The sequence below is a fragment of the Photorhabdus sp. RM96S genome, assembly GCF_042879335.1.
GTDB classification, from domain to species: domain Bacteria; phylum Pseudomonadota; class Gammaproteobacteria; order Enterobacterales; family Enterobacteriaceae; genus Photorhabdus; species Photorhabdus kayaii.
The window spans coordinates 1-111,107 of sequence record NZ_JBHFKT010000016.1 but is presented as its reverse complement, the minus strand read 5'-3'; the positions used below and the strand labels follow the sequence as shown (position 1 = coordinate 111,107).

Below are 111,107 nucleotides of genomic sequence, written 5' to 3'. Positions count from 1 at the left end.
GGGCTGATAAAGTTTTCGCCATGCTTCATCATACTGTTTTTGCTCTTCTGTGCGGTTATCGTCGACGCGCATTACCCCAAAGCGTTTTTCTGTTGCAATCTGGATATAATCTCGTTCCTGATTGTCAGAGAGCACATCCCCCGGAAATTTCACCTCAATCAGCATTTTCAGATTATCGGGATGCACAGAACCATCAAAGTAGGTGGCATTTCTGCCCGGCCAGCGGAGAGCCTCATCTTTAACCAAAATAATATCGGGCCGACGGATACCAACAACCCCAAATTTTTCTGCGTCTTCGGCAGAAGGCCGGACAAATGGGTTACTGGATTGCGGTAAGTTATCGCCATAACGCTGCTTAGAGACTTGACTGGTTGCCAGCATAGGTAAGGGGACATCTTGCTCTCCTCGGATAGCAAACACCACTTCTGCTTTATAGGGCCACAGGAAGTCATGTTTAAGTTCCTCAACCTTAATCAACCCACTCATAATGATTTGATTAAGAAAGCGAATAGCGCCCAGTTTGGTGATAATCATTGCCGGCAGACGCAGGGCGTATTCGGCTTTTTCCGCCAGATAACAGGGATCTTCATCAGCGGGAAAGACGCCTATTTCCATTGTGCAGGTGATTGATGTGACAGCCGGGCACATCTTGTCGTTGTTGGATATTGCCATACTTATATCTCCATAAATTCCATCACATACTCTACCGGCGTGTTACCGCTGGCACGGTATAAGGTTTGCTTCGGTTTCGGTAGGGTTTCCGGTGAACTCAGTTGCAAATTTTCTTCTGCCGCACTCTGCACGGTCATCGTTCTGCCTAGCGAATCAGTTTTACCCGGGATGACCTGACCATCGCCGGTGGTAATGGTGTAGGGGATATTCACCAGCGGCTTATCGCTTTGCTCACTGAGCAGGGTATAGCGGGCGGAGTAGTCAAACAGCGCGCCGGCGGATTTCTTTCCGGTAACATGGTCGGTCATGGTGATGCTGACCCCTTCGATACGGATATTGCCCATTGGATCAATGACTATCTGCCCGCCTGCATTCCCAATGATGATTTGCCCGCGTTCAGAGTGCATCGTGATATGTTTACCCACGGTAATTTGCTGATTATCGGTGACGTTCAATTGATGACTTTTACCAACGGAAAGGGTTTGCTGACCTTTAATGGTCACCGTCTGATTTTGACCGACTTCAAGCGTCTGAAAGCCCTGCACGGCTTCATCATCATCGTTTTTAATTATCGCCGTGCGGTTATGCGCCACTTCTGTTTGCTGGTCATGGCCTATCTGCGTGGTTTTATCCCGGAGAATCTGCGTTTTCATATTCCGTTGAGCATGAATAAACACTTCCTCTCTGCCTTTTTCATCCTCAAAACGCAGTTCATTAAATCCCTCTCCTCCGCGAGTCCGGGTTTTAAAGGTGGTACGGGTTTTCTCCAGCGGTAAATTAAGAGGCGGCCGGTTGAGGCCATTGTAGGTACACCCCGTCACAATCGGGCGGTCGATATCGCCATTGAGATAGCTGACTATCACCTCCTGCCCGACGCGCGGTATCGCCATAAAACCGAAACCGTTGCCGTTCCAGACTTGTGCCACCCGTACCCAGCAAGACGCGAGGTCGTCCGCTTTATCGTAACGGTTCCAGTGGAAATGGACCCGTATCGCGCCGTGTTCGTTCACATAAATCTCTTCGCTTCCCGGCCCGACCACCGTGGCGACTTCATCACCGTCCGCCAGTCCTGTCGTCCTGGAATAAAGGCGACCTCGTTTGTCAGTGTCGTCCCTTCGCCCCCGTCGTTTGACGCGACAGGTTGCCACCCATGATGCGTGACAGAGATCACCTGCCAGCGGTCGTTCATGGCCTCTATGGGATGGGATTGCAGGGTAAAAATTTTGCCCGGCCGAAGCCGGATACAGTGGGTTTTAGCAGTGCCGACTTTACTGTAGTTTCGTAACTGTTCCAGCCGCAGTTGGGTAAACGGTTTTGCTTCCTCGTCCCACTGGAAACGCCCGTAACTTTCAAACACCGAATTGCGCCCGCTATCGTCGGATTGCTTCTGATGCTCAAGCGAATATTTGGGGTTAAGAAAGTTATGGTCTTTCTGGACAGTGCCATTCGAGCACAGGTATTCGCCATAACTCCATTGGTACGCCGTGGTATCGGTCTCGTCCGTTTCAGGATGCGTATTGTAAGTCAGATCGATATCCGCCTGCATGCCCAGGCGGCAATCACAGAACAACGTCTGTTTCTCCTCAAACCAGAAGACAATGCCCTCTTCCGCCGCCAGCCGACACCAGAAATCATAGGCGGATTCGCGTTTTTGCGTGGTGTATTCCCGTTCGACATGGCGTTTATAGAGCGTATCGCGGGTAAATAAAATACGATGCTCTTTAAGCAGGATCGTTAAGATTTCCGGTACGGACTGCCGATGGAAAATACGGCTATCCTGATTGAGCGTCATCAGCCACATTGTAGGGCGGATAGTGAAAATATAAAAAGTGCGACGACCATCGGTATTACCCTGTTCAGCACCAGCTATCAACCCATTAATGGTCCGTTCGGTGACGCCATTGCGGGTAATGGTCAGTGACGAGCTGTCCCCCAGCTGTTCATTCAGGGGAATGTCATCACGTGAGCTCACCACTTTTAACGTCAGGCGATAAAGCTGCGACAGCTCTTCCTGTAAAGTAAATTGCGCTACCTGAAAGGTGGTTTGGGGCAGTGCGCCAATTCGGCAGGTGAAAACTAATCCATCCATATTTGAAACCTTACATAATTGAGCCATTATCCTGAAACGGGGATAACGCAAGAAGCCATTAAACGAGCCATGACATGCGGCTCTTTTAAATAGCGGCGGTCTGTTCCGCGGTAAAAAAATGACAGCGTAAAATAGCCATCACTTAATACGTGGCGTTAGAGAGAACAATAGACCGCGTCCAACTGAGTAGGATGGAGTGGAGACAAATAACAGAGAATTTCGCTCTCTAAATATTATGACCACAAGATCACGATATTTATCATATGAACATGAAAAAATGTGATAAATATCACATAAAACAGCTGATTAATCTCTATCAATGTAGGGTATGGAATGAATAAAAATCGCCGTAAATTTTCATCCGATGCGGAGGAAATATAAAACCCCAAAAGCATCGAGATATTAATCCGGTATATTGGGGCTGGTGATAAATAAACTTTCATCATGGCAATACACGCATTTTTTCATTCCAGGCCGTTGTTGTAATGAAAACGCCTTCATGAACTCTTTCACATATTTAAGTCACTGCCACATTTTGCTGCCCTTTAAAGCACCAGTCCGCGCCGATTTTGGGGTTAAGGTCAATATTCACTTCGATGACCTTTCGTGTAAGACCACCAATATTGACCCCAGATTAAGCTGGGTTTTTTACCTTTATTTGCAACCGGACGTAACGATATTATCTGGCTTATATTCATGAATAATTTCCCAGACGCTGTTAAGCTGAACTTTCAGTGCTTCCCTGCCGATAATGCCATTTTCTACAGAGAGGGCTCGGCGGGTTCCTGAATAGCAAATAAAATAACCCAATGAGATAGGCAGTAAATTGCTGGATGAGATAGGATCTTGACCTGATAAACACTAAATTAACCTTATCAATCTATTACCAATAAGAAGGCATTATGTGGTTTTCCAGATTTAAACTGGCTTTTATCGCACTTTTACTTCCCTGGTTGCTAACGGTAGCAACACAAATGGCGGGAAGAATCTATCTTCTCTTAACTTATGGCAATTATCAGCTCTTCATTGACTCTACTCAAGACGTGGAACGAATGTTCTGGATCGGCGGACTGTTTGATATTCGTATTGCCAGCCTGCTGTTTGTACCCTGTCTGTTGATTGCTAGCTTATTTGCCATTAATAAAAACAGCTTCAACATATGGCAACATGCCTATCCGTGGTTGGCAACAACACTCAATACCGTAGTCGGGGCTTTGACGGTAAGTAATGTTTACTACTATGCCACTTATGAACGGTCGTTCGATATTTTCATCTTCGGCTTAGTGGAAGATGATACTCAAGCCGTGCTGCACACCCTATGGAACGACTATCCGGTTATCGAAAGTTTGCTCTGTTTAGCTCTGTATGCAGTGACTGTTTTCTGGCTCTGTCTACTCTGGCAACGCTACCTTATCTCACGCACAGAGCATAAAACCAGTCTGCCGGTTTCTGCTATCGCGACGCTGGTTATTTTGACTGTCTGTTTCGTTGGCATGCGTGGCTCCATAGGTACCTTTCCACTACGTCAGTCCAATACACAAGTTTCAGAAGTCAAAATGCTTAATATGCTGACACCTAATGGTCCAATGGCACTGAATTGGGCGTTTAATGATCATTACAAAAACAGCTACTTCCCAGAAGCAACAGATGAACAAGGTAGCTGGTTATTAAACCATTTTCTGGAGAAGCCAACCCCTGCCAATCTGTCACCGTTTATGGCTAAAACCGCCGACAATCCCACTGCTCAAAAAAATCCGCCTCACGTAATATTTAACGTCATGGAGAGTATGGGTTATCACCTACAAAGCTTGGATCGCCCAGACCTTGATGTTTTTGGCGCTCTACGCCAGCACTGGCAAAACGACTGGCGTTTTGAACGTTTCGTTTCCGAAGGAGATGGCACTATTGACAGTTTAAGCCGTTTCTTGATCCGCAGCCCAAACAGTTCAGTCAGTCAATCCACAGCGCAGGATCTCGATTTCACCAGCAATATGTTCAAACCCTATCTGGCGAATGGTTACAAAATCATCTTCGTCACATCCGGTAACGGAGCATGGCGTAATTTGAATCAGTTCTTGCCAAACTTGGGCGTTAGTGAATTCATCGATCAGAATGGGCTGAAAAAACGCTATCCAGAAGCCCAATTTGGTACTTGGGGTGTGCCTGATGAGTTTATGTTCCGTTATATTAAAAATCGCCTGATTCAGGCAGAAAAGAACGGGGAACATGTTCTGATTATGTCATTGTCTACTACCCATCACCCACCGTATAAATCGCCGGCAGGTTATCAGAAAACCGACATCAAGCTGAGTGATACCGAGAAACAACGTTTAAGTCATTTGGCTAGTGGTAGTGAGTTACAAGAGGTTTTTCATACCCTGCGTTACGCCAATGATCAATTAGGACAATTTATTAGTTGGGTAAAATCTCAGTCATTGGCTTCCCATACCATTATTGCGGCAACCGGTGACCATAATATTCGAGGTATCAGTTATCCAGATGCTCATGAGTTGGCAATCGGCCACGGTGTACCGTTTTATCTCTACGTGCCGCCCGCTTATCGCCAAAACGCAACTTTTGATGCTACCAGAGTCGGCAGTCATAAAGACATTTGGCCAACCCTCTACCATTTGAGCTTGTCACATACAGCTTATTACCGTACCGGCTGTAATTTGCTGGCTGAACATCTAGACCCTATCTGGTGTCAAGGATATAACCCGGAAGTCACTATTACACAGCAAGGAGCTTATGTCATGATAGGCAAAGGTGAATTTCGACCGTGGGCAAATCAAACAGGATTATTACTCGGTGACCCCCAGCCAATGACAGCAGACCAAACCAAACAGTTCAAACGTTGGCAGGCATTTACCGATCTCCTGTCATGGCAATTAAATCGTCAAGTTCACCACCAGCAATAATTGATACTTCCGTGAATCCCTTTAATCTCAATCTATTAAAGGGATTCACATTGAGAATATTGCGATTAGCCTTTTACTCCCCCGGCGGTCAAACCACTGACCAACCAGCGCTGAGCAACCAAGAAGACGATGGTAATCGGGAGTGCCGAGAGCACAGCAGCGGCGGCAAAATCTCCCCAAAGATAGTTCTGTGGGTTAAGGTACTGCTGCATGCCCACCGCCAAAGTGTAATTGTTCACATCTCGCAAAAGCAGTGAGGCAACAGGCACTTCCGTAATCACACCAATGAAGGAAAGAATGAATACCACTGCCAGAATCGGTACCGAAAGCGGTAGCAGCACCATACGGAAAGCTTGCCACGGTGTCGCGCCATCAAGCGCGGCAGCCTCTTCCAGAGAACCGTCAATAGTTTCAAAATAACCTTTAATCGTCCAGACATGCAACGCAATGCCCCCCAAGTAAGCAAAAATCACACCACCGTGGGTATTAAGGCCAATAAACGGTACATATTCCCCTAGTCGATCAAACAAAGCATACAGCGCCACCAAGGAAAGTACCGCCGGGAACATCTGAAAAATGAGCATGCCTTTCAGTAAAGTACTTTTACCGCGAAAATGCATACGGGCAAAAGCATAAGCACAAGTCGTTGATAAGGTAACGATACCTACAGCGGTAATAAAGGCCACCTTAACAGAGTTCCAGAGCCATAGCATAACCGGGAAAGGTGGCGGAGTAACACGGCCATCCGGTGATACCACACTGTAACCCAGTGCCAATTTCCAATGTTCCCAAGAGATATTTTCCGGGATCAAACTCCCCGTAGCAAAGTTCCCCGGCCGCAGGGAGATAGTAATAACCATCAGTAGAGGGAATAAGATCATGGCAATAAAGGTAAACATCAACAAATGTGTCGCTAACAAACGCCATTTCTGTGATTTGGGTTGAACCATTGCCATTGCATTCCTTCCTTAGTCAAATTTAATACGGGTAGCTTTCAGGTTAATAACCGCCAGTGCACCAACCAACAAAAAGATCACTGTCGCAATCGCCGCAGCCAAGCCAAAGTCCTGCCCACTACTGCCGTCGAAAGCAATACGGTAAGTGTAACTCACCAGTAAATCGGTATAGCCTGCCGGCGTCGTGGTGCCAATGCGATCTGGTCCACCAAGGGTTAACAACTGAATCAGAACAAAGTTGTTAAAGTTAAAGGCAAAGCTGGCAATCATCAGCGGCGTCAATGGTTTTATCAACAACGGGAAAGTAATCTTAAAAAAGTTCTGAAACGGCCCTGCGCCATCCATTGCCGATGCTTCATACAGATCATCGGGTATTGCCTTCAACAACCCCATGCAGAGGATCATCATGTAGGGATATCCAAGCCAGGCATTCACTACAATCAGCATGGTTCGCGCCATCGTTGGATCGGTAAACCAAGCCGGTTTAAGACCGAATAGACCGTTAAGCAACAGATTGATCTCACCAAAACTTTGGTTAAACAACCCCTTGAAAATCAAAATAGAAATAAACGATGGTACTGCATAGGGTAAGATCAACAACACGCGATAAACAGCACGACCTTTCAGCGCTTCCCACTGCACGATGCAAGCCAAAACCATGCCAACAGCAACTGTCAGCACCACAGTGAACAGAGAAAACACAACTGTCCAAACGAAAATAGCGAGGAATGGTTTCTGAATACCTTCATCCTGTATCACCCGCAGGAAATTTTTCCAGCCGATGGTAACAGTAAATCCTGGCGTCAAAGTCTCATTACCCCATGTTCCCTCAGCATTGACAGATTGATAGAAACCGGTATCGGTATTGGGGCGATAAAGCGTACCTGTTTGATTGTCGGTGAGGGACTCACCATCTTCCTCAAGAGAGTATTGAGGGTGCACTCCAGAGAATTGACGTAGCGAACTCATTTTCAGCCGGTTACCATCCGGTAAAACAACAACCAACTGGTTCAATGCCTGTCGATTCTGGGTAATAATGCGCAATGTCGCTGCTTCACCGTTCTCAAGATTATCCTGCTCATACACATGCAGAGTCGTCTCTTCCATTGCTGACAGCGAAAACGGTTCGGACACTAGTTGCTTCGTTTGGCTCGGTATACTCAGTGCCAAAACCCACAAATCCGATTTTGGATAGAGCTTAAAAGTCAATGCTTGCCCTGACTGATACTGACGGCTCATCAGGACAGATTGTGCGCGTTCAAAAGTCAGTTGATTGATACTACTATAGTTGGTGAAGGCGATAGCAATGGTGCAAATGAGCGGAAACAGTACAAACAATCCCATTCCTGCTACGCCCGGATAGGTATAGCGCCAAGCATAAGTATTGCGGTTGGAAAAAACATAAATCCCTGTACTTAACAATACCAACGTCAGCATTGCGAATAGATACTCTCCCTGTGAGTACATCAATACCACCAAATAACCGGTAAAGAGTACACACAAGCTCACTGCAAACCATTTCAGAGCAGAATGCTGCCACCATGATGTTTTTTCGAGCGTCGCTGACATAATGCTCTTCCTTTTTACTACGACATAACAGCTTTGCGGATAGCTTAATCAATCTTCCTGCAAACAGGCATCCTTACTGGTTGCAGGAAAGAGAACTCCTTCAAAAAAGAGTTCTCACAGGTTACTTAGTTATACGGGTTTCTGCATCACTTAGTGCGGCATCAACGGTCTGACGGCCAGCCAACGCATTAACCACAGCGTTGCGCATGGCATACCAAAAACCGCTCATTTGTGAGACGTTTGGCATGATTTCGCCGTTTTTAGCATTTTCCATCGTGGCAGCAATACGTGGGTCCTTAGCCAGAATATCGTGATAGGATTTCAATGACACTGCCCCCAACGGCTTATCCCGATTCACCATCTCCAGACCTTCGTTAGTCAGCAAGTAGTTTTCCAAGAACTCCTTCGCTAGCTCTTTATTTGGGCTGGCAGTATTGATACCTGCCGTCAATACACCAACAAACGGCTTAGATGGATGGCCTTTAAAAGTCGGCAACAACGCCACACCGTAATTTACCTTGCTCTTGTCGATATTGGCCCACGCCCACGGACCGTTGATGGTCATCGCCGTTTCACCTTTGTTGAACGCCGCCTCAGCAATGGAATAGTCAGTATCTACATTTAGATGCTTATTTCTCACCAAATCTATAATGAAACGCAGCCCTGCTTTGGAACCCGCATTATTCACTCCGACGTTCTTCACATCATATGAGCCGTTTTCCATCTTGAAAGCATATCCTCCGTCCGCGGCAATCAACGGCCAAGAGAAATATGGCTCTTGCAGATTAAACATAATAGCGCTTTTGCCTTTGCTCTTCAGTTCCTTATCCAGAGCGGGGATCTCTTCCCAAGTTTTTGGTGGCGTCTTCACCAAATCTTTATTGTAGATAAGAGAGAGGGCTTCAACCGCGATAGGGTAACCAACCAGTTTACCGTCGTAGCGCACAGCATCCCAGGTAAACGGGAATAGCTTATCTTTGAAGCTCTGATCCGGCGTGATTTCTGTCACCAGACCAGACTGTGCGTAACCGCCAAAGCGATCATGAGCCCAGAAAATAATATCCGGCCCATCGCCGGTTGCTGCAACCTGTGAATACTTCTCTGCAAGCTTGTCTGGATGCTCAACCGTAACATTGACACCCGTATCTTTCTCAAACTTCTCACCAACTTGTGCCAGGCCATTGTAGCCTTTATCACCGTTGATCCAGATAACTAGCTTACCTTCCTCTATTTTTGCAAAAGCAGAGGCAGATAACACCAGCGTGGCTAAAACAGAAAGCGCTAAGGTACGGGCGCCTACTTTTAAGGTTGTTTTTATCATCATTCCGTCCTTATAGTTTAAGTAGGTTCAGAGTGAACTGTTTTGTTACATTGGCGGAGAGTGCTGATCTAGTGTGCAATTAACAATGGAAAGACTCATCCTCCCCTACTCTACTCCCTGCCCGGAATGGTTGTGATCTCTATTACAAAAACAGAAGAAGCGTGCCGTTGACCACAAAAAGGGGCATCTTTTTTTGCGATAAATATCACAATTTATCCAGTAGCTCATACCTAACCAGCTCAACAACGCTTATTTCATCCTCCTAGCGCCTCCCCCATAAAAAACTTGGGTATGGAGGATTTACTCACCCGCCATCTTAAACACACTCTGGTTTATCATTTTTCACCGCGAATTGCGGTGATAAGTCCGGGGGAACACATGTCGAGCGTCACATTACATAATGTATCGAAGGCTTATGGTGAAACTATTATTTCCAAGAACATCAACCTTGAGATACAAGAAGGCGAATTTATCGTTTTTGTCGGTCCATCAGGTTGTGGAAAATCGACAATATTAAGGATGATTGCGGGTCTGGAAGATGTGACTTCCGGTGATTTGCTGATCAATAACATTCGAATGAACGATGTGCCTCCCGCCAAACGCGGCGTTGGGATGGTTTTTCAGTCTTATGCCCTGTATCCCCACCTGTCTGTTGCAGACAATATGTCATTTGGCATGAAGCTGGCTGGCGCCAAAAAAAGTGATATTCAGCAACGGGTAAAGCAAATTGCCGAGATGCTCCAACTCGCTCACCTGCTTGATCGCCGCCCTAAAGCCCTATCAGGTGGGCAACGTCAACGCGTTGCTATTGGCCGTACTCTGGTCGCTGAACCCAGTGTTTTTCTGTTAGACGAACCTCTTTCCAACCTGGACGCCGCGCTGCGGGTCCAAATGCGCATTGAAATCTCACGCCTGCACAAACGATTGCAACGTACGATGATTTATGTCACCCACGATCAGGTTGAAGCGATGACGCTGGCCGACAGAATCGTGGTACTGGATGGTGGAGATGTTGCCCAGATTGGCAAACCTCTTGAACTTTACCATTACCCGGTTAATCGCTTTGTTGCCAGCTTTATTGGTTCACCCAAAATGAATTTCCTGCCAGTTAAAGTCACGGCTACCGCTATTGATCAGGTACAGATTACTCTGCCCAACCAACAACAAATCTGGCTGCCCGTAGAAAGCAAGGGGGTAAAAGTAGGCAGTAATGTCTCTCTAGGGATACGTCCTGAACACCTCCTGCCAAGTGATATCGCTGATGTCACGTTGGAAGGCATAGTGCAGGTTGTCGAGCAGTTAGGCAATGAAACCCAGGTTCACATTGAAATCCCGGCCATTCATCAAAATCTGGTTTACCGCCAGCCTGATGTTGTGCTGGTGGAAGAAGGGTCCACCTTCACCATCGGGCTACCCCCTCACCGCTGCCATTTATTCCGGGAAGACGGAACGGCATGCCAACGTCTGCATGAAGAACCCGGGGTTTAAGCCTGAGCTAATCAAAAAACGACAGGAGAATACTTGATGAAATCAATGCGTATATTACCTATCTCACTAACCATTATGGCCGGATTACTGTCTATTCAAGCGTCAGCCGTAGAATTCCACGGCTACGCCCGTTCTGGTATTGGTTGGACCGGTAGCGGCGGTGAGCAACAGTGTTTCCAAAGCACTGGCGCACAGAGCAAATACCGTTTAGGTAATGAATGTGAAACCTATGCTGAGCTTAAGCTAGGCCAAGAGCTATGGAAGGATGGCAATAAGAGTTTCTACTTCGATACCAACGTGGCTTATTCTGTGGCGCAAAAAAATGATTGGGAATCCACCGACCCTGCGTTCCGTGAGGTGAATGTTCAAGCGAAGAACGTCATCGACTGGTTACCCGGTTCAACATTATGGGCAGGTAAACGCTTCTACCAGCGCCATGACGTGCATATGATTGACTTCTACTACTGGGATATCTCTGGTCCGGGGGCGGGCTTGCAAGATATTGATCTCGGCTTTAGTAAGCTCTCTCTGGCCGTCACCCGTAACACTGAATCTGGTGGCTCTTATGGCTGGATTGCTGGTCAGCGCAAAGAAATTCCCACCTCCAATGATGTCTACGATATACGTCTATCCGGCTTGGAGGTTAACCCAGGCGGTAATCTGGAACTTGGTTTTGACTATGGGCGTGCCAATGCACGAGACCACTACCAGCTTGACCGTCATGCTTCCAAAGATGGTTTCATGTTTACCGCCGAACATACACAGAGCATGTTAGGGGGCTTCAACAAATTTGTCGTACAGTACGCGACAGATTCCATGACTTCCTCCAATAGCGGTCATTCTGAAGGCGCCAGCGTAAACAATGACGGTTATATGCTACGTATTCTGAATCATGGCGCGATTAATCTCGCAGAAAAATGGGATCTCATGTACGTAGCGATGTATCAGGATACTGACCGTGACAACAACAATGGCAACACATGGTATACGGTTGGTGTACGTCCAATGTACAAATGGACGCCCACGATGAGCACCCTGCTGGACATTGGCTATGATAACGTCAAATCCCAACGTACTCATGACACCAATGATCAGTACAAAATCACTCTAGCCCAACAATGGCAGGCAGGTGACAGCATTTGGTCGCGTCCGGCCATTCGCCTGTTCGTCACTTATGCAAAATGGGATGAAAAATGGGGTAATGCGAACAAAAAAGACGGTTACATCGATGGAATGGCCTACCGTGATACCGCAACGCATAAATTCAGCCGTGGTGACGATGATGAATTTACCTTTGGCGCCCAATTCGAAGCTTGGTGGTAATCCGGTTACAACGATTTGATCTCAGATCAAATGATTTGTAATGGTTAACGCCTTTTGGACTGATATACCTCTTGACCGTGGGTATCAGTCTCTTTTTTTCAACCGAACAAGGGTAAGAGATGAAAACCAAACTGCTCTCATTTTGCCTTAGTGCTTTACTCTGTAGCGCAGCTCCTCTGATAAGCTATGCAACACCTATCACTACAACAACTCAAGCAACCACGACACAGGACACTATTGTCCCTTCTCTCTCAACAACAGCATTACAAAAACTGAGCTGGCAACCGATTAATACCAGCGATACACAGACCATTATCCTCAATGCCATGTCGCAGCATCTTAATGAGGGAGATATTCAAGGGCCGATAGCGGCATTCTCGCTGCCGGCAAACCGAGGCTCTCTGGATATTACCCTGAGCAGTTTAGTGCAAGATAAACAAGTTTACGTACCAAATGTTTTAGTACTGGATCAAGGGTTACGCCCTGCCGCATTTTACCCGAGCAGTTATTTCCCCTATGAACGTCCGGGTGTCATGTCCACCGATCGGCTGGAAGGCAAACTAAAACTGACGCCAGCACTAGGGCAACAACAAATTTACATACTGGTCTACACCACCCGTACCGATTTGCAGAAATCCACACAAATGGTTGATCCCGCCAAAGCTTACGCTCAAGGCGTCGGTAATGCTGTTCCCGAGATTCCCGATCCCGTTGCCCGCCATACGCAAACCGGCACGTTGAAGTTAAAAGTAAAATCAGAACAAAACGCTGGCAATATTACGATTGGTCAAGTCTTCTCAAGTCCGGCACAAGAACCGATCATTGTCGGGCCAACACAAGCCACCGTAACGCCACCTATTCCGCAAAAAGTCAAACCGGTCCTGAATGATACAGAACGTTATTTCAGTGATGCAATTAAAAAGGAAATTAATAATGGCAATATTGAGAAGGCCCTTAATCTTCTGGATGAAGCGGAACGCCTTGGATCTTCAACTGCACGAGAAACGTTTATCAATAGTGTCAAAAACAAGGGGTAAACCAGACATTAATTCATTCAATACAAATGCTCTCCGAAAAGGAGGGCATTGGGCCTAACTCCTTTTTACACACATCCCCCGGAAATGGGGTTTTATGTATACAAATAATTGTCATGATGGATATCTATACACAAAACACCCTTTAAAGGGGTTTTAGAGTAAAGATAATAAAATGGATAGACTCACAGCAATTAACAAATTAGATGAGTTCAGCAAAATGGGAAGAGCCATTTTCCTTTTACAGGATTTGGAAATCATCTTTGCTGACGAGACTTCTCGGACATTGCAAAAATCTATTGATCGCCTCATCAAAGCCGGACTGTTACTTCGCATTACCAAAGGGGTTTATGTCTATACGCGAGCCAGCATGGGAAGCTATCCCCTGGAGACTATCGCCAAAAATATCCGACGAGGCGAATATAATTACATCAGCCTAGAGTCAGCTTTATCTCAATATGGGTTCATCTCACAAATCCCAATCGACCGCCTGACAATCATGTCTACTGGCAGAGTTGGAGAGTTTAAAACACCGTGGGGAGTCATTGAAATCACCCACACCAGCAGAGAGCCTAGCGAAATTCTGAAGGCAACGTTAGAAAGCCGTGGCCCCCTGCGTATCGCAAAAAAAGAGACTGCTCTGCGTGACCAAAAAAGAGTGGGGAGGAATATGCATTTAGTTCAGCTGGAGGAACTCAACTATGTCTAACCAAGTTAACTTTAACGCCATTGTCGATGAAGTCATTGAACAGGACAGACTGGCAAACCTAAGGCCAGTTGTAGAAAAAGAACTGTTGCATTATGACATCCTGTTTTGTCTTTCTAAGGACGGTTTACTCAAGGAGATTACCTTTCAGGATGGTACATCGCTAAGGCTCTGCTACGGCTCTAACCGATTTAGCGAAGATCTGGGTTTTGCTGGTGGGCGTGGTTTCTGTTCGGCTGATTTGAGTAGAATCAAAGAATGTATCGAGAAATACCTGGGTGTACGATATGGGCTTGAGGTCACGGTAAAGGAACCAAATGAACTACGAAACAAACCGGAGTATGCAGAAGTAAAAGTGGATAAATGGCAAATATCCGTCACTACTGCGCCTGAACGTAAAGACCTGCCAAAACAGCGCATAAAAATAGAAATCGCCAATATTCCTGCGTATACAAACACCCCCCGTTCATTGACGAGAAATTATTCGGTGTTACCCGACGGATATGCTGATGTCCTTGTGTCTGTCGAAACCCTGCCTGAAATCATGGCCGATAAGCTGATAGCATTCCCTGCTGCTACATCTCACATTCGATACCGCGATATGTGGGATTTATTATGGTTAAGCCAGCAAAATACAACACCAGACATAGAACTCATTAAAAGAAAAGTATCAGATTATCATCTTGATAACTTTGAAGAATTGCTTCAAGCCAGAATCGACTCGATTGAAATTATTGTTGCTTCTGGTCACTTTCACAACGAAATGAGACGATTTATACCCGCACCTATATACGACAGAAGTGTAGGACAAGAGGCATTTTCCACCTATTTAACGACGAGCCTAAAAGACGTTGTTAACCACTGTGAAGAAGGGCCTGTATTCTTCAGGAGATAACTCCATTCCATTCAAGTTATAACGATTACATCTATTTTATGGCTGCTCTGGCACCCTAGATTAAAATACCGCATTGCTGCCACTGAGCCGTTTGCGATGAATGCGACTTAAAGGTTCCTTCTATTTCCTCTGTTTGTTGAATCAGTATCAGCCAGTCTTCATAGAGTTGTTTCAAAACCCTGCGTGCAATAGCAGTTAATCCATTATTTACATCCTCAAGTGCTTCAGGCAGCGGAGCGTTGCGGAAAAATGATGCCATATTCTGCTGCCAATCCTCCGATTTGACTAGAGATAGATAGCAACGCGTTTTTGAACTAATAACTGTCGTACATTAGATCTGAGCTAATACAGGTAAAGCCTTAATGATTCTTAACAGGCAATTATCTTCATAAAGAAAGGCAATAGAATTTTTTATTGCTTGGTGATCTCTTATTTTACATTCATCAATAATGAGTTGTAATTTTTTAGATAACTCAAGAATACTACCTGACTTATAAAGCTCACCATTAAAATCATTAATAATATCACTCGGACCACATTGACAATCTGAACTTATACAATAGATACCATAAGATATTGCTTCCGCTAATACCATGCCAAAACCTTCATATTTTGATGTTAAAATAAAAGCTGATACCTCTTTTATATTATCCATCACAAATTCCCAAGGCTGATCTTGCCAACCGTGCCAAATAATATTGTTATTTATATTGAGTTGCGAAGATAATTCTTTCAAATAACCCTCATCTTCACCAGAACCTATTATATGTAACTCCCAATGACCATGCAATTGTGAAAGAGCTAAAAGTAGTTCAGTTAAATTTTTTGACTTATAGGCAAGAATTCTTCCAACATATAAGAATCTAGCTATGTGTTTTGGTTGAGGAATTATAAAGGGATTCATCTTGATAGGATTGAAAATAAGATGAAGCTTCTCTGTTTTTATTCCAAAGGATAACATTTGATCTCTTAAGCCAGAACTGATGACAAGGTGCTCGTCGGCACAGAATAAATCTTTAATTTTCTGTGGGGTAGGATTTCTAATGGATGTATGCAGCCAAGAATAAGTTTTTACCGGGAAATTAATCTTTTCACAAGAAAGTCGAGCAATATTACAAGATGTTGTGTCTAAACTTATTAGAATCTCGGGGTGAAATGTTTCTAATATCAAGGACAGTTCACATGCTATATCCTGGCGAGACTTATCATTGCTTGATGCTAAGGAGATATGTTGGGTATTAGATAGCCAAGCACGATTTTCAACTCTATTTTTCTCATTTAGAGATATGAAAATGAAATCAATTTCAATGTTGGCACGGCCAATCAGACTTATTAAATTAAAACATACCGTTTCTACCCCACCATATCCATTCAAAAAAAGATCATGGTATATTATGAATATCTTTTTCATTACAAATCCTTTATTGAATTAACCAAAAACGCTCTTGAACTTTTATTTCATTAATAGTTCCATGATATTTCTCTAATGAAATCAAAATATTTTCTTTATTATCAAACAAAGGTTCTAATTGAGACTCATAAAATAGGATGTTTTGCGCTTTTTCTTTTAAATCAATATCCACCAATATGGCACATTTATCAAATTTGTTATTTCTTAATAAAGCATTTTCCAAACTATCAGGGTTAACAATAGGATATTCACCTAAAACATAAGGGAAATCTTCATAAAGTAATATTTTTAACTTACGTGAACCTTTTATATTATTTACAAGATTATTTATTATGATGTGGTCTACATGTCGACCTATTCCCAAAGGGGCATATATATAATCAGGTTGATAATTTAATAATGTTTTGTCGATGAGATCTTGAGCCATATCGGATGCATCATCCGATTTATGTATCTGACCACTATAAATCATGGCGGAATTTTTATATATAGGTTCACCATATTGATCGGCTCTGTAAATGCAATCTAAAATTTTACCATGTATTGGAATCGCTGATAATTTATTGCAAAAAGCAATATCCTCATTAACTCGCTTTGAATAAAGTTTTATAAATGAATACATATTATCATTATGTGCAGAATGTGAATAATGAGATGTAATATTTTCGTCATATTCAGTAAAAAATGTTAAAACAACCACCTTTTGATTTTCTGAAACTAATTTATGTATTAAACCGCCAGCGCTTAAAGCTACATCATCTAAATGAGGTGATAGAAATAGATGTATCATTTTAAATCTCCATGCAAAAGTTATTATATTTTATTTCCATAAGTACTATATAAATAGCGGCGAGATCAATGCGTATCCCATCCCTGTTTTTTATAAAATCTGAGTTGTCAATGTTTGGCTTTTCTTGGAATTGAACTCTTTCATCATGGGCATAAAATTCTTTCATTATATCAAACCAGCTAGCATGGATTCTTTTTGCTGCAACTTCTATTACGCTGTCACTGTGGCCTAATATTGTCATTAAATCAGAAAAAATAGTATCGTTGGTAGAAAGTAAGCTCTCATAATTAAAATTGTCAGACACAATATTATCATCATATAAATAAGTCTCTTTTATTACTTCCAATATAATACTCAGATCACTCTTTATTAACCTTTTCTCAAACTTCTTTTCTTTTTCAGTGAATGCTTGATAAGGTTTTAAAAAATTAACTTGTAAGTTGTACTCAATTTCAAGTTTTGTTATTGAGTCTTGCATAGCAGTTTTATTATCAACTAAATATTTTGCACACCATAAGTCGTGTATACAAGAGGCAAGAATATCTAAGTTATCATCCTGTTCCAAGAACATACATATTTCAGAAAATAATTTAATTTGTGAACTATTTAACTGGCAATGTAAAGTTCCATGACTAGGATTAAATATAAATGAAGCTTGCTTTAATCTTCTCTGAATCTCTTTGGTTAAATATGTTGAATTTAAATTAATTTTGCCATCCAGCAGTTTTTTATTATTTTCTTTACTCATGACCTATCTCCTATTCTTTGTTCATTAACCTTATTTCTGTTGATGATATATCTAAGCGAAATAGCTTTTCTGGAATAGATTCAAATAGAAATCGATGTTCCTTGCTAATATTCATCAAATCATCAATTGTATGATATTTATTATTAAAAAAACGTCCAGCCACCAGAAATCTACAATTATTATTCTTAATTTTCATAAGAGATTTTTTTAATCCCTCCTCACCTCCATAATAAATAGGATTATTAATTTCTTGGCATAAATCAGCGCCAATGACAAAAATTGCCCCTTGGTAAATATGCGATTTTTCAGTAAAAATTTTAGCGTCACTTAAAACTATATCACCTTTCCCCTTAAATTGTCTTATCCTCTCGAAAATTTCATCGGTTGAAATGGTAAGTTTTACCGCATTCTTGATTGACAGTTCATAATAGGGTTTTATTTTAGTCATCGCTGTAGCAATTTCTTTTAATTCTTCATGGCCTTTATGAAGTGGATTAAAAGAACCAGATAAAATTAAAGTATCTTTCCAGTCTATGTTTGTATTGTTAAAATCTCCGTTTCTATCAATATGTATATAATTCAATTTACCACTCATTAAATCGATTAGATAACGTTCATTCTTGTTAAGCATATTCATCTATATCCGTCATCTTTCAAGTTGCCTCTTTGTTGGCTGCACTCACTCACCCCGGTCACATCGTTATCTATGCTCCCGGGGATTCGTTCCCTTGCCGTCGCGATCCATCTTGAAATCCATAGGGTATATATTCTCATATGCTATTGTTGTTAATTAAATGCATATCACTTCCTTATAAAATCATATATTTATTAAGTTATATCATTGTATTATTTACCAATGGTGATTAATGACATATTTTCATTCTTTTGAAATAAATATAAAATTAATTCCCCTAGTGATTTCCAAGCTATTTCTTATCGGTAACTTGTTGTTTTTTAATATTAAAATAATGAACTATAAATATTTTACTCGCAGCTCGCTTATTGCTAAATCACCAAAATTTCCTGAACTATTCTCATTAATTATCAGTATCTTCTTTATGATTTTCCTCAGTGATTTTAACTAAGGCAGATTTTATTCTCAAAATATCTTCCTTTGTATGCGACGTATCAAGGCTAACTCGAACAGCGCCATCAGGATAAGTTCCAAATTTTTTATGAGCTAACGGTGCGCATTGTAATCCGGGACGGGTAATAATATTGTATTTGTTTTCTAGTATATAAGAGACTTCTCCGGGATGATAACCTTCTACTGTAAAAAGAATTATTGGTAACCCGACTTTATGTTTGCAAATTAATTTAACCTTATTTAATTGTGATAACTCATCAATAAGAGTTGTACGCAAAGTTTGTAATTTATTTTGAATGTTCTCTATTCCAATTTTTTTTAAACGCCTTATAGACGATAGCAATGAAAGTATGCCAATAGTGTTTTGAGTTCCTGATTCATATTTGTATGGTATTCCAGTTGGTTGTGTAGTTAATCTTGATAATACACCTGTCCCACCCTGGATTAATTCATTATGAGAAAATCCATTATCAAGAATAAAGTACCCCCCAATACCTGATACTCCTCCTAAACTTTTGTGTCCGCTAAAAACAAGGTAATCAATATTACCTTTCGATAAATCAATTGCTTGTGAACCAAAAGATTGAGAACCATCAACTAAAACCATCGCACCGTATAAATGTGCCAATTTTCCTATTTCATCTATATTACAAAATGTACCAATAGTATTAGAGCAACTATGAACCACTAATAACTTAGTTTTCTTATTCTTTAATAAAAACTCCAAATGCGACATATCAATTTCACCCTCTGTCACATCGATAAATTGACTACTTACCCCAATATCTTTTAAATGGTTTATCGGCCTAAGTACTGAGTTATGTTCTAAATGGGTAGTAATGACATTATCACCCGGTTTAAGCGTACCTTTTATACATTCGTTGAGTGAATATGTGGCTCCTGAGTTAAAAATTACTGTCCCATGACCATTTAATTTTGTTTGTTCGATGAATTCGTGTCGGCACTCTTCAACGAGGTCCGTAACCTTTTTAGATTGTTGCGATAAAGAGCGCCCTGGAGTTACCCCAAGAGTGTCCAAATACATATTTATCATGTCCTTCACTTCTTGTGATTTTGGCCATGAAGTAGAAGCTACATCTGCATATAACATTATCCAATCTCCATATGGTTACTAAGATATAATTTGAATTTTTTAGCAGTCGCATCCATCTCATTTATTCCTTCATTATCTCTCCAATCGGATCTTTCAGGCACATTTAAATTATTTGCCAATACGGTCCTTATCATTCCTCTCTCAATAAAATCTGATTCACCTATCGTAAAAATATACTTATTACCACTATCTTCAACGTAAATATAGGGACCAGCCTCACCGAACATCTTAAGTTCATCCAATGAGTCTATTGTATGTATTTTAAATTGATCCTTTAATTTATTATGAAGATCAATCTCGGTAGGGAAACAACATAAATGTGCATGGTAACAATACTTTTGATTCGGGTCCATGATGATACAACCACCGGCTCGTCCATTTTCATAGCAAAGAGGATTGCTTATATTGTAATATTCGAGATAAAAATCATTTATTATATCCTTAAACTGTTTCAGTTCTTTTATTACCTCTTCATCGTATATTTCTGCAAAGCAACGGTATCCCCCTAAATCAGTCTCACATTTATTGGTGGCAATTATTATATAGCCCTCAATTATCTGGCCTTTAGGTACGAACGCATAGAAATATTCTCCTTGTAAAAGTATTTTATCTTTTTCAAAGGAAGATTCTGGGTGACAAAAAATACAGCCCATTTTAAACTCCTCTTATCGTTTGTCGATTCTACTGATAAATATATCCTCATGACGCAAATTGAAGTTTTCTTCGGTATGCCAGGCAATCATCATGCTCAATTTATTTATAATACTATGTTTACTCAATCTACTTTGTAGCTCAGAATAAATAGGATTTGGTAAGATTATTCTGCATTTTGTCCTAATAGCAAGACAAGAATCAATCACAGATATAATTGTACCGGGAGCTGTATTTGATAAACCTATCACCTCTACCGTGGTATCATCAAAACCTAATATCGCGAGTTCTTTCCCAACAGTTAACAACTTAATATCACTGTAATGAGGACACTGCTTTGAGTAAGCAATCCAATTGTTATTTACTTCCCTGCCGAAAAAATTGATTTTATTAATATTATCTATTTCATTAAAATCTCTCAGGTCTACATTGACTTTAGTACATTCTTCTACTACTACTTCTGTAAAATCAAAAACGTTCACTCTGCTACAGATGTATTTTTCGAAAATTTTTGAATAACATTTGATCTTTCTTTCATCTGAGTAACAAACCGTCGCATCTACATCATTACTATGTGTTTGTTTAGCACTTTCTATTATCAAAGTTGGTGATTTTACACTTTCATCTATCCCAAAATCGCTAAGCATATTAATGGATACTCGTCTGTGTTTAAGAGTGAATTCACACTTTCTTGTTATAAGAATTGACAAGCATATATCGTTTCTTTTATAAAAAAATGCTTTTATCTCACTGGAAAGATGATACTTCTTTTCTTTCATATTTTTCCAAATGAAATAATCCAAGCTCCCTATATCACGCTTATAAAAATTATTTATTAGGATATAATTCTCTTCCGTTATATCTTCATAATTCAGGTTTACTCCATTCTCCATTATTTTGCCCCATTATTTTATATTGGCGACAATGGCTGCTCATTTTTAGTTTATATTCATTTACGAATATATGAATCATGAAATATTGTATTTTATGACCTGTATCATAATTTAAAGATCCAACAAGAGAAAAACTACGATTATTTATCCTGAAAAATTAAATTTAAGTCTTCATCAATCATGCAAGAATACGGATAAAAATAGGCACCTTAAAGAGAATAATCTTTCATAAATTCTATGTGATGGGACTTTAAATGAAATAATTATATTGACCAGCCCCTTGAATTAAATACGATGAGCTATTTCTGCATATCGAATAATATCCCTTACATAGCTAAGGTAATTTTGCCAATACCAAAGACTATTCCCCACCCGATTGAACACGAAGATTCCCACTTCATTGGCTGTCGCGCTCATGCTTGACAAGTCTGACACGAACCTCAGCGGGCAGAACGACGAGTTCTGCCGCTTTTACTGAAACAACGCCATAATATTTAAGGATCATTATCAGACTGTTCCATTTTAGCAACAGTTGGTTGTTTGATCCCAAGCACAGCTGCCAGCTCAGTTTGTAAAACATCACGGGCCTTGCGGAACTGATAAAGCCCTATCTCCCGCTTCATTTCATCAACTTTTTTAGCAATCCTATAGCGGCTTTCAGGGCTGCGTTTTTCAAGCAATTCATCAAGTGTGGTCATACTCAGTTTTCCAAGATGGGCGGGGAATTAATTCACACGATTATTTTACCTCCTGCTTTTACAAGAATTTCATTAATAGGGTCAAAGTATGGAAGGAAGGGTTAGTAATGCCCTAACCCCATAGAACAGAGAATTACAACGTAATTTGTGGGTTCTGGATACCACAGGCTTGCGCATAGCGCACTAATGTTTCTATACTAGCTTTTGTTACATTATTTTCCATTTTCGTCACCGTTGGCGGCGTAACCCCCATTCTTTCCGCAACTTTTTTTATCTATATAGCATTTGACCTATATTGAGTAAAGAGTAGTTATGTGGGCTATTGAAACGACGGACACCTTTGATGCATGGTTCGATGCTTTGGATGACACCGACAGGGCCAATATGCTAGCTTCAATAATAGCACTTCGGGAAAGAGACCCTATGTTACCCAGGCCATACGCAGATACTGTGAACGGTTCATGCCACAGCAACATGAAAGAATTACGTGTCCAAAGCAAAGGCGACCCGCTCCGAGCATTCTTTGCGTTCGACCCCAAGCGGAGAGGAATTTTGCTTTGCGCCGGTAACAAAACCGGAAACGAGAAACGGTTTTATGAAACGATGATTCCGATTGCTGACCGTGAGTTCACGGCACATCTGGAAAAGCTAAAAAAGGAGTAAACACTATGGCAAGAACTCTTGATCAAATATTAGCAAATGAAAAGCCCGAAGTTGTTGCCAATGCATAAGCTGCGGCAACAGAGATGTTGCTAAACATCCATCTGGCAGAACTCCGTGAGCGGGTACAAAAGACTCAAGGAGAAATAGCTCTGGCTCTTGGTATCAAGCAACCCACGGTTTCTGACATGGAGAAGTTTGGCCGCGACTTGAAACTGTCTTCCCTCAAACGTTACGTTGAGGCAACGGGTAGCAAGCTGCGTCTCGATATCGAGTTACCCGACGGTACCCACTACGGATTTTCCGTTTAACCACAAACGCTCCGGTAGCCCTCGCGGATATATTCAAGATCAATATCCGCATCGACTTTTTACGTGCCAGATGATTGTGAGGAACAAAGTCTTCAAGTGAACTCTTTTCGGAAAGAAAAATTTGAGGAGAGGATTCTTAACGTGGCGGCAAGTTCTATTTGGTGAATGGAATTCGATTAAAACAGAGCACCAAGTAAAAATTGGCACGTTATCAACAAGTTGAAATGCCCTCCAAAAAGGAGGGCATTTAATTAGCTAACGTGTTCTAAGAATTACTTCTTATCACCACCAAAACCGGCATTCAACAGTTCTGCCAAGTTCGCAGTAGCCTCATCAACACTCACTTGTGGTGCCTCAGCAGGCTCATTCAACTGGCGACGACGTATGCGCTCCTGATGGTAAGCATAACCCGTACCAGCAGGGATCAGACGACCGACGATGACGTTTTCTTTCAAGCCACGCAGCTCATCACGTTTACCCGCAACCGCAGCCTCAGTCAGCACGCGGGTCGTTTCCTGGAACGATGCCGCAGAGATGAAGGATTCAGTCGCCAGAGACGCTTTGGTGATACCCAACAGGTCACGGCCATAAGTTGCAGGCACTTTACCTTCTTGTTCCAGCTTACGGTTTGCTACTTTAACGCGGGCATATTCAACCTGTTCGCCTTCCAAGAACTCGGAACTACCTGTACTTTCAATGGTTGCTTTACGCAGCATCTGACGAACGATAACCTCAATGTGTTTATCGTTAATCTTAACCCCTTGCAGGCGGTAAACTTCCTGAACTTCGTTGGTGATGTAACGGGTAACCGCATGAACACCACGCAGGCGCAAGATGTCGTGTGGAGACTCTGGACCATCAGAGATCACGTCACCACGTTCAACCACTTCACCTTCGAACACGTTGAGCTGACGCCATTTAGGGATCATCTCTTCGTAAGCATCACCACCATCTAATGGGGAGATAACCAAACGGCGTTTGCCTTTAGTTTCTTTACCAAAGGAGACAATACCGCTGACTTCAGCCAGGATAGCTGGCTCTTTCGGACGACGTGCTTCGAACAAGTCAGCAACACGTGGCAGACCACCGGTAATATCTTTCGTACCGCCGGATTCCTGAGGAATACGCGCTAAGGTGTCACCCGCAGAGATGCTGATGCCATCGTCTAGCTGAACAATCGCTTTGCCCGGCAGGAAATATTGAGCAGGCATATCAGTACCTGGGATCAAGACATCGTCACCCTTGGCATCAACGATTTTCAGCGCCGGACGCAGATCTTTACCACTACCGGTACGCTCTGCACTATCCAGAACAACCAGTGAAGACAGGCCCGTCAGCTCATCCGTCTGACGGGTAATGGTCTGGCCATCTACCATGTCAGCAAAACGGATGATACCTGATACTTCACTGACAACTGGCATGGTGTGTGGGTCCCAGTTAGCAACGGTTTCACCGCCATTAACTGTTTCGCCATCACCTTTACCCAGTACCGCACCGTAAGGCACTTTATAGCTTTCTTTAGTACGACCAAATTCGTCGATCAAACACAGTTCAGTGTTACGGGAAGTAATCACCAGTTTACCTGCGGAGTTGGTCACGGATTTAGCGTTAAACAGTTTCAGGCTACCTTTATTACGCACCTGAATGCTGGATTCCGCTGCCGCACGAGACGCCGCACCACCGATATGGAACGTACGCATCGTCAGCTGTGTACCCGGCTCACCGATGGACTGAGCCGCAATAACACCAACCGCCTCACCTTTATTGATAATGTGTCCGCGAGCAAGGTCACGACCATAGCAGTTAGCACAAACACCGAAGTCAGTTTCACAACTTACAACAGAACGTACTTTAATGCTGTCAACAGAGCTCTCTTCTAACAGATCACACCATTTTTCATTCAACAGGGTGTTACGTGGAAGCAGAATGTCAGCAGTACCCGGTTTCAGAACATCTTCCGCCGTCACACGACCCAATACACGCTCGCGCAGCGGTTCTTTAACATCACCACCTTCAATAACCGGCGTCATCAGAATACCGTCGTGCGTACCACAGTCATCTTCTGTAACAACCAAGTCTTGCGCCACGTCAACCAGACGACGAGTCAGGTAACCAGAGTTCGCCGTTTTCAGTGCGGTATCCGCCAAACCTTTACGAGCACCATGGGTTGAAATGAAGTACTGGAGTACGTTCAAACCTTCACGGAAGTTCGCCGTAATTGGGGTTTCGATGATGGAACCGTCTGGCTTAGCCATCAAGCCACGCATACCCGCCAACTGACGGATCTGAGCGGCAGAACCACGCGCACCGGAGTCAGCCATCATAAAGATGCTGTTGAAGGAAACTTGTTGTTCTTCCTCACCATCACGGTTAATGACTGTTTCGGTAGACAGGTTTTCCATCATGGCCTTAGCAACACGCTCGTTTGCCGCAGCCCAGATATCGATAACTTTGTTATACCGTTCGCCAGCTGTTACCAGACCAGACTGGAACTGTTCCTGAATTTCAGCAACTTCCGCTTCTGCTTCCATAATGATCCCAGCTTTTTTCTCTGGGATAACCATGTCATCAATACCAACAGATGCACCTGAACGTGCAGCGTAGGCAAAACCGGTGTACATGATCTGGTCAGCGAAGATAACCGTTGGTTTCAGGCCCATCACACGGTAACAAGTGTTCAACATCCTAGAGATAGCTTTTTTACCCAATGGTTGGTTAACCAGAGAGTAAGGCAGACCTCTTGGTACAATCATCCACAGGATTGCACGACCAATGGTTGTATCAACCAGACCCGTGCTGGTTGTGACATTACCTTCACCATCTCTCACTTCTTCAGAGATACGGACTTTAACGCGGGCATGCAGAGAAGCCAGACCTGCACGATATACGCGTTCTGCTTCTTTAGGCCCGGTCAATACCATGCCTTCGCCTTTAGCGTTAACACAGTCACGGGTCATGTAGTATAGACCCAGAACAACGTCCTGAGATGGAACGATGATTGGCTCACCACTCGCTGGAGACAAGATGTTGTTAGTAGACATCATCAGCGCACGCGCTTCTAACTGGGCTTCCAGTGTCAGCGGTACGTGAACAGCCATCTGGTCACCGTCGAAGTCGGCGTTATATGCCGCACACACCAGTGGGTGCAACTGAATCGCTTTACCTTCGATCAGAACCGGTTCGAATGCCTGAATACCCAAACGGTGAAGTGTCGGTGCACGGTTCAGCAGAACCGGGTGTTCACGAATGACTTCATCCAAGATATCCCATACCACCGCCTCTTCACGCTCAACCATCTTTTTGGCTGCTTTAATCGTGGTCGCTAAACCACGCAGTTCCAGCTTGCCATAGATGAATGGCTTAAACAGCTCCAGTGCCATCTTCTTAGGCAGACCACACTGATGCAGACGCAGGTAAGGACCTACAGTAATTACGGAACGACCGGAATAGTCAACTCGTTTACCCAACAGGTTCTGACGGAAACGACCTTGTTTACCCTTGATCATATCAGCCAAGGATTTCAGCGGACGCTTGTTAGAACCAGTAATGGCACGACCACGACGACCGTTATCCAGCAAAGCATCGACCGCTTCCTGCAACATACGTTTTTCGTTGCGAACAATGATATCTGGCGCAGCCAGATCCAACAGGCGCTTCAAACGGTTGTTACGGTTAATAACACGACGATAGAGATCGTTCAGATCCGAAGTGGCAAAACGGCCGCCATCCAGTGGAACCAATGGACGTAAATCCGGTGGCAGAACTGGCAGAACCGTCAGAACCATCCATTCTGGTTTGTTGCCAGACTGAATAAAGGCTTCCAACAGTTTAATACGTTTGGTCAGCTTTTTACGTTTAGTTTCAGAGTTAGTTTCGTTTAACTCTTCACGCAACGTTTCACACTCATTTTCCAGATCGAGATTTTTCAGCAAAGACTGGATAGCTTCCGCTCCCATCTTCGCATCGAATTCATCACCAAACTCTTCCAGTGCATCCAAGTATTGCTCTTCTGTCAGGATCTGACTGCGTTCCAAGCTGGTCATACCGCCTTCTACAACCACATAGGATTCGAAGTACAGTACACGCTCAATATCACGCAGTGGCATATCCAGCAACAAACCGATGCGAGATGGCAATGATTTCAAGAACCAAATGTGTGCCGTTGGAGAAGCCAGTTCAATGTGACCCATACGTTCACGACGAACTTTAGTTTGGGTAACTTCTACACCACACTTCTCACAAATTACACCACGGTGTTTCAAGCGCTTATATTTACCACACAAGCACTCATAGTCCTTTACTGGTCCGAAAATACGGGCACAGAAAAGGCCGTCACGCTCAGGTTTGAACGTACGGTAGTTAATAGTTTCCGGCTTTTTCACTTCACCGAATGACCACGAACGGATCATATCTGGCGAGGCCAGAGCAATTTTGATCGCATCAAACTCTTCGGTCTTAGTTTGCGCTTTCAGAAACTTCAATAAGTCTTTCACGAAATGGCTCCTGTCGGAGTTAGACCTGTCAGGAGAGCAGCACATGCCGCTCCCCCCTATGACCAGTGCAACCACTGGCTGGTAAACTGCCCATCATATCCATTCAAGGCAGTACCAGCGGGAATACGATTTATTCGTCTTCCAGCTCGATGTTGATACCCAGAGAGCGGATCTCTTTTAACAATACGTTGAAGGATTCCGGCATACCTGGCTCCATCTGGTGGTTGCCATCCACGATGTTTTTATACATCTTGGTACGGCCGTTAACATCGTCGGACTTGACGGTGAGCATTTCCTGCAAGGTGTACGCGGCACCATATGCTTCCAATGCCCACACTTCCATCTCACCGAAACGTTGACCACCGAACTGTGCCTTACCACCCAGCGGTTGCTGAGTAACCAGGCTGTACGAACCGGTTGAACGGGCATGCATTTTGTCATCCACCAAGTGGTTCAGCTTCAGCATATACATGTAGCCAACAGTAACCTGACGCTCAAATTGCTCACCGGTACGGCCATCAAACAGGGTAATTTGACCAGAAGTTGGCAAGTCACCCAGTTTCAGCAGCTCTTTAATTTCTTTCTCTTTCGCACCATCAAACACAGGTGTCGCAATTGGCATACCTTTTTTCAGGTTTTCTGCCAAACGCATAACTTCTTCATCAGAGAAAGTGCTCAGATCAACTTTCTGACGGGTTTCATCACCCAGGTCATAAGCTTTCTGGATAAATTCACGCAGTTTGGCAACTTCCTGCTGCTGTTTCAGCATCGCATTGATCTTGTCGCCAATACCTTTCGCCGCCATACCCAGATGCGTTTCCAAGATCTGACCAATGTTCATACGTGATGGTACGCCCAATGGGTTCAGTACGATATCTACCGGAGTGCCGTTTTCATCGTAAGGCATATCTTCGATTGGGTTGATCTTGGAGATAACACCCTTGTTACCGTGGCGACCTGCCATCTTATCACCAGGCTGAATCTGACGTTTAACCGCCAGATAAACTTTGACGATTTTCAGCACACCCGGCGCCAAATCATCACCTTGAGTGATCTTACGGCGTTTAGCATCCAGTTTTTTCTCGAACTCAGTTTTGAGTTCGTCATACTGTTCAGCCAACTGCTCCAACTGATTCTGTTTCTCTTCATCAGCCAAGCCCAGCTCTAACCAACGCTCACGAGGCAGTTTATCCAGTTTCTCAGCTTCGATACCGCCAGAAATCAAAACAGAACGGATACGTGCAAACAGGCCAGCTTCAAAGATTTGCAACTCTTCTGTCAGGTCTTTCTTCGCCTGACGCAGTTGCATCTCTTCGATTTCCAAAGCACGCTTATCTTTTTCTACGCCATCACGGGTAAATACCTGTACGTCGATAACCGTACCGGATACGCCATTTGGTACGCGCAGAGAAGAGTCTTTAACATCAGACGCTTTCTCACCGAAAATAGCACGCAGCAATTTTTCTTCTGGCGTTAGCTGAGTTTCACCTTTAGGTGTCACTTTACCCACCAGAATGTCACCGCCGGTCACTTCTGCGCCAATATAAACAATACCGGACTCATCCAGTTTGGAGAGCGCAGCCTCACCCACGTTAGGGATGTCAGCCGTGATCTCTTCAGGCCCTAATTTGGTATCACGAGATACGCAAGCCAGTTCCTGGATATGAATGGTTGTAAAGCGATCTTCCTGGACGACACGCTCAGAAACTAAGATGGAGTCCTCGAAGTTATAACCATTCCACGGCATGAACGCTACGCGCATGTTCTGACCGAGCGCGAGTTCACCCAAGTCAGTAGATGGCCCATCAGCCAGTACATCGCCGCGTTCCACAGGTTCACCCAGAGAGACACATGGCATTTGGTTAATACAGGTGTTCTGGTTAGAACGGGTATATTTCGTCAGGTTATAAATATCAATACCTGCTTCACCCGGATACATTTCATCTTCGTTTACTTTGATAACGATACGAGATGCATCGACGTACTGAACTACACCACCGCGCTTAGCAACAGAAGTTACACCTGAGTCAACCGCTACTGCACGTTCCATACCTGTACCAACTAACGGCTTATCAGCACGCAGAGTAGGTACAGCCTGACGTTGCATGTTTGCACCCATCAATGCACGGTTTGCGTCATCGTGTTCCAAGAATGGGATCAAGGAAGCACCAACGGAAACCACCTGCTGAGTGGAAACGTCCATATATTCAACCTGCTCACGGTTAAATAAGCTGGATTCCCCATAACTACGACAAGTTATCAAATCTTCAACGAAGTGACCTTCATCATCTAATACGGTGTTCGCCTGTGCGATAACGAAGTTACCTTCTTCAATCGCAGACAGATAGTGAATTTCATCAGTAACAACACCATCACGAACCAGACGATACGGGGTTTCAAGGAAACCATACTCGTTAGTCTGCGCATAAACAGACAATGAGTTAATCAGACCGATGTTCGGACCTTCAGGGGTTTCGATTGGACATACACGGCCATAGTGGGTTGGGTGTACGTCACGCACTTCGAAGCCAGCACGCTCACGGGTTAAACCACCTGGACCCAATGCAGAGATACGGCGTTTGTGAGTGATTTCAGAAAGTGGGTTGTTTTGGTCCATAAACTGAGACAGTTGGCTGGAACCAAAGAATTCTTTCACCGCGGCTGAAATCGGCTTAGCGTTGATCATGTCCTGAGGCATCAGTGTATCCAGATCACCCAAGGACAGACGCTCTTTAACCGCACGCTCAACACGTACCAGACCAACACGGAACTGGTTTTCTGCCATCTCGCCAACAGAACGGATACGACGGTTGCCTAAGTGGTCGATATCGTCGACTTCACCTTTACCATTGCGGATATCAATCAGTTTCTTCATGACATCGATGATGTCATCTTTACTCAGAATACCTGAGCCTTCAACTTCTTCCCGGCCCAATGAGCGGTTGAATTTCATACGACCAACCGCAGAAAGATCATAACGATCTTCTGAGAAGAACAGATTTTCAAACAGATTTTCTGCCGCTTCACGGGTTGGTGGTTCACCAGGACGCATCATGCGATAAATCTCAACCAAAGCACTCAAACGGTCATTGGTTGGATCAACACGAAGTGTCTCGGAAATATATGCACCGTGATCTAAATCGTTGGTGAACAATGTTTCGATAGATTTGTGACCAGACTGGCTCAAACGTGCCAACAGATCTAAAGAGAGCTCCATGTTAGCAGCACAGATAATTTCACCTGTATTGACATCAATGTAGTCTCTTGCAACAACTTTACCCGCAATATATTCAACAGGAACCTCAATACGGTTCACTTCGTCTTTTTCCAACTGACGGATATGACGTGCGGTAATACGACGGCCTTTTTCAACATAAACCTTGCCGTTTGCTTCAATATCAAAAGAAGCAGTTTCACCACGCAAACGTTCTGGTACCAGAGTCATTTGCAATCTGTTGTCACGAATTTCGAAAATCGTTTTACTGAAGAATAGGTTCAAGATCTCTTCAGTGCTGTAATTCATTGCACGCAGAATAATCGTTGCCGGCAATTTACGACGGCGGTCAATGCGCACAAACAGATTATCTTTTGGATCGAATTCGAAATCTAACCAAGAACCACGGTAAGGAATAATACGTGCGTTATACAGTACTTTACCGGATGAGTGAGTTTTACCCTTATCGCTGTCAAAGAATACACCAGGACTACGATGCAACTGGGAGACAATAACCCGCTCAGTACCATTGATAACAAAAGTACCGTTGTCAGTCATGAGCGGAATTTCACCCATGTAGACTTCTTGCTCTTTGATATCTTTGACCGTGCCTTCCGGTGCTTCACGTTCATAGATAACCAGACGCAGCTTAACGCGCAGAGGTGCAGAATAAGTTACACCTCGAATCTGGCACTCTTTAACATCAAACACTGGCTCACCAAGACGGTAGCTAACGTATTGCAGCTCCGAACTGCCGCTGTAGCTCTGAATTGGGAATACAGAACGGAATGCCGCTTCTAAACCATTCTGGCCTTCTGGATCTTGCTCGATAAACTTCTGGAACGAGTCAAGTTGGATAGAAAGGAGATAGGGTACATCCAACACTTGTGGACGCTTACCAAAATCCTTACGAATACGTTTTTTCTCGGTATAGGAGTAAACCATAGGGTTCCTCAGCTCGCTGATCAGTGACCCACTCTGCCCGCCCTAAAGGACAGCGCTTTACAACACTGTTTTTTCGAACAGAAAATTGAATTATTTTCCGTAATACCCATTACTATTACTCTTAAATCATTTCATTGCGTTGCGTTACATTACTACCGAGCTACCCGAGTGGATCGTAGCTGAAAACGCAGTATATTAAGTCGTCAATAGGAAAAAGTATTTGGGGGTTAATTAACAGCCAAACAGTGGAAATGCTGCTAATGCCCTACAGCGCAAAAAGGCTGGTGATTAAAAAATCACCAGCCATCAGCCTTTAAAGTCAGGCTGCTAACTTAAAACTGAACTTACTTAACCTCAACAGAAGCACCAGCTTCTTCCAGAGATTTTTTCAGTGCTTCAGCATCATCTTTGCTGATGGCTTCTTTCAGTACAGCTGGAGCGCTTTCAACCAGATCTTTAGCTTCTTTCAGACCCAGGCCAGTTGCGCCACGTACTGCTTTGATAACAGCAACTTTGTTACCGCCAATAGCAGACAGAACAACGTCAAACTCAGTTTGTTCTTCAACAGCTTCAGCAGCACCGCCAGCAGCAACAGCTACCGCCGCAGCAGCAGAAACGCCGAATTTGTCTTCCATTGCAGTGATCAGTTCAACAACATCCATAACGGACATGGCTGCAACTGCGTCCAGAATTTGTTCTTTATTGATAGACATAACAAGTGTTCCTAAAATTCAGAAATAATTTATACGTTAAAAAGCAACGAAGGAAATCGGCAATTAAGCTACTTCTTTCTGCTCGCGTGACTCGCGTAACGCAGCCAGAGTACGAACCAGTTTGCCTGCAACGGCTTCTTTCATGGTTGACATCAGGCGTGCGATTGCTTCTTCGTAAGTCGGGAGTGTTGCCAAACGGTCAATATTGGCCGCAGGAATAAACTCACCTTCAAAGGCTGCTGCTTTAATCTCGAATGCTGGATTCGCTTTCGCGAACTCTTTGAACAGACGAGCAGCTGCGCCCGGGTGTTCGTTAGAGAAAGCAATCAAGGTTGGACCAACAAACGCTTCTTTCAGGCACTCATAGGCAGTACCTTCAACAGCACGGCAGATCAACGTGTTACGAACAACACGAATGTAAACGCCAGCTTCGCGACCTGCTTTACGCAGTTCAGTCATTTTATCTACAGTAACGCCACGGGAATCCGCAACAACCGCAGACAGCGCGCCTTTGGCAACTTCGCTGACTTCAGCAACAATCGCTTGTTTGTCTTGAAGATTTAGTGCCATTAGCTTCTTGCTCCTGGATTAACCGGGAAGAACCCGGAACTCACATCGCTCATAACACCATAAAGGGGCCTGAGCTCTAAAACACGGTGAGCAGAATCCAGAAATAAATTTCATTTGGCTCTGTCACCGTCTACGCAGGAATATTAAGTAATTACTTACACCTGCGGTCTTGGACGGGGCTTGGATTAGGCCAAGCTCCAACCGAAAATTTTTTATTTAGCTAATAAAAAACTTACTAGCCAAACATAAGGCGCCAAATTTTAGACAAATCTGACGCCAAGGTAAAGCGATAATCACAATCACATTCAGCTAAAATTAAGCTGAAGCATTCAGACCAGACTGGTCAATCGCAACACCTGCGCCCATGGTAGTGGACAAGCTAACTTTCTTAATATAAATACCCTTAGCAGAAGATGGTTTGGCTTTTTTCAGCGCAACCAGCAGAGCTTCCAGGTTTTCTTTCAATTTGTCAGCGTCGAAGTTAACTTTACCAATGGTGGTGTGGATAATGCCGTTTTTATCGTTACGGTAACGAACCTGACCCGCTTTAGCATTCTGAACAGCTTCAGCAACGTTAGGCGTTACAGTACCCACTTTAGGGTTTGGCATCAAACCACGAGGACCCAGGATTTGACCTAATTGGCCAACAACACGCATTGCATCTGGAGAAGCGATAACAACGTCAAAGTTCATTTCGCCTTTTTTAACCAGTTCAGCCAGATCTTCCATACCTACCAGTTCAGCGCCCGCTGCTTTAGCAGCTTCCGCATTTGCGCCTTGGGTAAATACAGCTACGCGAACGGAACGGCCAGTACCATGAGGCAGTACCGTTGCACCACGCACGTTCTGGTCAGATTTACGAGCGTCGATGCCGAGATTAACAGCAACATCAACGCTTTCTACGAATTTAGCGGTAGCCAGCTCTTTCAGCAGAACAACAGCTTCGTTAATGTCATACTGCTTAGTTGAATCCATTTTTTCACGGATTGTGCGCATGCGCTTGGTCAGTTTAGCCATCGATTAACCCTCCACTACCAGGCCCATGGAACGAGCAGTACCTTCAATTGAACGCATCATTGCGTCAACACTAGCACCGGTCATATCCGCAGCTTTAGTTTCAGCAATTTCACGAATCTGTGCGCTGGTCACTTTACCAACTTTATCTTTGTTCGGTTTGCCGGAACCCGATTTAATGCCCGCAGCTTTCTTCAGCAGAACAGCCGCTGGTGGGGTTTTAGTAACGAAAGTGAAGGAACGATCAGAATAAACAGTGATCACAACAGGAATTGGCAGACCTTTTTCAATGCTATCAGTTTTAGCATTGAACGCCTTACAGAATTCCATGATGTTAACACCCTGCTGACCCAGAGCAGGACCTACTGGAGGGCTTGGGTTAGCCATACCAGCTGCAACCTGCAACTTGACATAGGCCTGTACTTTCTTAGCCATTGATAATTTTCCTCTATGTGGGTGGTATCGCCTTTAATTTAAAAGGCTCCCCTGTCATTTCAGCCCCGCCTTATCCAGGCCAGACTACTAAAAAACAAAAGGCGCGGAATTGTATGTTAATTTCTCACCTATTGCAAGCCAGCAAAAGATACGCTCGAAAATTACGCCTTCTCTACCTGGCTGAAATCCAGCTCAACCGGTGTCGCACGACCAAAGATAGAAACTGAAACTTTCAGGCGGCTCTTCTCGTAATCGACTTCTTCCACAACACCATTGAAGTCTGCGAATGGACCATCGCTGACACGAACCATTTCGCCTGGTTCGAACAATGTTTTTGGCCGTGGTTTATCACCAACCTGCTGAAGGCGATTCATAATCGCATCAACTTCTTTATCACTGATTGGTGCCGGACGGTCAGATGTACCACCGATAAAACCCATGACGCGTGGTACGCTGCGAACGAGATGCCATGTTGCATCGTTCATGATCATTTGTACCAGCACATACCCAGGGAAGAATTTGCGTTCACTTTTGCGACGCTGGCCGCTACGAATCTCAACAACTTCCTCTGTTGGCACCATCACTTCGCCAAAAGAATCTTCCATATCATGTAGTTTGATATGTTCACGTAAAGATTGTGCAACACGACCTTCAAACCCGGAAAATGCCTGTATAACATACCAACGTTTTTTTGGGGAATCTGACATCTTAGAACCTCAGGCCTGTAATAAGTGAAACTAAACGCACCAGGATACCGTCAAGACCCCAGAGGATCAAAGACATCAATGCAGTCACCGCCGCAACAATCAAAGTCGTGTGCAGCGCTTCCTGGCGAGTTGGCCAAATGACTTTGCGCATTTCAATGCGGGCTTCGCGAGCGAAAGCCAGTGTGGTTTTACCCTTTGCAGTCCAGAGCGCAGCCGCTCCCGCAAGAGCAACAATAACAACAACCGCCATCGCGCGTAGAGGAAGGCTATACTCCCGATAAAGGTAGTTTCCAACGATAGCAACCGTTAATAAGGCTGCCACTAATAGCCATTTCATTACTTCAAGACTACGCCTGCTTTCTTGAGCATCGCTATTCGTACTCATAAACCAACCTGTAACTATGATTTAAATAGATAGCCAGCTTGCCTCGCAAGAGCAAAACAAATCAGACCGAACCAAAAAATTTGAGTGATTGTATCTGACTTGGCGCCATAATTCAGTATGACATTGTATATCTGAGAGCGATATAGCCAATTCGTTGCATCAGAGCCTATCTCACCAATAATTAAAAACAACTATTGATGAGATAGGTTCTTATTAAGACAACGTACAAAAAGGGCATCGGTTGATGCCCTTTTTGTGTAATCACATCAAAAAATTAAGCGATAACTTTAGCAACAACACCAGCACCTACTGTACGGCCGCCTTCACGGATAGCAAAGCGCAGACCCTGGTCCATTGCGATTGGGGCAATCAGGGTAACTACCATCTGAATGTTATCACCTGGCATCACCATTTCCACGCCTTCTGGCAGCTCAATAGTTCCGGTCACGTCAGTTGTACGGAAGTAGAACTGTGGACGGTAGCCTTTGAAGAATGGCGTATGACGGCCACCTTCGTCTTTGCTCAGAATATAAACTTCTGATTCGAAAGTGGTGTGTGGCTTGATTGAACCTGGTTTTGCCAGTACCTGACCACGTTCGATTTCGTCACGTTTTGTACCACGCAGCAGAACACCGACGTTCTCACCCGCACGACCTTCGTCCAGCAGTTTGCGGAACATTTCTACACCAGTACAAGTGGTTTTAGTGGTATCTTTGATACCCACGATTTCAACTTCTTCGCCCACTTTAACGATACCGCGCTCTACACGACCGGTGACAACCGTACCACGGCCAGAGATAGAGAACACGTCTTCGATTGGCAGCAGGAATGGCTGGTCGATTGCACGCTCTGGTTCTGGGATGTAGCTGTCCAGGGCTTCTGCTAGTTCGATGATTTTTGCTTCCCACTCTGCATCACCTTCCAGTGCTTTCAGCGCGGAACCACGGATAACTGGCGTGTCATCACCAGGGAAATCATACTGAGACAGCAGCTCACGCACTTCCATCTCAACCAGTTCCAGCAGCTCTTCGTCGTCTACCATGTCACATTTGTTCAGGAACACGATGATGTAAGGAACGCCTACCTGACGGCCTAACAGAATGTGCTCACGCGTCTGTGGCATCGGACCGTCAGTCGCGGCAACTACCAAGATTGCGCCGTCCATCTGAGCCGCACCGGTGATCATGTTTTTCACATAGTCGGCGTGGCCTGGGCAGTCAACGTGCGCATAGTGGCGGCTTGGGGTATCGTATTCTACGTGAGAAGTAGAGATGGTGATACCACGCGCTTTTTCTTCTGGTGCATTATCAATTTGATCGAATGCACGAGCGTTACCACCGTAGGTTTTAGCCAATACAGTAGTGATAGCAGCAGTCAGGGTAGTTTTACCGTGGTCAACGTGACCGATAGTACCAACGTTAACGTGCGGTTTTGTACGTTCAAATTTTTCTTTAGACACGACTCTATTCCTTAATATCGCACCCTCATCATATTGGAGAGGGCGCTGAATCTAGATATTAAACCCGAAAAACTTATTTAGCTTTACGAGATTCGATAATAGCCTGAGCGACGTTGCTCGGCGCTTCATTGTACTTCAGGAACTCCATAGAGTAAGAAGCACGACCTTGGGTCTGAGAACGCAGGTCAGTAGCATAACCAAACATTTCAGATAATGGTACCTGAGCACGTACGATTTTACCGGTAGTCATATCTTCCATACCGTCAATCATACCACGGCGGCGGTTTAGGTCACCGATAACGTCACCCATGTAATCTTCTGGTGTTTCAACTTCAACTTTCATGATGGGTTCCAGCAGAGCTGGTTTCGCCTTCATAAAGCCTTCTTTGAAGCCCATAGAACCTGCGATTTTGAACGCCATTTCAGAAGAGTCCACTTCGTGGTAAGAGCCATCGAACAGTGCCACTTTAACGTCAACAATCGGGTAACCGGCCAGAACACCATTTTTCATTTGTTCCTGAATACCCTTATCTACTGCCGGGATATATTCTTTAGGAACAACACCACCAACGATTTCATTGGCGAATTCATAGCCTACGCCACCGGGTTCCATTGGTTCAATACGCAGCCATACGTGACCAAACTGACCACGACCACCAGACTGACGAACAAATTTACCTTCTTGCTCAACAGTAGAACGGATGGTTTCACGGTAAGCAACCTGAGGTTTACCGACGTTCGCTTCAACTTTGAACTCACGACGCATACGGTCAACCAGAACATCCAAGTGAAGCTCACCCATACCGGCGATAATAGTCTGACCAGATTCTTCATCGGTAGACACGCGGAATGATGGGTCTTCTTGAGCCAGACGACCTAAAGCGATACCCATTTTTTCCTGGTCAGCTTTAGTTTTTGGCTCAATAGCAACAGAAATGACTGGCTCTGGGAATTCCATACGCTCCAGGATAATTGGTGCGTTGATATCACACAGCGTATCACCGGTAGTCACATCTTTCAGGCCAATCGCAGCGGCGATGTCACCTGCACGAACTTCTTTAATTTCTTCACGTTTATTAGCATGCATCTGAACGATACGGCCAAAACGCTCTTTTCTGTCTTTCACTGGGTTAAGAACGGTATCACCGGAATTAACCACACCAGAGTAGACACGGAAGAAGGTCAAGTTACCAACGAACGGGTCAGTAGCGATTTTAAACGCCAGTGCCGAAAATGGTTCGTTGTCGTCAGAATGACGTTCTGCCGACGTATCTTTACCGTCTGGCAGAATACCTTTAATGGATTCAACATCCGTTGGTGCTGGTAGGTACTCAATAACTGCATCCAGCATTGCCTGAACACCTTTGTTCTTAAATGCAGAACCACAGGTAACCAGGATGATTTCGTTAGTCAGAACACGATGACGCAGACCAGCTTTGATCTCTTCTTCAGTCAGTTCTTCACCGCCAAGGTATTTTTCCATCAGCTCTTCTGATGCTTCCGCAGCGGCTTCAATCAAATTGCTACGCCATTCTTCCGCCAGATCCTGCATATCAGCTGGGATATCTTCGTAAGTGAAGGTGGTTCCCTGATCTTCATCGTTCCAGTTGATGGCTTTCATTTTCACCAAGTCAACAACACCGGTGAACGCATCTTCTGCACCAATGGCTAATTGCAGAGGTACTGGGTTTGCCGCCAAGCGAGTTTTGAGCTGCTCAACAACGCGTAAGAAATTCGCTCCCATACGGTCCATTTTGTTAACGAACGCAATACGTGGAACTCTATATTTATTTGCCTGACGCCATACGGTTTCGGACTGTGGCTGAACACCACCAACCGCACAATAAACCATTACGGCACCGTCAAGAACACGCATGGAACGTTCTACTTCGATGGTGAAGTCAACGTGCCCTGGAGTGTCAATGATGTTGATACGGTGCGCATCAAACTGCTTAGCCATACCTGACCAGAAAGCAGTTGTTGCTGCGGAGGTGATGGTAATACCACGCTCCTGCTCCTGTTCCATCCAGTCCATAGTAGCAGCGCCATCATGAACTTCACCGATCTTATGGTTTACACCAGTGTAGAACAGAATACGTTCGGTAGTGGTGGTCTTACCGGCGTCGATGTGTGCACTGATACCGATGTTACGGTAGCGTGCAATGGGTGTTGTACGAGCCATTTGATTCCTCTATTCCTAGGACGTTCAATGTAAATCTGGGTGGCAGAACAGCCACCCAGGGCATCATCACTACGATGAGATTACCAACGGTAGTGTGCGAACGCCTTGTTAGCTTCTGCCATACGGTGAACGTCTTCACGTTTCTTAACAGCAGTGCCTTTATTCTCGGCTGCATCAGATAATTCGTTCGCCAGGCGCAGGGCCATAGATTTATCACCGCGTTTACGAGCAGCTTCAACGATCCAACGCATTGCTAACGCATTGCGACGAACCGGACGAACTTCAACTGGAACCTGATAAGTAGAACCACCAACACGGCGGGACTTAACTTCCACGGTTGGACGCACATTATCCAATGCAAGTTCAAACGCTTCCAGGTGCTCTTTACCAGAGCGCTGAGCCAGGGTCTCAAGCGCACTATATACAATTGCTTCCGCAGTAGATTTTTTACCATCTACCATCAGGATATTGACGAATTTGGCCAGTAATTCAGATCCAAACTTTGGATCTGGCAGAATTTTACGCTGACCAATTACACGACGACGTGGCATGGAAATACTCCGTTTCGAATTCAGGGTTGTCCAAAACTCTATGAGTTTATTTTGACATTAAGGTAAATAATGTTTGGCCTTACTTAACGGAGTACCATTAAGCTTTTGGCTTCTTCACACCGTACTTAGAGCGACCTTGTTTACGGTCTTTAACACCGGAACAGTCCAGTGCACCGCGAACAGTATGGTAACGCACACCTGGCAAGTCTTTAACACGACCGCCACGGATCAGAATTACGGAGTGTTCCTGCAAGTTGTGGCCTTCACCACCGATGTAAGAAGAAACTTCGTAACCGTTAGTCAAACGCACACGACATACTTTACGCAGTGCAGAGTTTGGTTTTTTAGGGGTGGTGGTATATACGCGAGTACATACGCCGCGCTTCTGCGGGCAAGCTTCCAGAGCAGGAACGTTGCTTTTTGCAACCTTCATGCTACGGGGTTTGCGCACCAGCTGGTTAATAGTTGCCATTATTAAAAAAACTCCTGGTTTTTTTGCTTCGTAAACACGGATTAAATCTCTTGTCTGCCTAACGGCAAAACACGAGGACGCGGAATTTTATGGCTGACTCGCCAAGGTGTCAAGAAATATACAGCTTTTTCTCAACTACCAGGCGAATTGTTGATGGTGTTTTACCGTCAGGTTAACAAAGTCAGTATAGTCGATCACTTGCACTTTGTCTGAAACCTGATCGCCCAATCCCCGCGCCTCAATATCTTCTTTTAGCGCATACAATGTAGCACCACGACTAATCAACGCCGGCAGATAGCAATTACCCTCAATACCTGCCAGTACACCATCCTGAATAAATAAGATGTCATCACCACTGGCAAGCAGCTTGGATATCACATTAAAATCACATTGATATGGCGATCGGCCAACAGTATATAGCATCTCATTGTCCTTCCAATAGCTCAGAATGTCAGCACAACATCATAGTCAACCAGTTTCTCACGGATCGTTTCTGCGGGTATCAGTTTCGCATCCAGAACAAAATGATTGACTGAGCTTAATCCACGCATAACAAGGTCTTCCTGGCACAAATAACATTCCTCAATATCGTACAAAGGCAACACCTTAAAAGTAGCGATATAGTTTCTGGAGAGAATTCTGTCAGGCTGCTGACCTGGTAATAGTTGAAACACACCGTCAGAAATAAAAAATACACCTATCTTTTCTGTTAATGCCGAAGTTGCCAGCAATGCATCTAGACCTTCTCTACCCCCTGCATCACCATGAGGTGCTTTAGTGAAGACAAAAGCAATTTTTTTCATTTTTGCCTCTCAGAATTGCACCACACGGTCACAAGTTAACATAGCTTCAGCCAGTGTTCCCAATCCGCTTAATTCAAACCCTTCAGCCAAGTTTGCTACCGGTAAATTCAACTCACTTGCCTGCTGAACATCAAGAATACCACGGCGAAGGGCAGCGGCAATACAAATGTGCATGCTAAACCGGTGCTCCGTTGCCATCATCTGCCATGCGCTAACCAAGTTAAACTCATCACTGGCTGGTGCAGTCAACTGATTGCCGTTATAAACCCCTTCCCGATAAAAAAATACAGTATTAAGTTTATGCCCCATCAAAATCAAAGCTTGCGCGAATTGGTAAGCACTGCTGGCTTGTTGGGTGCCATATGCAGGCCCCGTAACCAGCAGACAATAAGACAGCGAAGACATTACCGCTCAGGCCCTAAACATTCACCATTTTTAAACTGACGAATATAGAGATAAACAGTATGCTTAGAAATATTTAAACGCTCAGCAACCTGATTGATTGCATCTTTAATATCAAAAATACCTTTCTCATAGAGATTCAGAACCACCTGTCTGTTCTTGGCATTATTGGATACACTGCGATCAATATTAACTTCTTCGATAGTATACTCCAGCGTTTGCGCAACCAAATCATCCACGGATGAGGCAAAATTTACATTTGGTGCGACATCATGTGTTTCCTCTGGAATAAATGTCTGAATAATTTCAGAGAAAGGGACATCAAGATTCATATTGATGCACAAGAGGCCGATCACTCGGCGATTCCGGTTGCGGATCGCAATCGTGACTGACTTCATCAATGAACCGCTTTTCGCTCGGGTAAAATAGGCTTTGGATGCACTACAGTCTTCGTCTGTAATGTCATGTAACATACGCAGCGCAAGATCAGTAATAGGTGAACCTATTTTACGACCGGTATGTTCTCCGTTGGCTATTCTGACAGCTGAACATTTCAGATCTTCCAATGAATGAAGGACAATCTCACAATGCCCACCAATTAGCATAGCCAAGCCATCAACTGCGGCTTCATAAGACTTTAAAATTTCGTGGTCCGTTTCAGTAAACGGTTGGTTTTCCAGTAAATCGACATCACTGATATCACCAGATAATAACGGGTTAGACATTAAATACACCATCCTTCAATCGCAGACAACGTCTTGCTAAAAACACAACGTGATAAACCTATAAAAATTTCTTGTGAAAACTCAATTATTGCAGCTTAACAGAGATCCTAATCAAAGATCTTTGCATTCACATGAAATATTGACGTTAAAACCACATGACATCATCGTCAAGCCATTGCTACTCAGACATTTGGTCTCTATCACAGCTTTCAGTAACAAAAAACCGTTGACAGAATCTCTACCAACGGTTTTATCCATATTCATCAAAGATATTTAGCGAATATACCCGTTATCTTTCAAGTTGCCTCTTTGTTGGCTGCACTCGCGATGCATCTTAAAATCCATGGGGTATAGCTTACTTAGCTTTGGTCTCCGCTTTAACATCCAGCAACTCAATATCAAATACTAGTGTCGAATTTGCAGGAATACCGGGCAGATCCGCTTTACCATAGGCCAGCTCTGGTGGAATAACCAATTTAATTTTTCCACCTTTTTTCACATTCTGTAAACCTTCTGTCCAACCTGGGATAACGCTATCCAGGCGAATAGAAAGGGGTTCATTACGTTTATAGGAACTATCGAACTCTTTACCGTCAATCAATGTCCCCCGATAGTTCACAACTACCGTGTCGCTTGCCACAGGCTTCTTACCGCTGCCTTCCTTCTCTATTTTATATAAAAGGCCGGTTTTACTCTTAATGACCCCCTTTTCCTTAGCAAATTCTTCACGATATTTAACGCCTTTAGCTTCATTCTCTCTGGCTTCTTTTTCCATCTTAGCTTCAGCGGCAGATTTCACTTTACCTTCAAATGCACGCAGCGTATTTTCAATTTCGCTGTCAGTCAGTTTGCTCTTGTTATTAAAAGCATCCTGCACACCCGATAACAATTGATCTTTATCCAATGGGATACCCAGAGATTTCTGTTCTTTCAGGGTGTTTTGCATATAACGCCCTAAAGATGCGCCCAGAGCATAAGCATTTTGCTGATCTTCTGTTTTAAATGCGCTGTTCAATTCTGTGCTACTCTGACTATCTGCTTTAGCCGCCAGCACCTGAGGGGCACTGAAAGCCATCGCTAATGTGGTAGCAAGCAGGGTAATTTTAAACAATGATTTCATCTGTTTCTCCAATAGCTTTGGGGGATTTTACCGTCAGCAAAAGTTATGCAACCAAGTCACTATAACCGTCTACAGGAGCACAATACAATATTTGCCATTTTTTAGTGCCCCCAAGCTTATTAGGACAACATGAATGACAAGAGGTTTCATAACAACCGCATTTCACAGAATATTCTGGGCATAGTAGGCTACTCTTAATTAATATGAGGCATCTAACACGGGTAATACAGGACCTGAAACGGGAGAAAATCATGGATCTGTCAGAATTTGAGCAACGGCTTGAACATTTGGAAAGCCGAGTTGCCTTTCAGGAAATCACTATCGAAGAGTTGAACGAGGTGGTTACTGAACAACAAATGGAGATAGCTAAATTAAGGGAGCATTTGCGGTTGATGACAGAACGATTGAAAGCCACTCAACCCTCAATGGTCGCTTCACAGTCTGAAGAAACACCACCACCTCATTACTGATTTTGACTAAGTAAAACTATACACAGGGCAAGTAAGAGAAACCAACTATCCCAAGCTTGCCCCACTTTTTTGAATATTAAAGCTTGACAACCTGCTTTAATTTATCAGTGGCAACTCCCGCCACCGCAGCACCCATTCCCTTCATTATGGTGATGATGACCGTCGTCATCACCGTGACCACCGCAGCACCCTTCACCATGTTCGTGACCATGAGCACCATGAACATGACCATGAGCCAGTTCTTCTTCAGTCGCTTCACGGATGGCAATAACTTCAACATTGAATTTTAGATTCTGACCAGCCAGCATATGGTTACCATCAACCACAACATGCTCATCTTCAACTGCTGTAATTTCTACGGGTACTGGCCCCATATCGGTATCAGCCAGGAAACGCATGCCAACTTCCAGTTCATCAACACCAACAAAGACATCTTTTGGCACACGCTGAACCAGATTGTCATCATACTGACCATAGGCATCATCAGCCTGTACGCTGACATCAAAACTCTCACCCGCCTCACGGCCTTCTAGCGCCTTTTCCAAACCGCTGATCAATGAACCACGGCCATGCAGATAGTCCAACGGCGCACTCGCCGGTGACTCATCAACTAAAACACCATCTTCTGTTCTTACTTGATAAGCCAAGCTAACTACCAAATCTTTTACTACTTTCATGACATCTCCTACCCGTGGGTCTAAAAATTTTACCGATTGTAGCGGAATTTTCAGTCTCTGTACTCACTCGCGCTAATATTCACATAATTATTGTGGGGTAAAAATACCAATAACCTGCTCTTGCTTTCTAACATGAGGGGTCACTTTCTCATCAGTCTGGCGTTGTTGGTGACCACAATGGACACATTCCACCACATCCACCTGATCTTCTTGCCACATTGCCAGCGTGTCCTGAGAGTGACATTCTGGGCAGACAGCACCGGCAATAAATCTCTTACGGCTTATTGACATGATTTGCTCCGCTATTATTCATGTATTCATGCTCATTCCAACCATCTGGTTGGCGACGTTCATTCAGCATTTCCCGTTCGAATAGCTCTTCCAGTTCCCGTCGCGCCTCTTTTATACGAGATATGTGAGCCACATCACCCTGTAGCTGCGGCATAAGTTCTCTTAGCATCCGCATATCTAACCGCTGGAAATGTTGTTTTGCTCGATTAGCTTTATGCGGATGCATTCCCAATTCGACTAAGGCTTTACGCCCCAGTTCCAGGGCACTGGAGAAAGTTTCACGGGTGAAATTTTCTATTCCATTTTGTAGCAGTTCATGCGCTTCCAGGCGTCCTCTGGCTCGCGCCATAATATGCAGATTAGGGAAATGTTTCTGGCATAAATGAACGATCATCATGGTATCTTCCGGCTCATTACAGGTGATGACTATCGCTTTGGCTTTCTCCGCGCCTGCCGAACGTAGCAGCTCCAATTCAGCCGCATCACCATAATAAACTTTATAGCCATAACGCCGCATAGTACTCACAGCACTGACATCGCGTTCTAACACCGTTATACGGATTTTATTCACCATTAGAAGACGACCGATTACCTGTCCGAACCGGCCAAAACCCACTAAAATCACCTGCGGATCATCATCTTCTACAAAGGGCTGTTCATCTGTCTCATCTTTGGCATTATAACGGCGTGCCAGAATAGCATCTATCAATTGCATGACCAGCGGCGTTGTCATCATCGATATCGTCACCACGACCAGCAACAAAGCCATCTGCCCACTATTGAGCACATTCTGGCTCAGTGCAGCAGAAAACAGAACAAAGGCGAATTCTCCCCCCTGGCTGAGTACACCGGAAAATTGCAAGCAGGATGCCCCCCGTAAGCCAGCACTCATTGCGATAAGATACAGAACAATGCCTTTCACCATCACCAAAGCCAGCACACCAAGTAGTACTTCGGACAGATGTATCAGTAATACCCCTAGATTCAGAGACATACCGACCGAAATAAAAAACAACCCCAACAGCAATCCTTTGAACGGTTCTATGGAGATTTCCAGTTCATGGCGGTATTCACTATCCGCCAGTAATACTCCGGCGATAAAGGTTCCGAGTGCCATAGAAAAACCGAGCGCTTCCATAAATAGCGCTGAGCTGAGTACCACCAGTAACGCCGCCGCAGTAAATAACTCACGTACTCCAGCTCTGACGACCAAACGGAACAGCGGACGTAACAGATAACGGCCACCGAGCAACATGCCAGCAAAAGCAGCAATTTTTAACGCTATTCGATACCAGTCACCGGAGGCTGTTCCACCTGCCAACAACGGAATCAATGCCAAAGCCGGGATCACCGCCATATCTTGAAATAGCAAAACCGAGAAACCAAGCTGCCCGCCTTCATTGCGGTTCATGCCCTTCTCTTTCATGAGTTGCAGGGCCATTGCCGTTGAGGACATCGCCATACCGATACCACCAATAACCGCCGCTTGCCATGAAAAATCGGTCAGATATAACAACACAGCCAGCACACTCGCCGTGAAAATAACCTGAGCTGCACCAACACCAAAAATAGATCGTCTGAGTTGCCAGAGTTTAGCGGGGTTAAGTTCAAGGCCGATGATGAACATCAGGAAAACAATCCCTAACTCCGAGAAATGAAGAATATCATCAACATCCCTGATAAAACTCAACCCCCACGGACCCAAGACAATCCCTGCCAACAAATAACCTAATACTGCCCCAATCTTGCATTTCTGTGCGATTGGCACTGCTACAACGGCAGCAAATAAAAACAATACACCGGCGCTCAATTGCGCTGAATGCTCCATAACTTATAGCCCTCCTAATGATAATGGCGATTTGAGCCACTCACGATAAGCATTAGCATGGATGGCAAGAAGTTCAGGTTTTCGACGGCGTGCCCAATAAATAATAATGGGTGATAACCAATGCATACGGCACATCGCCGCAGTGAGTTCAAAAGAACGAAGGATCTCTTCCATTGAATAGAGATTATACCCATCAGCCTGGAAAGTGCCTTCCGGCTCCCCAGTAGTAATCACTGAACGCCAATATTTTCCCTGTAATGCCAACCCGGTAATACCACTGGCAAACCCCCGAGTCAGCACACGATCCATCCACTCCTTTAATAAAGCTGGACAACTGTAGGTATACAGTGGGTGTTGAAAGACAATCACCTGATGCTCTCGAAGTAGCTGTTGCTCATGATGAACATCAATAAAAAAATCTGGATAGGCTCCATATAAGTCGTGAACCGTAACATGCTCTAAACCTTGCACAGGTTGTAACAAAACACGATTTGCTACTGAATCCTGTGGCTCAGGATGGGCATACAGCAGCAGGACTTTAGGCGGCTGTAACATCGTTCCCTCCTCAAGAACGTGTCAGGACACGTATTTTCCGTTACCATGCATACGAAAGTTATAAAATAAGACACTTACTATCTGTTATTACTAATTTAACATATTCTATACAAACGATACTTATGATTGTTTTCTCTTTATTACAAATTCGTCGCGGAACTCGTGTTCTGCTGGACAATGCCAGCGCCACTATCAATCCCGGGCAGAAAGTTGGTCTGGTAGGGAAAAATGGCTGTGGTAAATCTACCCTACTTGCACTATTAAAAAATGAGCTTCAGGCTGAAACAGGCACATTCACTTTTCCCAGTAACTGGGCACTTTCCTGGGTGAATCAAGAAACGCCGGCACTGGAAACACCCGCTCTGGAATATGTCATTGATGGTGATCGTGAATTCCGTCAACTGGAACAACAACTGCGGATAGCCAATGAAAAAAATGACGGTAATCTGATTGCTCATCTGCATGGTCAATTAGACACGATTCAAGCCTGGACGATCCGTTCAAGAGCATCAAGTCTACTGCACGGTTTAGGTTTCTCTCAAGAGCAACTTGATCAACCTGTACGTGCATTTTCCGGTGGATGGCGCATGCGCCTCAATCTGGCTCAGGCACTACTCTGCCGTTCTGATTTGCTGTTACTTGATGAACCCACTAACCATCTTGATCTGGATGCGGTTATCTGGTTGGAAAAATGGCTGAAAAGCTACCCCGGAACATTAATCCTTATCTCCCATGATCGGGATTTTCTCGACCCGATTGCCGATAAGATCCTCCATATAGAACAACAATCTCTGTTTGAGTACAGCGGCAACTACTCCTCTTTTGAGCGCCAGCGCGCTACCAAACTGGCGCAACAACAAGCCCTTTATAAAAGTCAGCAAGAGAAAGTTGCCCATCTGCAAAGTTATATTGACCGTTTCCGTGCCAAGGCCAGCAAAGCCAAACAAGCTCAGAGCCGTATCAAGATGTTAGAACGGATGGAATTAATCGCTCCTGCCCATGTTGATAACCCATTTCATTTCAGTTTCCGTAAACCAGAAAGTCTGCCAAACCCACTCCTGAAAATGGAAAAAGTCAGCGCAGGCTACGGCGAACGGACCGTTTTAAATTCCATCAAACTGAATCTGGTTCCCGGCTCCCGCATTGGCCTGCTTGGTCGTAATGGCGCGGGTAAATCCACGTTGATTAAACTATTAGCTGGCGAACTGCAATCTCAGAGTGGAACCGTAGAATTAGCTAAAGGGATCAAACTGGGGTATTTCGCCCAACATCAACTGGAATATTTACGTGCTGATGAATCACCATTACAGCATTTAGTCCGCATTGCGCCACAAGAAACAGAACAGCAACTTAGAGATTATCTGGGCGGCTTTGGTTTCAAAGGCGATCAAGTGACTGACCCAAGTGGGCGTTTTTCCGGGGGAGAAAAAGCACGTTTAGTTTTGGCATTGATGGTCTGGCAACGCCCTAACCTCCTGTTACTTGATGAACCAACAAACCACCTCGACCTGGATATGCGTCAGGCCCTGACAGAAGCTTTGATCGACTTTGACGGTGCATTAGTTGTGGTTTCTCACGACCGACATCTATTACGTTCAACAACAGATGAGTTGTATCTGGTTCATGATGGCCGGGTAGAATCATTCAACGGCGATTTGGAAGATTATCAACAATGGCTGATAGATCAACAACGTCAACAAAATCAGCAAATACGTGAAAACAACGATAAGGAAAAAGAGACATCCAGCCAAAGTGCTCAGGAAAGAAAAGATCAAAAACGGCGTCAAGCTGACTTCCGTAACCAAACGCAGCCATTGCGTAAACAGCTGACTCATCTTGAAAACCAGATGGAGAAACTGGGTGGCGAATTGGTTGTACTAGAAAATCAACTTTTAGACAGCGCTATCTATGATAGCAGCCGTAAAGTCGAATTAACTGAACATCTGCAAAAACAAAATCAGACCAAATCAAAACTGGAAGAAATTGAATTAGCATGGATGGAAATTCAGGAACAACTTGAAAAAATAACGCAAGAGTTTGAAGGATAAATGATTTTACAAATTATCATTCAATAAAAAAATAAAGCGGAAAAAAATAATCCGCTTTATTTTTCGATAACTAAATAAATTAAAAAGCAATTATAATAAATAAAAAAATCAGTATCCTATGATATTCATAATTATCATTGCCTAATGAAAAATCCTCATTAGCGCAACATTAATGAGGATTTCTTATCATTAGATGACATTTTTTTGTTGTAAAAGAAATAATTTCTCATATCACAACACATTTTATAGAAAGAAAGTACTAACTGAGTCCTTTTGAAGGAATTTCCCATATATTGAAGAACCGTTTTACATTGCTTGCTGTGTAAATAACAGTATGAGATATATTGCGGTGACCGAGATAATCCTGAATAAGGCGTGTATCTCTTCCCAAATCAGCAAGAGCATAGCCGCAGGCATGTCTTAACATATGTGGATGTGGTGAAATATCGACTAATGCTTGTCTGCCATAACGTTTTAACAAACTATAAACCTGATAGCGTGAAATCGCGCCTGATTTTTGTGATAAAAAAACCCACGATGTGTCTGATTCTCTCCAGCTCTTACGGATATTAATCCATTGATTTAACGCATTAAGTTCTTCAGGCACCAATGGATGTGTTGTTGATAGTCCCCCTTTTAATCGCCTTACGTGAATAATTCCCGAGCTAAGATCAAGATCGGATAGTGTCAGATGACATAGCTCACTGACTCTAAACCCATGAATAAAACACATGAGTAACATGCAATAATCCCGCTCAGCATGACGCCCCTGACGTGCTTTTTCTAAAATCGCATCAATTTCATATCTGGTTAAGAACTTACGCTTCTTCATGAAAATAGTTCCTGTGAGATTTGGGCATATAGTTACTGATAGAGAATATTAATCTAAAGAACTATATCAATTAATAGAGATTTTATGGAATTACTGATCTAAAATTTCATTTATTTATCATAAGAAAGAAATAAGTTTTTTGATATATAAATATAAAATCATATATATCATTTAACAGTGATTTTTTGACAGAAAATATCAGGATGTAGAATTTTTATTAAAAATTAAGAAACTATTTTACAACAAAAAACCAAACAGAATGCACCAAACTGTTAATAGTTTTACACAAAACTATCACCTAGGTCAACTTTTATGCTCCTCCAGACTAAAAACATATAACCATTTGTAATATATGATTTTTTTAATATCTTTTTATTACTTTTAATATTTTATCAATATTATTTTGTAAAAAATCAGTTGGTTTGTTTGAACTTAATCAGATATCAATCAATTAGAAAGTTTATAAGTTTAAATTAATGTCTTTTTTGGATATTAATTCCAAAATATTACCTATTTTAGTATTTATAACTAAACAAAACAGTTTGGTGCATTTTGTTTGGTTTTAAAAAATGTTGATATGAGATTTTAAGACCCTTTTTGCATTGGATATCTGGTGTAGGAGCTGAAGTTCCACACTGCTACTTTTGTATGGTTTTATCCTTAAGTTAAGGAATTAATTCACATGAAATTGAATACATTAGTTATGGCTCTCGGATTGGGTGTAACCCTAACAGCAGGTTCTGTCAATGCACAGACCAAGCCACCCGCCAGTACTAAAAATACTAACCAAGGCCAAGGAAAAGTGACTTTTGAAGGTTCTATTATTGATGCGCCTTGTTCTATCCACCCCGGTGATGACGATCAGACTGTGAAGCTTGGGCAGATTTCCAACAAAGCACTGGCAGGAGGTGGTAAGTCCACGCCGGTTCCTTTTAATATCCGTTTACTAGACTGTGATGCTAACGGCTTAGAAAAGAAGATTGTAACGGCGACTTTCTCTGGGACACCATCTTCTGTGAATAAGGACCTACTGGCAATTGTTGGTTCGGCCTCTGGTGCGGCTATTGGTATCACCAACGATAACGCCAAACTTATCAAACTGGGACAACAGAGTTCACCCACAATCATCACCGATGGTTCCGATTCGACCATGCACTTCGCTGCTTTCTTACAGGGTGACGGGGCTTCTGCGACTATCGTTCCTGGTGATTTCACCGCTGTGGCTAACTTCACTCTGGCTTACCAATAAAGGTGGTGAAAGAAGCCTTTCTGTGCGTTGGAAAGTCTATCTGTTTCTCTTTCCCGCTGTGGCCTAGCCTTCAGGCTGACAGGGGAAACAGCGGGAAAGAGGGGTCCCTACAAGATTAGGGAAATGAATTTGCCGGTAAACCGAATTTTGGGGAGCGAGATGACTCTTCTTAGCCATCCAACCTGTTCTAAGATGTTACCTTCCCTGCTGACGTTGTTAGTGCTAACCAGCCTGATATTGTCATTTATGGCAACGGCTATCAACCAAGAGCACGGCCGCGTCAACATGCAAGGCTCCATCATTGATACACCGTGTACAATTGCTTTGGGCAATCAAGATCAGACCATCGACATATCATCTATTTTGGTCGGACAAATTATCCGCAGTGGTCACGGGCCGGTACGGCTTTTAAGTATACAGTTGATTAATTGTCTGTTGACTCCCGTATTACTGAATCGCCTGAGTAGGTCACACTTTCGAGTGACTTTTGATGGCGCGGCTGCTCGTAACGACTTGTTTAGCATGAATGGTGAGGAGAGTGGTGTGGGATTACAGATATCGGACAGTACAGGAGCGGTAGTTGTGCCAGGCAAACCAATGCCTGTAGAGGATCTGCAAATAGGCTCAATGCGGCTGGATTATACTTTGCGTCTGATAACAGCTCACCAAGTGTTACGCGCCGAGGCCCTCCACACCATGATACGTTTCAAACTGGATTATTTCTGATGAAAGGACCCATGCCATCGCTACTTTGTGGAGCGAGGGATAGCTCGGTGGCACTGTGTATCTTGTTGGCTCTTTGTGGCATGCAGGTGGTCAAGGCTGCCGATAGGGTGGAATTCAACACGGATGTTCTTGATGTCAAGGATCGGGCGCGTATTGACTTAAGTCAGTTTTCCCAGGCTGGCTACATTATGCAAGGTAGCTACCAGATGGTATTACGCTTGAATAAAAACGAATTGCCCGAGCAGACAGTGCAGTTCATTGCTCCTGATCATGATCCGAAAGGCAGTGAAGCGTGCCTGACGCTGAAGATGGTTGATCAACTGGGACTTAAAGCGGATGCAATCCGTCAGCTTACTTGGTGGCATAACGGCCAGTGCCTAGAAATAGCTTCTCTGAAAGGTATGGAAGTTCGAGGTGACTTGGGCGCTGGGGCACTATACATCAGCATGCCGCAGGCTTACTTAGAATATACCGTGGAAAACTGGGATCCGCCGTCACGTTGGGATAATGGGATCTCCGGTATGTTATTTGACTACAGCGTCAATGCACAAGTGACAAATCAGTCAGGTGCAGGCAACCAAGCGCAATCTTTGAGCGGTAACGGAACAGTTGGGGCCAATTTGGGAGCTTGGCGTCTGCGGGCCGATTGGCAGGTGCAGTACAGCCATACTACGGGGCAGGTGGGAAGCGCCCAGCAAAGCTGGGAGTGGAGCCGCTACTACGCCTACCGTGTAATAGCCGCTCTGCGTGCCAAGCTGACGTTGGCGGAAGACTACCTCAACTCTGGGATATTTGACAGTTTCCGTTACATCGGAGCCAGTCTGATATCGGACGACAACATGCTGCCACCGAACCTGCGTGGTTATGCGCCGGAAGTGACTGGAGTGGCGAAAACCAATGCCAAGGTGACCATCAGTCAGCAAGGGCGTGTGATTTATGAAACTCAGGTGGCAGCAGGTCCTTTCAGTATTCAGGATCTGAATACTGCGGTGAATGGCAAGCTGGATGTGAAGGTACAGGAGCAGGATGGCAGCGTACAGACCCTCCAAGTGAATACCGCTAATGTACCCTATCTGACACGTCCAGGTATGGTTCGTTACAAGATTGCCGCCGGTAAACCATCAGACATTAAGCATCGCAGTAAGGGGCCGGGCTTTGCAACTGGAGAATTCTCTTGGGGGGTGAACAACGGTTGGTCGCTGTACGGAGGAGCTTTGCTGGCCAAGGGCTATAACGCTCTGGCTATCGGTATCGGCCGTGACTTGCTCGCGTTTGGTGCATTGTCATTTGATGTGACGCAGTCGCGAGCTCAGTTTCTGCATGATGACACCAAACAAGGAGGCTCGTATCGGGTTAGCTATTCTAAACGCTTTGATGAATACGATAGCCAGATAACATTTGCAGGTTACCGTTTCTCAGAACGTAACTTCATGAGCATGTCGCAGTATTTAGAGGCGCGTTATTACGGTGTCAATAATGGAAGAGGTAAAGAGTTCTATACCATTACGTTTAACAAACAGTTTAAGGAAATGGGGCTTAGTGTTTATCTGAACTACGGCCATCAGACCTACTGGGACCGTCCGAACAACGATACTTATAACCTGTCACTATCGCGTTATTTCGACATCGGACGTTTTAAAAACATTAGCCTGAGCCTAACGGCATATCGGACTCAATACAACGACACTAATGATGACGGTTTGTATCTGAGTATGGCTGTACCGTGGGGTGAAAATAGCACAATAACCTATGACGGTCAGCTTAGCCGTAATAGCAGTAATACTGTGGGTTACTATGACCGTATCGATGACAACAATACATATCGGATTAATGTTGGTAACGGTCAAGGCGGACGTAGTATTGGTAGTGGTTATTTCACCCATGAGGGGGATATAGCTAAGTTGACAGCGAATGCCAATTTCCGTGGAAGTGAATATAGCGCTATGGGGCTGTCACTTCAGGGGGGAATAACGGCGACGGTAGATGGGGCAGCGCTACACCGTATCAACATGATAGGGGGAACACGCATGATGATCGATGCTGATGGGATTGGTGGTGTACCAATACGCGGTTATGGCAGTGTGACCCATACCAACGTTTTTGGTAAAGCGGTGGTGAGTGATATCAACAGTTACTACCGCAGCAGCGTTAATGTGGACGTGAACCAACTGGCGGATAACGTGGATGCCACTCGCTCGGTGGTACAAGGCACGCTAACGGAAGGCGCTATTGGTTATCGCAAGTTTGGGATGATCGCCGGCAAGAAAGCGATGGCTATTATTAAGTTGACAGACGGTACGGCCCCTCCATTCGGCGCTGTCGTGACGAACGAACGTGAAATGCAAACTGGCATCGTGAATGATGAAGGAAGTGTGTGGTTAACCGGCATTAATCCAGGCGAGAACATGAGTGTGCATTGGGATGGTCGCATACAGTGTCTCATCACGTTACCGCAATCGCTTCTCGCCAACTTGATGAATAATCTGTTGTTACCTTGTCAGCGTGTTAAAGGGATTGGTGGTTCTTTCCAGAAGATTAATAAAAGTGTGGGGTGAATCAGTGGAAATGTTGCCTAAAGATAAGTACAACCGCATGAGTATGACAATGAAAAAAAACATAGCAGCTTCCGCTGTCATGTTAGCAGGTATTCTGGCTGTTCAGCAGGCTAATGCAGCTATTGCCCTCGATCGCACCCGCGCGGTGTTCAATGGGGAAGATAGATCAATGAGCCTTAGTATCAGTAACCAGAATAAAGAGTTGCCCTATCTTGCACAGGCTTGGATTGAGGACGAACATGGCAACAAGATTAACAATCCACTGACTGCGCTACCGCCACTTCAGAGAGTAGAGCCAGGAGCCAAAAGCCAAGTGAAGTTGCAAGTCACTCAGGGCATCAACATGTTGTCTCAGGATAAAGAGACGCTGTTCTATTTCAACCTCCGGGAAATTCCGCCGAAGTCCAACAAACCCAACACATTGCAGATTGCACTGCAAACACGTATCAAACTGTTTTATCGGCCAAAGGCTATTACTGTTGGCCGAACAGACCACGAAAATCCTTATCAGGAGAAATTGACGATGACTCGACAAGGGGATCACTATGTGGTTAACAATCCGACGCCGTACTACGTGACTATTGCATCAGCGTCATCCAGCCTAAACGGGGCAGCGGTATCCGGTTTTAATCCGATGATGATCCCACCAAAAGGCAGTGCTGTGTTGGGTGGCAGTGCGTCAGCAATGGGTAACAGTCCTGTACTGATTTTCATCAATGATTTCGGTGGTCGGCCAAAATTAGTGTTTGGTTGTAGTGGTGGCACTTGTACCGTGAAAAGTAGTAAAGCCGGTTGAGATGTTTGCTAAAATTGGGATAACTCAGTAAAGGAGGCATGTATGAACACCATCCTAAAGCCAGATCGAGATGGACTGATACCGTCCTTGTGTCGGCGTAACCGATTACATGTCCTTAAAGCGTTGTTGCTCTTGCTTTCGATAAGCTCAGTGTGTAATGCGAAGGATAAATTTGAATCCATTGTTCGTATAAAAGTGAATGTACTTAGAGAAGCTTGTGATATCCAGCCTGGAGATGATGCAATTACCGTGGACTTCGATACAGTGTTCGGAAAACACCTTTATCAAAATGAACGTAGTCATAGTAAAGCGTTTTCAATTCACCTCATAAACTGTGATGTGACAAGAGCTCGGGAGGTGAATATAAAATTTCTAGGTAAGGAAAATAATGAGCTTCCTGGGCTTTTGGCTTTTCAGCCGGGAAGTCAAGCATCAGGGGCAGCGGTTGGAATAGAATCTCTAGCTGGAGAACCTATTTCGATAAACAAGACTGTTAAAAAATACAGTTTAAATAATGGCAATGCCACGCTGGACTTTAAAGCCTACGTGCAAGGGGAACCTTCTGCTATCAGAAATCACTCAATAGTATTTGGTAAGTTCTCGGCTATTTCGACGTTTATGTTGGACTATGAGTGAAATGGAGGGAATATGAGGGGCTTTTTCTATCTTGTTTTTTTCATGACATTGGCTTGTGTTCCATTTATAGAGGTAAATGCAGGAGCCTTCGTTACGCCTATTGATATGTACCAAAGCGGTTCAGACACTCGTGTGGTTCTACAAGTAGTTGACTGGACGGAAAATGATACCGACCTAAACCCATGTTACGAATCTGTGTTTTGTTATGTTGGTCCAGATGTGAAATATCGTGATAAACCTGTATACCCGGGGATGTATGGTAGCTGTGTACTGGATAATCATTGTCTTAGAATCTCTCAATTTAAGACTAGGAAGGAGGTAGCCAGGGAGTACAAAAAAGCATTTCCGTTGCCATATCGAGCAGAGTTCCTTTTGCGATCCCCTGAGGCAGATTGTATAGGATTGTTTTATATTCGACACCAACCTAATCCACATAGTTCAGATGCACAGCAGTGGCCTGGTAGTGTTTGTGGCAAGGTGCCATCAGTCAAGCAATCTTGCAGTCTTTATTTGCCATCTGTAATTGATCATGGCAATTTGGGGCAAGAAAATCTCAACGGGAATAAGAAAACAATAACAGGAAATGTGCAGTGCGCATTGCCAGCTAACCTGACTTTATATACAAAATCCTCAACGGGTGAAAAGTTTATTTATTTAAATCCTGAAAAAACACTTTACTCCGATGTGGACATCAATGGCTCAAATGCTTGGAATGGTGTTCCAATAACAGTAAGTGGAAATAATCTCTATTCATTTTCTTTTTCATCCAGACTTCAATCATTGGGTAAAGTTGGTGCAGGTGCCTATTCGGGAGATGTTATTGTGATTATGGCTTTTAATTAGTTTTGATGCTAATGATGCTGGGGAGTAATAAGGTGAATAACGTGTTTGTTCTTAAACGTATATGTGTGATGTTGCAGGTTCGGAAAATAACAAGGCACTATATTGTATCTTATGGTTGTTATTTCTACCTACTATTAGCAGCTGCATTTCTTTTAACAGGATGTGCTCAAGAGCTCACACCAAAGAGAGTTCCGACATCAAGTAAAATAAAAGTATCGTCAACCGCTAAGACATTGGTTCATTCTTCATTACCCCATGAATCTGGAAACGGTGATTGTCGTTTTGCCGGAACTATGCAGCCCTCTGCTGACAGCAATTCCGGTAAATTGGCACAATGTACTCGCGAGTTGGAGGCATTGAAGCAGTTCAGCGGCGCTAAATACACACGCTACAAAGCCGAGTTTGATCGCATTGCCCGTACGGGTAGTCAATATTTGGCGGTGGCTAACGGGATCAGTGAGGATATCAATGACTTGGTCCGTCCTAAGTATCAATATGCCCTTACCAGTTTATGTTATCGTATAAAGAACGACTTATCATTGGCACTAATTAATCAGGTAGATGCACAATGAATTGTATACGAATGCATCTTCGTCGCGGTGCTTGGTTATTAATTGGTTTTTTGGGAACGATTGATATTGTGAGTGCGACAGAAAGTGGAAACTATACACCTCCTGGCGGCACATTCTCGGTAGATAGCTTGATGGAAAGCGCCAGTAATCCTGATTATGGTCTGAGTACACTAATGGCGCAACAGTCCAAATCTGGTGAGACATCTTCAAACAGAAGTGCATCAAAACATACAGTTGGAACATCCATTCTTGTTGGTATAGGGGCCTCATCCGGTAGTAGCGAAACAGCAGCCCGTAAAGTATTGCGTGCAGAGAATCGTAAGCTTAAGAGACAACTTACCGATAGTATCGCAGAGTTGAAGTCTTCCCAGACTGAACTGGAAAAGAGCCGTAAGCAGCTATCTGATCACCAATCAGTCAGGGTAGAAGTGCAGAGACAGAAAGATAAGTTACAAAAACAGTTAAGTGACAATCAGACCTTGCTGACGGTTACGCAGCGTCAGTTCAAAGAAGCACAAACGCAGTTAGAGGCAGTGCGTAAACAGTTCAAAGAAACTGACACTGCTCGAATGCAGTTAGAGATGGCGTTGGTTTCTACTCGTGATCAACTAGTGCAAGCTAATGATCGAGCGGTAAAAGCCAATAAGTCCGTGAGTGTACCGCTCGATAACGATAACCGTAAGCGTGACTATGTAGTGGGCCAAGCGATGGCCTCGGGGCTAAAAGAGACACTGACCAGTTATGCAGAAAGTGGGTTGTCTCTGGATCCTGTTCGAGTGACTGCCGGATTAACTGATGGATTACGCAATCGCATGCAGCTTAAACGCAGTGATATGGATAAATATTACCTGACCTTTGCGGAGCAATTACAAAAACAGGTAAATGCCAAGGTTAAGATGGGAGAAGCTCTGATTGCGAAGAAAACTACCGGACGCAAGCCAGCGAAGAAAGTCAATGGCTTGGTGTACTTTGTGGTCAAGAAAGGTCACCCTATTAAGGATCAGGATGCACCGGTTTCGCTAGCTTTGTCTGAGCAGATTGTTGATGGTGCCACTTTAAGCACTATTCCGACACTGACACTTACCGCTGACGATGATATACCAGCCGTAGTGCGTGAGGCGCTTCCATTGTTGGGTGAAGAGGCAGAAGTTGATGCCTATGCTTTAGCTAAGGTCGTGTATGGCAACTTGCCGATGCCGAAAGGAGTAACCCCGTTTACGGTCTTGGTCTATCACCTCAAGGGGATTAAACCTCAGTAAAAATAAACCATTTTGACATCCTTATATCTTGGATTTACCCATGGCATCATCAATTTCATATTCACCTGATTTATCCCCGCATAATAATTTACGGCGGGGAGCAGTCACGAGATAATCCCTATTAATAACTGCTAATTCTTTCAAATCAATTATACCATTGGAGAATTGATCAAATATTATTGATTATAACCTATAAAATACTTACTATTAATAGTAATATTTAAATAACCAATATGATATCTGACTTATTCCTCCCGTCTATATAATAACATTAAATTAGCAATAGTTTATTTTACATTAAAAATACCAAACTATGATCCCTCATTCATACATTATCAATCAGAGAAGATAATAACTCCGTTTCATTTATCAATTCATAATCGATAACTGGACTCCATAAGATACCAAAATCAATCTCCATATCGGTTTTTAACACTTCTAATAAATCCAAATATTGTGATGGAATTGAGCGGATAACTTTTTCCGGCACTAAAGAAAAACCATTGCGTTTAATTATCAGCTCAATCATTACCATAATATCATTCGTTTTTAACATTAAATTCATACTATTATCATAAATAGAAAATGCGTTAATGCCATCAGTAAAATCAATTGGTATATCATTCTCATCCATGTCAATAAGCTGATACAACGATGCCATTTCAGCGCTTAATGCTGTAAAATGCCGTAACCAATCACTGCCTTTTTTAAAAAGGTAAACGAGTTTTTCAGTAAAAATCTTTCTAGGCATAAGTGATGAAGTTAATGGTAGAGGAACAATGGCGATATGTAATAAACCAGAGTTTAATAGATTCATTTGCTGCTCAAATGTCAAACCAGTAATTAGCACAAGCACGGCTTTTTCCTTCCTACCTAGAAAAATCCGCTCTTCCATTTTTCCAGAATCATAAATAGGAAAACAAGAGCTAACATAAAGGTAATGTGGCGCATCATCTTGCAAATCATGATTAACCTGAATCTGAAATTGCTCAAAATGACCCAGTAATTTCTGAGCATTTTCAAAGGTTTTTTGTCCAAAATCAGTCAACCGAGTACCACCTGGTCCTCTGGAAAACAAAAGAGCCCCAAATTCCGCTTCCAGTGCATTAACTTTCTTAGTCAGTGCAGGTTGAGAAATATGTAGTATTTGAGAAGCCTTATGATAATTAAGTGTTTCAGCTAACACGATAAAAGCTTTGAGATTACGTATATCCATATCTCCACCATTCAGGTTTATCTTTCATACTTTCTTACGTTATTATTTCAATAATGAACTAAATCATTTAGACTTAACTGAAATTAATTAAATAGAGATTAAACAACAATTATAAGATGATCAATTAATTTATTATAAAAATGTTGGCGATATAAATATAGATTGTATTTATACCATAATTCCTTCTTACTCTCTAAGATAAATGGATAAGTAATTCACTTAAATAAAATGCGTTAGAAGATAAGAAATTTTCCGATTTTTAGCTGTTTTCCCTATAGTAATTCCTATACACCTAATGACATGTATTTGCTACTATACAGGATAGCGAAATATAGCAGGTAAGCATCATTCTGAAAATATAATTATTAATCCTCATTTTCAAATCAACAATGAAGACAACTATAATATACCCTATGGATTTCAAGATGCATCGCGGCGGCAAGGGAGCGAATCCCCGGGAGCATAGATAACTATGTGACCGGGGTGAGTGAGTGCAGCCAACAAAGAGGCAACTTGAAAGATGACGGGTATAGATCCATTTTTCGCCCCCTCCCCCAATAAGACTAATATCAATCACACAGTTTAATATCTTTTACATAGGTATTAGGCGACGTCCAAGAGATTCTTGGACATACCAAATAGCCATCACTTTTTAACTTATAATTCACATATAAAGACGTAGGGAAACTTAAAACAATTGAAACAATAGCGATCGAACAAAGATATTTGTTAAAGCTATCATGATGTTTTGGATAACGACCAACTACATTAACAAAAACAACAAAAACCATATAATATAAAATCAAAGGAAAAGAAAAAAATGTCATAAAAACACTGCTTGAAAATGTTATTTTATCATCCATTAAAACCAACGAAATCAAATATTCACTTACTATAAACATAGAAAACGACATTAAAGCCAATACAAAAATTGCGCAAATAATGTGTATTATTTTTCTTTTACTATCCACAACCATATCACTCATATCAATCACATAGTTTAATATTTTTTACATAAGTATTCGGCGACGTCCAAGATATCCTTGGACATAATAAATAGCCATCACTTTTTAACTTATAATGCATATACAAAGATGTAGGAAAACTTAAAAAAAGTGAAATAATGGCTATCGATCCAAAATATTTATTAAAACTATCATGATACTTAGGATAATGACCAGTTATACTAACAAAAATAATAAAGAATAAAGAATAAAAAATCAAAGGAGAAAAAAAGAATATAATAATAACACTACTTGAAAATGTTATTTTCTCATCCATTTTAACTAAAGAGATTAAATTTTCTCCTGTCAAAAAGAAACCAAATGACGTCAAAATAAAAATAGCAAGAGCACCAATAATATGTACAATCTTTTTTTTACTGTCCATAATTCCCCCAGTTCTCAAGGAATTGATTGAAGTCAAATACAACAATATCAATCACACAGTTTAATATCTTTCACATAAGTATTCGGCGACGTCCAAGATATCCTTGGACATACTAAATAGCCATCATTTTTTAACTTATAATTCACATACAAAGATGTAGGAAAACCTAAAAAAAATGAAATAATAGCTATCGTCCCAAAATATTTGTTAAAACTATCATGGTATTTAGGATAACGGCCAGTTATATTAACAAAAATAACAAAAATAACATAATAAAAAACCAAAGGAGAAGAAAAAAATATCATAAAAACACCACCTGAGAATATTATTTTTTCATCCATTTTAATTAAAGAATTTAAATTCCCCCCCGTCAAAAAGAAAGTGAATGACGTTAGAATGAAAATAAAAATAGCGCAGATGATATGTATAACCTTTCTTTTATTTCCCATAACTCCCCCAGTTATGAAGAAATTGGTTGAAATTAGCTTCTGGAGATCTTGGTTTCCTTTCCACTTCTTTTCTGATTAAATTAATTACATTCTCACTAATTTTAAATCTTTTATCTATAATATCAAGTGCATATGTCATTACAAAACCTACAATAAATACAACAAAAGCCACACCAACTACACTGGCACCAGCAATAGATGTAGCTATCATTACAGACCCAAAAGTCCAAGCAACACAGGCTGTTATTACTGCCTTAGCCAGATCCACAGCAATATTACCTAGAAAATCAGCCAGCGTGTATTCATCCTTAAATATAAGCTCAACCGTTCGATAAGCTGCAGAAAAGAATATGCTGAACTTCATTCCCTTAACTATGCCACTATTCAGTCCTTGCTGCCCAATCCCCATAGATATCACCTTCATGTTAGAAGCTTTATATCTTGAAGCAGTAATGATCTTTCTAACCCCCGCATAACCTGATATTTTAATATATCTGTTTCCATCTTTACCCATATATTCTGTCGCTTTAATTCCTAATTTTTTAAACTCTCCTATAACATTAAAAAGATCAAAAGAATCATGTATGTTACCTGCATAGGGTGATATGGGATCGGTAATCTCAAATATTTTCTTTATAAATGGACTTTTGGGTTTTGGCGAATCAATATCTTCCAGCACACCTTTCGCTTCATCTAACGATAGCAGCGCAATATAGGTTGTATTCTCTCTTAACTGCTTTTCGAGACCAATGGCATCAAAGAATTCATGCTGAGGTTTTAATTGGTTAGCCCCAACATGACCTCTCAGGAAATCTCCCATATAGCCCTCCAGCGAGGGGTTGTATTTTTTATATGTCATCGTGAAACCCTTTTCACATTTCTTAAAACCAAAAATTATCACATTAGTGTTTAACCGCTGGAGTTTCCAATTTGAGTGAAAGAACACGACCATCTGAAATCTTCATGTCGATCGCACAGGCTTGAGTTGACAACAATAGCTCAAAACACTGCATCATCATCATTGCCAATTTTTCTTCTGGAATTAACGGGCTATTCACTAATACGTCAGTGAGCTGTTGTAATAACTCTTGCCTATCTCTATCGTTCATATGGCTAACCCCATTAACAATTAAGAATTCGAAGATAGCACTATATTACATAAAAAATAGTCATGTCGACTACATAATAGCAAAATGTTAAACAAATGCAGAACGCCTATAGTTAAGTTACTGTATAATAATACAAAATAACGCCTGATGTTTAAGGTGAAAGTAATAAATACATTATTGAGCAAAGAATTTCAAACTCCATTTTCTATATTATTTATGTTTCTATCCTTCAAGAAAGAAATTCAATATTGAACTATTAATCTCTTTCTATTTTGGTGTTAAGGTCGTACTTTCATCGCCTAGACATACAGTCTTAGGTAATTCAATTAAAGAGTTTGTATGGTAATTACTTATGTCACATATAATTTATTTATCTTTAGATGGTAAGAAACAAGGTTTAATTTCTGCCGGTTGTTCAACGCTAGACTCCATAGGAAACCGATACCAACAGGGGCACGAAGATCAAATACAGGTATTGAATTTGAATCACACGATAACTCGCGAAAAAAATGTCGATCATCACCCTATACAATTTATCAAGCCAATAGATAAATCATCCCCGCTATTAGCAGCCGCTATATCTTCAAACGAACTACTGAATGCGATTTTCTTCTTTTACAGAACAAATATGGCTGGACAATTAGAGCTTTTCTATGAAGTCAAATTAACAGAAGCGAGTGTTGTTGACATTTCTTGCGTCTACCCGCATTCAATAAACGATCATGAAATGATGCCGTACGAAAAAGTCTTTCTCAAATATAGATCCATATCCTGGAATCACATAACTGCCGGTACATCTGCCTATAGCATATGGGATGATAGAATTTATTAAAAATAAGACGAGCTAAGCATATATACCCTATGGATTTCAAGTTGCATCGCGACGGCAAGGGAACGAATCCCCGGGAGCATAGATAACTATGTGACCGGGGTGAGCAAGTGCAGCCAACAAAGAGGCAGCTTGAAAGATGACGGGTATATACTTAGCTCTGCTTACTCATATACTAATAAGCCGACTTTAACTGATTGAATCACTATTATGAAGATAAAAGATTCCTAATCCTCAACACATTTTAAATAATTAACACCGTGATAGTAATCACATTTTAAGAATAAATGATTTTTTATCATCGATTCCAGAATATTCCATCAAAAAAACAATATGAAAATCAATCTCAACAATATAGTTACCGAAAGTCGCAATCCAGCCAGTGCCAACATTGATACTCTGCCAACCCTTGAAATGTTAAAACTAATTAATGACGAAGATAAAAAAGTCGCACTGGCTGTAGAGCAAACTTTGCCGAAAATCGCTGAAACGGTAGACAAAATTGTCGAAGCATTTCGTCAGGGAGGTCGTTTAATTTATATCGGTGCCGGTACATCGGGCCGATTAGGGATTTTGGATGCCAGTGAGTGTCCGCCCACTTATGGCACCAAACCGGAACAAGTGGTTGGATTAATCGCCGGTGGGCATCAAGCCATTCTACATGCGGTTGAGAATGCAGAAGATAACCAACAACTAGGCGCAAATGATCTTCAAGCGCTAAACTTTAATGCAAAAGATGTACTGGTTGGCATTGCCGCCAGTGGCCGCACACCTTATGTCTTGGGTGCAATGGCGTATGCGAAATCCGTTGGTGCCACCGTTGTCTGCATTAGTTGCAACCCGGAAAGCCCGATGACACAAGCAGCCGATATCGCCATTACACCGATAGTTGGGCCGGAAATTGTCACAGGTTCATCACGTATGAAAGCCGGTACAGCACAAAAGCTAATTCTGAATATGTTGACCACCGGCGCCATGATCCGTACAGGTAAAGTTTACGGCAACCTGATGGTGGACGTAGAAGCGACGAATGCCAAGCTGGTTGAAAGGCAGAAAAATATCGTTATCGCCGCCACCGAATGTAATCGTGAACAAGCTGAGCAGGCATTAACTGAATGTAATGGGCATTGTAAAACCGCCATTGTGATGATTCTGGCGGGCGTCAATGCTCAACAAGCAAAGGCTTTACTGGAAAAACATCACGGTTTTATTCGACCGACGATCTCAGCCGTTCAGTAACGACTTCCCCTGCTGAGAAGGAGTAAGAAGATGGCTAAAATTAACCACACAGTCATTGCCCAGATCCTTAAAGCCATCGGCAATGCAAATAATGTAGCGCAATGTGGCAACTGTATGACCCGTCTGCGACTAACACTACGCGATAATACGCAGGTGGATAAAGTGGCGTTAAAACAGCTCCCCAATGTGTTAGGTATTATTGAAAGCGACGATCAGTTTCAGATTGTGCTTGGGCCGGGAAAAGCCCAAGCAGCGGCTGAAATAATGAATGAATTGCTAAATTCTTCTACCCATACAGCACAATCGAAACCAAACGACACTAATTTAACCAATATTGCTTCTGCTAATAAAAAGCAACTTAAAGAGAAACAAGTCAGTGCAGTACACAAATTCCTGACCAAATTCGCTACCATTTTTACCCCATTGATCCCCGGTTTTATTGCCGTAGGTCTGCTTCTCGGCTTTGCTACTTTACTTGAACAGGTAGCCATTCAAGGCGTTGAACACCCTAATACCATTTTGGTTGAAATCATCGGCTATATGAAAGTTTTCAGTAAAGGCATGTTCAGCTTTCTGAGTATTCTGATCGGTTATAACGCACAAAAAGCATTTGGCGGCTCGGGAATAAACGGCGCCATTATCGCTTCACTGTTTGTACTCAGTTATAACCCGGATGCCACCAGCGGTTTTTATTCCGGTATTGCTACTTTCTTTGGTTATAGCATCGATCCGCGCGGCAATATTATCGGCGTTCTTATCGCCGCTATTTTGGGAGCATGGGTAGAACGGCAAGTTCGTAAGATTATCCCGGATAATCTCGATATGATCCTCACTTCGGCTATTACTCTGCTAATCATGGGAGCCATTGCTTTTATCTTTATCATGCCGCTGGGGAGTTATCTGTTTAGCGGCATGTCATGGTTATTCCTTCACCTTAACGGCAATCCTTTTGGCACGGCGATATTGGCTGGGCTATTTTTACTCGCTGTTATGTTTGGTATTCACCAAGGGTTTGTTCCCGTCTATTTCGCACTCATGGAGGCACAAGGCTTTAATTCTCTGTTCCCAATTCTTGCAATGGCGGGCGGCGGACAGGTTGGTGCAGCGTTGGCACTGTATGTCAAAGCGAAAAAAGACTCTCTGCTGCGTACGCAAATAAAAGGCGCGATTATTCCAGGCTTGCTCGGCATCGGTGAACCTTTGATTTATGGGGTAACATTGCCGAGAATCAAGCCCTTTATTACCGCCTGTTTGGGCGGTGCCGCCGGCGGTTTCTTTATCGGTTTGGTCGCCTATTTGGGATTACCTGTTGGGTTGAATACGGTTTTTGGTCCATCTGGATTGGTAGCACTGCCACTGATGACCTCGAACAGCGGTATTTTTGTCGGAATGGCAGTATATGCTACCGGGCTGGTGGTGGCTTATATCAGTGGTTTTATGCTGACCCTGATCTTCGGGAGTAAAAAAATAGAGACGCTTAAAGCCGATGTCCAAAGCCAAAAAGAATGAATAAATATTCTTTATAACCAAAATGCAATTTATGGATGAATTACCCAAGCCAAATCAATGGCACGCAGGTTGCCGTCAATATACCCATCGTAATATTGAACAGAAACCAAGCATTGCGACTACGGAGTAACGTCCCAATCAATGAACCAAAGCCCGCCCACACCATGCCGCACAAGACATTAATAAACATCACCACGATACTGATCACGACGATGGAATAGAGGTAATGATCACCAGCAATACTGTAGCTGCCAACCGCACCCAACCCCATCAGCCAGGCTTTCGGATTCAAAAACTGCAATAACCAACCTTGATACCACCGCACTGGCTTAATAACAGCACTATCTTTGGTATCCAGACGTCGGTAACTGGCTGTTGCTGTTTTCCATGCCAACCACAGCAAATAGAGGCTACCTGCAATTTTCATAACCGTGTGAATAGCAGGATAGACCAACAGCAACGCCGCTATTCCGAAAGCAGACAGATATAAAATCGTCTGCATGCCCAGAACAACGCCAAAGAGCAATCCCAAAGAGCGGATAAAGCCGAAGTTAGCGCCTGATGACGTCAGCAACATGTTGTTTGGCCCCGGTGTAATGGAAGAAATAAATAAAAAAGCGGTTAATGAAAAAATTAGGCTTGCTGTCATGAAGAGTTACCTTTCATCCTGAATAATGGCATTTCCCTTCCATAGAAAATATCAGTATGTTATTCACCATACAAGATAACTAATCAATTTAACTCGAAACTATTATGACTGATATCTTTCGTCCTCTCACCGGAGCCAGTAATCCGCATGTGCAGACACTACTCCCGCGTCTGGTGCGGCGGTATCCTGAACTGCAACCCTATTGGCAACGACTTAGTTTACCGGATAACGATTTTGTTGATCTGGCGTGGAGTGAAGATCCCGCCATCGCAGCACACAAGCCACGCTTGATCCTATTTCATGGTCTGGAAGGCAGTTTCCACAGCCCTTATGCCCACGGTTTGCTTCATGTCTGCCAGAAAAAAGGCTGGCTTGGTGTTGTCATGCATTTCCGCGGATGCAGTGGTGAACCAAACCGCCAAAAACGCCTCTATCATTCTGGCGAAACAAGCGATGCCCGTTATTTTCTAAGCTGGTTAAAACAGACCTACGGTGATGCACCCACATCAGCCGTAGGTTATTCAATCGGCGGTAATATGCTGGCCTGCTATCTGGCAGAAGAAAAAACAGATGCTCAGATCAATGCTGCCGTTATTGTTTCTGCTCCTCTGATGCTGGCAGCCTGTTCCCTGCGGATAGAAAAAGGATTTTCTCAGGTTTATGAACGCTATTTACTTAATAGCCTGAAACGTAATGCCACCCGTAAATTGTTACGCTACCCCGGTTCACTCCCCATTAATCTGTCTCAGGTAAAAAGATTGAAACATATTCGAGAATTTGATGAAATTGTAACCGCAAAAATCCACGGCTTTAAAAATGCAGCGGACTACTACCGCCAGTGCAGTGCTCTGCCGCGTCTGCCTGATATTACTGTGCCACTGCTGATTATTCATGCTAAAGACGATCCTTTTATGGCACCGGAAGTTATCCCTGATCTCAAAATGTTACCCAAAAATATTGAATATCAAATGACAGAATATGGTGGACATGTCGGCTTTGTCAGTGGTTCGTTGAAGAAACCACAAATGTGGCTGGAACAACGCATCCCAAATTGGCTGTCAACTTATCTGGAGCAACCACAATGATTATTCCGTGGCAACAACTGGAACCAGAAACTTTGCTAAATTTGATAGAGAGTTTTATCTTGCGGGAAGGCACTGATTATGGCGAAGATGAAAAATCGCTGGAGCAGAAGGTCTCTGACATTCGCCGTCAGTTGGAACGGGGAGATGTTATGCTGGTGTGGTCTGAACTGCATGAGAGCATCAATATTGTGCCAAAAGAAATGTTCCATTCTTAACGTTATGGAGTTTACTGAATGTCTGTCAAACATCCGATTATTGCAATTACCGGCTCCAGCGGTGCCGGAACAACAACAACCAGTTTAGCTTTCCGTAAGATTTTCCAGCAACTTAACATCAGTGCCGCCCAGATAGAAGGAGATAGTTTCCACCGTTACACCCGCCCTGAAATGGATGCCGCAATCCGTAAAGCCAAAGAGCAAGGCAGGCATATCAGTTATTTTGGGCCAGAAGCCAATGATTTTGGCATGCTGGAAAAAACCATGATCGATTATGGTGAAACCGGTGAAGGCCGCCGTCGGAAATATCTTCATACCTATGACGATGCCGTCCCTTACAACCAGCTCCCCGGTACCTTTACGCCGTGGGAATCCTTACCTAAGCAGACTGATGTACTGTTTTATGAAGGTCTGCACGGTGGCGTTGTCACACCACAACATAATGTTGCCAGTCATGTTGATCTGCTCGTGGGCGTCGTGCCGATTGTCAACCTTGAATGGATACAGAAACTTGTCCGCGATACCGGAGAACGAGGACACTCGCAGGAAGCTGTGATGGATTCCGTCGTGCGTTCTATGGATGATTATATTAACTACATTACGCCACAATTCTCGCGAACACATATCAACTTCCAACGTGTCCCTACCGTTGATACATCCAATCCATTCTCAGCCAAAGCCATTCCATCACTGGATGAAAGTTTTATTGTCATCCGCTTCCGTGATCTGACTCAAATTGATTTCCCATACTTGTTAGCAATGTTACAAGGCTCATTCGTTTCAAGCATTAATACCATCGTGGTCCCCGGTGGAAAAATGGGATTAGCAATGGAATTAATTATGACGCCATTGGTACAGCGATTACTGGAAGGGGAAAAGATTTGTTAATCAGCGCCTGAGGTCAATTTAGCAAATCCGGCACTTAAAATTTGCATCTTATATTATTCAGTTAAAAAAACAGGTAACTGAGATAATTAGTTACCTGTTGTTATTTTTTAATCAAAAATAATTTCTCAATCTATCTCTTTAATTTCAAAACTGTGGGTAATTTCAACTGATTTCCCCAACATCAACGAAACAGAGCAATATTTTTCCGCGGAAAGCATGACTGCACGTTCAACCGCTTTATCTATTAAATCCTTACCCGTAACAATAAAATGCAGATTAATATGGGTGAACAAGCGTGGCGCTTCTTCACGACGGCGGGAAGTTAATTTTACTTCACAATCTCTGATGTCATATCTGCCTTTCTGCAAAATAGAAACGACATCAACCGTACTGCAACCACCGGCTGCTATTAATACCATTTCCATTGGACTCGGTGCCTTATCGCCGGCATTACCATCCATCATGATCTGATGACCGGAAGATGACTCCCCCAAAAGAGACAATCCTTCAACCCATTTTACCCGCGCTTGCATAAATACCTCTTAAGTCGTTCTTTGCATCCAAGCCTACTCTTTCAGTATTAAGCTAGCAATCTAATGAGCGGTTTATTATGCTGAAACAATACAAGACAAGACAGAAGCCTTTTCCTGTGTTAAAAACAGAAGTGCGCCAGGTATATATAGGTTAAGATCAATACCCTAGTGTTCAAATTTCAGATAACCTATATAAAACCCTTACCTGTCGGTTTTTCAACAAACTAATATGTTAAGCTAGTGTCTTTATAAGCCAGCCTAACGAGAAACTTTTAGATTCTCGTGTTATTTAGGCAGCGATAACAACAGAGGATGAAACGAATGGTTCTCGGCAAACCACAAACAGACCCCACTCTTGAATGGTTTTTGTCACACTGCCATATTCATAAATATCCATCTAAAAGTACGCTTATTCATCAAGGCGAAAAAGCAGAGACGCTTTACTACATCGTAAAAGGCTCTGTTGCGGTTTTGATTAAAGATGAAGAAGGCAAAGAGATGATCCTCTCCTATTTAAATCAGGGGGATTTCATTGGTGAACTTGGATTATTTGAAGAGGGGCAAGAGCGTACAGCCTGGGTACGGGCCAAAAGCGCCTGTGAAGTAGCTGAAATCTCCTATAAAAAATTCCGTCAACTGATTCAGGTAAACCCGGATATTTTGATGCGTTTATCTGCCCAAATGGCAAACCGTTTGCAAACAACTTCTGAGAAAGTCGGTAATCTGGCTTTCCTGGATGTTACCGGCCGGATTGCCCAAACTTTATTGAATCTGGCGAAACAACCAGATGCAATGACCCACCCGGATGGAATGCAAATCAAAATAACGCGTCAGGAAATTGGTCAGATTGTTGGCTGTTCCCGCGAAACGGTTGGTCGCATTCTGAAAATGCTAGAAGATCAAAACTTGATCTCTGCACACGGTAAAACTATTGTTGTTTACGGTACACGTTGATGCCTGATTAATCAGCGCATAATCCTGCGCTGATTTCTCTTGTATTTAATTACACCAACGGGTTAATTGCCTGCTCTAACCGCGCCATTCCTTGAGCAATCTCTTCCTCACTAATAATCAACGAAGGCGTGAAACGCAGTACATCACCCCCCGCACTCAACAACATTAAGCCATTTTCAGCCGCCAGTTGTAGAATATCTTTGGCTTTTCCCTGATACGGTGCTTTGAGTTCCGCACCAATCAGCAAACCCTTTCCTCGGATTTCACCAAATATCGCATGTTTCTGATTGATATCATTCAGAAAATTCACCATCAAATTATGGCGTTTTTCAACTCCTTCCAGAACTGTTGGTGTATTAATAATATCAAAAGCCGCATTTGCAACTGCACAAGCCAACGGATTACCGCCGTAAGTTGTACCGTGAGCTCCCGGCGTCATCGCTGAAGCAATATTCTCTGTCGTCAGCATAGCGCTAATAGGGAAGCCATTTCCCAATGCTTTTGCTGTGGTAATGATGTCCGGCGTAACATCATAATACATATAAGAAAATAGCTTACCGGTACGTCCCATCCCACTTTGCACTTCATCAAACACCAACAGCACCTGATGTTTATCGCAAAGCTCACGCAACCCACGAATAAATGCCGGTGCTGCCGGCGTGACTCCCCCTTCTCCCTGTACAGGCTCCAATACAACAGCACAAGTATGGTCATCTACGACGGCCTTCACTGCATCTAAATCATTAAAAGGCACATGAATAATATCCGCGGGTTTTGGCCCAAAACCATCAGCATATTTTGGCTGACCACCCACGGAAACAGTAAATAAGGTGCGACCATGAAAACCCTGATGAAATGCGATAATTTTGGTTTTATAGGGACTGTGACGCGTAATAGCATAGTGGCGAGCCAGTTTAAATGCCGCTTCATTCGCTTCTGCTCCTGAGTTGGCAAAAAATACCCGCTCAGCAAAAGTCGCATCAATTAGTTTCTGCGCCAGAATCAAAGCCGGTTCATTGGTAAAAATGTTACTGATATGCCAAAGTTTCTCCCCTTGCTGCTTCAAAACATCCACTAACGCAGGATGACAATGGCCCAAAGCCACAACAGCAATCCCTCCCGCAAAATCAATATACTCTTTCCCTTGCTGATCCCATACACGACTACCCTGCCCTCTCACCGGAATAAACTGCGCTGGTGAATAAATTGGCAACATAACTTGATCGTATGCGTTTCTATCTACTGCGGTATGCTCCTTCATTTTCCCACCCGTTTTCTATATACGCCATTCAAAAGTGAAATTATAATCACTAAATATGCATAAAAAATCAAAGATGGGCAAATGAAAAAGATGGATAAATGAAGAAATTATCGGTATCTGGTTAATATCTCAGAAAGTTGCTCAGCAACTGGTGACCTTGCTCACTGAGAATACTTTCAGGGTGGAACTGCACCCCTTCCAGCGGTAGAGTGCGATGACGAATGCCCATAATTTCATCGACATTGCCGTTATGCTGGCTCCATGCGGTGACTTCAAATGAGGCTGGTAATGTCTCTGCGGCAATGACCAATGAATGGTAACGAGTCGCGGTTAATGGCCGGTTAAGCCCTTTGAACACACCTTGCTGATTATGGTGAATAGCAGAAGTTTTCCCGTGCATCACTTCCCTGGCTTTTACCACGCTGGCACCAAACGCCTGCCCAATTGCCTGATGTCCAAGACAAACACCAAGAATCGGCAACTTATCCGAAAAATGAGAAATCGCAGCCAGAGAAATGCCAGCTTCATTTGGGGTACAAGGGCCTGGGGAAATCACCAGATGAGTGGGCATCAATCTCTCAATATCTTCAAGTTGCAGTTCATCATTACGCTTAACTAAAACATCCATACCCAATTCACAAAAATATTGATATAAGTTATATGTAAAAGAATCATAGTTATCTATTATTAGTAACATAGGAGTCTATCCTACTCATTTTTATCGCTGTATTTGTTGCCCTGCCACTCCTGCAATTTGTTTATCCTGCACAACTGGCTCCAGGTAAAACGGCCTCGCGACAACGGGGCGGCTATCATAGCACATCAATATTTGTAGCATAGTACAACAAAATCAATGGCTGTTTTTTCCTTAATCAACTTATCTCTCATACCCTACAAAACATATGCTCTATTTTGATATTCAATAAGTAAAGGTAATTGTTATGAAGACAAAACTGATTATAGCATCTCTTTTTTCACTGTCCTTCTCCACGCTGGCTGTTACTAAAACTGCTAACATTTTCTTCCCGGAAAAAGGGGTGGTTTGTGATAAAAAAGGAAAATATTGCGCTGATCAACAAGGGCTATCGCTAAAATTAACCGAAAGGTATTTAGGGAAAAGAGCCGCAGGACGCCTGAAAAAAGAGTTTGGTGATGGGCAATATATTGATTTTTCATCTTACACTTTAAGTAATGGGGTACACTGTGAGAGTAAAGAGAAAAAATGTTACAAAGACAGATATTATCCACGAACCGAAGTAAATAAAGAATTTACCCAAAAGATATATGAATAATGGCGAAACTGGCCTTCATTTAATGCAGGCCAGTTTGTTAATCTGATGAGAGTTAACCGGAAGACCAGAAACTGCCACAGCCAAAGTGAGAGGAAAAAATTAAGGAATAATCTCCGCCGACAGAATAACAACAGGTTTAACCGGTACATTCTGATATGGACCAACGTTTTCCGTTTTGACTTGAGAAATTTTATCCACAACATCCATGCCTTTTACAACCTTACCAAATACTGCATAACCAAAGTCACGCTGACCATGATCAAGGAAAGCATTATCCGCTACATTAATAAAAAATTGGCTGGTGGCGCTGTCTTTATCAGCGGTACGTGCCATAGAGATAGTTCCGCGTAAATTACGCAGTCCATTATCTGCCTCATTTTTAATAGCAGCTTTAGTCGCTTTTTGCTGCAAATCTTTGGTAAAACCACCACCTTGCACCATAAATCCAGGGATTACCCGATGGAAGATTGTATTGTTGTAATAACCCTCATTGACGTATTCAATAAAGTTTTTCGTTGTAATTGGAGCTTTCTGATTATTTAATTCCAGTTCAATATTACCCTCCGTTGTTGTCAGCTTCACGTGGATTTCTCCCACCGCCAAAGCCAGAGGCGCCATTGCGCTCAGAGAGCATGCAGTTACAAGTGCTACTAAAATACGTTTAAACATTCTGGGTTCCTATATTATTAAGGTCAACAACACAAACTGAATCAATTCTAATAATCTCTTCAACATCGTGCTTAATATTTACCTACATTTACGCTATCAATCGATAGGTACTTTGAAGAAAAATGTATCTTTTCAATAACAGGTTAGATTTTATTTCATAAACCGAGCGTCATCAGTAACAAAATAGCAAGCTTGGTTCAACCCATCAGAAATATGTCATTATTTTTAATCCTGTCAACCAACAGTGGCTATCGGTATAATCTTCTTTGCCATATATTCGGCGCATTTCTCAGGGAGATAATCATTTTGACCATCAAAAACCACAACTATCATATGACCCGTTTTATCACGAGCGCACCTGATATTCGCCATCTGCCTCAAGATATGGGCATTGAAGTCGCGTTTGCCGGTCGCTCAAATGCAGGTAAATCTAGCGCTCTGAATGCTCTGACGAAACAGAAAAGCCTCGCCCGTACCAGTAAAACGCCTGGCCGAACTCAACTCATCAATTTATTCGAAGTAGAAGAAGGTATTAGCCTGGTTGACTTACCGGGTTATGGCTATGCCGAAGTACCAGAAGAGATGAAACGCAAATGGCAAAAAGCATTGGGTGAATATCTGCAAAAACGTGAATGCCTGATCGGGCTGGTCGTACTGATGGATATCCGTCACCCATTGAAAGATCTTGATCAGCAGATGATCCAATGGGCAGTCGCAATGCAAGTACCGGTTATGGTGTTATTGACTAAAGCCGACAAACTGGCATCTGGCGCCCGTAAAAGTCAACTGAATAAGGTTCGTGACACCTTACTCGCGCTGAATGGGGATATTCAAGTGGAATATTTCTCAGCCCCGAAAAAAATCGGTATCGATAAACTACAACAGAAGCTGGATATATGGTTCAGCCAGAAAGCCGTTCAAGTTGAAAACCATAGTTAGTTGAAAACCATAGTTAATACAGTCTTTTTCATTCCCACCAATTAAATGCAGATGAAAAAAATGCCCCAGTCGAAATTGACTGGGGCAGCTAATATTCAGCTAAATCCGATTACGTGAAGTAAAAGGTCTGAAAGATAGAACATCTTACCTCTGTACCCTACGCCAATAACTCTACCCTATTTTATTTATTAGAAAAAGCCTTTTTGTAATTTATTTTCAGAAATTATCTCGATTCAGCCCAGAATTTTGCTCATTTTGACAACATTAAATGTAGTTTAATTACATATTTATGCGATCTGGATCTAAGATAGTGCTTCATCAGGTACAAATCACAATAATAACTCTCCATTAGAATGGGAAGAAAACGTCTATTTTTTCAGCCTTGCGAGCAAACGGCAAGAGAGTCGGCTGGGGAGGCGGAGATTTTGTAGCGCATGGTGAATATGACTAATGCATTATTGCACATGGCTTATAATCACTTAACATGTTAGATCGTCAAAGAGAGGAAAAACTTAACATACTGCGTTGGCATCAGGAAGAACCAATGTCCCAACGCAGTTGCTGATATTCTTAACTGTATTAGCTCAGCCTATCACTTATCAAACTGGCATATTAGTGCGCCTGATCCCAATTGTCACCGATACCTACATCTACTTTCAGTGGAACATCAAGCACCATACTCTTCTCCATCAATTCACGAATTTTCTGTTCTGCATATTCAAGTTGTGACTCATGGACTTCGAATACCAGCTCATCGTGAACCTGCATAATCATACGAACTTTCGGTTCTTCATTGATAATCCAGTCATCTACCGCAATCATCGCTTTTTTGATGATATCCGCCGCAGTTCCCTGCATTGGCGCATTAATAGCTTCACGCTCTGCTGCCTTACGGCGCATGGCATTGCGAGATTTGATATCTGACAGATAAAGACGACGGCCATCCAGCGTTTCAACGTAACCCTGCTCTTCCGCTTGTTTACGAGTACGCTCCATATACGCCAATACCCCCGGATAGCGCTCAAAATAGAGATCCATATAGCGTTGCGCTTCACCGCGAGGAATACCTAACTGACGGGAAAGACCAAATGCACTCATGCCATAGATCAAACCAAAGTTAATCGCCTTAGCACTACGGCGCTGCTCACTGGTTACCTGTTCCAGTGGCAAACCAAAGACTTCCGCCGCCGTTGCCCGGTGAATGTCTTGCCCCTCAGCAAAAGCTTTCAACAACCCTTGATCTTGAGATAAATGGGCCATTATCCGCAACTCAATCTGAGAATAGTCAGCGGCCATAATCCGGTAACTTTCAGGTGCCACAAATGCCTGACGAATGCGACGGCCCTCTTCATTACGGACAGGAATATTTTGCAAATTAGGATCACGTGAAGAAAGACGCCCAGTTGCCGTTACCGCTTGGTGGTAAGAAGTATGCACCCGTTTGGTCAGCGGATGGACCATCTGTGGTAATTTATCGGTGTAAGTAGATTTCAATTTTGCCAACCCACGATGCTCTAAGATCACTTTCGGCAATGCATGGGTATCTGCCAACTCTTCCAATACTTCTTCATTAGTGGATGGCGCACCATTTGGCGTTTTCTTTACCACCGGCAATTGCAATTTTTCAAACAATATCGTCTGTAACTGTTTTGGCGAAGCCAGATTGAAAACCTCACCTGCCAATTCATGTGCTTCTTTTTCCAACTCATCCAGACGGACGGTGATCTCTTTTGAATGCTCAGCCAAAATATTTGCATCAATTAGCACACCTGTACGTTCCATACGGGAAAGCACCATGACCAATGGCATTTCTGTATTCAGAAATACCTTTTCTAGCGTCGGCGCTTTCTCCAATTGCGGCCACATAACCTGATGCAGCAATAAAGTGACATCTGCATCTTCTGCGGCGTACATTGCGGCCTGCTCTACCGGGACCTGATTAAAAGTGAGCTGATTTTTACCTTTACCAGCAATCTCTTCAAAAGTCGTGGTCTTATGATTCAGATGACGTTCAGCCAAACTATCCATATCATGCCGACCCATACCTGCAACACTATTAAGTATGTAAGATTCCAGCATGGTATCGTAAGCAATGCCTTGCAGTTCAATGCCGTAACGCGCCAACACACCACGATCAAACTTAATATTCTGACCAATTTTCAGCAGGCTACTATCTTCAAGTAGCGGTTTTAATGCAGCCAACACAACTTCTCTGTCAAGTTGTTCAGGCGCCCCCAGATAGTCATGGCCTAGCGGTAGATAAGCCGCATCGCCGGCAGAAATTGCAAATGACACCCCCACCAGATTAGCAGTCAAAGTATCAAGGCTGTCAGTTTCAGTATCAAAAGCAAAAACAGGCGCTTTTTTCAACTTCTCAATCCACTCATCAAAGCTTTGCTGATCAAGAATAGTCTGATAATTATCAGAAGAGAGTGTGGCCGCAACAGATTTATCTTCCGTCGGAGATGATTCATCATTACCAGTGGATACCGGTTTTTTGCCTTTCTCTGCCAGCCAATCGCCGTTTGCCACATCACTTAACCAGCGTTTGAACTCATAACGAGAAAACAACTGATGCAGTTTCTCCGTATCAGGCTCTTTGACTGACAAAGCAACACAGGTTTTATCCAACTCAACATCTGTTTTGATAGTTGCCAGTTTATAGGAGAGATAAGCGACATCTTTATGCTGCACCATCTTATCCGCCAGCGTTTTCGCCCCACGGAAACTGAGCCCGGCAATTTTATCCAAATTGGCAAAGATATCATCCATGCCACCAATCCCTTGCAGTAATCCCAGTGCGGTTTTTTCTCCCACCCCAGGTACGCCAGGAATATTGTCAGAAGAGTCTCCCATCAATGCCAGAAAATCGATAATCAGATCTGGCGGCACACCATACTTTTCAACGACGTCTTCCGGCCCCAAAATGGTGTTATTCATGGTATTGATAAGCGTGATATTTGGAGTGACCAGTTGCGCCATATCTTTATCGCCAGTGCTGATAAGTACTGCACGCCCCTCTTTTTCTGCCTGTAACGCCAAAGTCCCGATAACATCATCAGCTTCTACTCCTGGCACCACCAGCAATGGTAATCCCATAGCTTCGACCATCTGATGTAGCGGTTCTATTTGAGTACGCAGATCATCCGGCATAGGAGGACGATGAGACTTATACTCAGCGAACAACTCATCACGAAAAGTTTTGCCTTTAGCATCAAATATCACCGCGACATGGCTTGGTTTGTACTGCATTATCAAGCTGCGTAGCATATTCAATACACCATACATTGCTCCGGTCGGCTCTCCTGCGCTATTTGTCAGCGGAGGGAAAGCATGATAAGCACGATAAAGGTATGAGGAGCCATCAACCAAAATCAGGGGATTGTCTGCTATCTGAGCCATAAATATTCTTTATTATCTGTATCTGTTACGGGTGTATAAGGAAATAGGATGCCACAGCAAGAAGTAGGAAACGAATTTTATGTGAATTTTCTTTACTGAAACCCGATTCAGATATTCACATCCTGCTATAAATTCTGTGGATAACTTTGTGCATAGATATTACAAGTTTTATTTAGGTATCGATAGTTGATAAAAAAAACTTATCAACCTCAGGTAAAAAATCAATGACTTATAATCTTAGTCATTAAACTGTCATATTTCCTTATAGATCACAGAGTTGTGGATATAACCCGAGTTTGTCTTACAAAAAAGTCTTTCTGACACGCATTGTGCCAAAGGTTCTCACTCCGGCACATGCTTATGTCATTCTATTTCAGTGTCATCTTTTCCTCCAAGAGAAGGGGTATTCCCGCCGATAGTTGTAATGTGTTTAGCAACAGTGATAAGCCCGCCAGAATGGCCAGTGTGCTTTCTCGTTTTCGTTTCTGCTGACGCCCGGAATGATCATTCCACTACAATCGGCCTGGTTTTGATAACTCAACCTGAGGTTGGAAAGACGGTATCTTATGATTTCAGTTTCTATGCTCATTTGTGTAATAGTTGGTGGGTAGGCCGTTTGTGATGTAACTTACTTTTGTCTTACCAGAAGTTATTCGATTTCAATGTCAATTCTTGCTTTTTTATGTCCTTTATATAAGCACATTAGTAGTGTTAAATATGAATGAAAACGAGATTTACAGACGCATAAAGCTTGCTTTTGACAAAGCGCCAAGAAACCAGTTTACGGTTGAGTTACATTTGCAAATGCTCAAGCATGCCGACGAATTAAAACACATTACAGCGAGGGAGCTTTGTGAAGGTGTAAGTCTTCACCCAAGCTTCGGCGCGGAGTTTAGTAAAATGCGTAATTTGACCCCTCATCTTAAAGCTGCTGGTCTTGACACGAATCTTCTTTAACAAAATATTTTTGGAAGGGGGTATTAATGGGTGACGATACTTTTGAATATGGCAGCCGGTGGCTCAAGACGGATTTTCACCTCCATACCTGTGCGGATAAAGAGTTCAAATACACGGGTGCAGATAACGACTACGTAAATCAATACGTACATTCGCTAAAAGATGCCGGTATTGGCCTTGGTGTGATTACCAACCATAACAAATTCGATATGCCTGAATTTAAGAGTCTGCGCAAAAAGGCCCAAAAATCCGGCATTGGTTTACTGCCCGGTATTGAACTCTCGGTAAAAGATGGGAAAGCGGGTGTACATACCCTAGTGGTGTTTTCCGATGAGTGGATAAGTAACAAGGAGCAAAAAAATTATATCCAGGACTTTCTCAATGTGACCTTTGCCAAGCAAGCTAATTTTAAGCAGGAAAATGAGTGTTCGAATCACGATATTCTCGAAACCATTAAAACTTTGGATGGTTATCACAAAGACTACTTTTTAGTTTTTGCTCATGTGGAAGCACCCAACGGTTTATGGGGTAGTTTAACGCCAGGCCGGATAAAAGAACTTTTCGACAATGCTTCTGTTCGATGCAGAGCTTTGGCATTCCAAAAGGTTCGCACCCGAGATGAGCGCTCTAAGATCCAGCAAGCACTGGGTGACTTATATCCTGCCGAAGTGGAAGGTTGCGACGCCAAGAACCTTGCCGATATGTCGGCCAGAAAGGAAAGCAGTTATCTCAAACTCGGCGCGTTCAGCTTTGAGGCTGTAAAATTTGCCTTGCGGGATAAGAGATCCCGTGTACAAGCTGAGCCACCTATCTATCGCCATTCGTTTATTCGTAAAATCAGTTTTGAAGGTGTGGGCACCTTGGGTGGCACTGAAATCTGTCTATCACCGGAACTGAATACTCTGATTGGTATTCGTGGCAGTGGCAAATCTTCCGTATTGGAAGGCATTCGCTATGCCCTGAATATCCCGTTTGGCGATAAGTCCTCTGATGTTGAATACAAAGAAGGTTTAGTAAAGCATCTGCTATGCAGTGGCGGAAAGATCACTATCGACGCGATTGACCGGCGAGGCCAGCTTTACCAAATACGTCGTATATTAGGTGAACGTCCTGATGTATATGTTAACGGGCAATTACAGCCGGGTGTGTCGATTCGAGAAACCGTCCTACATCAACCCATTTACTTTGGTCAAAAAGACCTGTCGAGCACTGGCGCTGGGTTTGAAAAAGACCTCATTGAAAAGCTGGTTGGGGAAGCTTTAATTCCTGTTCGCCAAAAGATAGAGCAAGGCCGTCAGCGCGTAGTGGATGCTATTGATCAAATTAAACGTTTAACCCGTGATGCCTTGCAGAAACAAGAGTGGCTGCAAAAAAAGCAGGATGTCGAATTTAAGTTAAGGTTTTACCAACAACACGGCGTAGAAGCCAAACTGCAAAAGCAGATTGATTTTGATCGGGATGAGCGCAAAGCGCAGCAGGTGATCCAAGGGGCACAGCATTATCTGACTGAGCTAAACAGCTTTATTGCCAGTTTTGAAGATGAACTGAAAAACCAAATTCTGTATAAGTCAGCACAGAATCAGCCTTTTTTTGATGACTTTTTTGCGGTCTATCAACAGTTGCTCACTGGCTTTGATGAAATTAAGCAAGTGGCTGGAAGTGACCAAGCGACAGTTCAGCAATTGCAGCAAAAGTTGGCGAGCTTTCAACAACAAAAACAAGCGCTGAAAGAAGAATTTGCAGAAATCGAGCGCAAGTTAGCCAGTAAATTTCAACAAGCGGGTGCACAAGCAATCAGTCCGCAAGAGTTTAAGCAGCTTAAAAGTCTGCTCGATCAGGCTGAGCAAATGCTGGCTGTATTGGCCAAGAGTGAGCAGCAATATGCGGAATTGAATCAAGGAGTTGAACGGGAATTGGTTCAACTGAATAGCCTTTGGTTTGAAGAATACTGCGCTATTGAGCAAGTGCTGAATAAAATCAATCGAGTGGATTCGCCGTTAAAAATTGTGCCGAAATTTAAAGATAACAAAGCGGCCATGCTCAAGCATATTCAAGATTTGTACCGCGGTAGCCGTATTCGAGAAGCTACATTGCAAACAGTGGTGGACGAGTTCAGCGATTTTGGTGCGGCATGGAGAGAAAAGGATAAGTTGAAATTGCTGGTTGGTGGTTCATTCGATACCTTCTGGCAGTATTTTGAAGATAATCTAGACGCTTTGCTGACTTGGCAGGTGCCAAATATTTTCACCATTGAATACCATGGTAAGGCTCTGGCTCATCATTCATTAGGGCAGCGCGCATCTGCATTAATACTGTTTGTTCTAAGCCAACAAGAAAATGATGTTGTGATCATCGATCAGCCAGAAGACGACTTGGATAACCAGACTATCTATGACGATGTTATCAAGCTCATTCGTGAGTTAAAGCCAAAAACGCAGTTCGTCTTTGCCACTCATAACGCCAACATTCCAGTGTTAGGCGATGCTGAGCAGGTCATCGCCTGTGAATATCAGGATGATCATATTGATATTGTCAGTGGCAGCATTGACTGCGCGGATGTTCAGCAGCGTATAGTCGGTATTATGGAAGGCGGTGCAGAAGCCTTCGAGAAACGTAAACAGGTATATGAAGCATGGAAACCCAAGAGCTCTTAGCAATAATTGCACGTGATGAAGATAGCCGTCATCAATTTAAAGCAGACGTCAACAATGCATCTTCGTTGGGTGCCGAAATGGTAGCGTTTTCCAATGGTACTGGAGGCTTAATTCTCATTGGTGTTAACAATGGCGATGGGTCTCGATCTGGATTGACGAGAGAAGATATCGGTCGAATTAATCAAGTCATAGCGAATGCTGCTACAAATAATGTTCGCCCCCCAATAAATCCTGTTACGGAAAACATTCAACTCCCCGATGGCTTGGTCATTGCAGTACATATAGAGCAAGGCATCAGTAAACCTTATATGGATACTCAGGGCTATGTTTGGGTGAAAAATGGTTCTGATAAGCGAAGGGTGACCGCTCGCGAAGAGTTGCAGCGAATGTTTCAGGAGGCGGCACTGATTCATGCAGATGAGACACCGGTAAGTGGTACGTCAGTAGCCGACATCGATCAAGAGTTCTTTGATTCTTTTTTTGAGGGGGAATACGGCGAGAGGGTTGAGGAACAAGGTGTATCTCGCTCTCAGCTTTTAGAGAATATGAATTTGGCTAAAAATGGTCAGTTGAATATTTGTGGTACTTTGTTGTTTGCATCGCGGCCTCAGATTCGCCTTCCTGTTTTTATCGTAAAGGCTGTTGCCTTCCCCGGCGTGGATATTGAAGATGAGCACTATATTGATAGTCAAGATATCAATGGCAAGCTGTCGGATGTGTTCCAAAAGGTGCTGGGGTTTGTATTGGCAAATATCCGACATATTCAAAATAAGCAAAGCTTTAACTCACTTGGCGAGCCTGAAATCCCGAGGATTGTTTTAGAAGAACTGATTTCCAATGCGCTTATTCATCGCGATTACTTTGTGTCAGCCCCCGTTAAAGTGCTGGTTTTTGCAGATCGAATTGAAATTATTAGCCCCGGCCATTTACCCAATAATTTAACCATTGAGAACATCAAGATGGGGAACTCAAATATTCGCAACCCAATCTTGGCTTCATTTGCTTCTAAGGTATTGCCATACAGAGGCTTGGGAAGTGGTATTAAACGTGCAATCAAAGCATACCCAGATATTGAATTGATTGATAATAGGGAGGGGAATACATTCCAAGCTATCATTAGCCGAATGTTACCTAATGAGTAACTCCAAATCACTTCACTGAATATTTTCCGCCTGTATTTTGTGACGAAAACTGGCAAAAGCAGAAAATTGGCACCTGAGCAATCAGACTGTCGCCCACTAAGGGGAATCCCCCCTCCCGAGTCACGAAGTGCGAAGGTGGAGGAGATACCCTCTTAGATGTCAAAGTATTACTTCTGGTTTAACAAGAAGTTAACAACGTCTGAATAGGATTTCGCATAGTTATCAGCAGAAGTGGCATCAATGCCGTCATTTTTCACCATATACTTGCCGTTAACAAACATTGCCGGTACACCTCGCAGTTGCAAATCTTGAGCGGCTTTTTGCTGCTTAACAACTAAGGATTTCACCACAAAACTACTCATGGCAGCATCATAATCCTCAGCCGTCACCCCGGCTTTGATAAAAACATTGCGAATATCATTCGGAGTCTTAATAGCCAGTGTTTTCTGAATACCCTCAAACAGTACCGGGGTCACTTTGTCTTCAACACCCATTGCCATTGCCGCAGCCCAAGCAGTAGTCAATTCTTTACCCAGTGGCCCTAAAAAATCCACATGATAACGAACAAGTTTTGTCCCTTCCGGTAAATGCTGCTTCACCGTCTGAGGAACTTTAAAAATCTCTTCAAACTGATAACAATGGGGGCAATAGAAAGAGAAGAATTCTAGCACCGGTGGTTGATCCGCCACCGGAGATTTCAATTCAACATACTGTTTTCCTTCGGTAAAATTGGCGGCAGATGCGCTAAATGCCATCACCATTCCGACTAAAGCTAACCACAACTTCTTCATAACTATCTCCATGATAAACATTAATACATCGGGTTAAGCTGCAAAGGTGAGCCCTGTAGCAACTTAATCTGCTCAGAAAAAAGTGACGTCTGTTTTAACCAAAAATCGGTATCTGTCATCCAAGGAAATGCTTTGGGGAAAGCAGGATCCTGCCAACGTCGGGTAACCCATGCCAAATAATAGATCATCCGCATAGCACGCAATGGTTCTATCAATGGCAATTCCTTCGGATCAAAATCTGCAAATTCACTATAGGCTTCCAACAGTGTATCTAACTGCAATAGCTGTTCCTGACGAGAGCCATGAAGCAACATCCATAAATCCTGAATTGCTGGGCCGTTACGCGCATCATCAAGGTCAACAAACCAAGCTTCGTCACGCCACAAGATATTACCCGGATGGCAGTCACCATGAAGCCTCAATATTTGCCAATCATCGCGCCAATTTGATACTACGACATTTATCAAATCATCCAATACCGCCAAAAATTGCCTTCTCTGCCCCGCAGGAACCAATTCACATGCAGCCAAATCCTGTCGTGGTTGATGCAGATACTCATTTAACCCGATAGTTGGGCGAGAAGTGAATTTCTGCCGGCGGCCAATCTGATGAATTCTCCCTAGCAAACGCCCTACATCTTCTAATTGAAAGAGATTATCGGATTCATACTGACGCCCTCCAATGCTTGGAAAAACAGCAAAAAAGAAATCTTTAAAAGTCAGTAAAGTTTGCTTATTAAATACCAAAGGTGCCGCAACAGGTAAATCAGCTTGTTGTATCGCCAAAGCAAAATCATGCTCTTCCTGAATCTGCTGCTGATCCCAACGTAGTGGCCGGTAAAACTTCACAACATAACGTTTACGATCTTCATCTATAAACTGATAAACACGGTTCTCATAACTGTTTAACTCTGTCAGCCCGGAATCGACATACAGCCCGGTCTGCACCAATGCATCCATAATCAAATCCGGTGTTAATTCCCGGAAATTAAAAGCAGACTGGTTTGTTAGCACATTCTATTCTCTTGATTAATCTGTAATAACGGCTATACCCGTCATCTTTCAAGTTGCCTCTTTGTTGGCTGCACTCACTCACCCCGGTCACATAGTTACCTATGCTCCCGGGGATTCGCTCCTTTGCCGTCGCGATGCATCTTGAAATCCATAGGGTTATATACAAATTAACAGGGATGACCACATAGAGAAAGGATTGCTCTGTCAATAAGCGTAAAGATGACCCTTTTATCAGCACGTTATCTGGTGAGCTTATTTTAAAAATGCTCAGTTAAACCCAAATAATCAAGCTGAAAAGCAGTTATTATTAGTGGTAATAACTACCTCAGTTGATAACTTGAACATTATGCAACCAAAAATAAGCGGCGCAATCCTTGCTGGAGGTCGCGCCACCCGTATGGGCGGCAATGATAAAGGGTTAATTTTTTTAAATAAAAAACCACTGTACCAACATATTGCGGATAAGCTATTTCCACAAGTAGATGAATTAATTATCAACGCGAACCGCAATCTGGATATTTACCGACAAAGTGGTTATCAAATTGTTCCAGATTTAACACCAGACTTCTCTGGCCCCCTTTCAGGCATACTGACAGCCCTAAAATCAGCTAGTTACGATTGGGTTATATTTGTTCCTTGTGATGTACCAAATCTCCCTACTGATTTAGTCATTCGCTTATGGCAGGGAAAACAGCAAGCATTGGCAGCCTATGTAAATGATGGCAACCGGGCTCACCCTACCATCGCTTTACTACACCGCAGTCTGACTTCTCAATTAGAAAATTATTTGGCTAACGGTGATCGCAAATTAATACTGTTTATGCATAAGATCAGAGCGATCGCCGTTCAATTTGATGATAATCCCATCGTCTTTACTAATCTGAATACACCGGAAGATTGCCAACATTGGGAGCATATACAGGAGATCAAAAAATGAGTACCAAACCGCTTCCGCTACTAGGTATTACAGCCTATAGCGGAACAGGAAAAACCACACTTCTCAAACAAGTGATTCCACTATTACGTCAACGGCAAATCCGGGTTGGTCTGATAAAACACACTCATCACGATATGGATGTGGATAAACCGGGCAAAGACAGTTATGAACTGCGCAAAGCCGGTGCAGAACAAACTCTGGTTGCCAACCAACAACGCTGGGCGTTAATGACAGAAACGCCAGATTTGATGAAAGTAGATTTGAACTATCTTGCCAGCCGTTTTGATCTAAATTTACTGGATTTGATTCTAGTGGAAGGTTTTAAAGATGAGCCAATCAACAAGATCGTTCTATACCGCAACACTCTTAACCACCGATTAAGCGATCTTCTTGATCAACATGTGATTGCTGTTGCCAGTGATGAAAAATTGGAGACTATTTTGCCACAATTGAATATCAATCAACCTGAACAGGTAGCTGATTTTATTGTCGAATGGCTGAATATGGAACGTTAAGTCACTTCCGCCTGCGCCCAGTCATGTGAAAACTCCCGAAACACAGGCAGAAGACCAAAAACAACTATTGATAAGGGAATAATTGACCGATTGTACTTCTTTTGGATCAAGACCTGATTACAACACCAGCCACCAAACGCCCCTGATGGAACGTCGCCTGACGGGCAGGCAAACGTGCCACGGCCTCAGCAGAACAACTCGCTGCCACCAAGACAAATTCCGCCTTATCACCTACCCGCGGCCAAATACGCTGCCCCTGGTCATTAAGCGGCAACACACCGCCAGTAGCAATAGCCATAGCGCGGGAAAGATGAAATTCATCTGAGCCACGGTACAACTGCGCGTACAAATTCGCCTTTTCCAACATATCACCCGTGCCAAACGGCGACCAGTGATCAATCACACTATCAGTACCCGTCATAATAAATACCCCTTTAGCCATGAGTTGCGGCAACGGCATCATCAAGCTACCAATAGGCACTGTGGAAGCTATCGTGATTTGCTGCTCCGCCAAACGGGAAGCGGTTTCTGCTAGTTTCCCCTCATCCAATGCGGTCAGGGCGAAGGCGTGGCTGATAGTGACCTTACCACGCAAAGCGGATATCTTCTCCACCGTATCAATCATATAGTTGATAGCAACAACACCCGCTGGGCTTATCTCATGCAGATGAATATCCACACCAGCGTTATTATCGAGTGCAATCTGGAACATAGTATCCAGTGATTTTTCCATCGCAGCGTCCACGCTAGTAGGGTCCAACCCACCAACATACTGTACCCCCATTTGCATCGCCTCACGCATCAGTCCCTCCACTTTGGAGTGCAGCAAACCGTGCTGAGGAAAAGCAACAATTTCACAACTGAAATCATCACGGTGATTATCTAACGCATACTGCAAATGCTCCAGGCTCTTCAAACCACTAACCGGATCAATATTACAATGGCTACGGGCTACCGTACTGCCCTTGGATTGCAACAGAGCGATCAAACCCTCCGCTCGTTGCTGTGAAGTAGGCAGTAGTTTGGGGATCAGAGTTTGTTCCTGAGCGATCATATCCATAATGGTTTTACCCTGGCGGGGTAACGGTGCCTGCCACGGACCACCGTAGAAAGTCTTATCTAGATGGATGTGCATATCACGGAAAGTAGGCAACAACAGCTGTCCCTGCGCTTGATAGCATGGCAAATGCGTATTTAGTAGCACACTCGCAGCATGGATTGCAGCGATCCGACCATCTTTGATTTCCAATGTATATAATGCGGTACGTGTGCCAATCACAATATCGCCATTATATTCAAACCCATCCTCCAATAGCACATCTCTCAGATAGTAATGGCTATCAATAAGGGTAGTCTGCATCAATGATGTATTAGCGGCAGTGGTTGATGGTATAGCCTGCACTATCCCCCCGGTCAAGGAAATCGCCGCACAAGCGGTAGTGAATTTACCCGTTTGGCTGAGAAAAGCTCTTCGGCTTTGCTGCTGAGTTTTTTCCACATTTAAGTCCTTATTTGAATCCTCAAAAAAGCTCACTGAATGTGACTGATTCCCACCCTATCAAGGGGTTACGACAGTTTTTGCTAAAGAATTAGACATTGAATGACAAGATGATTGTAGCATTTAGCCAACCACGTCAATCATCTTGTAATGAACAGGTATAATATTAAATCCACACAAACAATATACGCTTCCGTGTGTTTCATTCGTTTGTGCACAAATCCTTACACCTACCTCTGATAAGAGAGATTAATAAGAGAAAGGCCGAATGAAATCGGCCTTTAGAAAAATGTTATCGATAGGACTCAACAATATCACCGCATCGTTACAAACTCTTCCGCCGCAGTGGGATGGATTGCAACCGTGTTATCAAAGTCTTTCTTCGTTGCCCCCATCTTCAATGCAACAGCGAAACCTTGCAGCATTTCATCCATTCCGAAACCGATACCATGAATGCCAACAATCTTCTCTTCCGGCCCGACACATACCAATTTCATCCGGCACGGCTGGCGATGTTGAGTGACAGCGGTATACATTGCAGTAAAAGAAGATTGATAAGTTTTCACCTGCTCTTCACCAAATTGCGCTTTCGCCTGAGGTTCAGTCAGCCCCACAGTACCAATAGGCGGATGGCTGAATACGACAGTTGGAATATTGGTGTAATCCAGATGTTCTTCTGGTTTATTGTTAAACAAGCGCTCAGACAAACGACGACCTGCTGCAACCGCTACAGGGGTTAATTCCACAGCACCGGTGTTATCACCTACTGCATAAATACCTTTCACATTCGTGTTCTGGTATTCATCAACTTTGATGTAGCCTTTTTCATTCAACTCAACACCAGCTACAGACAAATTCAGATTATCCGTTGCGGGCTCACGGCCAATAGCCCAGATTAGGGTATCAACGGTTTGTTCTTTGCCATTTTGCAGTTGCAAGGTCAAGCTACCATCCGTATTTTTACTTACTGATTTTGGCACCGATTCTGTATGCAAAGTAGGTCCTTCGGTATTGATAACTTCCAAGAGTGTTTCAACAATCATCGGATCAAAAGAACGCAACGGTGCATGTTGACGCACAAATAGATGAGTTTCACTACCAAGAGCATGCAATACACCAGCAATTTCTACGGCGATATAGCCTGCGCCAACAACCGCAACCCGCTTTGGCATCTCTTCCAATGCAAAAAAACCATCAGAATCAATACCATATTCTGACCCTGGTATATCAGGCCGCACAGGGCGGCCACCTGTCGCAATCAGAATATGATCTGCGGTGATTTTTTCACCATTCACTTCAACCGTATGTGCATCAACAAAATGGGCAAACCCTTGGATCACATCAACTTTATTGTTGCCCAAGCCACGTCCATAAGACTGGTGGATACGATCGATATAAGCAGTGCGACTGGCAATGAGTGTCTTCCAGTTAAAGCTGTTGATTGTCGTATCAAAGCCATAATCTGGCCCATATTGGTGGATAGATTCAGCAACTTGCGCTGCATGCCACATCACTTTCTTCGGAACACAGCCCACATTGACACACGTTCCACCCAATGCCTTAGCTTCAATTAGGGCACATTTCTGCCCGTACATAGCCGCACGGTTAATTGACGCTATGCCACCACTGCCACCACCAATCGCTATATAGTCGTAATGTTTGCTCATCCGGATTGTTTCCATCTAATCAATTCAAGGGAGTTAATACCCAAAGCCTATTATGGCAAAAAATATCAAGCAGTCGTGATGGTTTTAGCTCTCGCTGCCATTGTTAAAAGCTATTCTGGCACCACCCATTTAACCAAGGTGTGACCCATTCCTTCCGGCACCAGAACCTGATGTAACCACGGCAACACCGATTTCATCTGCTGTTCCAGTTTCCAAGGTGGGTTAATCACTATCATGCCAGAGGCGGTCATACCTCGCTGATCGCTATCAGGCCGGACAGCCAACTCAATTTGTAGAATACGGCGAATGCCAGTTGCTTCCAGCTCTTTAACCAGTCGTTTGATTTGCTGGCGTAACACCACTGGATACCACAATGCATAAACACCGGTTGCAAAACGTTTATAGCCTTCCTGAATAGCCTGTACGACCGCTTGGTAATCCGATTTCAGTTCATAAGGTGGATCAATAAGAATGAATCCGCGGCGACTCAGTGGTGGCAATTGTGATTTTAATTGCTGATAACCATCTTCACGCACAACCCTGGCGCGGTTATCACGGGAGAATTCATTACGTATTAGAGGAAAGTCACTCGGATGCAGTTCTGTCAGATTGAACTTATCATTCTGTCGTAACAAATGGCGGGCGATTAAAGGCGATCCTGGGTAGTAACGTAAGTTGCCACTCTGATTCAGTGCAGCTACTGCACTCATATAAGCGTTCAACTCCTGCGGTAAATCTTCACGCTGCCAGACGCGGGCAATCCCTTCCAGATATTCACTGGTACGTTCAGCATGTTCACTACTGAGTTGATAGCGGCCCGCACCGGCATGCGTATCCAGATAGAGAAAAGGTTTCTCTTTTTCTTTAAGAGATTCAATGATCAAGCTTTGTACAGTGTGTTTCAGTACATCAGCATGATTACCAGCATGAAAACTGTGACGATAACTTAGCATTAATTTCAGACCCCAGAGCAGAGAATAGGTTGATTGCCAGATAGAATACCTGACAACTAAAAACCCATCCCAGTAGATGGGACAGATGATAAGGCCCTATTATAGCCCTATTAGCGACAAAAATGTCAGACTCCTCACCTTTACTCCTATACCCGTTATCCTTCAAGTTGCCTCTTTGTTGGCTGCACTCGCTCACCCCGGTCACATAGTTACCTATGCTCCCGGGGATTCACTCCCTTGCCGTCGCGATGCACCTTGAAATCCATAGGGTATAGCGATCCCTTTAATCATATTAATTAAAATTTAGGATAAGTGAAAAATTCTGCCCGGACCTAATGTGATATTTAATGAGTAATGTTATCTGCATTTTCACTGAAAATCATAAGTAGTATTTACGTAATTACAAACAACAAGAATTGTGTAATTAAAAAAACAAGACATTAAACGAACAATTAAATATACAAGATCTTATGTTGATGTTCACGAAATCACCAATCAGGAACAGAGATTGAAAAATGTTAACACTCACTATATGGAAAAATAATCAAAAGAAAAGCCAGAAAAAATGACCAAATGTTATCGAGAGCATTAAGTAATATCGTTAAATAGTACGTGTAAAAAATGAAAGGGAGAGAAAGAAAAAAAATCAAAAAAGCTGAAAGAAGTTGAAGACAGTTATTAAAAATCTTCAACTTAAAATAAAGAAAAATTAAGCTTTTCAGCCAATGAAGAGATATTTCATTGGCTGAATGATTATATTACCTATCAGGCAACAATAGGTGCACGCCAATCATCTGCGCCGGAAGTACCTGCGGTTGTATGCTCCCAATTAATCTTACGATAAGACAGAGAAACACGAACCAGCTGAGTAAATTCAGATTTTGTTGGGTCCTGACAATGAGGCATTTGGCAATCAATGTCGATAATAGTGGCATCTTCCAACTGCGTCGTGAAGAAATGCTCTTGTTTCCCTTCAACAGAAGTGCGATACCATTTCAATACTACACTCGTCAGCATTTCACCCGAAGCCAACGCGTTATAAAGCAATGGAACAGATTTATTTAATGCAACTGTAAAACGGAATGGTTTATGAGCACGCTGACCTGAAGGCTGACCTGATTGAGGATCAGTGGGTACGGTGACGACATGATCAAATGCTTGAACCAGCATTTCATCTTCGTGGCCCTGAACGTAAATATTGCCTACTGATTCAGCAGTGAATGAACCCGCAGTAATATTGCCCTGTGTTTTTCCATTGATGGAAATATAACATGGAGTTGGCATAGAAATATCCTTTATAGAGATTGTGTCAACATTAAGGTAGCGATCATATTAATTTCAACAGTGATTATTTCATGTTGGGAAAAATCACTGGCGAATGTATTGAACGCTGTAACGGATAATAAATACCAACCCGCTCGTTTCAAAATAAAATATAAATTGCAAAATCATTGAACCATCACCAACAAATAAAAATATTATAATTAATGCCATTTTAAAGTAATGATTCTATTATTGTCTTTATTTTAAGTGTAATCAACTATAAATGCCAGTTTGATTGTTAGCTATAATTTCATATCTATATGAAATTAAAGTATTTTTATGATTTATGTCTAAATTATATTTTGTTCAATTAAAAATTGATAACTGGATCAAAAAATTAAACTTTTCCACTTGGTTAATAATGGGAATAATATTTCCATTATTAAATTAACTTACAAAATGTAAACAAAAATACACTTAGAAATACTTTGTTACATAATGAAACAAAAAATCACAAAATGTCATAAATATAAAAAACGCATGCTGTTCTATACCTATTATGGAGTACTTAAAACAAGGGCTTAGTTAAGAAAGAATCAGGATGTAACTTATTGCTAAATAAAATAAAATCATCAAAAGGCCAAATAGAGAGGTATATCTACATATATTTTAGCTTTACAATAAAAAAACAAAATGCGAAACTCTGCTTTGCAGAGCACATCTATATTGATGCTATTGCTCGATGAGTAAGAATATTCTGAATTCCGTATTTATCTATATGCTCATAAAAGTCAGCTTACTATCCAACTCAATGCAGTGAATCTCCCGTTTTTTAGTCAGGGGAAATTTTATGTTCTCCGTCACATATAGGTAGGTATCAAGGGCAATTCTCTCATCAATATTGTTATCAGATAATTCCTAATTGACTAATTGTATTACCCAAAGGATTTAAATATGAGTAAAAATAGTTCAGGTAGCGTAGCGCCGAAAGAAAGGATTAATATCAAATACGTTCCGAATACCGGTGATCAAGTCGCCGAAATTGAATTACCCCTTAACCTACTTATCGTTGGTGACCTCAAAGGAACAAAAGAAGATACGCCAATTGAAGAACGGCAAGCTGTTTCTGTGAACAAGAATAACTTTAATGCCGTGATGAATGAGGCCAACATCAATCTCACTTTTAGTGTCCCCAATCGTCTTAATGATAATAACGGAGATGACCTGCCAGTTAACCTGGAAATAAAATCACTCAATGATTTTTCACCCGATAACGTGGCGAAGAAAGTGCCTGAATTAAATAAACTTTTAGAACTGCGTGAGGCGCTCGTCGCACTAAAAGGGCCACTAGGAAATATTCCGGCATTTCGCACCCGCCTACAGGAATTATTGGGTGATGAAAAAGTCCGCGAACAACTTCTAAAAGAACTTGAAATCGTCAATCAAAAGTAATTGACTGAAAAGGAGTTTTTAACATGTCCTTGCATGAAGAGAGCAGTACAACATTAACCCCAGGGTCCACGACTTCTTTGCTTGACGAGATCATGTCTCAAGCAAGAATGACGCCGGAAAATGATGGCTACCATATCGCGAAACAGGGTGTTGCCGCTTTTATCAGCAGCATTTTGGATACCGGTGCTAACGAAGAACCTGTCAACAAACTTGTCGTTGATAGAATGATTGTTGAGCTTGATAAGACACTCAGCGCTCAAGTTGATGAAATTATGCATGCCAAAGAATTCCAAGAGCTGGAATCATCATGGCGTTCACTGAAATTGCTGGTTGATCGCACCGATTTCCGTGAAAACATCAAAATCAACATTATCCATGCGACCAAAGAAGAGTTACTGGAAGATTTCGAATTTTCACCAGAAATCATCCAATCAGGTTTATACAAACATGTTTACTCGACAGGTTATGGTCAGTTTGGTGGTGAACCAGTTGCAGCGGTCATCGGTAACTATGCGTTCAGCAATAGCTCACCCGATATCAAACTGATGCAATATGTCAGTGCGGTTGGCGCAATGGCTCACGCGCCATTCCTCTCTTCCGTTGCGCCTGATTTCTTTGGTATCAGTAGTTTTACCGAGTTGCCAGCGATTAAAGATCTGAAATCTGTCTTCGAAGGTCCTGCACACACCAAATGGCGTGCGCTGCGCGAATCGGAGGATTCACGTTATCTTGGTCTGACTACACCACGTTTCTTGTTGCGTTTACCTTATTCAACCGTCGAAAACCCAATTAAAAACTTTAACTATCAGGAAGATGTCAGCAAAGATCATGAGCATTTCCTGTGGGGTAATACCGCTTATCTTCTGGCAACCTGTTTGACTGACAGTTTCGCCAAATATCGCTGGTGCCCGAATATTATCGGCCCACAAAGCGGGGGTACTGTCAGCGATCTACCGGTTCACCTGTTCGAAGCAATGGGGCAGATTCAGGCCAAGATCCCGACAGAAGTTTTGGTTACTGATCGTCGTGAGTTTGAATTGGCGGAAGAGGGCTTTATCACCCTGACAATGCGTAAGGGTAGTGATAATGCGGCATTTTTCTCTGCCAACTCAGTCCAGAAGCCAAAAGTTTTCCCGAATACTCGCGAAGGGAAAATGGCTGAAACCAATTACAAACTGGGTACTCAACTGCCCTATATGTTCATCATCAACCGCCTTGCACACTACATCAAAGTGTTACAGCGCGAGCAGATTGGTTCCTGGAAAGAGCGTCAGGATTTGGAGCGTGAACTGAACACTTGGCTGAAACAGTACATTGCCGATCAGGAAAATCCACCAACGGATGTCCGTAGCCGTCGTCCTCTGCGTTCTGCCCAAATTCAGGTTTTGGATGTGGAAGGAGATCCAGGCTGGTATCAAGTGGCAATGCAGGTTCGCCCTCATTTTAAATATATGGGAGCCAGCTTTGAGTTGTCACTAGTAGGGCGTTTGGATAAGGAGTAATGAGTGATGGCCGCGCTGTACAGTTGGAATAGAGAAGGCTCTGCCAGCTTGTTCGAGCGTATTCAGGGGAAGAACTCCGGTTCTTCCCGCCAATCAAGAATGCGTGAACTGCTCAACTCTATAAAACGGCACCTGAATCATGTGCTCAATACCCATCCGGGTGCTTGTCAGAGTGCGACTGATCTTGGCGTCATTGATCTCAATGACGCCACAACCACGGCAACTGACTTTAAACAGAGTATTGAGCAGGCAATAGAGCACTGCATCAGAAATTATGAACCGAGAATATCGTCAGTCACTGTCAATGCAATCCACGATGATAGTGATCCGCTGTTGTTATGTTTTCACATCAGCGCCCAGGTATCCCTGGATGATATTCATGACGTTGTTGAATTTAACATTCAACTGGATAACAACCGGCGTTATTGCCTAGAGAGGACTCAATAAAATGTCACTTGAAAAATATTTTAGAGAGGAACTGGATTACCTCAGACAATTGGGGCGACAAGCTGCAATTGAACATCCTCACCTCGCCTCATTTTTGTCTGAACAAGGCTCTGACCCGGATGTTGAGCGTCTGCTAGAAGGATTTGCCTTTCTCGCGGGTAACTTACGGGCAAAAATTAATGATGAATTCCCTGAACTCACTCATGGATTGTTGCATATGCTATGGCCCAATTACCTGCGGCCAACGCCTAGCATGACCATTATCCAATATACACCTGATGATAATGCCATCAAACAAGCGACGCAGATCCCGCGTGGAACTCAAATCAAAAGCCGTCCGCTGGCGGATGATAGCGAAAATGATGAGGATGAAGATAATTACTTAAGCAATACCAAGACTCAAAAAACAGGCCAAGACAATCATCGCTGTACTTTCACTTTATGCCGTGATGTTTGGCTGCTTCCGATGTCTGTCCGGGGCATTTCAGTCAATAATAGTAATGAGCAGGGTGTCATCAGTCTAAATTTCACCTCAAAAACAGAGCTTACCTTACCAGAACTGCAACTTGATAAGCTGCGTTTTTATCTAAGCGGCGATGATTACAGCAGCACACAACTCTATTTCTGGCTCAGTTACTACCTTAAAGACGCAAAACTTGTCGTCGGCGATACCACCATTTCATTACCGAATTTCGACTTCGTTCCAGTGGGTTTTAATCGGGAAGACGCCCTATTGCCGTACCCGAAAAATGCTTACATGGGTTATCGCGTCTTACAAGAGTACTTCTGTTTTTCCGAAGGTTTTCTATTTTTCGATGTTACTGGCATCCCTAAATTACCGGCGGATCTTAAAGCCCAAGATTTCACGCTGGATCTCTATTTCTCAGAAGCACTGCCACCAGAAATCAAAATTCGCCAAGATACTTTTCGGTTGCATTGCGTTCCGGCAATCAATCTCTTTCCAATGGATAGTGAAGTTATTCAATTGGATGGTAGTCAGGACGAATATCCATTAAGAACCAGCTATAGCCATCCTAATCGCTATGATATTTTCTCCGTGGATAAAGTGGAAAGCTATCTGACCAATAATGACGGTACATTTGACCGCAGCCGAGGGGTGGAGCGGATCTATGTGCCATTTGAAAGCTTTCATCATCAGATCGAACATGAAAGCGAACTCAATACGCGCTATTTCCGTATTAAGGTTAAAGAATCGCCCTTTCGTAACGGGCTTGAACACTATATCTCTTTCGTACGTGGCGATGCGTCATTGCTGCTGGAATTGGAGCGTAGTGAAAGTATCTCTATCCGACTAACTTGTACTAACCGCGAATTACCCCTGCAACTCCGGGTAGGTGATATTAATTACACCTCAGCGGGAAGCCCTTCATTTGCGCCATTTCATAACATAACCCGCCCATCCGTTCCACTCTATCCACTGCTGAGCGGCAAGTATCACTGGGAGCTTATTTCCAATATGTCACTGAACTATATGACACTATTGAACAAAGATGCATTAAAGGAGGTACTGAGTACTTACGATCTCCCCAGCCGATATAACCGACAATCCTCACGATCATCACAAAAACGGCTAGATGCAATTGAACGGATCGAAACGAGGCAAATAGATCGACTATTTAAAGGTCTCCCGGTACGTGGTTCGGAATCAACATTGTATATCCGGCAACAGGCTTTCTGTTCTGAAGGAGAGCTCTATATGTTCGGCACCATACTGTCACGCTTCCTTGCGTTATATGCCAGCATTAACTCCTTCCACATGTTGAAGGTGATCAATCTAGATAATCAGGAATGCTATCAATGGCCGGTACAAATAGGTCAACATGCGTTGATGTAACAGATAACAACTCGTCAGCAAAACGCTCGTTGGATGTATCAAAATACGATTTTTATCAATTGGTCGAATTACTCAACCAATTGGCGGTAGCGTGGGAAAAAACTGGGCAAACTAATCGTCCTGACCGTGAAGCAATCTGTTTTACATCCAGTGCCAGCCTGGCTTTTCCAACTAGAGATATTGTTTCTGTAAAACGTACCAAACAAGGTCGTTTTCATGTAGAAGTCTCTTTCCTTGGGCTACATGGTAGCCAGTCTCCCATACCTGGTTACTACCTTGATTCGCTGGCATGGGAAGACGCCCAGGATGAAAACCGACTGACAGACTTTTTGAATGTTTTCAATCACCGTTCAATCGTTATGCTCCATCAGATCTGGCGGAAATATCGCTATTACATCTGTTTCGACAAGAATGGGCAGGATGATTTTTCTCAGCGTATGTTCTCTCTAGTAGGACTTGGCAGTCGTGTGAACCGTACTCATTTAAAAATCAACCATAGCAAAATGCTAGCCTATGCAGGTCTGTTAGCTAACCCGGGCCGATCACCAGAAGTGATATGCAGCCTGGTTTCACATTGCTTTGATTTGCCAGATGTTACTGTTCATGGCTGGCAATTACGGAAAGTCGCCATTCCCTCATCACAACAAAACCGTTTGGGTGAAACGCTGACAATAGATGGTGAGAAAAATACGGAAATGTCCGTATTAGGTGAAAACTTCACCATCGGATCATGGGTAAAAAACTACAATAGTAAGTTTATGTTATGCATCAACGATCTATCCCGTGAACATTTCCTGTCATTTCTTCCCGACGGCAAAAATTTCCTACCACTGGTGATGTTTATCTGTTTTGTCCTGCGTGATCAATTGGCTTGGGATCTGCGTCTTGGCTTGGCTGAAAACCAAGCAGGCGGCATGGTGCTTGGCACGAAATTAAACAATAACCTGGGGTGGACCAGCTTTCTCGGCGAGCCGGAAAAGAAACCTTTTATCACGATTTCAGTGAGTGGATAAAGACGATGGAAAAACAACAGCCAACCCTTTCATTACGAGTACTCAATAGTGATCAACTGGAAAGCGGTAAATCCGCCAGTTGCCTATTCTCCACTCAAGGTGGCACTGTCGGCAGCAGTAAGAGCCATCTTTGGTCCATTCAGGATCTGCAAGGCAATATCGATCCTTCACAATTTACTATTCAGTGGCGAGATGGCGCATTCTGTCTACAAATGATCGCTGGCCCTCTATCTGTGAATCAATCACCATTGACCTCTGGTGTTAGCGTCATCCGACTGCAACAAGCGGATGAAATTACCATTGGTAAACTGGTGATCAAAAGTTATATCAGTTTTTCCGACGCAGATCGCATTGATCCCATGACAGTATCACCGGAATCACTGGTCTCTAGCTATAGCAATCCACTGGACGCGATGATGGAAAAAAAACCTGTCCAGGATACCGCGTTCACCGATCATGATTCTTTGGCACCCACGATTAAGCACGATTTCAGTCACGATCCGCTTAAGGTTCTCGATAGTGAAAATCTAACCACACTGGACCAGACCTTAGAGAATGACGACATAACCCAAAGCCTACAACAGGGCCATTACCAAGCTCCATTATTCTTCTCTCCCCTCTCAGATAACAGAGGCAATGCTATGGATCGGGATTTTGTTGATTTACCGAATATCTCTTCACCTTTAAGTGAAGAGTACCAGGACATGGAACAGCAACATGTGGCTATCACCCCACTGATGCGAGGGTTGAACACACAATTGCCTTTGCATAACAGCCAACAGGCTAACGACTTTCTGGAAGAAATGGGTAAGACCATGAAAGCGGCAATTGAAGGTCTACTGGTACTGCAACGTACACAGCATGGGCTGCGCGATAAGCAATTGCGCCCTATCGAAGATAATCCGCTACGGCTGAACATGGACTACAACACCACTATGCAGGTGATGTTTGCGGATCAAAAAAGCCCAGTACATCTCTCTGCCCCTTCCGCTGTCGCTGAAAGCTTACATAACCTGCAATTGCACTATCAGGCTAACCGGATTGCGATCACTGCCGCCTTGAACACCATGCTAGATGCTTTCTCACCGGAACACCTACTGGGCCGTTTTGCCCAGTACCGCCGCAGCAATGAGATACAGGAAAAAAATGCAACCTGGGCATGGGAAATGTACACCAGCTACTACCGCGAACTGGCTTCCAGCCGCCAACAGGGATTCGAAAAACTGTTCGGTGAAGTCTATGAGCAAGCTTATGACCGTGCTCTGCGTCAAGGTTTAGAGGATAGCCAGTAATGAAGCGCTCCGGCGGTAATACCTCATGGTCCGGTAGCTATACCGTATGGTTTATATTGCTGGCAGCGCTGATATTAAGCGGCTGTAGCAGTGCATGGCAAGCAACGAAGAAAGTCGGACAGGTAGTCTGGGACCCATCAACTCCTGTCGGTCAACCTGCGAACTTACCTTCCACCGTCGCGATAACTTTGCTGGCAGAACCTGATATCAACCCCAATAAAAATGGAGAAGCCACTCCGGTTGAAATGCATCTGCTCTATCTCAGTGAAGATTCCCGTCTACTTGCCGCTGATTATGACCAACTGGCGAGTGACAAACTGGATAAAGCGCTGGGGAAAAATTACATCGACCATCAGGATTACACCTTATTGCCGGGGCAGTACAAACCACTGCCAGTCATCCCGCTGGAAAAAAATAGCCGTTACATCGGCGTTATCGTTCGCTATGCCGATATTAATCAATCCGAATGGAAAAAGGTCATCCGTGTGAAAGACACAGGACAGCAATACCACATTCTGGTGCATATCAGAGCGAACGAAGTTGAACTTAGAAAAGAGGAGCAATAATTATGTCAGGTAAAAATCGGGTGATTTGGCGCGAAGGATTATTCATCAAGCCACAACACTTTCAGCAACAACAAAAACATAATGACTATCTGGCTCATAGCCGCCTGACAACCTTTATCGAACACTATTACGGTTTCAGTTCCCTGACTATCGACAAAGATCTTCTTGCTCTTGGGCGTATCAGTATTACCGAAGCCAGCGGTATTATGCCGGATGGCACTATATTCTCGATTCCCCATCAGGATGCCACTCCCCAACCGCTTAATGTGATCGATATTAACGGGCCTGGCAGCAAAAATATCTACCTGGCACTCCCCATAACTAACGATACCTTTAATGAAATCTCCCATCCTGAATCCAGGCATGCTGGGGCTGTACGTTACCGTGCACATATAAATAATATCCGTGACTTGCATACGGATGATGGTGATGTCAGCCCCGTCACTCTGGCACAACTGACACCGATTTTGAAACAGGGATCAGAAGACCTCAGTGCTTTTTCCCTGCTGCCACTATGCCGGATAAAAGAGGGGGTTAAAGGTGCAGCCCTCGCTCTTGATGAGGATTTCATCCCAACTTGTACTGCTGTCAAAGTGTCCGAAAAACTGCAACGCTATATGGGTGAAATAGAAAATACACTAACGGAACGAGCTCAAACTCTTGCGAAGCAGATTGGTTCACCTGGTCAGCAAGGCGTTGCTGATGTGTCTGAATTTATGATGCTCCAGTTACTTAACCGAGTTCATCCCTGGTTTACCCATTATTCTAAGCAAGCTCTTCTTCACCCTCAGGACTTCTTCACCCAAGTTCTCCAAACTTGGGCTGAATTGAAAACATTTACGGATAAATCCCGTTTGGTCGGCAATGTACTAAATTATGATCATAGCAATCTGACTGACACATTCCTGAACCTCATGCGTCACATGCGCCGGGAAATGAATGTCGTTCTGATGCCACGAGCAATCGCCCTACCGCTACAGATTCAGGGGAATGGTTTCCGGGTAGCAACTATCCATGATCCCGATCTATTACACAAAGCAGCTCTCATCTTGGCCGTTCGCGCGCAGATTCCACAGGAGCAGTTACGCCGACAGTTCGTTCAGCAGATCAAAGTTGCATCGCAGGAAAAAATCCGCGAAATGGTCAGCGTCCAGTTACCCGGGGTCGCTATAGAGGCGCTTTCCGCCGCTCCACGTCAATTGCCTTATCACGTCGGCTACACCTATTTCTGTTTTGATCAACAAGGTCCGGCATGGCAAGAGATTTTGAAGGGCAACTCCATCGCTTTCCACGTTTCAGGAGAATTCCCTGGATTAGATATGCAACTCTGGGCAGTCAGTAACGGGATTGATTAATGAAAACTGAAACCATAAATGACAATCCTATTCCGACGCAGGAAGTCACTGATAATACTGTGCATCTTCAGTATCAGTTACCGCTACGCGGAGAAAGCCTAAACCCGATGATCGATGCCGCTACACCGCTGCTCGGCATGGTCATGCGTCTAAAAGACATGGGTGAGCAACCACTGCCGGACCAGCTTTATCAGCAGGTCGTTACTGATATTCAGGCAATTGAACAACTTCTACAAACCAAAGGTTATGAGCCGGGCGCCATTATCTCTTTTCGCTATACGCTCTGTACCTTCATTGATGAAACCGCATTGGGTCATGGTTGGAATAGCAAGAATGAGTGGTTACAACAATCACTACTGGTTCGATTCCACAACGAAACTTGGGGTGGTGAAAAAGTCTTTCAATTGTTAGATCGTTTGATGGGTGAACCGCAGCGCTATCAACATCTGCTGGAGTTTATCTATCTCTGTTTCTGCCTCGGTTACCGTGGTCGCTATAAAGTTGCTTCGCAGAAAAGTGATGACTTTGAACGTTTATTCCGTCGATTACACCAACAACTGCACGCGTTGCGGGGCGAAGCTCCTTCCATCATTCTCCACAGTAACGCCAATGAGCGTAATGATCGCTATCGCTTGGGTAAACGTCTGACCATTAAACATCTGTTCTGGAGCGGTATTACGCTGCTCGCTATCGTTTATGGCTTCTATGCTATCCGTCTGCACAACCAAACCCAGAACATCTTACAACAGCTAAATAACTTACTGAGCTAGGAAAGAACCGATGATTCAGATTGATCTACCTACATTAGTTAATCGCTTAAATCCGATGACTCGGCACGCTCTGGAAGCGGCGGCGGCGCAGTGTGTCAGCCAACAGCAACCTGAGATCACGGTTTCTCAGCTACTACTGCAAATGATCAACACGCCCCTTAGTGATGTCAGAGCGATCTTCAATCAAGCCGAAGTAGACAGCGATTTGTTGAAAGAGCAACTTGATCAGATGATCCCTCACCATCAAGCAATGGTTCAGGCCTATCCTAGCTTTTCTCCAATGCTGGTGGAGTGGTTACAGGATAGCTGGCTGTTAGCATCAACTGAGATGCAGCATCAGGAATTGCGCAGTGGTGTCATGCTGATGACCTTGCTGTTCAGCCCGTTACGTTACCTGACACCACAATCCTCACGTCTTTTATCGGGCATAAACCGCGAATTGTTACGCCAGAATTTTACCCAATGGACCGCGGGTTCTGCCGAACAACCGGTTGTGGAAAACGATAAAAACGGACAAGGCAAGGCTGCCGCCGGCAGTGATAGCTTGCTTGCCCGTTTTACTCAAAATATGACAGAACAAGCTCGTCAGGGAAAACTCGATCCTGTTCTATGCCGTGACAGAGAAATCGACCTAATGATCGATATTCTCTGCCGGCGCCGTAAAAACAACCCGATTGTGGTGGGTGAAGCAGGCGTCGGTAAAAGTGCGCTCATCGAAGGGTTGGCTTTGCGCATTATCGACAACCAAGTGCCGGAAAAACTGCGTAACAGTGAATTGATGACGCTGGATCTGGGAGCGCTACAAGCGGGTGCGGCGGTAAAAGGGGAATTTGAAAAACGTTTCAAAGGCATTATGAATGAAATAAATCAGTCATCCGTACCGATTATTCTGTTCATCGATGAAGCTCATACCCTGATTGGCGCCGGTAATCAGCAAGGCGGACTGGATATCTCCAACCTGCTAAAGCCCGCTCTGGCACGGGGCGAATTGAAAACAATTGCTGCGACCACGTGGGGCGAATACAAAAAATATTTCGAAAAGGAGGCTGCCCTATCCCGCCGTTTTCAATTAGTTAAAGTGGCCGAACCGACTGCGGAAGAAGCCATCATTATTATGCGTGGCCTGCGGGCAATCTATGAACAATCTCATGGCGTACTAATCGATGATGAAGCACTAAAAGCCTCTGCGGTATTAAGCGACCGTTACCTCTCTGGACGCCAGTTGCCAGACAAAGCCATTGATGTGCTGGATACCGCCTGCGCCCGCGTTGCCATCAACTTGACTTCACCGCCGCGCCAAATTTCTGCCCTGAAAAACCAACTGCATCAGCAACAAATGGAATCAGACGTGCTGGCAAGGGAACAGCGCATGGGACTCAACCAGCATACGGATAGACTGGATGAACTGCGGCAACAACAGCAGGAAGCCACGGAGAAATTGGCTGAATTGGAAGCCAGTTGGCAGCAACAACAGCTATTAGTTCAGCAAATTATTGAACTACGCCGTCAACTATTAACCGATAAGGCAGAAGAGAGCGAAGCCGCCGCCGAGGTAACAACTGACGAGTTGATTGCACAATTGGCTGAACTCAATGAACAGTTGGAACAATTACAGCAACAACAAACGCGCGTTTCGCCTCATGTGGATAAGAACCAGATTGCGGCGGTTATCGCTGAATGGACTGGCGTCCCCCTTAATCGCCTGTCACAGAGTGAACTTTCCGTGGTGACTGAACTGCCAATGCATCTGGGACAAAGCATCAAAGGACAAGATCTCGCGATTAAATGCCTGCATCAACATTTGTTGACTGCCAGGGCGGACCTACGCCGTCCCGGTCGTCCATTGGGCGCCTTCTTGCTGGTAGGGCCAAGTGGCGTCGGTAAAACTGAAACCGTTTTACAGATTGCCGAATTGATGTTTGGCGGACGTCAATATCTGACCACTATCAATATGTCAGAATTTCAGGAAAAACACACCGTTTCCCGCCTGATTGGCTCGCCTCCAGGCTATGTTGGATATGGGGAAGGCGGTGTACTCACCGAAGCGATTCGCCAGAAACCTTATTCCGTCGTCCTACTTGATGAAGTGGAAAAAGCCCATCCTGATGTACTGAACCTGTTCTACCAAGCTTTTGACAAAGGTGAGTTGGCCGATGGGGAAGGCCGAGTGATTGACTGTAAAAATGTGGTCTTCTTTTTAACTTCCAACTTGGGCTATCAAACTATCGTCGATAACGCCGATAAACCGGAAGAGATGAATGACCTGCTTTATCCTGAACTGGCGGCCTTCTTCAAACCCGCATTACTGGCGCGAATGGAAGTGGTGCCTTATCTACCGTTAGGACACGACACCCTAAAAACCATTATTCAGGGCAAACTGGCGCGCCTTGATAACTTATTGCGTCAACGCTTCAATGCCGAAATCACCCTGAGTGATGACGTCGTTGAAGAGGTACTGCAACGGGCAACCCGTGCTGAAAATGGCGCGCGCATGCTGGAATCGATCATTGATGGCGCTTTGTTACCACCGTTATCCCTGCTGTTGTTGCAAAAAATGGCGGCCGGAAAACAGATCAGCGCTATCCAGCTCACCGTTAACGACCATCAATTCAACGCGGTGGTTGAGGAGATACCATGAAACAACGGCTGAAAAGCGCATTAGCGTTACTGGAAAATGACTCTATCGAGCAACTGGTTCATCACTTTCTGGAGGTGAATCACCAACGCCAGCGTTTTGACGCCTTGCTGGTCTCTCTGCTTAACGTGAATGAAAACCGTCTGGAATGTTACCGGCTGCCGGCGCCAAACCAGATAAGCGCGCTGCAACTGGATGTGAATATCGGTGATATCAACCATCCACTGGTACAAATCTTGTACAAGGGGACCCCGACGACGTGGGGATCACTCAATCAAGGGGTACGAATAGACAATCGGAACTTTCGTCTCTTCATCGAAGAACTCCCTCATCGCTGCGGCCTACATGCCATTCCGTTGTTTAACTGCAACGGGCAGGCATGTGGCGTGATTGCTGTTTTCGCCAAAGATGTCAGTCGTTTTGCTGACGATAGCAACATGTTTTACATCTACTGCCATGTCATGCAACACCGATTGAAAAAATTGCAGGAACTGGAACAACTGCGTGAACAATTGCGCCAGATCCGCCAGGTTTTTCAGACACAGCGCCAGAAAGAAAAACAGCTTGATGAGTTACTGGCTTCGTTAAGCACCACCGCTGAAAACAAAACATCAGCCAGCGTCTCTCACGATTACAGCAAAATTGACAACTTACTTCAGGCACTCGAAGAGTTCGAATGCGCAGTACTGATACAACGCCAACATATTTACGGCAATAACACCAAACAGATTGCCGAAAGCTTAGGTATCGCACCACGTACACTGACTTACAAACTGGCGAAATACAGGTGTAAATTATGAGTTTTCTGTTACTGGTCAGTTCACTAATCGCCTCTCTGACAGGCAAACCCGATATTCAGCCAGATCAGGAAACCCCAACAGCGCCTTCACTACCCGCTTTACTGCAATGCCGGGCAGAACCGTCGCCGTTGGTTAGACTCGATTGCTACGACCGTCTATTGGATAAAGTCGATAATATTGCCGTTATCCCGTTAGAAAAAACTGGCCCTGTTTGGCGACAGGCAATGGAACAGGAGATGAAACGAACTGACCATTCAACCGGCTTTATCACCACCCAATCTGAAAGCATACCGACTCGCGTCATACTGACCACACCCGCAATGGGTGTTCCACCACCACGGCCAGTACTGATGCTGAGTTGTATCGATAGCATTACCCGAATACAAATTGCCCTGGCTAAACCACAAGATAGTGGCACTGTAATGATTTCGACAGAAATCACCCAATTCAGTGCTGACTGGTTCTTGCGTGAAAACGGCTACCTGCTGGAATCCAGCCGTGGATTACCGGGCATTGAAGAACTCAAACGACTGATGACAGGAAAAACCCTGACCATCAAAACCGGCAACGGAAACCGAATGACATTTAACATTTCTCAACTGGAACAGGCGGTGAAACCTTTACGCTCCGCCTGTCGCTGGTGATCTCAATGGATATCAGGAAACAATTTGACTGGCAGGGCCTCCTGCTGACCCCCCTGCCGGATGAACTCATCAGCCGGGCGCTGGATGAAAACGAACCCGCCTGGGAATATATCGACGGGGAGATGGTTAAGCTGGGATCGCTAACCCATTCCAGCATCAATATTGAAGAGATCCAGCGTCAGGCGCTGCAACTGTTCAGCGAAAAAAGCAAAGATTTCAGACTGATGGTTCATTTACTGCGGACACTGCAACACGGCAGTCACCCCGCTGAACTCATCCTGGCAATGGAGCTGTTGGCCGATTACATCCCGCATTACTGGCAGGCAGCCTGGCCACAAAAACCTCAGCTCAAGCGCCGCCTGGCCCAACAGGTGATTAAACGTTTTGACTCTGCGCAACCCGGCTTCTGCGAACAGGCGGATGAAACGCAGCGCGAAGAGGCACAGGGCGCACTGGCGCATCTGGCACAATGCTGGCATACCGACGAACCGGCACTGGCTAAAGAGATCGACCGGTTACGCCCCCGCTACGCCCGTAAACCTCAGCCCAAACCGGTCGCCGCGCCGGCTGAACCGGCAGAAACAACGGCACAATCGGCAAACACGTCAGCACGGACATCCCCCCCTATACCGGATGTCACTGTAGACAGTACCGGTGAAAAAGCCTGGAAACAGACGCTCCTGACCGTGGCCGACCTGCTATGCGAACGCCAGCCTGATGCCCCGGTGGGTTACCGTCTGCGTCGTTATGCCATCTGGCACGCACTGACTACGGCACCGATGGCGGATAGCGCCGGCAAAACACCACTGGCGCCGACGTCGGCAGACCGTACCGCAGATTATCTGGCGAAACTCCCGGCGGCGGATAACGCCCTGCTGCAACAGATAGAACAGAGCCTGACACTGGCCCCTTACTGGCTGGACGGGCACGCTATCGCGGCGCAGGCCGCCGGGAAACTGGGTTACCACGCCGTCGCTGACGCTATCGGCGATGAACTCCGGGCCTTTCTTGACCGCCTGCCGGTCCTGCAAAACCTGTCTTTCTCTGATATGAGCCCCTTTATCTCAGACGCCACGCTGAACTGGCTGCATCCTCCGGCAACCGCCACCGTCAGCCACGGCACCACGCAGGAACAGGACGCCATCTGGCACTGTTTTCAGCAGCACGGTCTGGAAGCCGCCCTAAAAGCGGCGGAACAATATCAGCAACACCTGACCGAACCCCGAGATCAGTTCTACGGTCAGTTACTGACGGCACAGTTACTGGAGCAGGCGGGCATGAACGCGCTGGCACAACAACATTACCGCCAGCTGCGCCAGGCCGGACAGCACCTGTCACTCGCCGACTGGGAACCCGGCCTGCTGGCGGCGCTGGCCGAAAAATCCCCGATGACCGCCCCCGCAAAGGCGACGACAGCAAACAGGAGCGTTAACTCATGAACTGGCTTTCTCTACTGCTGAAAAATATCAAAAAACCGGCGATGTCGCGTCTGCCGCCACTGAAAGCCACCGCCTCGCTGATACTGGCCCTCCTGCCCTGTCTTGCCCTTATCTGGCTGTGGTGGTGGGGACCCGGCTGGCAGTTCAAACAGACCCACCCGCTGGAAACGCTTTCTGCCCGCTGGCTGGCGACGGTCGTCATCCTCCTGCTGGCCCTGAGTTTTGTCGGGATAAAAATCTGGCGCCGCCTGCGCCAGCTTGAAAAGCTTAAGCTGGAGGTGGAACTGAAAACCGTCGATCCGGTGCTGGCTGACATCACCCGTCAGGACAGGTATCTCCATCACTGGAAAGCCCGGCTGCAACGCCATCTGGGAACCTGGGATTATCTCTACCAGCGCCCCTGGTACCTGGTGATGGGCAACACCGGCAGTGGTAAAACCTCACTGATTCAGGAAGGTTACCGGCTGACTGACATTGCCGCGCCGGACACCCTGAGCGGGGAAGAGGCACTGCCCCTGCATCTGCGCTGCTGGCTGGGGGAGAAAGCCGTCATCATTGACCCGGACGGCTTCCTTATCGACCAGCTATCGCCGCCGGACGACCCCAAACCTCAACTGCCCGCCCGCCTGTGGCAGGCCCTGCTCGCCTGGCTGACTGAAAACCGTCAGCGCCAGCCGCTCAACGGCATCATCCTGACGGTGGACATTCACCGCTTACTGACCGACAACAAAGCCCAGCGGGAACAGGTTATTGCCGCGCTTCACCTGCGCCTGCAGGATCTGCGATTAACCCTGCATCATCATCTGCCTGTCTATCTGGTGCTGACCAAACTCGACCGGCTGCACGGTTTCAGCGCCGCCTTTCAGTCACTGGACAGGCCGCAGCGCGCCCAGATCCTGGGCGTCACCTTTAGCCTGAACGCGCAGGACGAGCAGCGCTGGCGCGCGGAGCTGGCACAGTTCTGGCACCAGTGGATGCAGCAGCTCAACGCGGCCATGCCGGACATGATGCTCAACAAAGTCGACAGCAGTCAGCGCAGCCCGCTGTTCAGCTTCACCCGCCAGATACAGGGGCTGCACAGCTATCTGGTGCCGCTGCTGGAGGGGCTCCTCGCCAGCGGCGGCCCGGCACAGCCCGGCCTGCGGGGGGTTTACCTCACCTCGTCCCAACAAATCGGCCAGATGGATGACCTGTTTACCCAGTCTGCCGCGGCGCAGTATCACCTGGGGCCGCAGGCTTTTCCCACCTGGCCGGTGGCGGACACCGTGCCCTACTTCACCCACGCGCTGTTTGAAGAGGTCCTGCTGGCCGAACCGAATCTGGCGGCGGAAAACCGCCTGTGGTTAAGCCGCCACCGCCACACACTGCTGACCTTCTCCACCGTGGGCGCCGGGGTGGCGCTGGCCCTGTGGACCGGCTGGCACGCCGCCTATCAGAAGAACTACCGGGCCGGCGACGAGGTCCTGGCGCAGGCCAAAACCTTCCTGTCGGTGCCGCCCCCCAAAGGCGAAGACCGTCTCGGCAATTTACAGCTTCCCCTGCTCAATCCTCTCCGCGAAGCCACCCTGGCCTACGGGGATTACCATCAGAAAGGGCTGCTGGCGGATATGGGGCTTTATCAGGGCGCGGCGGTCGGCCCGTATGTGGAAAACACCTACCTGCAACTGTTGTCTCAGCGCTTTCTGCCGGCCTTAATGAACGGCCTGCTGGATGACCTGAACCGGGCGCCGAAAGGCAGCGAAGAAAAACTGGCCGTCCTGCGCATCATGCGGATGCTGGAAGATGGCAGCGGCCGCCATAAATCGCTGGTGGAACACTATATGCAGGCGCGCTGGAGCCAGGCTTTTAATGGCCAGCGCCCGTTACAGGCGCAGTTACTGACGCATCTGGACTATGCGCTGGATCACACCGACTGGCGGGCCGCGCGGGAGGCGGGCGACCCGGCCGCTATCAGCCGCTTTGCCCCTTACCAGCGGCCGATGATAAATGCCCAGAAAGAGCTGAGTCAGCTCTCTATTTATCAGCGGGTCTATCAGAACCTGCGCATTAAAGCCCAGGATGCACTGCCGCCGCCCCTCAACCTGCGCGACCAGATTGGCCCGAGCTTTGACCGCCTCTTTATGGCCAATAATGACAAGCAACTGATTATCCCGCAGTTCCTGACGATAAACGGCCTGAACAACTACTTCGTCAAGCAGGACGACCAGTTGATCGACCTCACCGTTATGGACAGCTGGGTCCTGAACCTGTCGCATAACGTGCAATACAGCGACACGGACCGCAAAGCAATCCAGCGCCAAATCACCGAGCAGTACCTGGGGGACTACACCGCCACCTGGCGCGCGGCGATGAACAACCTGGATATTCGTGACTTTACCGATATCCCGCAGGCCATCAGCGCCATTGAACAGGTCATCAGCGGCGAGCAGCCCATCAGCCGCGCCCTGCAAATCCTCAGCGACAACACCCGCCTGCCGGGGATTGACGAGACGCTGCCGGCCAAAGCCCAGCAGGCGTTACGCGATACCCCGGATTACCGTCTGCGGGCGCGCATCAACCGGGAATTCGCGCCGGAAACCGCGGTGCTGGTGGAGCACGGCGATAAAAACAGCACCTTACAGGGGGTTTACCAGAAACTGGTGGCGCTGCACCGGTACCTGCTGGCGATTCAGAACGCCCCGGTTCCGGGGAAAGCCGCCCTCATCGCCGTTCAGCAGCGGCTGGAACAGCATAACGACGACCCGATTTTCGAAGCGCGGCAGCTGGCAAAAAACCTGCCGGCGCCGCTCAACCGCTGGGTCGGCGAGCTGGCCGAACAGGCCTGGCGGGTGGTGATGCGGGAAGCCATCCGCTCGCTGGAAATCGAATGGCACGACACCGTCGTCAGACAGTACCAGACCTACCTGGCCGGCCGCTATCCGTTCAACCCGGACGCGACGGAGGATGTGCCGCTCAGCGAGTTCGCGCGGTTCTTCCGGCCCGGCGGCACGCTGGATGCCTTCTATCAGCAGAACCTGAAACCGTTTGTGGAAAACAACCTGACCCACAGCGCGGACGGCCAGCAACTTATCCGCCCGGATGTGCTGGAACAGCTGAAACGGGCCGACCGTATCCGCGACACCTTCTTCTCGCCGCAAAACGGTCTGGGGGTCCAGTATGCCGTTGAGCCCCTCAGCCTGACCGGCAATAAACGCCGCAGCCTGCTCAATCTCGACGGCCAGCTGCTCGATTATGCCCACGGCCGCAGCAGCATCGCGCACCTCATCTGGCCCAACGCGATGCGGGCCGGGGTGGAAAGCCAGCTCACGCTGATACCGGACGCCAGCGGCAAATCCCCGCGCGCCATCCGCTTCACCGGCCCGTGGGCCCAGCTGCGCCTGATTAACAGCGGCAAACTGACTAATGTGCGTCAGGATGCGTTTGATGTGCGGTTCACCGTGGACGGCGGCGACATGACCT

At 44.3% G+C, this 111,107-nt stretch carries 102 protein-coding genes and 3 pseudogenes; 46 read left to right on the top strand and 59 right to left on the bottom strand.

Annotation, left to right across the window (positions count from 1 at the left end; all coding sequences use genetic code 11):
- Both ACGF49_RS11775 and tssI read right to left on the bottom strand, forming a co-directional pair.
- The coding region (locus ACGF49_RS11775) for a VRR-NUC domain-containing protein (RefSeq protein WP_387491066.1) at window positions 1-672 on the bottom strand (672 nt) is incomplete at its 3' end.
- 2 nt (window positions 673-674) lie between these two features.
- A pseudogene (gene tssI, locus ACGF49_RS11770) lies at window positions 675-2,761 on the bottom strand (type VI secretion system tip protein TssI/VgrG).
- A gap of 902 nt (window positions 2,762-3,663) precedes the next feature.
- Between tssI and ACGF49_RS11765 the strand changes: the two are divergent.
- Window positions 3,664-5,679 (top strand): LTA synthase family protein, encoded by a 2,016-nt coding sequence (locus tag ACGF49_RS11765; RefSeq protein WP_387491064.1) that lies wholly within the window; start codon window positions 3,664-3,666, stop codon window positions 5,677-5,679.
- Between the two features lie 65 nt (window positions 5,680-5,744).
- On the opposite strand, the gene malG is transcribed toward ACGF49_RS11765, so the two are convergent.
- The 3 genes from malG to malE all read right to left on the bottom strand — a co-directional run bounded on the left by malG (window position 5,745) and on the right by malE (window position 9,525).
- Window positions 5,745-6,635: a maltose ABC transporter permease MalG gene (malG, locus tag ACGF49_RS11760; RefSeq protein WP_011144846.1), complete on the bottom strand. Its 891-nt coding sequence runs from the start codon at window positions 6,633-6,635 to the stop codon at window positions 5,745-5,747.
- 12 nt (window positions 6,636-6,647) lie between these two features.
- Complete coding sequence (malF, locus tag ACGF49_RS11755; protein WP_113044242.1) at window positions 6,648-8,204, bottom strand: maltose ABC transporter permease MalF; 1,557 nt, start codon at window positions 8,202-8,204, stop codon at window positions 6,648-6,650.
- A gap of 121 nt (window positions 8,205-8,325) precedes the next feature.
- On the bottom strand, window positions 8,326-9,525 hold the full coding sequence (gene malE, locus ACGF49_RS11750; protein WP_113044241.1) for a maltose/maltodextrin ABC transporter substrate-binding protein MalE: 1,200 nt from the start codon (window positions 9,523-9,525) through the stop codon (window positions 8,326-8,328).
- Between the two features lie 378 nt (window positions 9,526-9,903).
- Here malE and malK point away from each other — a divergent pair, with 378 nt between their 5' ends.
- The 5 genes from malK to ACGF49_RS11725 all read left to right on the top strand — a co-directional run bounded on the left by malK (window position 9,904) and on the right by ACGF49_RS11725 (window position 14,971).
- Window positions 9,904-11,013, top strand: coding sequence for a maltose/maltodextrin ABC transporter ATP-binding protein MalK (gene malK / locus ACGF49_RS11745; protein ID WP_112879315.1), 1,110 nt, complete (start codon window positions 9,904-9,906; stop codon window positions 11,011-11,013).
- 36 nt (window positions 11,014-11,049) lie between these two features.
- Entirely contained in the window at window positions 11,050-12,336 is a 1,287-nt protein-coding gene (locus tag ACGF49_RS11740) for a maltoporin (RefSeq protein ID WP_113044240.1), read from the top strand.
- Between the two features lie 119 nt (window positions 12,337-12,455).
- The gene (gene malM, locus ACGF49_RS11735) at window positions 12,456-13,373 is read left to right on the top strand and encodes a maltose operon protein MalM (RefSeq protein ID WP_113044239.1); all 918 of its coding nucleotides are present in this window, start codon (window positions 12,456-12,458) and stop codon (window positions 13,371-13,373) included.
- 172 nt (window positions 13,374-13,545) lie between these two features.
- Window positions 13,546-14,079 (top strand): type IV toxin-antitoxin system AbiEi family antitoxin, encoded by a 534-nt coding sequence (gene abiEi, locus ACGF49_RS11730; protein ID WP_113044238.1) that lies wholly within the window; start codon window positions 13,546-13,548, stop codon window positions 14,077-14,079.
- On the top strand, window positions 14,072-14,971 hold the full coding sequence (locus tag ACGF49_RS11725; protein WP_387491060.1) for a nucleotidyl transferase AbiEii/AbiGii toxin family protein: 900 nt from the start codon (window positions 14,072-14,074) through the stop codon (window positions 14,969-14,971). The genes abiEi and ACGF49_RS11725 overlap by 8 nt, the downstream gene beginning before the upstream one ends.
- Before the next feature lie 55 nt (window positions 14,972-15,026).
- Here the strand turns inward: ACGF49_RS11725 and ACGF49_RS11720 are convergent, their stop codons facing one another.
- The 11 genes and pseudogenes from ACGF49_RS11720 to ACGF49_RS11670 form a co-directional block, all read right to left on the bottom strand.
- A complete protein-coding gene (locus ACGF49_RS11720; protein WP_113044237.1) occupies window positions 15,027-15,230 on the bottom strand; it encodes a hypothetical protein in 204 nt (67 codons plus the stop codon).
- Window positions 15,231-15,302: 72 nt separating this feature from the next.
- Entirely contained in the window at window positions 15,303-16,382 is a 1,080-nt protein-coding gene (gene waaB / locus ACGF49_RS11715) for a lipopolysaccharide 1,6-galactosyltransferase (RefSeq protein ID WP_262978458.1), read from the bottom strand.
- Between the two features lie 10 nt (window positions 16,383-16,392).
- Window positions 16,393-17,172, bottom strand: coding sequence for a PIG-L family deacetylase (locus ACGF49_RS11710; protein ID WP_113044235.1), 780 nt, complete (start codon window positions 17,170-17,172; stop codon window positions 16,393-16,395).
- Between the two features lies 1 nt (window position 17,173).
- Window positions 17,174-17,920 carry a hypothetical protein gene (locus tag ACGF49_RS11705; protein ID WP_113044234.1) on the bottom strand — a complete coding sequence of 249 codons (747 nt, stop codon included), beginning with the start codon at window positions 17,918-17,920 and terminating at the stop codon, window positions 17,174-17,176.
- Between the two features lie 10 nt (window positions 17,921-17,930).
- On the bottom strand, window positions 17,931-18,551 hold the full coding sequence (locus tag ACGF49_RS11700; RefSeq protein ID WP_271866251.1) for a hypothetical protein: 621 nt from the start codon (window positions 18,549-18,551) through the stop codon (window positions 17,931-17,933).
- Between the two features lie 2 nt (window positions 18,552-18,553).
- Window positions 18,554-18,694 (bottom strand): hypothetical protein, encoded by a 141-nt coding sequence (locus tag ACGF49_RS11695; RefSeq protein WP_158536624.1) that lies wholly within the window; start codon window positions 18,692-18,694, stop codon window positions 18,554-18,556.
- 263 nt (window positions 18,695-18,957) lie between these two features.
- Entirely contained in the window at window positions 18,958-20,118 is a 1,161-nt protein-coding gene (locus ACGF49_RS11690) for an aminotransferase class V-fold PLP-dependent enzyme (RefSeq protein WP_387491053.1), read from the bottom strand.
- Complete coding sequence (locus ACGF49_RS11685; RefSeq protein ID WP_113044231.1) at window positions 20,118-20,774, bottom strand: hypothetical protein; 657 nt, start codon at window positions 20,772-20,774, stop codon at window positions 20,118-20,120. Before ACGF49_RS11685 ends, ACGF49_RS11690 begins: the two co-directional genes overlap by 1 nt.
- A 12-nt stretch (window positions 20,775-20,786) precedes the next feature.
- Window positions 20,787-21,665: a hypothetical protein gene (locus ACGF49_RS11680; RefSeq protein WP_271866254.1), complete on the bottom strand. Its 879-nt coding sequence runs from the start codon at window positions 21,663-21,665 to the stop codon at window positions 20,787-20,789.
- 494 nt (window positions 21,666-22,159) lie between these two features.
- Entirely contained in the window at window positions 22,160-22,363 is a 204-nt protein-coding gene (locus tag ACGF49_RS11675; protein WP_113044229.1) for a helix-turn-helix transcriptional regulator, read from the bottom strand.
- 133 nt (window positions 22,364-22,496) lie between these two features.
- A pseudogene (locus ACGF49_RS11670) lies at window positions 22,497-22,631 on the bottom strand (helix-turn-helix domain-containing protein); the annotation flags it as partial.
- A gap of 44 nt (window positions 22,632-22,675) precedes the next feature.
- Here ACGF49_RS11670 and ACGF49_RS11665 point away from each other — a divergent pair.
- Both ACGF49_RS11665 and ACGF49_RS11660 read left to right on the top strand, forming a co-directional pair.
- Window positions 22,676-23,026, top strand: a complete 351-nt coding sequence (locus tag ACGF49_RS11665; RefSeq protein ID WP_271866256.1) for a type II toxin-antitoxin system RelE/ParE family toxin — start codon at window positions 22,676-22,678, stop codon at window positions 23,024-23,026.
- A gap of 5 nt (window positions 23,027-23,031) precedes the next feature.
- Window positions 23,032-23,334: pseudogene (locus ACGF49_RS11660) on the top strand (helix-turn-helix domain-containing protein).
- A gap of 272 nt (window positions 23,335-23,606) precedes the next feature.
- Here the strand turns inward: ACGF49_RS11660 and rpoC are convergent.
- From rpoC to fkpA, 17 genes are all read right to left on the bottom strand, one after another.
- Window positions 23,607-27,827 (bottom strand): DNA-directed RNA polymerase subunit beta', encoded by a 4,221-nt coding sequence (rpoC, locus tag ACGF49_RS11655; protein ID WP_113043077.1) that lies wholly within the window; start codon window positions 27,825-27,827, stop codon window positions 23,607-23,609.
- A gap of 130 nt (window positions 27,828-27,957) precedes the next feature.
- Window positions 27,958-31,986 carry a DNA-directed RNA polymerase subunit beta gene (gene rpoB, locus ACGF49_RS11650; protein ID WP_113043079.1) on the bottom strand — a complete coding sequence of 1,343 codons (4,029 nt, stop codon included), beginning with the start codon at window positions 31,984-31,986 and terminating at the stop codon, window positions 27,958-27,960.
- A 344-nt stretch (window positions 31,987-32,330) separates the two neighbouring features.
- Window positions 32,331-32,699 (bottom strand): 50S ribosomal protein L7/L12, encoded by a 369-nt coding sequence (gene rplL, locus ACGF49_RS11645; protein ID WP_113043081.1) that lies wholly within the window; start codon window positions 32,697-32,699, stop codon window positions 32,331-32,333.
- 63 nt (window positions 32,700-32,762) lie between these two features.
- Window positions 32,763-33,269 carry a 50S ribosomal protein L10 gene (gene rplJ / locus ACGF49_RS11640; RefSeq protein ID WP_112879332.1) on the bottom strand — a complete coding sequence of 169 codons (507 nt, stop codon included), beginning with the start codon at window positions 33,267-33,269 and terminating at the stop codon, window positions 32,763-32,765.
- A gap of 315 nt (window positions 33,270-33,584) precedes the next feature.
- Complete coding sequence (gene rplA, locus ACGF49_RS11635; protein ID WP_113043082.1) at window positions 33,585-34,286, bottom strand: 50S ribosomal protein L1; 702 nt, start codon at window positions 34,284-34,286, stop codon at window positions 33,585-33,587.
- 3 nt (window positions 34,287-34,289) lie between these two features.
- Window positions 34,290-34,718 carry a 50S ribosomal protein L11 gene (rplK, locus tag ACGF49_RS11630; RefSeq protein ID WP_011144821.1) on the bottom strand — a complete coding sequence of 143 codons (429 nt, stop codon included), beginning with the start codon at window positions 34,716-34,718 and terminating at the stop codon, window positions 34,290-34,292.
- A 161-nt stretch (window positions 34,719-34,879) separates the two neighbouring features.
- Complete coding sequence (gene nusG / locus ACGF49_RS11625; RefSeq protein WP_011144820.1) at window positions 34,880-35,425, bottom strand: transcription termination/antitermination protein NusG; 546 nt, start codon at window positions 35,423-35,425, stop codon at window positions 34,880-34,882.
- Between the two features lies 1 nt (window position 35,426).
- Window positions 35,427-35,810 carry a preprotein translocase subunit SecE gene (secE, locus tag ACGF49_RS11620; RefSeq protein ID WP_112879334.1) on the bottom strand — a complete coding sequence of 128 codons (384 nt, stop codon included), beginning with the start codon at window positions 35,808-35,810 and terminating at the stop codon, window positions 35,427-35,429.
- A 274-nt stretch (window positions 35,811-36,084) separates the two neighbouring features.
- On the bottom strand, window positions 36,085-37,269 hold the full coding sequence (gene tuf, locus ACGF49_RS11615; RefSeq protein ID WP_113043084.1) for an elongation factor Tu: 1,185 nt from the start codon (window positions 37,267-37,269) through the stop codon (window positions 36,085-36,087).
- 73 nt (window positions 37,270-37,342) lie between these two features.
- Window positions 37,343-39,451 carry an elongation factor G gene (gene fusA / locus ACGF49_RS11610; protein ID WP_112895473.1) on the bottom strand — a complete coding sequence of 703 codons (2,109 nt, stop codon included), beginning with the start codon at window positions 39,449-39,451 and terminating at the stop codon, window positions 37,343-37,345.
- A gap of 80 nt (window positions 39,452-39,531) precedes the next feature.
- Entirely contained in the window at window positions 39,532-40,002 is a 471-nt protein-coding gene (gene rpsG, locus ACGF49_RS11605) for a 30S ribosomal protein S7 (protein WP_011144816.1), read from the bottom strand.
- A gap of 97 nt (window positions 40,003-40,099) precedes the next feature.
- Entirely contained in the window at window positions 40,100-40,474 is a 375-nt protein-coding gene (rpsL, locus tag ACGF49_RS11600; protein WP_011144815.1) for a 30S ribosomal protein S12, read from the bottom strand.
- Between the two features lie 135 nt (window positions 40,475-40,609).
- Window positions 40,610-40,897: a sulfurtransferase complex subunit TusB gene (gene tusB, locus ACGF49_RS11595; RefSeq protein ID WP_113043085.1), complete on the bottom strand. Its 288-nt coding sequence runs from the start codon at window positions 40,895-40,897 to the stop codon at window positions 40,610-40,612.
- Between the two features lie 20 nt (window positions 40,898-40,917).
- Window positions 40,918-41,277 (bottom strand): sulfurtransferase complex subunit TusC, encoded by a 360-nt coding sequence (gene tusC, locus ACGF49_RS11590; protein WP_113043087.1) that lies wholly within the window; start codon window positions 41,275-41,277, stop codon window positions 40,918-40,920.
- 9 nt (window positions 41,278-41,286) lie between these two features.
- On the bottom strand, window positions 41,287-41,682 hold the full coding sequence (gene tusD, locus ACGF49_RS11585; RefSeq protein ID WP_113043088.1) for a sulfurtransferase complex subunit TusD: 396 nt from the start codon (window positions 41,680-41,682) through the stop codon (window positions 41,287-41,289).
- A complete protein-coding gene (locus ACGF49_RS11580) occupies window positions 41,682-42,404 on the bottom strand; it encodes a transcriptional regulator (protein WP_036779966.1) in 723 nt (240 codons plus the stop codon). Before ACGF49_RS11580 ends, tusD begins: the two co-directional genes overlap by 1 nt.
- Window positions 42,405-42,759: 355 nt before the next feature.
- The gene (fkpA, locus tag ACGF49_RS11575; protein WP_113043089.1) at window positions 42,760-43,524 is read right to left on the bottom strand and encodes an FKBP-type peptidyl-prolyl cis-trans isomerase; all 765 of its coding nucleotides are present in this window, start codon (window positions 43,522-43,524) and stop codon (window positions 42,760-42,762) included.
- Between the two features lie 251 nt (window positions 43,525-43,775).
- On the opposite strand from fkpA, the gene ACGF49_RS11570 reads away from it, so the two are divergent.
- Entirely contained in the window at window positions 43,776-43,994 is a 219-nt protein-coding gene (locus ACGF49_RS11570) for a protein SlyX (RefSeq protein ID WP_228901089.1), read from the top strand.
- Between the two features lie 104 nt (window positions 43,995-44,098).
- On the opposite strand, the gene slyD is transcribed toward ACGF49_RS11570, so the two are convergent.
- The 4 genes from slyD to kefG form a co-directional block, all read right to left on the bottom strand.
- Window positions 44,099-44,671, bottom strand: a complete 573-nt coding sequence (gene slyD / locus ACGF49_RS11565; RefSeq protein WP_113043091.1) for a peptidylprolyl isomerase — start codon at window positions 44,669-44,671, stop codon at window positions 44,099-44,101.
- A gap of 87 nt (window positions 44,672-44,758) precedes the next feature.
- A complete protein-coding gene (locus ACGF49_RS11560; RefSeq protein WP_113043092.1) occupies window positions 44,759-44,962 on the bottom strand; it encodes a YheV family putative zinc ribbon protein in 204 nt (67 codons plus the stop codon).
- Window positions 44,946-46,790 (bottom strand): glutathione-regulated potassium-efflux system protein KefB, encoded by a 1,845-nt coding sequence (gene kefB / locus ACGF49_RS11555; RefSeq protein WP_113043093.1) that lies wholly within the window; start codon window positions 46,788-46,790, stop codon window positions 44,946-44,948. Before kefB ends, ACGF49_RS11560 begins: the two co-directional genes overlap by 17 nt.
- A 3-nt stretch (window positions 46,791-46,793) precedes the next feature.
- The gene (gene kefG, locus ACGF49_RS11550) at window positions 46,794-47,345 is read right to left on the bottom strand and encodes a glutathione-regulated potassium-efflux system ancillary protein KefG (protein ID WP_113043094.1); all 552 of its coding nucleotides are present in this window, start codon (window positions 47,343-47,345) and stop codon (window positions 46,794-46,796) included.
- Between the two features lie 122 nt (window positions 47,346-47,467).
- Between kefG and ACGF49_RS11545 the strand changes: the two genes are divergently transcribed.
- Window positions 47,468-49,393 carry an ABC transporter ATP-binding protein gene (locus tag ACGF49_RS11545; RefSeq protein WP_113043095.1) on the top strand — a complete coding sequence of 642 codons (1,926 nt, stop codon included), beginning with the start codon at window positions 47,468-47,470 and terminating at the stop codon, window positions 49,391-49,393.
- Window positions 49,394-49,652: 259 nt separating this feature from the next.
- On the opposite strand, the gene ACGF49_RS11540 is transcribed toward ACGF49_RS11545, so the two are convergent.
- Complete coding sequence (locus ACGF49_RS11540) at window positions 49,653-50,225, bottom strand: tyrosine-type DNA invertase (protein WP_113043096.1); 573 nt, start codon at window positions 50,223-50,225, stop codon at window positions 49,653-49,655.
- A gap of 682 nt (window positions 50,226-50,907) precedes the next feature.
- On the opposite strand from ACGF49_RS11540, the gene ACGF49_RS11535 reads away from it, so the two are divergent.
- The 8 genes from ACGF49_RS11535 (at window position 50,908) to ACGF49_RS11500 (ending at window position 58,861) form a co-directional block, all read left to right on the top strand.
- Complete coding sequence (locus tag ACGF49_RS11535) at window positions 50,908-51,474, top strand: fimbrial protein (RefSeq protein ID WP_112879346.1); 567 nt, start codon at window positions 50,908-50,910, stop codon at window positions 51,472-51,474.
- Between the two features lie 159 nt (window positions 51,475-51,633).
- Complete coding sequence (locus tag ACGF49_RS11530; RefSeq protein WP_113043097.1) at window positions 51,634-52,200, top strand: fimbrial protein; 567 nt, start codon at window positions 51,634-51,636, stop codon at window positions 52,198-52,200.
- On the top strand, window positions 52,200-54,755 hold the full coding sequence (locus ACGF49_RS11525; protein WP_387491039.1) for an outer membrane usher protein: 2,556 nt from the start codon (window positions 52,200-52,202) through the stop codon (window positions 54,753-54,755). Before ACGF49_RS11530 ends, ACGF49_RS11525 begins: the two co-directional genes overlap by 1 nt.
- 43 nt (window positions 54,756-54,798) lie before the next feature.
- Entirely contained in the window at window positions 54,799-55,551 is a 753-nt protein-coding gene (locus ACGF49_RS11520; RefSeq protein ID WP_191214882.1) for a fimbria/pilus periplasmic chaperone, read from the top strand.
- 42 nt (window positions 55,552-55,593) lie between these two features.
- The gene (locus ACGF49_RS11515; protein ID WP_113043098.1) at window positions 55,594-56,187 is read left to right on the top strand and encodes a fimbrial protein; all 594 of its coding nucleotides are present in this window, start codon (window positions 55,594-55,596) and stop codon (window positions 56,185-56,187) included.
- Window positions 56,188-56,199: 12 nt separating this feature from the next.
- Window positions 56,200-57,030, top strand: a complete 831-nt coding sequence (locus ACGF49_RS11510) for a hypothetical protein (protein ID WP_113043099.1) — start codon at window positions 56,200-56,202, stop codon at window positions 57,028-57,030.
- Between the two features lie 32 nt (window positions 57,031-57,062).
- Entirely contained in the window at window positions 57,063-57,602 is a 540-nt protein-coding gene (locus ACGF49_RS11505) for a hypothetical protein (protein WP_146748104.1), read from the top strand.
- Window positions 57,599-58,861 (top strand): FKBP-type peptidyl-prolyl cis-trans isomerase N-terminal domain-containing protein, encoded by a 1,263-nt coding sequence (locus ACGF49_RS11500; RefSeq protein ID WP_113043101.1) that lies wholly within the window; start codon window positions 57,599-57,601, stop codon window positions 58,859-58,861. The genes ACGF49_RS11505 and ACGF49_RS11500 overlap by 4 nt, the downstream gene beginning before the upstream one ends.
- 21 nt (window positions 58,862-58,882) lie before the next feature.
- Here the strand turns inward: ACGF49_RS11500 and ACGF49_RS11495 are convergent, their stop codons facing one another.
- The 7 genes from ACGF49_RS11495 to ACGF49_RS11465 form a co-directional block, all read right to left on the bottom strand.
- The gene (locus tag ACGF49_RS11495) at window positions 58,883-59,005 is read right to left on the bottom strand and encodes a hypothetical protein (protein WP_262405160.1); all 123 of its coding nucleotides are present in this window, start codon (window positions 59,003-59,005) and stop codon (window positions 58,883-58,885) included.
- Between the two features lie 181 nt (window positions 59,006-59,186).
- Window positions 59,187-60,077: a LysR family transcriptional regulator gene (locus ACGF49_RS11490; protein WP_113043102.1), complete on the bottom strand. Its 891-nt coding sequence runs from the start codon at window positions 60,075-60,077 to the stop codon at window positions 59,187-59,189.
- 569 nt (window positions 60,078-60,646) lie between these two features.
- Window positions 60,647-61,063 carry a DUF1240 domain-containing protein gene (locus ACGF49_RS11485; protein ID WP_387491033.1) on the bottom strand — a complete coding sequence of 139 codons (417 nt, stop codon included), beginning with the start codon at window positions 61,061-61,063 and terminating at the stop codon, window positions 60,647-60,649.
- 1 nt (window position 61,064) lies between these two features.
- Window positions 61,065-61,466, bottom strand: a complete 402-nt coding sequence (locus ACGF49_RS11480) for a DUF1240 domain-containing protein (RefSeq protein ID WP_387491031.1) — start codon at window positions 61,464-61,466, stop codon at window positions 61,065-61,067.
- 47 nt (window positions 61,467-61,513) lie between these two features.
- A complete protein-coding gene (locus tag ACGF49_RS11475; protein ID WP_113043104.1) occupies window positions 61,514-61,915 on the bottom strand; it encodes a DUF1240 domain-containing protein in 402 nt (133 codons plus the stop codon).
- Entirely contained in the window at window positions 61,905-62,774 is an 870-nt protein-coding gene (locus ACGF49_RS11470; RefSeq protein WP_229015605.1) for a hypothetical protein, read from the bottom strand. Before ACGF49_RS11470 ends, ACGF49_RS11475 begins: the two co-directional genes overlap by 11 nt.
- Before the next feature lie 43 nt (window positions 62,775-62,817).
- Window positions 62,818-63,024, bottom strand: coding sequence for a hypothetical protein (locus tag ACGF49_RS11465; protein ID WP_113043106.1), 207 nt, complete (start codon window positions 63,022-63,024; stop codon window positions 62,818-62,820).
- Between the two features lie 352 nt (window positions 63,025-63,376).
- On the opposite strand from ACGF49_RS11465, the gene ACGF49_RS11460 reads away from it, so the two are divergent.
- The 3 genes from ACGF49_RS11460 to murP all read left to right on the top strand — a co-directional run bounded on the left by ACGF49_RS11460 (window position 63,377) and on the right by murP (window position 66,601).
- Window positions 63,377-63,856 carry an Hcp family type VI secretion system effector gene (locus ACGF49_RS11460; RefSeq protein WP_113043107.1) on the top strand — a complete coding sequence of 160 codons (480 nt, stop codon included), beginning with the start codon at window positions 63,377-63,379 and terminating at the stop codon, window positions 63,854-63,856.
- Between the two features lie 330 nt (window positions 63,857-64,186).
- Entirely contained in the window at window positions 64,187-65,092 is a 906-nt protein-coding gene (gene murQ / locus ACGF49_RS11455) for an N-acetylmuramic acid 6-phosphate etherase (protein WP_113043108.1), read from the top strand.
- 30 nt (window positions 65,093-65,122) lie between these two features.
- Window positions 65,123-66,601, top strand: a complete 1,479-nt coding sequence (murP, locus tag ACGF49_RS11450; protein WP_387491026.1) for a PTS N-acetylmuramic acid transporter subunit IIBC — start codon at window positions 65,123-65,125, stop codon at window positions 66,599-66,601.
- Between the two features lie 40 nt (window positions 66,602-66,641).
- Here murP and ACGF49_RS11445 read toward each other — a convergent pair whose 3' ends face one another.
- Entirely contained in the window at window positions 66,642-67,250 is a 609-nt protein-coding gene (locus ACGF49_RS11445) for a LysE family translocator (protein WP_262978216.1), read from the bottom strand.
- A gap of 104 nt (window positions 67,251-67,354) precedes the next feature.
- On the opposite strand from ACGF49_RS11445, the gene ACGF49_RS11440 reads away from it, so the two are divergent.
- The 3 genes from ACGF49_RS11440 to ACGF49_RS11430 are packed head-to-tail and all read left to right on the top strand — an operon-like array spanning window position 67,355 to window position 69,438.
- Window positions 67,355-68,335: a hydrolase gene (locus ACGF49_RS11440; RefSeq protein ID WP_228900366.1), complete on the top strand. Its 981-nt coding sequence runs from the start codon at window positions 67,355-67,357 to the stop codon at window positions 68,333-68,335.
- Window positions 68,332-68,550: a YheU family protein gene (locus ACGF49_RS11435; protein WP_113043112.1), complete on the top strand. Its 219-nt coding sequence runs from the start codon at window positions 68,332-68,334 to the stop codon at window positions 68,548-68,550. Before ACGF49_RS11440 ends, ACGF49_RS11435 begins: the two co-directional genes overlap by 4 nt.
- Before the next feature lie 18 nt (window positions 68,551-68,568).
- On the top strand, window positions 68,569-69,438 hold the full coding sequence (locus ACGF49_RS11430; RefSeq protein WP_058588694.1) for a phosphoribulokinase: 870 nt from the start codon (window positions 68,569-68,571) through the stop codon (window positions 69,436-69,438).
- A gap of 125 nt (window positions 69,439-69,563) precedes the next feature.
- Here the strand turns inward: ACGF49_RS11430 and ACGF49_RS11425 are convergent, their stop codons facing one another.
- A complete protein-coding gene (locus ACGF49_RS11425; RefSeq protein ID WP_113043113.1) occupies window positions 69,564-69,971 on the bottom strand; it encodes an OsmC family protein in 408 nt (135 codons plus the stop codon).
- Window positions 69,972-70,292: 321 nt separating this feature from the next.
- Between ACGF49_RS11425 and crp the strand changes: the two genes are divergently transcribed.
- The gene (gene crp / locus ACGF49_RS11420; protein ID WP_010848517.1) at window positions 70,293-70,925 is read left to right on the top strand and encodes a cAMP-activated global transcriptional regulator CRP; all 633 of its coding nucleotides are present in this window, start codon (window positions 70,293-70,295) and stop codon (window positions 70,923-70,925) included.
- A 49-nt stretch (window positions 70,926-70,974) separates the two neighbouring features.
- Here the strand turns inward: crp and ACGF49_RS11415 are convergent, their stop codons facing one another.
- On the bottom strand, window positions 70,975-72,186 hold the full coding sequence (locus ACGF49_RS11415; RefSeq protein ID WP_113043114.1) for an aspartate aminotransferase family protein: 1,212 nt from the start codon (window positions 72,184-72,186) through the stop codon (window positions 70,975-70,977).
- 121 nt (window positions 72,187-72,307) lie between these two features.
- Window positions 72,308-72,883, bottom strand: a complete 576-nt coding sequence (locus tag ACGF49_RS11410; RefSeq protein ID WP_113043115.1) for an aminodeoxychorismate synthase component II — start codon at window positions 72,881-72,883, stop codon at window positions 72,308-72,310.
- A gap of 244 nt (window positions 72,884-73,127) precedes the next feature.
- Here ACGF49_RS11410 and ACGF49_RS11405 point away from each other — a divergent pair, with 244 nt between their 5' ends.
- A complete protein-coding gene (locus ACGF49_RS11405) occupies window positions 73,128-73,478 on the top strand; it encodes a YcgJ family protein (protein ID WP_112895451.1) in 351 nt (116 codons plus the stop codon).
- A 99-nt stretch (window positions 73,479-73,577) separates the two neighbouring features.
- Here the strand turns inward: ACGF49_RS11405 and ppiA are convergent, their stop codons facing one another.
- Window positions 73,578-74,147, bottom strand: a complete 570-nt coding sequence (ppiA, locus tag ACGF49_RS11400; protein ID WP_112895450.1) for a peptidylprolyl isomerase A — start codon at window positions 74,145-74,147, stop codon at window positions 73,578-73,580.
- 306 nt (window positions 74,148-74,453) lie between these two features.
- Between ppiA and yihA the strand changes: the two genes are divergently transcribed.
- A complete protein-coding gene (gene yihA / locus ACGF49_RS11395) occupies window positions 74,454-75,086 on the top strand; it encodes a ribosome biogenesis GTP-binding protein YihA/YsxC (RefSeq protein WP_112878135.1) in 633 nt (210 codons plus the stop codon).
- Between the two features lie 612 nt (window positions 75,087-75,698).
- On the opposite strand, the gene polA is transcribed toward yihA, so the two are convergent.
- Window positions 75,699-78,488: a DNA polymerase I gene (gene polA, locus ACGF49_RS11390; protein WP_387491019.1), complete on the bottom strand. Its 2,790-nt coding sequence runs from the start codon at window positions 78,486-78,488 to the stop codon at window positions 75,699-75,701.
- A 717-nt stretch (window positions 78,489-79,205) separates the two neighbouring features.
- On the opposite strand from polA, the gene ACGF49_RS11385 reads away from it, so the two are divergent.
- The 3 genes from ACGF49_RS11385 to ACGF49_RS11375 are packed head-to-tail and all read left to right on the top strand — an operon-like array spanning window position 79,206 to window position 83,241.
- Entirely contained in the window at window positions 79,206-79,445 is a 240-nt protein-coding gene (locus ACGF49_RS11385) for a transcription factor (RefSeq protein ID WP_113043117.1), read from the top strand.
- A 26-nt stretch (window positions 79,446-79,471) separates the two neighbouring features.
- Window positions 79,472-82,099, top strand: coding sequence for a TrlF family AAA-like ATPase (locus ACGF49_RS11380; protein WP_113043118.1), 2,628 nt, complete (start codon window positions 79,472-79,474; stop codon window positions 82,097-82,099).
- Window positions 82,078-83,241, top strand: coding sequence for an RNA-binding domain-containing protein (locus ACGF49_RS11375; RefSeq protein WP_228900376.1), 1,164 nt, complete (start codon window positions 82,078-82,080; stop codon window positions 83,239-83,241). Before ACGF49_RS11380 ends, ACGF49_RS11375 begins: the two co-directional genes overlap by 22 nt.
- Window positions 83,242-83,408: 167 nt before the next feature.
- On the opposite strand, the gene dsbA is transcribed toward ACGF49_RS11375, so the two are convergent.
- Genes dsbA through ACGF49_RS11360 form a run of 3 tightly spaced genes read right to left on the bottom strand, consistent with a single transcriptional unit; the run spans window position 83,409 to window position 85,253 of the window.
- Window positions 83,409-84,032, bottom strand: a complete 624-nt coding sequence (dsbA, locus tag ACGF49_RS11370) for a thiol:disulfide interchange protein DsbA (protein ID WP_387491015.1) — start codon at window positions 84,030-84,032, stop codon at window positions 83,409-83,411.
- A 20-nt stretch (window positions 84,033-84,052) separates the two neighbouring features.
- Window positions 84,053-84,991, bottom strand: coding sequence for a serine/threonine protein kinase (locus ACGF49_RS11365; protein WP_223121452.1), 939 nt, complete (start codon window positions 84,989-84,991; stop codon window positions 84,053-84,055).
- A gap of 28 nt (window positions 84,992-85,019) precedes the next feature.
- The gene (locus tag ACGF49_RS11360; protein WP_271859688.1) at window positions 85,020-85,253 is read right to left on the bottom strand and encodes a hypothetical protein; all 234 of its coding nucleotides are present in this window, start codon (window positions 85,251-85,253) and stop codon (window positions 85,020-85,022) included.
- Between the two features lie 138 nt (window positions 85,254-85,391).
- Here ACGF49_RS11360 and mobA point away from each other — a divergent pair, with 138 nt between their 5' ends.
- Both mobA and mobB read left to right on the top strand, forming a co-directional pair.
- Window positions 85,392-85,982, top strand: a complete 591-nt coding sequence (gene mobA / locus ACGF49_RS11355; protein WP_191214884.1) for a molybdenum cofactor guanylyltransferase MobA — start codon at window positions 85,392-85,394, stop codon at window positions 85,980-85,982.
- Window positions 85,979-86,497 (top strand): molybdopterin-guanine dinucleotide biosynthesis protein MobB, encoded by a 519-nt coding sequence (gene mobB, locus ACGF49_RS11350; RefSeq protein ID WP_113043122.1) that lies wholly within the window; start codon window positions 85,979-85,981, stop codon window positions 86,495-86,497. The genes mobA and mobB overlap by 4 nt, the downstream gene beginning before the upstream one ends.
- Before the next feature lie 106 nt (window positions 86,498-86,603).
- Here mobB and ACGF49_RS11345 read toward each other — a convergent pair whose 3' ends face one another.
- From ACGF49_RS11345 to ACGF49_RS11325, 5 genes are all read right to left on the bottom strand, one after another.
- Complete coding sequence (locus ACGF49_RS11345) at window positions 86,604-87,995, bottom strand: amidohydrolase family protein (protein WP_113043123.1); 1,392 nt, start codon at window positions 87,993-87,995, stop codon at window positions 86,604-86,606.
- 314 nt (window positions 87,996-88,309) lie between these two features.
- The gene (gene gorA / locus ACGF49_RS11340) at window positions 88,310-89,662 is read right to left on the bottom strand and encodes a glutathione-disulfide reductase (RefSeq protein ID WP_113043124.1); all 1,353 of its coding nucleotides are present in this window, start codon (window positions 89,660-89,662) and stop codon (window positions 88,310-88,312) included.
- A 110-nt stretch (window positions 89,663-89,772) separates the two neighbouring features.
- Window positions 89,773-90,615 (bottom strand): 23S rRNA (adenine(2030)-N(6))-methyltransferase RlmJ, encoded by an 843-nt coding sequence (locus ACGF49_RS11335; RefSeq protein WP_113043125.1) that lies wholly within the window; start codon window positions 90,613-90,615, stop codon window positions 89,773-89,775.
- A complete protein-coding gene (locus ACGF49_RS11330) occupies window positions 90,581-90,820 on the bottom strand; it encodes a hypothetical protein (RefSeq protein ID WP_146748106.1) in 240 nt (79 codons plus the stop codon). The genes ACGF49_RS11335 and ACGF49_RS11330 overlap by 35 nt, the downstream gene beginning before the upstream one ends.
- 560 nt (window positions 90,821-91,380) lie before the next feature.
- Window positions 91,381-91,899 carry an Hcp family type VI secretion system effector gene (locus ACGF49_RS11325; protein WP_113043126.1) on the bottom strand — a complete coding sequence of 173 codons (519 nt, stop codon included), beginning with the start codon at window positions 91,897-91,899 and terminating at the stop codon, window positions 91,381-91,383.
- A 933-nt stretch (window positions 91,900-92,832) separates the two neighbouring features.
- On the opposite strand from ACGF49_RS11325, the gene tssB reads away from it, so the two are divergent.
- The 14 genes from tssB to tssM all read left to right on the top strand — a co-directional run.
- Window positions 92,833-93,330: a type VI secretion system contractile sheath small subunit gene (gene tssB / locus ACGF49_RS11320; RefSeq protein ID WP_113043127.1), complete on the top strand. Its 498-nt coding sequence runs from the start codon at window positions 92,833-92,835 to the stop codon at window positions 93,328-93,330.
- A gap of 23 nt (window positions 93,331-93,353) precedes the next feature.
- Window positions 93,354-94,832, top strand: coding sequence for a type VI secretion system contractile sheath large subunit (gene tssC, locus ACGF49_RS11315; protein ID WP_387491009.1), 1,479 nt, complete (start codon window positions 93,354-93,356; stop codon window positions 94,830-94,832).
- 6 nt (window positions 94,833-94,838) lie between these two features.
- A complete protein-coding gene (gene tssE, locus ACGF49_RS11310) occupies window positions 94,839-95,279 on the top strand; it encodes a type VI secretion system baseplate subunit TssE (RefSeq protein ID WP_113043129.1) in 441 nt (146 codons plus the stop codon).
- Between the two features lies 1 nt (window position 95,280).
- Complete coding sequence (gene tssF, locus ACGF49_RS11305; protein WP_113043130.1) at window positions 95,281-97,134, top strand: type VI secretion system baseplate subunit TssF; 1,854 nt, start codon at window positions 95,281-95,283, stop codon at window positions 97,132-97,134.
- Complete coding sequence (tssG, locus tag ACGF49_RS11300) at window positions 97,098-98,147, top strand: type VI secretion system baseplate subunit TssG (RefSeq protein WP_113043131.1); 1,050 nt, start codon at window positions 97,098-97,100, stop codon at window positions 98,145-98,147. The genes tssF and tssG overlap by 37 nt, the downstream gene beginning before the upstream one ends.
- Before the next feature lie 5 nt (window positions 98,148-98,152).
- Window positions 98,153-99,439 (top strand): type VI secretion system-associated FHA domain protein TagH, encoded by a 1,287-nt coding sequence (gene tagH, locus ACGF49_RS11295; protein WP_387491005.1) that lies wholly within the window; start codon window positions 98,153-98,155, stop codon window positions 99,437-99,439.
- The gene (gene tssJ / locus ACGF49_RS11290) at window positions 99,439-100,005 is read left to right on the top strand and encodes a type VI secretion system lipoprotein TssJ (RefSeq protein WP_113043133.1); all 567 of its coding nucleotides are present in this window, start codon (window positions 99,439-99,441) and stop codon (window positions 100,003-100,005) included. Before tagH ends, tssJ begins: the two co-directional genes overlap by 1 nt.
- Window positions 100,006-100,007: 2 nt before the next feature.
- Window positions 100,008-101,360 (top strand): type VI secretion system baseplate subunit TssK, encoded by a 1,353-nt coding sequence (tssK, locus tag ACGF49_RS11285; RefSeq protein ID WP_113043134.1) that lies wholly within the window; start codon window positions 100,008-100,010, stop codon window positions 101,358-101,360.
- On the top strand, window positions 101,360-102,130 hold the full coding sequence (icmH, locus tag ACGF49_RS11280; RefSeq protein WP_113043135.1) for a type IVB secretion system protein IcmH/DotU: 771 nt from the start codon (window positions 101,360-101,362) through the stop codon (window positions 102,128-102,130). Before tssK ends, icmH begins: the two co-directional genes overlap by 1 nt.
- Before the next feature lie 10 nt (window positions 102,131-102,140).
- On the top strand, window positions 102,141-104,768 hold the full coding sequence (gene tssH, locus ACGF49_RS11275) for a type VI secretion system ATPase TssH (RefSeq protein ID WP_228902636.1): 2,628 nt from the start codon (window positions 102,141-102,143) through the stop codon (window positions 104,766-104,768).
- Window positions 104,765-105,565, top strand: coding sequence for a helix-turn-helix domain-containing protein (locus ACGF49_RS11270; RefSeq protein WP_387491000.1), 801 nt, complete (start codon window positions 104,765-104,767; stop codon window positions 105,563-105,565). Before tssH ends, ACGF49_RS11270 begins: the two co-directional genes overlap by 4 nt.
- Entirely contained in the window at window positions 105,562-106,209 is a 648-nt protein-coding gene (vasI, locus tag ACGF49_RS11265; protein ID WP_228902906.1) for a type VI secretion system-associated protein VasI, read from the top strand. The genes ACGF49_RS11270 and vasI overlap by 4 nt, the downstream gene beginning before the upstream one ends.
- Window positions 106,210-106,214: 5 nt before the next feature.
- A complete protein-coding gene (gene tssA, locus ACGF49_RS11260; protein ID WP_387490997.1) occupies window positions 106,215-107,648 on the top strand; it encodes a type VI secretion system protein TssA in 1,434 nt (477 codons plus the stop codon).
- Window positions 107,645-111,107: type VI secretion system membrane subunit TssM (gene tssM / locus ACGF49_RS11255; protein WP_387490994.1), on the top strand; the 3,463-nt coding region annotated here is incomplete at its 3' end. The genes tssA and tssM, both read left to right, overlap by 4 nt.

Coding starts and splice junctions, on each gene's coding strand:
- nusG (WP_011144820.1), bottom strand. CDS start 35,425: ATGTCAGATTCCCCAAAAAAACGTTGGTATGTTATACAGGCATTTTCC.
- fusA (WP_112895473.1), bottom strand. CDS start 39,451: ATGGCTCGTACAACACCCATTGCACGCTACCGTAACATCGGTATCAGT.
- murQ (WP_113043108.1), top strand. CDS start 64,187: ATGAAAATCAATCTCAACAATATAGTTACCGAAAGTCGCAATCCAGCC.
- slyD (WP_113043091.1), bottom strand. CDS start 44,671: ATGAAAGTAGTAAAAGATTTGGTAGTTAGCTTGGCTTATCAAGTAAGA.
- ACGF49_RS11415 (WP_113043114.1), bottom strand. CDS start 72,186: ATGAAGGAGCATACCGCAGTAGATAGAAACGCATACGATCAAGTTATG.
- ACGF49_RS11700 (WP_271866251.1), bottom strand. CDS start 18,551: ATGCTTAACAAGAATGAACGTTATCTAATCGATTTAATGAGTGGTAAA.
- fkpA (WP_113043089.1), bottom strand. CDS start 43,524: ATGAAATCATTGTTTAAAATTACCCTGCTTGCTACCACATTAGCGATG.
- crp (WP_010848517.1), top strand. CDS start 70,293: ATGGTTCTCGGCAAACCACAAACAGACCCCACTCTTGAATGGTTTTTG.
- ACGF49_RS11705 (WP_113044234.1), bottom strand. CDS start 17,920: ATGAGTAAAGAAAATAATAAAAAACTGCTGGATGGCAAAATTAATTTA.
- malG (WP_011144846.1), bottom strand. CDS start 6,635: ATGGCAATGGTTCAACCCAAATCACAGAAATGGCGTTTGTTAGCGACA.
- tssG (WP_113043131.1), top strand. CDS start 97,098: ATGGCCGGTACAAATAGGTCAACATGCGTTGATGTAACAGATAACAAC.
- ACGF49_RS11520 (WP_191214882.1), top strand. CDS start 54,799: ATGACAATGAAAAAAAACATAGCAGCTTCCGCTGTCATGTTAGCAGGT.
- ACGF49_RS11525 (WP_387491039.1), top strand. CDS start 52,200: ATGAAAGGACCCATGCCATCGCTACTTTGTGGAGCGAGGGATAGCTCG.
- ACGF49_RS11460 (WP_113043107.1), top strand. CDS start 63,377: ATGTCACATATAATTTATTTATCTTTAGATGGTAAGAAACAAGGTTTA.
- rplL (WP_113043081.1), bottom strand. CDS start 32,699: ATGTCTATCAATAAAGAACAAATTCTGGACGCAGTTGCAGCCATGTCC.
- polA (WP_387491019.1), bottom strand. CDS start 78,488: ATGGCTCAGATAGCAGACAATCCCCTGATTTTGGTTGATGGCTCCTCA.
- tssF (WP_113043130.1), top strand. CDS start 95,281: ATGTCACTTGAAAAATATTTTAGAGAGGAACTGGATTACCTCAGACAA.
- mobA (WP_191214884.1), top strand. CDS start 85,392: ATGCAACCAAAAATAAGCGGCGCAATCCTTGCTGGAGGTCGCGCCACC.
- ACGF49_RS11325 (WP_113043126.1), bottom strand. CDS start 91,899: ATGCCAACTCCATGTTATATTTCCATCAATGGAAAAACACAGGGCAAT.
- rpsL (WP_011144815.1), bottom strand. CDS start 40,474: ATGGCAACTATTAACCAGCTGGTGCGCAAACCCCGTAGCATGAAGGTT.
- ACGF49_RS11570 (WP_228901089.1), top strand. CDS start 43,776: ATGGATCTGTCAGAATTTGAGCAACGGCTTGAACATTTGGAAAGCCGA.
- mobB (WP_113043122.1), top strand. CDS start 85,979: ATGAGTACCAAACCGCTTCCGCTACTAGGTATTACAGCCTATAGCGGA.
- ACGF49_RS11675 (WP_113044229.1), bottom strand. CDS start 22,363: ATGACCACACTTGATGAATTGCTTGAAAAACGCAGCCCTGAAAGCCGC.
- ACGF49_RS11560 (WP_113043092.1), bottom strand. CDS start 44,962: ATGTCAATAAGCCGTAAGAGATTTATTGCCGGTGCTGTCTGCCCAGAA.
- ACGF49_RS11270 (WP_387491000.1), top strand. CDS start 104,765: ATGAAACAACGGCTGAAAAGCGCATTAGCGTTACTGGAAAATGACTCT.
- ACGF49_RS11435 (WP_113043112.1), top strand. CDS start 68,332: ATGATTATTCCGTGGCAACAACTGGAACCAGAAACTTTGCTAAATTTG.
- tssH (WP_228902636.1), top strand. CDS start 102,141: ATGATTCAGATTGATCTACCTACATTAGTTAATCGCTTAAATCCGATG.
- ACGF49_RS11530 (WP_113043097.1), top strand. CDS start 51,634: ATGACTCTTCTTAGCCATCCAACCTGTTCTAAGATGTTACCTTCCCTG.
- ACGF49_RS11430 (WP_058588694.1), top strand. CDS start 68,569: ATGTCTGTCAAACATCCGATTATTGCAATTACCGGCTCCAGCGGTGCC.
- ACGF49_RS11440 (WP_228900366.1), top strand. CDS start 67,355: ATGACTGATATCTTTCGTCCTCTCACCGGAGCCAGTAATCCGCATGTG.
- waaB (WP_262978458.1), bottom strand. CDS start 16,382: ATGAAAAAGATATTCATAATATACCATGATCTTTTTTTGAATGGATAT.
- ACGF49_RS11335 (WP_113043125.1), bottom strand. CDS start 90,615: ATGCTAAGTTATCGTCACAGTTTTCATGCTGGTAATCATGCTGATGTA.
- rpoB (WP_113043079.1), bottom strand. CDS start 31,986: ATGGTTTACTCCTATACCGAGAAAAAACGTATTCGTAAGGATTTTGGT.
- gorA (WP_113043124.1), bottom strand. CDS start 89,662: ATGAGCAAACATTACGACTATATAGCGATTGGTGGTGGCAGTGGTGGC.
- malM (WP_113044239.1), top strand. CDS start 12,456: ATGAAAACCAAACTGCTCTCATTTTGCCTTAGTGCTTTACTCTGTAGC.
- ACGF49_RS11475 (WP_113043104.1), bottom strand. CDS start 61,915: ATGGGAAATAAAAGAAAGGTTATACATATCATCTGCGCTATTTTTATT.
- ACGF49_RS11515 (WP_113043098.1), top strand. CDS start 55,594: ATGAACACCATCCTAAAGCCAGATCGAGATGGACTGATACCGTCCTTG.
- malK (WP_112879315.1), top strand. CDS start 9,904: ATGTCGAGCGTCACATTACATAATGTATCGAAGGCTTATGGTGAAACT.
- ACGF49_RS11485 (WP_387491033.1), bottom strand. CDS start 61,063: ATGAGTGATATGGTTGTGGATAGTAAAAGAAAAATAATACACATTATT.
- ACGF49_RS11385 (WP_113043117.1), top strand. CDS start 79,206: ATGAATGAAAACGAGATTTACAGACGCATAAAGCTTGCTTTTGACAAA.
- ACGF49_RS11480 (WP_387491031.1), bottom strand. CDS start 61,466: ATGGACAGTAAAAAAAAGATTGTACATATTATTGGTGCTCTTGCTATT.
- ACGF49_RS11545 (WP_113043095.1), top strand. CDS start 47,468: ATGATTGTTTTCTCTTTATTACAAATTCGTCGCGGAACTCGTGTTCTG.
- abiEi (WP_113044238.1), top strand. CDS start 13,546: ATGGATAGACTCACAGCAATTAACAAATTAGATGAGTTCAGCAAAATG.
- ACGF49_RS11365 (WP_223121452.1), bottom strand. CDS start 84,991: ATGGATGCATTGGTGCAGACCGGGCTGTATGTCGATTCCGGGCTGACA.
- ACGF49_RS11410 (WP_113043115.1), bottom strand. CDS start 72,883: ATGTTACTAATAATAGATAACTATGATTCTTTTACATATAACTTATAT.
- tssK (WP_113043134.1), top strand. CDS start 100,008: ATGTCAGGTAAAAATCGGGTGATTTGGCGCGAAGGATTATTCATCAAG.
- tusC (WP_113043087.1), bottom strand. CDS start 41,277: ATGAAAAAAATTGCTTTTGTCTTCACTAAAGCACCTCATGGTGATGCA.
- rpsG (WP_011144816.1), bottom strand. CDS start 40,002: ATGCCACGTCGTCGTGTAATTGGTCAGCGTAAAATTCTGCCAGATCCA.
- tusB (WP_113043085.1), bottom strand. CDS start 40,897: ATGCTATATACTGTTGGCCGATCGCCATATCAATGTGATTTTAATGTG.
- ACGF49_RS11490 (WP_113043102.1), bottom strand. CDS start 60,077: ATGGATATACGTAATCTCAAAGCTTTTATCGTGTTAGCTGAAACACTT.
- ACGF49_RS11535 (WP_112879346.1), top strand. CDS start 50,908: ATGAAATTGAATACATTAGTTATGGCTCTCGGATTGGGTGTAACCCTA.
- ACGF49_RS11510 (WP_113043099.1), top strand. CDS start 56,200: ATGAGGGGCTTTTTCTATCTTGTTTTTTTCATGACATTGGCTTGTGTT.
- ACGF49_RS11765 (WP_387491064.1), top strand. CDS start 3,664: ATGTGGTTTTCCAGATTTAAACTGGCTTTTATCGCACTTTTACTTCCC.
- ACGF49_RS11710 (WP_113044235.1), bottom strand. CDS start 17,172: ATGATACATCTATTTCTATCACCTCATTTAGATGATGTAGCTTTAAGC.
- malF (WP_113044242.1), bottom strand. CDS start 8,204: ATGTCAGCGACGCTCGAAAAAACATCATGGTGGCAGCATTCTGCTCTG.
- tssJ (WP_113043133.1), top strand. CDS start 99,439: ATGAAGCGCTCCGGCGGTAATACCTCATGGTCCGGTAGCTATACCGTA.
- ACGF49_RS11380 (WP_113043118.1), top strand. CDS start 79,472: ATGGGTGACGATACTTTTGAATATGGCAGCCGGTGGCTCAAGACGGAT.
- tssE (WP_113043129.1), top strand. CDS start 94,839: ATGGCCGCGCTGTACAGTTGGAATAGAGAAGGCTCTGCCAGCTTGTTC.
- vasI (WP_228902906.1), top strand. CDS start 105,562: ATGAGTTTTCTGTTACTGGTCAGTTCACTAATCGCCTCTCTGACAGGC.
- ACGF49_RS11470 (WP_229015605.1), bottom strand. CDS start 62,774: ATGACATATAAAAAATACAACCCCTCGCTGGAGGGCTATATGGGAGAT.
- ACGF49_RS11725 (WP_387491060.1), top strand. CDS start 14,072: ATGTCTAACCAAGTTAACTTTAACGCCATTGTCGATGAAGTCATTGAA.
- ACGF49_RS11580 (WP_036779966.1), bottom strand. CDS start 42,404: ATGTCTAACCCGTTATTATCTGGTGATATCAGTGATGTCGATTTACTG.
- secE (WP_112879334.1), bottom strand. CDS start 35,810: ATGAGTACGAATAGCGATGCTCAAGAAAGCAGGCGTAGTCTTGAAGTA.
- ACGF49_RS11680 (WP_271866254.1), bottom strand. CDS start 21,665: ATGGAGAATGGAGTAAACCTGAATTATGAAGATATAACGGAAGAGAAT.
- tagH (WP_387491005.1), top strand. CDS start 98,153: ATGGAAAAACAACAGCCAACCCTTTCATTACGAGTACTCAATAGTGAT.
- murP (WP_387491026.1), top strand. CDS start 65,123: ATGGCTAAAATTAACCACACAGTCATTGCCCAGATCCTTAAAGCCATC.
- rplK (WP_011144821.1), bottom strand. CDS start 34,718: ATGGCTAAGAAAGTACAGGCCTATGTCAAGTTGCAGGTTGCAGCTGGT.
- ACGF49_RS11665 (WP_271866256.1), top strand. CDS start 22,676: ATGTGGGCTATTGAAACGACGGACACCTTTGATGCATGGTTCGATGCT.
- ACGF49_RS11540 (WP_113043096.1), bottom strand. CDS start 50,225: ATGAAGAAGCGTAAGTTCTTAACCAGATATGAAATTGATGCGATTTTA.
- ACGF49_RS11720 (WP_113044237.1), bottom strand. CDS start 15,230: ATGGCATCATTTTTCCGCAACGCTCCGCTGCCTGAAGCACTTGAGGAT.
- rplJ (WP_112879332.1), bottom strand. CDS start 33,269: ATGGCACTAAATCTTCAAGACAAACAAGCGATTGTTGCTGAAGTCAGC.
- ACGF49_RS11500 (WP_113043101.1), top strand. CDS start 57,599: ATGAATTGTATACGAATGCATCTTCGTCGCGGTGCTTGGTTATTAATT.
- ACGF49_RS11375 (WP_228900376.1), top strand. CDS start 82,078: ATGGAAACCCAAGAGCTCTTAGCAATAATTGCACGTGATGAAGATAGC.
- kefB (WP_113043093.1), bottom strand. CDS start 46,790: ATGGAGCATTCAGCGCAATTGAGCGCCGGTGTATTGTTTTTATTTGCT.
- ACGF49_RS11740 (WP_113044240.1), top strand. CDS start 11,050: ATGAAATCAATGCGTATATTACCTATCTCACTAACCATTATGGCCGGA.
- ACGF49_RS11465 (WP_113043106.1), bottom strand. CDS start 63,024: ATGAACGATAGAGATAGGCAAGAGTTATTACAACAGCTCACTGACGTA.
- malE (WP_113044241.1), bottom strand. CDS start 9,525: ATGATAAAAACAACCTTAAAAGTAGGCGCCCGTACCTTAGCGCTTTCT.
- ACGF49_RS11690 (WP_387491053.1), bottom strand. CDS start 20,118: ATGTTATATGCAGATGTAGCTTCTACTTCATGGCCAAAATCACAAGAA.
- tusD (WP_113043088.1), bottom strand. CDS start 41,682: ATGTCTTCGCTGTCTTATTGTCTGCTGGTTACGGGGCCTGCATATGGC.
- tssB (WP_113043127.1), top strand. CDS start 92,833: ATGAGTAAAAATAGTTCAGGTAGCGTAGCGCCGAAAGAAAGGATTAAT.
- tssA (WP_387490997.1), top strand. CDS start 106,215: ATGGATATCAGGAAACAATTTGACTGGCAGGGCCTCCTGCTGACCCCC.
- icmH (WP_113043135.1), top strand. CDS start 101,360: ATGAAAACTGAAACCATAAATGACAATCCTATTCCGACGCAGGAAGTC.
- rplA (WP_113043082.1), bottom strand. CDS start 34,286: ATGGCTAAACTGACCAAGCGCATGCGCACAATCCGTGAAAAAATGGAT.
- ACGF49_RS11445 (WP_262978216.1), bottom strand. CDS start 67,250: ATGACAGCAAGCCTAATTTTTTCATTAACCGCTTTTTTATTTATTTCT.
- ACGF49_RS11695 (WP_158536624.1), bottom strand. CDS start 18,694: ATGAGAATATATACCCTATGGATTTCAAGATGGATCGCGACGGCAAGG.
- ACGF49_RS11685 (WP_113044231.1), bottom strand. CDS start 20,774: ATGGGCTGTATTTTTTGTCACCCAGAATCTTCCTTTGAAAAAGATAAA.
- kefG (WP_113043094.1), bottom strand. CDS start 47,345: ATGTTACAGCCGCCTAAAGTCCTGCTGCTGTATGCCCATCCTGAGCCA.
- ACGF49_RS11405 (WP_112895451.1), top strand. CDS start 73,128: ATGAAGACAAAACTGATTATAGCATCTCTTTTTTCACTGTCCTTCTCC.
- ppiA (WP_112895450.1), bottom strand. CDS start 74,147: ATGTTTAAACGTATTTTAGTAGCACTTGTAACTGCATGCTCTCTGAGC.
- ACGF49_RS11425 (WP_113043113.1), bottom strand. CDS start 69,971: ATGCAAGCGCGGGTAAAATGGGTTGAAGGATTGTCTCTTTTGGGGGAG.
- tssC (WP_387491009.1), top strand. CDS start 93,354: ATGTCCTTGCATGAAGAGAGCAGTACAACATTAACCCCAGGGTCCACG.
- dsbA (WP_387491015.1), bottom strand. CDS start 84,032: ATGAAGAAGTTGTGGTTAGCTTTAGTCGGAATGGTGATGGCATTTAGC.